This window comes from Streptomyces sp. NPDC020801 (assembly GCF_044334385.1).
GTDB lineage: Bacteria > Actinomycetota > Actinomycetes > Streptomycetales > Streptomycetaceae > Streptomyces.
The window spans coordinates 1-113,794 of sequence record NZ_JBIRST010000001.1; the positions used below are offsets into that span (position 1 = coordinate 1).

Annotated in this window: 102 protein-coding genes, 4 pseudogenes and 1 riboswitch (1 of these 107 cut by a window edge); of the genes and pseudogenes, 65 read left to right on the forward strand and 41 right to left on the reverse strand. The window is 70.3% G+C overall.

Going from position 1 to position 113,794, the window contains the following annotated elements; genetic code table 11:
* Positions 1-235 precede the first annotated feature (235 nt).
* Both ACH4UM_RS00005 and ACH4UM_RS00010 read right to left on the reverse strand, forming a co-directional pair.
* Positions 236-1,192 (reverse strand): DUF3558 domain-containing protein, encoded by a 957-nt coding sequence (locus tag ACH4UM_RS00005; protein ID WP_398171879.1) that lies wholly within the window; start codon positions 1,190-1,192, stop codon positions 236-238.
* 118 nt (positions 1,193-1,310) lie between these two features.
* On the reverse strand, positions 1,311-2,258 hold the full coding sequence (locus ACH4UM_RS00010; protein ID WP_398171881.1) for a DUF3558 domain-containing protein: 948 nt from the start codon (positions 2,256-2,258) through the stop codon (positions 1,311-1,313).
* A gap of 283 nt (positions 2,259-2,541) precedes the next feature.
* Here ACH4UM_RS00010 and ACH4UM_RS00015 point away from each other — a divergent pair, with 283 nt between their 5' ends.
* Positions 2,542-3,735 carry an RtcB family protein gene (locus ACH4UM_RS00015; protein ID WP_398171883.1) on the forward strand — a complete coding sequence of 398 codons (1,194 nt, stop codon included), beginning with the start codon at positions 2,542-2,544 and terminating at the stop codon, positions 3,733-3,735.
* A gap of 307 nt (positions 3,736-4,042) precedes the next feature.
* Here ACH4UM_RS00015 and ACH4UM_RS00020 read toward each other — a convergent pair whose 3' ends face one another.
* From ACH4UM_RS00020 to ACH4UM_RS00030, 3 genes are all read right to left on the reverse strand, one after another.
* The gene (locus ACH4UM_RS00020; protein WP_398173620.1) at positions 4,043-4,198 is read right to left on the reverse strand and encodes a hypothetical protein; all 156 of its coding nucleotides are present in this window, start codon (positions 4,196-4,198) and stop codon (positions 4,043-4,045) included.
* A 5-nt stretch (positions 4,199-4,203) separates the two neighbouring features.
* Positions 4,204-4,980, reverse strand: coding sequence for an SDR family NAD(P)-dependent oxidoreductase (locus ACH4UM_RS00025; protein ID WP_398171885.1), 777 nt, complete (start codon positions 4,978-4,980; stop codon positions 4,204-4,206).
* A gap of 97 nt (positions 4,981-5,077) precedes the next feature.
* Complete coding sequence (locus ACH4UM_RS00030; RefSeq protein ID WP_398171887.1) at positions 5,078-5,416, reverse strand: YnfA family protein; 339 nt, start codon at positions 5,414-5,416, stop codon at positions 5,078-5,080.
* Positions 5,417-5,663: 247 nt separating this feature from the next.
* Between ACH4UM_RS00030 and ACH4UM_RS00035 the strand changes: the two genes are divergently transcribed.
* From ACH4UM_RS00035 to ACH4UM_RS00050, 4 genes are all read left to right on the forward strand, one after another.
* On the forward strand, positions 5,664-6,761 hold the full coding sequence (locus tag ACH4UM_RS00035) for an LLM class flavin-dependent oxidoreductase (RefSeq protein WP_398171889.1): 1,098 nt from the start codon (positions 5,664-5,666) through the stop codon (positions 6,759-6,761).
* A gap of 56 nt (positions 6,762-6,817) precedes the next feature.
* A complete protein-coding gene (locus ACH4UM_RS00040; protein ID WP_398171891.1) occupies positions 6,818-7,471 on the forward strand; it encodes a CE1759 family FMN reductase in 654 nt (217 codons plus the stop codon).
* 218 nt (positions 7,472-7,689) lie between these two features.
* Complete coding sequence (locus ACH4UM_RS00045; protein WP_398173524.1) at positions 7,690-8,409, forward strand: response regulator transcription factor; 720 nt, start codon at positions 7,690-7,692, stop codon at positions 8,407-8,409.
* Positions 8,410-9,957, forward strand: a complete 1,548-nt coding sequence (locus ACH4UM_RS00050; RefSeq protein ID WP_398171893.1) for an ATP-binding protein — start codon at positions 8,410-8,412, stop codon at positions 9,955-9,957.
* Positions 9,958-10,866: 909 nt separating this feature from the next.
* Here ACH4UM_RS00050 and ACH4UM_RS00055 read toward each other — a convergent pair.
* The gene (locus tag ACH4UM_RS00055; RefSeq protein WP_398171895.1) at positions 10,867-12,672 is read right to left on the reverse strand and encodes a phosphatidylglycerol lysyltransferase domain-containing protein; all 1,806 of its coding nucleotides are present in this window, start codon (positions 12,670-12,672) and stop codon (positions 10,867-10,869) included.
* Positions 12,673-12,885: 213 nt separating this feature from the next.
* Complete coding sequence (locus ACH4UM_RS00060) at positions 12,886-13,218, reverse strand: hypothetical protein (protein WP_398171897.1); 333 nt, start codon at positions 13,216-13,218, stop codon at positions 12,886-12,888.
* 232 nt (positions 13,219-13,450) lie between these two features.
* Between ACH4UM_RS00060 and ACH4UM_RS00065 the strand changes: the two genes are divergently transcribed.
* On the forward strand, positions 13,451-14,329 hold the full coding sequence (locus tag ACH4UM_RS00065) for a universal stress protein (RefSeq protein WP_398171899.1): 879 nt from the start codon (positions 13,451-13,453) through the stop codon (positions 14,327-14,329).
* Between the two features lie 151 nt (positions 14,330-14,480).
* Here ACH4UM_RS00065 and ACH4UM_RS00070 read toward each other — a convergent pair whose 3' ends face one another.
* Positions 14,481-14,900, reverse strand: coding sequence for an arsenate reductase ArsC (locus ACH4UM_RS00070; protein ID WP_398171901.1), 420 nt, complete (start codon positions 14,898-14,900; stop codon positions 14,481-14,483).
* An 86-nt stretch (positions 14,901-14,986) separates the two neighbouring features.
* Between ACH4UM_RS00070 and ACH4UM_RS00075 the strand changes: the two genes are divergently transcribed.
* Both ACH4UM_RS00075 and ACH4UM_RS00080 read left to right on the forward strand, forming a co-directional pair.
* Positions 14,987-15,301 carry an ArsR/SmtB family transcription factor gene (locus ACH4UM_RS00075; RefSeq protein WP_398171903.1) on the forward strand — a complete coding sequence of 105 codons (315 nt, stop codon included), beginning with the start codon at positions 14,987-14,989 and terminating at the stop codon, positions 15,299-15,301.
* Between the two features lie 35 nt (positions 15,302-15,336).
* Positions 15,337-16,155, forward strand: a complete 819-nt coding sequence (locus ACH4UM_RS00080; RefSeq protein ID WP_398171905.1) for an aquaporin — start codon at positions 15,337-15,339, stop codon at positions 16,153-16,155.
* 81 nt (positions 16,156-16,236) lie between these two features.
* Here the strand turns inward: ACH4UM_RS00080 and ACH4UM_RS00085 are convergent, their stop codons facing one another.
* Positions 16,237-16,605, reverse strand: a complete 369-nt coding sequence (locus ACH4UM_RS00085) for an ArsR/SmtB family transcription factor (RefSeq protein ID WP_398171907.1) — start codon at positions 16,603-16,605, stop codon at positions 16,237-16,239.
* Positions 16,606-16,802: 197 nt separating this feature from the next.
* On the opposite strand from ACH4UM_RS00085, the gene ACH4UM_RS00090 reads away from it, so the two are divergent.
* On the forward strand, positions 16,803-18,194 hold the full coding sequence (locus ACH4UM_RS00090; protein WP_398171909.1) for an FAD-dependent oxidoreductase: 1,392 nt from the start codon (positions 16,803-16,805) through the stop codon (positions 18,192-18,194).
* A 160-nt stretch (positions 18,195-18,354) separates the two neighbouring features.
* Here the strand turns inward: ACH4UM_RS00090 and ACH4UM_RS00095 are convergent, their stop codons facing one another.
* Complete coding sequence (locus ACH4UM_RS00095) at positions 18,355-19,452, reverse strand: CorA family divalent cation transporter (RefSeq protein WP_398173526.1); 1,098 nt, start codon at positions 19,450-19,452, stop codon at positions 18,355-18,357.
* Positions 19,453-19,892: 440 nt separating this feature from the next.
* Positions 19,893-20,067: riboswitch (M-box (ykoK) riboswitch) on the forward strand.
* Between the two features lie 226 nt (positions 20,068-20,293).
* On the opposite strand from ACH4UM_RS00095, the gene ACH4UM_RS00100 reads away from it, so the two are divergent.
* The 4 genes from ACH4UM_RS00100 (at position 20,294) to ACH4UM_RS00115 (ending at position 28,661) form a co-directional block, all read left to right on the forward strand.
* On the forward strand, positions 20,294-21,748 hold the full coding sequence (locus ACH4UM_RS00100) for a magnesium transporter MgtE N-terminal domain-containing protein (protein ID WP_398171911.1): 1,455 nt from the start codon (positions 20,294-20,296) through the stop codon (positions 21,746-21,748).
* Entirely contained in the window at positions 21,745-23,040 is a 1,296-nt protein-coding gene (locus ACH4UM_RS00105; protein WP_398171913.1) for an NRAMP family divalent metal transporter, read from the forward strand. The genes ACH4UM_RS00100 and ACH4UM_RS00105 overlap by 4 nt, the downstream gene beginning before the upstream one ends.
* Before the next feature lie 119 nt (positions 23,041-23,159).
* Positions 23,160-24,176: a cytochrome c oxidase assembly protein gene (locus tag ACH4UM_RS00110; RefSeq protein ID WP_398171915.1), complete on the forward strand. Its 1,017-nt coding sequence runs from the start codon at positions 23,160-23,162 to the stop codon at positions 24,174-24,176.
* A gap of 348 nt (positions 24,177-24,524) precedes the next feature.
* Entirely contained in the window at positions 24,525-28,661 is a 4,137-nt protein-coding gene (locus tag ACH4UM_RS00115; RefSeq protein ID WP_398173528.1) for a molybdopterin-dependent oxidoreductase, read from the forward strand.
* A 72-nt stretch (positions 28,662-28,733) separates the two neighbouring features.
* Here ACH4UM_RS00115 and ACH4UM_RS00120 read toward each other — a convergent pair whose 3' ends face one another.
* The 3 genes from ACH4UM_RS00120 to ACH4UM_RS00130 form a co-directional block, all read right to left on the reverse strand.
* The gene (locus tag ACH4UM_RS00120) at positions 28,734-29,129 is read right to left on the reverse strand and encodes a molybdopterin-binding protein (protein ID WP_398171917.1); all 396 of its coding nucleotides are present in this window, start codon (positions 29,127-29,129) and stop codon (positions 28,734-28,736) included.
* Between the two features lie 304 nt (positions 29,130-29,433).
* Positions 29,434-30,561 carry a three-Cys-motif partner protein TcmP gene (locus ACH4UM_RS00125; RefSeq protein WP_398171919.1) on the reverse strand — a complete coding sequence of 376 codons (1,128 nt, stop codon included), beginning with the start codon at positions 30,559-30,561 and terminating at the stop codon, positions 29,434-29,436.
* Between the two features lie 99 nt (positions 30,562-30,660).
* Positions 30,661-31,416 (reverse strand): DUF5131 family protein, encoded by a 756-nt coding sequence (locus tag ACH4UM_RS00130; protein WP_388125473.1) that lies wholly within the window; start codon positions 31,414-31,416, stop codon positions 30,661-30,663.
* 448 nt (positions 31,417-31,864) lie between these two features.
* Between ACH4UM_RS00130 and ACH4UM_RS00135 the strand changes: the two genes are divergently transcribed.
* A complete protein-coding gene (locus tag ACH4UM_RS00135) occupies positions 31,865-32,947 on the forward strand; it encodes an SAVED domain-containing protein (protein ID WP_388125470.1) in 1,083 nt (360 codons plus the stop codon).
* Between the two features lie 88 nt (positions 32,948-33,035).
* Here the strand turns inward: ACH4UM_RS00135 and ACH4UM_RS00140 are convergent, their stop codons facing one another.
* From ACH4UM_RS00140 to ACH4UM_RS00180, 9 genes are all read right to left on the reverse strand, one after another.
* Positions 33,036-34,799: a ThiF family adenylyltransferase gene (locus ACH4UM_RS00140; protein ID WP_398171921.1), complete on the reverse strand. Its 1,764-nt coding sequence runs from the start codon at positions 34,797-34,799 to the stop codon at positions 33,036-33,038.
* Positions 34,796-35,788 (reverse strand): cyclic GMP-AMP synthase DncV-like nucleotidyltransferase, encoded by a 993-nt coding sequence (locus tag ACH4UM_RS00145; RefSeq protein ID WP_398171923.1) that lies wholly within the window; start codon positions 35,786-35,788, stop codon positions 34,796-34,798. Before ACH4UM_RS00145 ends, ACH4UM_RS00140 begins: the two co-directional genes overlap by 4 nt.
* Positions 35,789-36,058: 270 nt before the next feature.
* Positions 36,059-37,027 (reverse strand): hypothetical protein, encoded by a 969-nt coding sequence (locus tag ACH4UM_RS00150; RefSeq protein ID WP_388125461.1) that lies wholly within the window; start codon positions 37,025-37,027, stop codon positions 36,059-36,061.
* 212 nt (positions 37,028-37,239) lie between these two features.
* Entirely contained in the window at positions 37,240-38,043 is an 804-nt protein-coding gene (locus tag ACH4UM_RS00155; RefSeq protein ID WP_388125549.1) for a phosphotransferase family protein, read from the reverse strand.
* Positions 38,044-38,166: 123 nt separating this feature from the next.
* The gene (locus ACH4UM_RS00160; protein WP_398171925.1) at positions 38,167-38,358 is read right to left on the reverse strand and encodes a hypothetical protein; all 192 of its coding nucleotides are present in this window, start codon (positions 38,356-38,358) and stop codon (positions 38,167-38,169) included.
* Positions 38,355-39,515 carry a radical SAM protein gene (locus tag ACH4UM_RS00165; protein WP_388125456.1) on the reverse strand — a complete coding sequence of 387 codons (1,161 nt, stop codon included), beginning with the start codon at positions 39,513-39,515 and terminating at the stop codon, positions 38,355-38,357. The genes ACH4UM_RS00160 and ACH4UM_RS00165 overlap by 4 nt, the downstream gene beginning before the upstream one ends.
* Before the next feature lie 233 nt (positions 39,516-39,748).
* Entirely contained in the window at positions 39,749-39,985 is a 237-nt protein-coding gene (locus tag ACH4UM_RS00170; protein ID WP_398171927.1) for a hypothetical protein, read from the reverse strand.
* Positions 39,982-40,362: a hypothetical protein gene (locus ACH4UM_RS00175; RefSeq protein ID WP_388125451.1), complete on the reverse strand. Its 381-nt coding sequence runs from the start codon at positions 40,360-40,362 to the stop codon at positions 39,982-39,984. Before ACH4UM_RS00175 ends, ACH4UM_RS00170 begins: the two co-directional genes overlap by 4 nt.
* 32 nt (positions 40,363-40,394) lie before the next feature.
* The gene (locus ACH4UM_RS00180) at positions 40,395-40,811 is read right to left on the reverse strand and encodes a hypothetical protein (RefSeq protein WP_388125448.1); all 417 of its coding nucleotides are present in this window, start codon (positions 40,809-40,811) and stop codon (positions 40,395-40,397) included.
* 119 nt (positions 40,812-40,930) lie between these two features.
* On the opposite strand from ACH4UM_RS00180, the gene ACH4UM_RS00185 reads away from it, so the two are divergent.
* Genes ACH4UM_RS00185 through ACH4UM_RS00200 form a run of 4 tightly spaced genes read left to right on the forward strand, consistent with a single transcriptional unit; the run spans position 40,931 to position 43,953 of the window.
* Positions 40,931-41,974 (forward strand): helix-turn-helix domain-containing protein, encoded by a 1,044-nt coding sequence (locus ACH4UM_RS00185; RefSeq protein WP_388125445.1) that lies wholly within the window; start codon positions 40,931-40,933, stop codon positions 41,972-41,974.
* Complete coding sequence (locus ACH4UM_RS00190; RefSeq protein ID WP_306500884.1) at positions 41,971-42,660, forward strand: YdcF family protein; 690 nt, start codon at positions 41,971-41,973, stop codon at positions 42,658-42,660. Before ACH4UM_RS00185 ends, ACH4UM_RS00190 begins: the two co-directional genes overlap by 4 nt.
* A complete protein-coding gene (locus tag ACH4UM_RS00195; protein ID WP_388125441.1) occupies positions 42,602-43,396 on the forward strand; it encodes a WbqC family protein in 795 nt (264 codons plus the stop codon). The genes ACH4UM_RS00190 and ACH4UM_RS00195 overlap by 59 nt, the downstream gene beginning before the upstream one ends.
* Positions 43,393-43,953 (forward strand): flavoprotein, encoded by a 561-nt coding sequence (locus ACH4UM_RS00200; RefSeq protein WP_388125438.1) that lies wholly within the window; start codon positions 43,393-43,395, stop codon positions 43,951-43,953. Before ACH4UM_RS00195 ends, ACH4UM_RS00200 begins: the two co-directional genes overlap by 4 nt.
* On the opposite strand, the gene ACH4UM_RS00205 is transcribed toward ACH4UM_RS00200, so the two are convergent.
* The 4 genes from ACH4UM_RS00205 to ACH4UM_RS00220 form a co-directional block, all read right to left on the reverse strand.
* Positions 43,954-45,651, reverse strand: a complete 1,698-nt coding sequence (locus ACH4UM_RS00205) for a relaxase/mobilization nuclease domain-containing protein (protein ID WP_388125435.1) — start codon at positions 45,649-45,651, stop codon at positions 43,954-43,956.
* A gap of 4 nt (positions 45,652-45,655) precedes the next feature.
* Entirely contained in the window at positions 45,656-46,042 is a 387-nt protein-coding gene (locus ACH4UM_RS00210) for a plasmid mobilization protein (RefSeq protein WP_388125432.1), read from the reverse strand.
* A gap of 410 nt (positions 46,043-46,452) precedes the next feature.
* Positions 46,453-47,601 (reverse strand): DUF3631 domain-containing protein, encoded by a 1,149-nt coding sequence (locus ACH4UM_RS00215; protein WP_398171929.1) that lies wholly within the window; start codon positions 47,599-47,601, stop codon positions 46,453-46,455.
* A 667-nt stretch (positions 47,602-48,268) separates the two neighbouring features.
* On the reverse strand, positions 48,269-48,502 hold the full coding sequence (locus ACH4UM_RS00220; protein WP_170320875.1) for an AlpA family transcriptional regulator: 234 nt from the start codon (positions 48,500-48,502) through the stop codon (positions 48,269-48,271).
* Between the two features lie 667 nt (positions 48,503-49,169).
* Here ACH4UM_RS00220 and ACH4UM_RS00225 point away from each other — a divergent pair.
* Positions 49,170-50,519, forward strand: a pseudogene (locus ACH4UM_RS00225) (tyrosine-type recombinase/integrase).
* A 67-nt stretch (positions 50,520-50,586) separates the two neighbouring features.
* Here the strand turns inward: ACH4UM_RS00225 and ACH4UM_RS00230 are convergent.
* The gene (locus tag ACH4UM_RS00230) at positions 50,587-51,237 is read right to left on the reverse strand and encodes a hypothetical protein (RefSeq protein ID WP_398171931.1); all 651 of its coding nucleotides are present in this window, start codon (positions 51,235-51,237) and stop codon (positions 50,587-50,589) included.
* Positions 51,238-51,689: 452 nt separating this feature from the next.
* On the opposite strand from ACH4UM_RS00230, the gene hemL reads away from it, so the two are divergent.
* The 8 genes from hemL to ACH4UM_RS00270 all read left to right on the forward strand — a co-directional run bounded on the left by hemL (position 51,690) and on the right by ACH4UM_RS00270 (position 60,075).
* Positions 51,690-53,009 carry a glutamate-1-semialdehyde 2,1-aminomutase gene (gene hemL, locus ACH4UM_RS00235; RefSeq protein WP_398171933.1) on the forward strand — a complete coding sequence of 440 codons (1,320 nt, stop codon included), beginning with the start codon at positions 51,690-51,692 and terminating at the stop codon, positions 53,007-53,009.
* Positions 53,006-53,707, forward strand: a complete 702-nt coding sequence (locus ACH4UM_RS00240; RefSeq protein WP_398171935.1) for a histidine phosphatase family protein — start codon at positions 53,006-53,008, stop codon at positions 53,705-53,707. The genes hemL and ACH4UM_RS00240 overlap by 4 nt, the downstream gene beginning before the upstream one ends.
* Before the next feature lie 164 nt (positions 53,708-53,871).
* A complete protein-coding gene (locus ACH4UM_RS00245) occupies positions 53,872-55,164 on the forward strand; it encodes a hypothetical protein (RefSeq protein ID WP_398171937.1) in 1,293 nt (430 codons plus the stop codon).
* Positions 55,165-55,230: 66 nt separating this feature from the next.
* Positions 55,231-55,896, forward strand: a complete 666-nt coding sequence (locus tag ACH4UM_RS00250) for a TlpA family protein disulfide reductase (protein ID WP_398171939.1) — start codon at positions 55,231-55,233, stop codon at positions 55,894-55,896.
* Between the two features lie 6 nt (positions 55,897-55,902).
* Positions 55,903-56,685, forward strand: coding sequence for a cytochrome c biogenesis CcdA family protein (locus ACH4UM_RS00255; protein WP_398171941.1), 783 nt, complete (start codon positions 55,903-55,905; stop codon positions 56,683-56,685).
* Between the two features lie 3 nt (positions 56,686-56,688).
* Positions 56,689-58,509, forward strand: a complete 1,821-nt coding sequence (locus ACH4UM_RS00260) for a cytochrome c biogenesis protein ResB (protein ID WP_398171943.1) — start codon at positions 56,689-56,691, stop codon at positions 58,507-58,509.
* Positions 58,506-59,642 carry a c-type cytochrome biogenesis protein CcsB gene (gene ccsB, locus ACH4UM_RS00265; protein ID WP_398171945.1) on the forward strand — a complete coding sequence of 379 codons (1,137 nt, stop codon included), beginning with the start codon at positions 58,506-58,508 and terminating at the stop codon, positions 59,640-59,642. The genes ACH4UM_RS00260 and ccsB overlap by 4 nt, the downstream gene beginning before the upstream one ends.
* 22 nt (positions 59,643-59,664) lie before the next feature.
* Positions 59,665-60,075 carry an SRPBCC domain-containing protein gene (locus ACH4UM_RS00270; RefSeq protein WP_398171947.1) on the forward strand — a complete coding sequence of 137 codons (411 nt, stop codon included), beginning with the start codon at positions 59,665-59,667 and terminating at the stop codon, positions 60,073-60,075.
* Between the two features lie 4 nt (positions 60,076-60,079).
* Here ACH4UM_RS00270 and ACH4UM_RS00275 read toward each other — a convergent pair.
* Positions 60,080-60,523 (reverse strand): annotated as a pseudogene (locus ACH4UM_RS00275) (nucleoside deaminase); the annotation flags it as partial.
* Between the two features lie 297 nt (positions 60,524-60,820).
* Here ACH4UM_RS00275 and ACH4UM_RS00280 point away from each other — a divergent pair.
* Positions 60,821-61,588 carry a CDP-alcohol phosphatidyltransferase family protein gene (locus ACH4UM_RS00280; protein ID WP_398171949.1) on the forward strand — a complete coding sequence of 256 codons (768 nt, stop codon included), beginning with the start codon at positions 60,821-60,823 and terminating at the stop codon, positions 61,586-61,588.
* Between the two features lie 104 nt (positions 61,589-61,692).
* Here ACH4UM_RS00280 and ACH4UM_RS00285 read toward each other — a convergent pair whose 3' ends face one another.
* Entirely contained in the window at positions 61,693-62,085 is a 393-nt protein-coding gene (locus tag ACH4UM_RS00285; RefSeq protein ID WP_398171951.1) for a PLD nuclease N-terminal domain-containing protein, read from the reverse strand.
* A gap of 87 nt (positions 62,086-62,172) precedes the next feature.
* Between ACH4UM_RS00285 and ACH4UM_RS00290 the strand changes: the two genes are divergently transcribed.
* The 11 genes and pseudogenes from ACH4UM_RS00290 to ACH4UM_RS00340 all read left to right on the forward strand — a co-directional run bounded on the left by ACH4UM_RS00290 (position 62,173) and on the right by ACH4UM_RS00340 (position 72,393).
* Positions 62,173-63,630 (forward strand): menaquinone biosynthesis decarboxylase, encoded by a 1,458-nt coding sequence (locus tag ACH4UM_RS00290; RefSeq protein WP_398171953.1) that lies wholly within the window; start codon positions 62,173-62,175, stop codon positions 63,628-63,630.
* Entirely contained in the window at positions 63,627-64,529 is a 903-nt protein-coding gene (gene mqnP / locus ACH4UM_RS00295; protein ID WP_398171955.1) for a menaquinone biosynthesis prenyltransferase MqnP, read from the forward strand. Before ACH4UM_RS00290 ends, mqnP begins: the two co-directional genes overlap by 4 nt.
* A gap of 259 nt (positions 64,530-64,788) precedes the next feature.
* Positions 64,789-65,469: a UbiX family flavin prenyltransferase gene (locus ACH4UM_RS00300; RefSeq protein WP_398171957.1), complete on the forward strand. Its 681-nt coding sequence runs from the start codon at positions 64,789-64,791 to the stop codon at positions 65,467-65,469.
* Between the two features lie 179 nt (positions 65,470-65,648).
* Positions 65,649-66,104: an Lrp/AsnC family transcriptional regulator gene (locus ACH4UM_RS00305; protein WP_398171959.1), complete on the forward strand. Its 456-nt coding sequence runs from the start codon at positions 65,649-65,651 to the stop codon at positions 66,102-66,104.
* 90 nt (positions 66,105-66,194) lie between these two features.
* Positions 66,195-67,358: an aminofutalosine synthase MqnE gene (gene mqnE, locus ACH4UM_RS00310; RefSeq protein WP_398171961.1), complete on the forward strand. Its 1,164-nt coding sequence runs from the start codon at positions 66,195-66,197 to the stop codon at positions 67,356-67,358.
* 58 nt (positions 67,359-67,416) lie between these two features.
* Positions 67,417-67,580: pseudogene (locus tag ACH4UM_RS00315) on the forward strand (uracil-DNA glycosylase); the annotation flags it as partial.
* Between the two features lie 30 nt (positions 67,581-67,610).
* Positions 67,611-68,135 carry a GNAT family N-acetyltransferase gene (locus ACH4UM_RS00320; protein ID WP_398171963.1) on the forward strand — a complete coding sequence of 175 codons (525 nt, stop codon included), beginning with the start codon at positions 67,611-67,613 and terminating at the stop codon, positions 68,133-68,135.
* Between the two features lie 168 nt (positions 68,136-68,303).
* The gene (locus ACH4UM_RS00325; protein WP_398171965.1) at positions 68,304-68,603 is read left to right on the forward strand and encodes a DUF4229 domain-containing protein; all 300 of its coding nucleotides are present in this window, start codon (positions 68,304-68,306) and stop codon (positions 68,601-68,603) included.
* 71 nt (positions 68,604-68,674) lie between these two features.
* A complete protein-coding gene (locus ACH4UM_RS00330) occupies positions 68,675-69,346 on the forward strand; it encodes a TetR/AcrR family transcriptional regulator (protein WP_398171967.1) in 672 nt (223 codons plus the stop codon).
* A gap of 347 nt (positions 69,347-69,693) precedes the next feature.
* A complete protein-coding gene (locus ACH4UM_RS00335; protein WP_398171969.1) occupies positions 69,694-70,476 on the forward strand; it encodes a maleylpyruvate isomerase family mycothiol-dependent enzyme in 783 nt (260 codons plus the stop codon).
* 558 nt (positions 70,477-71,034) lie between these two features.
* Positions 71,035-72,393 carry a hypothetical protein gene (locus ACH4UM_RS00340; RefSeq protein ID WP_398171971.1) on the forward strand — a complete coding sequence of 453 codons (1,359 nt, stop codon included), beginning with the start codon at positions 71,035-71,037 and terminating at the stop codon, positions 72,391-72,393.
* Here ACH4UM_RS00340 and ACH4UM_RS00345 read toward each other — a convergent pair.
* Positions 72,328-72,798 carry an RICIN domain-containing protein gene (locus tag ACH4UM_RS00345; protein ID WP_398171973.1) on the reverse strand — a complete coding sequence of 157 codons (471 nt, stop codon included), beginning with the start codon at positions 72,796-72,798 and terminating at the stop codon, positions 72,328-72,330. The genes ACH4UM_RS00340 and ACH4UM_RS00345 overlap by 66 nt on opposite strands.
* 101 nt (positions 72,799-72,899) lie before the next feature.
* Positions 72,900-73,835, reverse strand: coding sequence for a MaoC family dehydratase (locus tag ACH4UM_RS00350; RefSeq protein WP_398171975.1), 936 nt, complete (start codon positions 73,833-73,835; stop codon positions 72,900-72,902).
* Positions 73,836-73,923: 88 nt separating this feature from the next.
* Here ACH4UM_RS00350 and ACH4UM_RS00355 point away from each other — a divergent pair.
* Both ACH4UM_RS00355 and ACH4UM_RS00360 read left to right on the forward strand, forming a co-directional pair.
* Positions 73,924-74,178: pseudogene (locus tag ACH4UM_RS00355) on the forward strand (acetyl-CoA C-acyltransferase); the annotation flags it as partial.
* Between the two features lie 316 nt (positions 74,179-74,494).
* Entirely contained in the window at positions 74,495-76,489 is a 1,995-nt protein-coding gene (locus ACH4UM_RS00360; RefSeq protein ID WP_398171977.1) for an AMP-dependent synthetase/ligase, read from the forward strand.
* Positions 76,490-76,502: 13 nt separating this feature from the next.
* On the opposite strand, the gene ACH4UM_RS00365 is transcribed toward ACH4UM_RS00360, so the two are convergent.
* Both ACH4UM_RS00365 and ACH4UM_RS00370 read right to left on the reverse strand, forming a co-directional pair.
* Positions 76,503-76,682, reverse strand: a complete 180-nt coding sequence (locus ACH4UM_RS00365) for a DUF397 domain-containing protein (protein ID WP_398171979.1) — start codon at positions 76,680-76,682, stop codon at positions 76,503-76,505.
* Complete coding sequence (locus ACH4UM_RS00370; RefSeq protein WP_398171981.1) at positions 76,679-77,539, reverse strand: helix-turn-helix domain-containing protein; 861 nt, start codon at positions 77,537-77,539, stop codon at positions 76,679-76,681. Before ACH4UM_RS00370 ends, ACH4UM_RS00365 begins: the two co-directional genes overlap by 4 nt.
* A 136-nt stretch (positions 77,540-77,675) precedes the next feature.
* Here ACH4UM_RS00370 and ACH4UM_RS00375 point away from each other — a divergent pair, with 136 nt between their 5' ends.
* Positions 77,676-78,158: an ATP-binding protein gene (locus ACH4UM_RS00375; protein ID WP_398171983.1), complete on the forward strand. Its 483-nt coding sequence runs from the start codon at positions 77,676-77,678 to the stop codon at positions 78,156-78,158.
* Positions 78,159-78,181: 23 nt separating this feature from the next.
* On the opposite strand, the gene ACH4UM_RS00380 is transcribed toward ACH4UM_RS00375, so the two are convergent.
* Both ACH4UM_RS00380 and ACH4UM_RS00385 read right to left on the reverse strand, forming a co-directional pair.
* Positions 78,182-78,832, reverse strand: a complete 651-nt coding sequence (locus ACH4UM_RS00380) for a class I SAM-dependent DNA methyltransferase (protein ID WP_398171985.1) — start codon at positions 78,830-78,832, stop codon at positions 78,182-78,184.
* Positions 78,833-79,280: 448 nt separating this feature from the next.
* On the reverse strand, positions 79,281-79,484 hold the full coding sequence (locus tag ACH4UM_RS00385; RefSeq protein ID WP_003992177.1) for a cold-shock protein: 204 nt from the start codon (positions 79,482-79,484) through the stop codon (positions 79,281-79,283).
* 362 nt (positions 79,485-79,846) lie between these two features.
* On the opposite strand from ACH4UM_RS00385, the gene ACH4UM_RS00390 reads away from it, so the two are divergent.
* From ACH4UM_RS00390 to ACH4UM_RS00405, 4 genes are all read left to right on the forward strand, one after another.
* Positions 79,847-80,695, forward strand: coding sequence for a menaquinone biosynthetic enzyme MqnA/MqnD family protein (locus ACH4UM_RS00390; protein ID WP_398171987.1), 849 nt, complete (start codon positions 79,847-79,849; stop codon positions 80,693-80,695).
* A 91-nt stretch (positions 80,696-80,786) separates the two neighbouring features.
* Positions 80,787-82,613, forward strand: a complete 1,827-nt coding sequence (locus ACH4UM_RS00395) for a serine/threonine-protein kinase (RefSeq protein ID WP_398171989.1) — start codon at positions 80,787-80,789, stop codon at positions 82,611-82,613.
* 111 nt (positions 82,614-82,724) lie between these two features.
* Positions 82,725-83,939, forward strand: a complete 1,215-nt coding sequence (mqnC, locus tag ACH4UM_RS00400) for a cyclic dehypoxanthinyl futalosine synthase (protein ID WP_398171991.1) — start codon at positions 82,725-82,727, stop codon at positions 83,937-83,939.
* 7 nt (positions 83,940-83,946) lie between these two features.
* Positions 83,947-84,396 (forward strand): imidazolonepropionase-like domain-containing protein, encoded by a 450-nt coding sequence (locus ACH4UM_RS00405; RefSeq protein WP_398171993.1) that lies wholly within the window; start codon positions 83,947-83,949, stop codon positions 84,394-84,396.
* Positions 84,397-84,408: 12 nt separating this feature from the next.
* On the opposite strand, the gene ACH4UM_RS00410 is transcribed toward ACH4UM_RS00405, so the two are convergent.
* On the reverse strand, positions 84,409-85,497 hold the full coding sequence (locus tag ACH4UM_RS00410; protein ID WP_398171995.1) for a hydrolase: 1,089 nt from the start codon (positions 85,495-85,497) through the stop codon (positions 84,409-84,411).
* A 527-nt stretch (positions 85,498-86,024) separates the two neighbouring features.
* Here ACH4UM_RS00410 and ACH4UM_RS00415 point away from each other — a divergent pair.
* A complete protein-coding gene (locus ACH4UM_RS00415) occupies positions 86,025-86,717 on the forward strand; it encodes a demethylmenaquinone methyltransferase (protein ID WP_398171997.1) in 693 nt (230 codons plus the stop codon).
* A 148-nt stretch (positions 86,718-86,865) separates the two neighbouring features.
* Here the strand turns inward: ACH4UM_RS00415 and ACH4UM_RS00420 are convergent, their stop codons facing one another.
* Both ACH4UM_RS00420 and ACH4UM_RS00425 read right to left on the reverse strand, forming a co-directional pair.
* Complete coding sequence (locus ACH4UM_RS00420) at positions 86,866-87,174, reverse strand: PASTA domain-containing protein (protein ID WP_398173530.1); 309 nt, start codon at positions 87,172-87,174, stop codon at positions 86,866-86,868.
* Between the two features lie 139 nt (positions 87,175-87,313).
* On the reverse strand, positions 87,314-87,820 hold the full coding sequence (locus ACH4UM_RS00425; protein WP_398171999.1) for a GNAT family N-acetyltransferase: 507 nt from the start codon (positions 87,818-87,820) through the stop codon (positions 87,314-87,316).
* Positions 87,821-87,919: 99 nt separating this feature from the next.
* Between ACH4UM_RS00425 and ACH4UM_RS00430 the strand changes: the two genes are divergently transcribed.
* Positions 87,920-89,212: a geranylgeranyl reductase family protein gene (locus tag ACH4UM_RS00430; protein ID WP_398172001.1), complete on the forward strand. Its 1,293-nt coding sequence runs from the start codon at positions 87,920-87,922 to the stop codon at positions 89,210-89,212.
* 310 nt (positions 89,213-89,522) lie between these two features.
* Here ACH4UM_RS00430 and ACH4UM_RS00435 read toward each other — a convergent pair whose 3' ends face one another.
* On the reverse strand, positions 89,523-90,338 hold the full coding sequence (locus ACH4UM_RS00435) for a C40 family peptidase (RefSeq protein WP_398172003.1): 816 nt from the start codon (positions 90,336-90,338) through the stop codon (positions 89,523-89,525).
* A gap of 643 nt (positions 90,339-90,981) precedes the next feature.
* Between ACH4UM_RS00435 and ACH4UM_RS00440 the strand changes: the two genes are divergently transcribed.
* The 16 genes from ACH4UM_RS00440 (at position 90,982) to recQ (ending at position 109,895) form a co-directional block, all read left to right on the forward strand.
* On the forward strand, positions 90,982-91,131 hold the full coding sequence (locus tag ACH4UM_RS00440; protein WP_398172005.1) for a hypothetical protein: 150 nt from the start codon (positions 90,982-90,984) through the stop codon (positions 91,129-91,131).
* 554 nt (positions 91,132-91,685) lie between these two features.
* Entirely contained in the window at positions 91,686-92,045 is a 360-nt protein-coding gene (locus ACH4UM_RS00445; RefSeq protein ID WP_007383963.1) for an NADH-quinone oxidoreductase subunit A, read from the forward strand.
* Between the two features lie 14 nt (positions 92,046-92,059).
* A complete protein-coding gene (locus ACH4UM_RS00450; protein WP_384081422.1) occupies positions 92,060-92,614 on the forward strand; it encodes a NuoB/complex I 20 kDa subunit family protein in 555 nt (184 codons plus the stop codon).
* Positions 92,611-93,390, forward strand: coding sequence for an NADH-quinone oxidoreductase subunit C (locus ACH4UM_RS00455; RefSeq protein WP_398172007.1), 780 nt, complete (start codon positions 92,611-92,613; stop codon positions 93,388-93,390). Before ACH4UM_RS00450 ends, ACH4UM_RS00455 begins: the two co-directional genes overlap by 4 nt.
* A complete protein-coding gene (locus ACH4UM_RS00460; RefSeq protein ID WP_398172009.1) occupies positions 93,387-94,736 on the forward strand; it encodes an NADH-quinone oxidoreductase subunit D in 1,350 nt (449 codons plus the stop codon). The genes ACH4UM_RS00455 and ACH4UM_RS00460 overlap by 4 nt, the downstream gene beginning before the upstream one ends.
* Positions 94,733-95,608, forward strand: a complete 876-nt coding sequence (gene nuoE, locus ACH4UM_RS00465) for an NADH-quinone oxidoreductase subunit NuoE (protein ID WP_398172011.1) — start codon at positions 94,733-94,735, stop codon at positions 95,606-95,608. The genes ACH4UM_RS00460 and nuoE overlap by 4 nt, the downstream gene beginning before the upstream one ends.
* Positions 95,605-96,954 (forward strand): NADH-quinone oxidoreductase subunit NuoF, encoded by a 1,350-nt coding sequence (gene nuoF, locus ACH4UM_RS00470; protein WP_398172013.1) that lies wholly within the window; start codon positions 95,605-95,607, stop codon positions 96,952-96,954. Before nuoE ends, nuoF begins: the two co-directional genes overlap by 4 nt.
* Entirely contained in the window at positions 96,951-99,455 is a 2,505-nt protein-coding gene (locus ACH4UM_RS00475; protein WP_398172015.1) for an NADH-quinone oxidoreductase subunit G, read from the forward strand. Before nuoF ends, ACH4UM_RS00475 begins: the two co-directional genes overlap by 4 nt.
* Positions 99,452-100,816, forward strand: a complete 1,365-nt coding sequence (gene nuoH, locus ACH4UM_RS00480) for an NADH-quinone oxidoreductase subunit NuoH (protein ID WP_398172017.1) — start codon at positions 99,452-99,454, stop codon at positions 100,814-100,816. The genes ACH4UM_RS00475 and nuoH overlap by 4 nt, the downstream gene beginning before the upstream one ends.
* On the forward strand, positions 100,809-101,411 hold the full coding sequence (gene nuoI / locus ACH4UM_RS00485) for an NADH-quinone oxidoreductase subunit NuoI (protein ID WP_398172019.1): 603 nt from the start codon (positions 100,809-100,811) through the stop codon (positions 101,409-101,411). The genes nuoH and nuoI overlap by 8 nt, the downstream gene beginning before the upstream one ends.
* Positions 101,408-102,250: an NADH-quinone oxidoreductase subunit J gene (locus tag ACH4UM_RS00490; RefSeq protein ID WP_398172021.1), complete on the forward strand. Its 843-nt coding sequence runs from the start codon at positions 101,408-101,410 to the stop codon at positions 102,248-102,250. The genes nuoI and ACH4UM_RS00490 overlap by 4 nt, the downstream gene beginning before the upstream one ends.
* Positions 102,247-102,546 carry an NADH-quinone oxidoreductase subunit NuoK gene (gene nuoK / locus ACH4UM_RS00495; RefSeq protein ID WP_009190046.1) on the forward strand — a complete coding sequence of 100 codons (300 nt, stop codon included), beginning with the start codon at positions 102,247-102,249 and terminating at the stop codon, positions 102,544-102,546. Before ACH4UM_RS00490 ends, nuoK begins: the two co-directional genes overlap by 4 nt.
* A 15-nt stretch (positions 102,547-102,561) precedes the next feature.
* The gene (gene nuoL, locus ACH4UM_RS00500) at positions 102,562-104,508 is read left to right on the forward strand and encodes an NADH-quinone oxidoreductase subunit L (protein WP_398172023.1); all 1,947 of its coding nucleotides are present in this window, start codon (positions 102,562-102,564) and stop codon (positions 104,506-104,508) included.
* 5 nt (positions 104,509-104,513) lie between these two features.
* A complete protein-coding gene (locus tag ACH4UM_RS00505) occupies positions 104,514-106,085 on the forward strand; it encodes an NADH-quinone oxidoreductase subunit M (protein WP_398172025.1) in 1,572 nt (523 codons plus the stop codon).
* Positions 106,082-107,731: an NADH-quinone oxidoreductase subunit NuoN gene (gene nuoN / locus ACH4UM_RS00510; RefSeq protein WP_398172027.1), complete on the forward strand. Its 1,650-nt coding sequence runs from the start codon at positions 106,082-106,084 to the stop codon at positions 107,729-107,731. The genes ACH4UM_RS00505 and nuoN overlap by 4 nt, the downstream gene beginning before the upstream one ends.
* A gap of 166 nt (positions 107,732-107,897) precedes the next feature.
* Entirely contained in the window at positions 107,898-109,895 is a 1,998-nt protein-coding gene (gene recQ, locus ACH4UM_RS00515; RefSeq protein WP_398173532.1) for a DNA helicase RecQ, read from the forward strand.
* Positions 109,896-110,161: 266 nt separating this feature from the next.
* On the opposite strand, the gene ACH4UM_RS00520 is transcribed toward recQ, so the two are convergent.
* Complete coding sequence (locus ACH4UM_RS00520) at positions 110,162-111,100, reverse strand: M56 family metallopeptidase (protein WP_398172029.1); 939 nt, start codon at positions 111,098-111,100, stop codon at positions 110,162-110,164.
* 244 nt (positions 111,101-111,344) lie between these two features.
* A complete protein-coding gene (gene fahA, locus ACH4UM_RS00525; protein ID WP_398172031.1) occupies positions 111,345-112,556 on the reverse strand; it encodes a fumarylacetoacetase in 1,212 nt (403 codons plus the stop codon).
* 255 nt (positions 112,557-112,811) lie between these two features.
* On the opposite strand from fahA, the gene ACH4UM_RS00530 reads away from it, so the two are divergent.
* Positions 112,812-113,794, forward strand: partial view of an ATP-grasp domain-containing protein gene (locus ACH4UM_RS00530; RefSeq protein WP_398172033.1) — the 5' portion only. Its footprint extends 265 nt past the window's final position; 983 of the gene's 1,248 nt are visible here — the first part of the coding sequence; its start codon is at positions 112,812-112,814; the stop codon falls past the right edge of the window.

The following is a 113,794-nucleotide window of genomic DNA, read 5'->3' on the forward strand; positions in this document are numbered from 1 at the left end:
ATGGCGAGCTCACGGACGGCCGCGTACGAACCCGCGAAGCCGATACTGGCGATGATCACAGCGCCCGTCACGACCACGCCGATGAGAACGCGGTGCATCCGAGTCAGCTGCAGTGGCGCGGCCACCCGTACTCCCCTCCCATTGCGTGTTGTTGCGCGCAACAGAGTGGCACATCCGTGCGGCGAACGGATGGCCGGATCCCGTTGCCCGCCTCAACGGGCCGGCCGCCGGCCGCTCAGTTCGTCGCGGCGGCCTTGGACGCGGACCGAGAAGGGGAGGCCGACGCCGGCTTCGACGGGGACGCCGACTTCGACGGCGCCTTCGAACCCGAGGCGGACGAGGAGGCGCTCGGCGCCCCGCCGCCGGAGGCGCCGTTGCCGCCGTTCGCCGCCGCCACCGCGGCCACCGCCTCCTTGGCGGCCTTCTCCGCGGACTTGGCCAGGTCGTCCGCGTCCGGGGTCTTGTCACCGGCCAGACCGGCACCGTTGTAGTCGACGGTGACGACCACGTTCTCCACCCGCGTCACGACCGTCTGCTGCTTGAAGGCGCCTTCCTTCTTCTTCAGGTCGTAACGCACCAGCGTCGCCTCGTCGCCCGTCCCGGACACCGGCTCCGACTTCGCGTTCTCCGCGCCCGCCACGGACTTCGCGTCCTGGACCTGCTTCTGGTAGTACTCCTGCGCCTGCTTGTCGCCCGAGCCGCGCGTGGCGTCGGAGTCGAAGCGCAGCAGCGAGACATTGAGCCAGCGGAACTGGGAGCCCTTCACGCCGTTGTTGTCCAGGCTGTTCCAGGAGCAGCCGGCACGCGTGGAGATGTCGCTCGAGGTGCCCTCCTTGGCGGACTTCACGCCCTTGGGTACCAGATCGCCCAGCGTGTTGTCCGACAGCACCTTGCAGGCCTCCGGCAGCTTCCCGTACCGCGCGGCCTGCACCGTCGGCGACGAGCTCGCGCTCGCCGACCCCTTGGCGCCACCGCCCGACTGGCTCTGCTTCGCACTGTCACCGGAGCCGGAGCCGGAGTCCGAGGAGCAGGCCGCGGCCAGGAACATCACGGGGACGGCCGCCGCGCAGACAAGGACACGGTTCAGCCGCTTCACTCGCGGGGCACTCCCCCACTGCCTAAACGGCGTGGGAGGTACCCCCAGGTCACGCTGTTCTCGCTGGGCTGCTCGCTGCATGGTTCCTTCACTCATGACGCTTGTGGTTCCTGCGGTCGGATCGGGTCCGAGGGGCCACGGTACGCGGTGGGACAGCCGGGTGGTCTCGCTTCCCGTGCTTTGCGCCCGGGCCCCAAGTGCCCGGCGAGGGACGTCAGCCGCTCAGCGAGTCCGCCAGCCGTGCCGCCAGTTTCCGGGCTCTGTCCTGCATTTCCTTGCTGTCCGGGACCACCCCGACGATGGCCGGCTGCTCCTCGTACTCGATGGTCACGATCACGTTGGACGTGCGGAACGCCACAGTCACGGTCCGCTGCTTGGCCGTCGAACCCGAGCTGCTGAGCGCGTCGTCGATGAACGCCTCGTCGCCGAGGTCGTCCAGCGTGCGGGGCTGGAGGTTGGTCGGCGTGGCGCCGGAGGTGGCGGAGGCGGACGACGAGGACGACGAGGACGACGAGGAGGACGGGGAGCCGGGGGACGCGGGGGACGACGGGGACGCGGCGGATGACGGGGACGAGGGGGATGACGGGGACGAGGGGGAGGTGGCCGGGGAGGAGGAGGGGGAGGAGGAGGCGGGGCCGGAGGCCGGGCCGCCCGGGTTGCCGGCGGCGGACTTGTCCGCGCCGTCGGAGGGCGAGCCGGTCGCGGCGGGCTCGGGAAGGTCCGCGGCCGCCTGCTTGGTGGCGAAGACCGCCTCCGCCTGGCTGTCGTCGCTGACGGTGTTGTCGTAGGAGACGACCCGCTCGAAGTCGACGAAGAGGTGGTCGGTGGCCTCAGCGGACTCCACCTTCCAGCGGCAGCCGACCTTGCGGTCGGTGTCGTACGTGAGCGTTGCCTCGCCCGCGTAGGCCTTGCCGCGCTGGTCCACGTCCGTGATCTGCTTGATGCCGGGCAGCAGCGCGTCGAGGGTGCTGTGCCCGACCGCGCCGCAGGCCTCCGGAAGCGTGCGGTACTTGCCCGGCTGGGCCGCCGCCGTCGCCGTACCGGAGCCGCCGGGGTTGGCGTTGTCGGTCTGGCCGTCGCCCGACGAGCCGCCGGTGCAGCCGGCCAGCAGCAGCGCCGCGACGAGCGCGGCCGCGCCGGATACGTAGGCCTTCCGCAGCACGGGCAGGCTCCTCTCGCTTCGCGGGCTCGGCGACCGGGCGGTTCGAGGGTTCGGCGACTCGGCGGTTCGGCGACCCGACGTCCGACGGCCCCCGACGACGTCCGTTTCGCCGGTGGTCCGGGGTCCCCGCTGGTTAATGGCTTGCCGCGCGGGGGCGCTCCCTGGAGACAATGTGTATCGCACGCGATGCCGTGAACGCCGGTCCGTTGTCCTGTTTCGTCGACCTTGGCGCCGGTATTGCCATTCAAGACTTCTGTACGTTTTCCGGGGGAATGAGGACGATATGTCGTACGTGGAGATGCCGGGCGCGAAGGTCCCGATCCGCATGTGGGCCGATCCCGCGACCGTCGAGGGCGCGGCCATGCAGCAGCTCCAGAACGTCGCGACCCTGCCCTGGATCAGGGGCCTGGCAGTCATGCCGGACGTGCACTTCGGGAAGGGCGCGACGGTCGGCTCGGTCATCGCGATGCAGGGCGCGGTCTGCCCGGCGGCGGTGGGCGTGGACATCGGCTGTGGAATGTCGGCGGTCAGGACCTCGCTGACGGTGAACGACCTGCCGGGCGACCTGTCCCGACTCCGCTCGAAGATCGAGCAGGCGATCCCGGTGGGGCGGGGGATGCATGACGATCCCGTCGACCCGGGGCGCCTGCACGGGTTCGCGACCGGCGGGTGGGACGGGTTCTGGGGGCGGTTCGACGGGGTGGCCGAGTCGGTCAGGTTCCGTCAGGAACGCGCCACGAAGCAGATGGGGACGCTCGGGTCGGGAAACCACTTCGTCGAGGTTTGCACGGATACGACCGGTGCCGTCTGGCTGATGCTTCACTCCGGCTCCCGCAACATCGGCAAGGAACTGGCCGAGCACCACATCGGCGTCGCCCAGAAGCTCCCGCACAACCAGGGCCTGGTCGACCGCGACCTCGCCGTCTTCGTGGCGGACACGCCGCAGATGGCGGCATACCGCAACGACCTGTTCTGGGCGCAGGAGTACGCGAAGTACAACCGAACGATCATGATGGCGCTCCTGAAGGACGTGGTCCGCAGGGAGTTCAAGAAGGCGAAGCCGGCCTTCGAGCCGGAGATCTCCTGCCACCACAACTACGTGGCGGAGGAGCGGTACGAGGGCATGGACCTGCTCGTCACCCGCAAGGGCGCGATCCGCGCGGGCTCCGGCGACTACGGGATCATCCCCGGCTCGATGGGCACGGGCTCGTACATCGTGAAGGGTCTCGGGAACGAGGAGTCCTTCAACTCCGCGTCGCACGGCGCCGGCCGGCGCATGAGCCGCAACGCCGCCAAGCGCCGCTTCTCGACGAAGGACCTGGAGGAGCAGACGCGGGGTGTGGAGTGCCGCAAGGACTCCGGCGTGGTCGACGAGATCCCGGGCGCCTACAAGCCGATCGAGCAGGTCATCGACCAGCAGCGGGACCTCGTCGAGGTGGTGGCGAAGCTCAAGCAGGTGGTGTGCGTGAAGGGCTGAATCACGCGCCGAGTCGCGAGGCCCCCGGCTGTGCTTGAGTTCTAGTGGTCGTTGCAACACCCCAGTTCAAGGGGTGCGATGGACTTCGAGATCCGCAAGGACAGGAAGCCGGGGGCCTCGTCGCGCGAACCGCGCCGGCAGCCCGCTCGTCGTCACCGGTTGCACGGAGTCCTCCCGGCAGATGGGCCAGGTGGCGCCGCACCTCGTCGGCCCCGTGCAGCACAAGCCGAACAAGCCCCGACCGACCGGGCGGACCGCGGGCGCGGGTACGGCGGCACGTGGGCCGTACCCGCGCTCACCTTTCGGTTCACTTGGCGTGTCGTACCGCGTAGATCATCACGAACGCCACGATGTGGATGCCGAAGAGGAAGTAGCCGAGGTAGTACCAGACGTAGCGCTCGCGCTTCTTCTCCAGGGCCAGGCGCTCGCGCTCCGCGTCCCGTCCGGCTTCGTCGGTCGTCATGGTCATCACCGCTCCCGGTGCACCTTGGTGTTCGACGCCTGGGCGCGCGGGCGCACGACCAGGAGGTCGATGTTGACATGGCTGGGGCGGGTCACCGCCCAGGTGATGGTCTCGGCCACGTCGTCGGCCGAGAGCGGCTCGGCGACGCCCTCGTAGACCTTGGCGGCCTTCTCCTGGTCGCCGCCGAAGCGGGTGAGGGCGAACTCGTCCGTCTTGACCATGCCGGGCGCGATCTCGATGACGCGGACCGGCCTGCCGACGATCTCCAGGCGGAGGGTCTCGGCGAGGACATGGGCGCCGTGCTTGGCGGCGACGTAGCCCGCGCCACCCTCGTAGGTGCCGTGGCCGGCCGTCGAGGACACGACCACGACCGTGCCGTCGCCGCTCGCCTCCAGCTTGGGCAGCAGGGCCTGGGTGAGGTTCAGGGTGCCGAGGACGTTCGTCTCGTACATCGTGCGCCAGTCGGCCGGGTCGCCGGTGGCGACCGGGTCGGCGCCGAGCGCGCCGCCCGCGTTGTTGACCAGCACGCCTACGGTCTTGAAGGCCGTGGCGAACTCGTCCACCGCCGCACGGTCGGTGACGTCCAGCGGGTACGCCGTCGCCGCGTGGCCGGCCGCGTCGATCTCCTCGGCGAGCGCCTCGATACGGTCCTTGCGCCGGGCGGTCAGAACGACGCGGTAGCCGGCGGCGGCGAGCTGCCGGGCCGTGGCGGCGCCGATTCCGCTGCTCGCACCGGTGACGACGGCGATGCGGGAGGCGGCGGACGGTGCGGCGGTGGCCATGGGGCTGCTCCTCGGGTTTCGGTACGTACGCTCCGCCCAGCGTAGGTGACGGGTGCGGGCGGCCGACCGGGCCGTCCGGCCCCGGCGCCGCGGGGCGTCAGCTGCCGCCCCGCGGCGCCCACATGATCACGGCCATCCCGGCGAGGCAGATGAGCGCGCCGGTCACGTCCCAGCGGTCGGGCCGGTAGCCGTCGGCGACCACGCCCCACAGCAGCGAACCGGCGACGAAGATCCCGCCGTACGCGGCGAGGACGCGGCCGAAGTGGGCGTCCTGCTGGAAGGTGGCGACGAAGCCGTACGCGCCGAGCGCGAGGACGCCGCCGGTGGCCCAGAGCCAGCCGCGGTGTTCGCGCACGCCCTGCCAGACCAGCCAGGCGCCGCCGATCTCGAACAGCGCGGCGACGACGAAGAGGGCGGCGGAGCGCAGGATCACCATGCGGGCAGCTTCGCACGGAGCCGCCGGCCGCTTCTGCACTGCTTCTGCGCCGCTGCTGCCCTGGCGGGAACGGGAACGGGAGCGGGAGCCACGCTCCGGGGCGCGGACGACGGCAGCCGGGGCGGTCCGGCTCGCCGCGGCGGGCCGGGGGTGCCGGGCGGTCGTGGGGTGGGTGCGGAATACCTCGGGGGTGCGATCCGTTGGGAGGGTATAGTTGAATCATAAACAAACTGGAGGGTGAGCGACCATGCAGTTCGGGATCTTCAGCGTCGGCGATGTCACGCCGGACCCCACCACGGGCCGTACGCCGACCGAGCGCGAGCGGATCAAGGCCATGGTCGCCATCGCGCTGAAGGCCGAGGAGGTCGGCCTGGACGTCTTCGCGACCGGCGAGCACCACAACCCGCCGTTCGTGCCGTCGTCCCCGACCACCATGCTCGGCTACATAGCCGCGCAGACGGAGCGGCTGGTCCTGTCCACCTCCACCACCCTCATCACCACCAACGACCCGGTGAAGATCGCCGAGGACTTCGCGATGCTCCAGCAGCTCGCGGACGGCCGGGTGGACCTGATGATGGGCCGCGGCAACACCGGACCGGTCTACCCCTGGTTCGGCCAGGACATCCGGCAGGGCATCGACCTCGCCATCGAGAACTACGCCCTGCTGCACCGGCTGTGGCGCGAGGACGTGGTGAACTGGGAAGGGAAGTTCCGCACTCCGCTGCAGGGCTTCACCTCCACCCCGCGCCCGCTGGACGGCGTCCCGCCGTTCGTCTGGCACGGCTCCATCCGCTCCCCGGAGATCGCCGAGCAGGCCGCGTACTACGGCGACGGCTTCTTCCACAACAACATCTTCTGGCCCGCCGACCACACCAGGCGGATGGTCGAGCTGTACCGGACCCGGTACGCCCACTACGGGCACGGCACGCCCGAGCAGGCGATCGTCGGCCTGGGCGGCCAGGTGTTCATGCGGAAGAACTCCCAGGACGCGGTCCGTGAGTTCCGCCCGTACTTCGACAACGCCCCGGTCTACGGCCACGGCCCCTCCCTGGAGGACTTCACCGAGCAGACCCCGCTGACCGTCGGCTCCCCGCAGCAGGTCATCGACAAGACCCTCGCCTTCCGCGAGTACGCCGGCGACTACCAGCGCCAGCTGTTCCTGATGGACCACGCCGGACTGCCGCTGAAGACCGTGCTGGAGCAGCTCGACCTGCTCGGCCAGGAGGTCGTGCCGGTGTTGCGCGAGGAGTTCGCCAAGGGCCGTCCCGCGGACGTGCCCGACGCGCCGACCCACGCGTCGCTGCTGGCAGCCGCCGAGGACTCCCAGGAGGTGAGTGCCGTATGAGCGGCGGAACGAGCGGCGGAACGAGCAGCGGAACGAGCAGCCGTGGGAGCGGCCGCATGAATCTCGTCGCCGTCTCGGCCGGACTGGGCGTGCCGTCCTCCACCCGGCTGCTGGCCGACCGGCTGGCGGCCGCCACCGCGGAGCGTGCCGCCGCGGATGTCCGGGTGATCGAGCTGCGCGACCTCGCGGTCGACATCGCGCACAACCTCACCAGCGGCTTCCCCGGCCCGGCCCTGGCGGCCGCGCTGGACGCGGTGGCGGAGGCGGACGGGCTGATCGCCGTCACTCCGGTGTTCTCGGCGTCGTACAGCGGACTGTTCAAGTCCTTCTTCGACGTGCTCGGGGCGCGGGACGACGGCGCCCTGACGGCCAAGCCGGTGCTGGTCGCGGCGACCGGCGGCACCGCCCGGCACTCGCTGGTCCTGGACCACGCCCTGCGGCCGCTGTTCGCGCATCTGCGCGCCGTGGTCGTCCCCACCGGCGTCTACGCCGCCTCGGAGGACTGGGGCGCCGAGGGGCTGCCCGAGCGGATCGAGCGGGCGGCGGGGGAGCTGGCGGCGCTCATGACGGGCCTGTCGGCGGTGGGGCGCTTGCCGCAGCAGGGCGAGCGGGCCGAGCGGGCCGAGCAGGCCGAGCGGGCCGAGCAGGAGGAAGCGGGCGGCTTCACGGTCGTGCCGTTCGAGGAGCGGCTGGCGGCACTGCGGGGGTGACGCCTCGACGCCGGTCGGCGACAATCAGCCGTCCGGGGCGGCAGCACCCGGGGGCCGGGCGGCACCGGGTGCCGCCCATGTGACGGTGAGAGGACGGTAGGCAGCCGCTCCCGGTTGCCTCCGAGTCGGTGAGAGCCGGGTAAAAAGGGTGATCGTAGGCCCGCTCGCCCCGACCACAGTGCCGTCGGCCTTGGCAGACTGGACGCGTGCCTCAGACTGTGCTGCTCGCCGAAGACGACCGCGCCATCCGCCATGCCCTCGAGCGGGCCCTGACCCTGGAGGGCTACGAGGTGACGGCAGTGGCCGACGGCGTCGAGGCGCTCGCACAGGCCCACAGGACCCCACCGGACGTCCTCGTCCTCGATGTGATGATGCCCGGGATCGACGGACTCCAGGTCTGCCGGGTGCTGCGCGCCGAGGGCGACCGCACCCCGATCCTGATGCTCACCGCCCTGGTGGAGACCGCCGACCGGATCGCCGGCCTGGACGCGGGCGCCGACGACTACGTCGTCAAGCCCTTCGACGTCGAGGAGGTCTTCGCCCGGCTGCGCGCCCTGCTGCGCCGCACCAGCCCGGTCGGCGTCGGCGCGGGCGTCGGCGCGGGCGAGGTACCGGCGAAGGAGCCGCAGGCCCCCGAGCGGCAGGTCGAGGCGGCCGGGATCCGCATGGACCTGCAGGCCCGCCGGGTGTGGCGGGGCGCGCGGGAGCTGGAGCTGACCCGCACCGAGTTCGAACTGCTCGAGCTGCTGGTCCGCAACGCCGGCATCGTGCTCGACCACTCCACCATCTACGACCGCATCTGGGGCTACGACTTCGGGCCCGGCTCCAAGAACCTCGCCGTCTACGTCGGCTATCTGCGCCGCAAGCTCGACGAGCCGGGCGCGCCGCTGCTGATCCACACCGTGCGCGGCGTGGGTTACGTGCTGCGGGAGGACTGAGTGGGCCGCCTCGCGCGGCTGCTGGACCGGCCCCGGCCCCGGCTGTCCTCGCTGCGGACCACGTTCGCGGTGACGTTCGCCGTGGTGACCGCGGCCGTCACCATCCTCGTCGGCATCCTGTCGTACAACTCCGCCGCCCGGCTGGTGCGGGTGGACGAGCAGTCGGTGTTCACACAGGTCGTGCAGGACGTGCAGGACGAGGTGCGGCGCTACGACCGCACCCCCGCGGACTTCTCCTCCTCCCGCCCCGGGCACGAGGTCGTCCGGCCCAGCCGCACCGACGTCCAGGTGCTCGGCGACCGGGGCCAGATCGTCGACCACGGCAGCCCCCAGCTGCCCGTCACCGCCAAGGACCGGGCCATAGCGGCCGCCGCCAGGGCCGGGAAGACCGTCGAGTACAAGGACGTCGTGGTCGCCGACGACGTGTACCGCATCGCGACCGTCGCGCTCGGCGACGGGCGTGGCGCCGTGCAGGTCGCCCAGGAGTTCAGCGACACCGAGGACCTGCTGCGCGCGCTGCAGCAGCGGACACTGATCCTGATGGGGGTCGTGGTGATCGCGGCCGGCCTCTGCGGCTGGTGGCTCGCCCGCCGCATCACCCGCCGGCTGGTGATCCTCACGTCCGCCGCCGAGGACGTCGCCCGCACCCGGCAGCTGGGCATCGAGGTGCCCGTCACCGGCTACGACGAGGTGGGCCGGCTCGGCCGCGCGTTCGACCGGATGCTGGGCCGGCTCGCCCAGTCCGAGGAGGACCAGCGCCGCCTGGTCCAGGACGCGGGCCACGAACTGCGCACCCCGCTGACCTCTCTGCGTACCAACATCTCGCTGCTGCGCCGGATCGACGAACTGCCGCCCGACAGCCGCGAGGAACTGGTCGCCGACCTCACCCAGGAGGCCCGCGAGCTGACCGACCTGGTCAACGAGCTGGTCGACCTCGCGGCCGGCCAGTCCGACACCGAGCCGCCGCAGCGGGTCGACCTCGCCGACATCGCCGAGGACGTCGCGGGCCTCGCCCGCCGCCGCACCGGGCGGGACATCGTGGTCCGCGCGAGCGGCGACACGACGACCGACGGCCGCCCGGGCATGCTCCAGCGGGCCATCTCCAACCTGGTGGAGAACGCCGCCAAGTTCGACCGCGACGGCAAGCAGCCCATCGAGATCGCCGTCGCCGGCCCGGCCCGGCCCGGCACCGTCCGCGTCGAGGTCCTCGACCGCGGGCCCGGCATCGCCGAGGGCGACCTGATCCGTATCTTCGACCGCTTCTACCGGGCCCCCGACGCCCGTTCCCTGCCCGGGTCCGGCCTCGGCCTGTCCATCGTGCGCGAGGTGGCCATGGCGCACGGCGGCGCGCCCTTCGCCTTCCGGCGCGACGGCGGCGGAGCGGTGATCGGGTTCACCGTGGGCGCGCACCGGAGCCATCACGACGGCCGGGGCCACCACGACGGCCGGGGTCACCACGACGGCCGGGGTCACCACAACGGCGGCGGGATGACGAGTGGTTCACGCGGGGGTGACCGGGACACTGGCCGGGGGGCCGGTACCCGGTGAAGCCGGGCCTGTGGCACCCGAGGTGAATGACGGGGCCCCGGCGCACCTCTGGTGGGCCGCGCAGGCGCGGCCCGACGGACATCCGGGGCCAGGGCAAGGGGTACAGGTCTTCCGGCGCGGACCGGCCACGGCGGTCGCGCGCCCCGCGCTGTCCCGGCGGGACCGGATCGCGGTCGCGTGGGACGCCGTGGGCGCCCTGCCTCCCGTACGGGAGGTGCTCGCCGAGGTCGGACCGGCGTACCGGCCCTTCGGCGTGGCACCGCTGACCGGCGCCCAGGTGCGTGGCACCGCTGACCGGCGCCCTGGTGCGTGGCACCGCCGAACTGGAGCCGGGCGGGCGGCCGTTCGGCTGGACGGAGACCGGCCGGCCGCCGGGACGCAAGACCGCCGGCGCCCAGCGGCCGGCCGTCGGCGCCGGGTGTCCGGCCCCTGGCGTCGAGCGGCCGGCGTCTGCGTGCGGTGGCTGGACCCCGACGGCGAACGGGACGCCCGGCAGCTCTTCGACGCGTGCCTCCCCGTCTCGCAGGCCCAGCCGGGGCGGCCGGGGTGCGCCGCTGGGCGGGCGCCTGCGCGCCGGAACCCGCGGAGCCGGGCGACGGCGGGCTGCTCGCGGTGGCCGCCGACGCCTGGTCGGGGGCCGGATGCGGGCTGCCGACAGGGGTCGGCGCCCGACCTCCGGCGCCCGACGTCCGGCGCCCGACCTCCGGCGCCCGACCTCCGGCGCGCGGCCGGAGGGCGGGCGCGGCCGTGTCGGGCTTCGTCGTGGACGCCCTCTACGGCGGGTGGGCGCCCTCGTACGGCGGTACGGGCGCACCGCGTTCCCGGTCGACGCCCGCAACACCCCTGCGACCAGGGCCTGCGAGCGGGCCGGGATGCGCGGGCTCCGGTTCGGGGCGGGGGAGTGGTCCCTCAGTAGGAGGAGTTGACCCTGCCCTCCGCCGGCCGGGACTCCTTGCGGCGGGTGAAGGCCGGCAGTGCGGGCGGGGTGAGGAAGCCCTCGGCGCGGGCGCTGGCGATGCCGATGCGCGGGATGTCGCCGCTCTTGGCGAACAGCAGGAAGCGGGGCTCCCAGACCGGCCGGTACTTGGCGTTGGCGCGGTAGAGCGACTCGATCTGCCACCAGCGGGAGAAGAAGGTGAGCACCGAGCGCCACAGCCGCAGCACCGGACCGGCGCCGAGCCGGGCCCCGCGCTCGAAGACCGACCGGAACATCGCGAAGTTCAGCGAGACCCGGCGTACGCCGATCTCCTGGGCGCGCAGCAGCAGTTCGACGACCATGAACTCCATCAGGCCGTTCTCGCAGTCGCGGTCACGGCGCATCAGGTCCAGCGAAAGGCCCTGCTCGCCCCACGGCACGAAGCTCAGCAGGGCCCGCGGCTCCCCGTCGGCGTCGCGGCACTCCAGCATCACGCAGCGGCCGTCGGCCGGGTCGCCGAGCCGCCCGAGCGCCATGGAGAAACCGCGCTCGGTGGCGCCGTCGCGCCAGTGGTCGGCGCGGTCGACCAGGAGCGCCATCTCCTCGTCGGGGATGTCCTCGTGGCGGCGGATGCGCACGGTGTAGCCGGCCCGGCGGACCCGGTTGTGGGCCTGCCGTACGACGCGCATGGCGCGCCCCTCGATGCTGAAGTCGGCGACCTCGACGATGGCCTCGTCACCCAGTTCGAGGGCGTCCAGGCCGTGCCGGGCGTAGATGGTGCCGGCCTCCTCGCTCGCGCCCATGACGGCGGGCGTCCAGGCGTGCCGGCGGGCTTCGGCCAGCCAGGCGTCGATGGCGCCCGGCCATGCCTCGGGGTCGCCGATGGGGTCGCCGGAGGCGAGGCTCACGCCGCCCACCACGCGGTAGGTGACGGCGGCCTTGCCGGTGGGGGAGAAGATCGCGGCCTTGTCGCGGCGGAGCGCGAAGTAACCGAGGGAGTCCCGCTCGCCGTGCCTGTCGAGCAGCTCGCGCAGCCGCTTCTCGTCCTCCTCGCTGAGCAGGGCACGGCCGCGGGGCGAGCGGAAGCAGGCGTACAGCACGAGGAGGAAGGTGGCCGCCATCAGGATGTTGATGGTGATGTCCACCCAGCGGGGTGCGTGCACGGCGGGCACGTGGTCGGCGAGCGGGCCGACGCTGATGCCGCGCAGCAGGGTGTAGACGACCTTGTCGGTGAAGGAGGCGCCGGAGGCCTTGTTGGTGGCGTCAACCAGCCAGGTGCCGAGGCCGCCGCTGACGAGGATCCCGACGGCGCCCACGGCGAGGGCGAGCCTGGGGTTGGACCGGTCGCCGATGGCGTTGAACTCGCGCCGCCCGATCAGCAGCGCGGCGACGAACAGTCCGGTGAGGGCGGCGGAGAGCCAGTTGAACAGGTGGTCCTGGAAACCGTCCTGGGTCAGCGCGAGGACGTAGAGCGCGAACAGGGGCCCGGCGAGGAGCAGGTTGAACAGCCAGGCGGCCCGCTTCCGGCGCCGCATCACCATGGCGAGGAACAGCGCGAGCGCCGCCGAGACCAGACCGGCGGTCGCCAGGTACGGGGTGAAGAACTCGCCGGCGTTGTGTTCGTGGACCTCCTCGCGGAACGGCAGCGAGAGCACCGCGACGATGTTGAGCACCGCCATCAGCCGCAGGTACCAGACGGTGGCCGCGGCGGCACGCGCCCGCAGCCGGGGACCGGGCGAAGGCAGGGCGGGGGAGCGGGGATCGCGCTGTGGGGGGATGAGGGCCTGCTGTGCGGGCATGGGTGACACGTCACCTCGGAGCGGGCCGGCGAGACCGGCGGGGACGGAGAACGGCCGACGGGATCGGCCTGGCGGGGAGCGGCCTGGCGGGCAGCCGGACAGGCGGTCCGTCGCACACCTTTGTCGCTGACACTACGGACTGTAGGGTAACGGAGCCGGGTGGAGCAGCCGACCGCGGTTCCTGTGGAGAAGGTAAGACCCCGCTGTGAAGGCTCACTCGGCCCCGGCGGCCGGAGCGCGGTCGCCGTCGGCGCAGACCCCGCCGTCCGGGGCCGCCCGTCTGCGCGCCGCCGTGAGCAGCCAGGCCAGATTGCCCGCCGCCGCCCCGGCCGCCACCGTGGCGGCGATCACGCCCGCCGTGGCGAACCCGTCCCCGAACAGATGCGGCCGCCGGTCGAGGCTGTGCAGCCCGAACCCGCACAGCTGATACACCCCCACGGCCGCGATCGTGAGACTCAGGACGAGCACCGCGACGGTCACCGCGAGCCCGCCCCCCGCCTCCTCACCGGGCGCGGCGCCGGGCCCCGGACAATGTGCTTCCTGCATGGGTCCCCCGTAGACGGTTGAATGGCGAGCCGGACCCTACAGTACGTAGTGCCCACCCGTGACGGAAACCGATCACAGGCCGGCCGGCGGCCGGCGGCGCCCCCGCGCGCTCCTCGCGGCCGGACGTCGCCGAAGTGGGGGGCCGTTCGGCCCGATGCGCCACGTGGCGGGTTGGCGCAGGCTGGTAGTGGCCGGACGGACTGGCAGCGGGCGCCGCCCTGGGAGGTGCAGCATGGCGAAACCGGTCGTCGTGGGAGTGGACGGCTCGCCGTCCAGCCTGGACGCGGTGGAGGCCGGGGCGCGGGAGGCCGCACTGTGCGGGACCGGGCTGCGGCTGGTGCACGCCTTCGGGTGGCCGTCGATCCACCTTCCGCCTGGCGGGCCCCCGTGGAACCCGGCCGCGGCGGGGCTGCGCGAGGTGGTGGACAGCACGCTGGGCAAGGCAGAACAGCGAGCGCGCGAGGTCGCTCCGCACACGGAGATCACCCGCGAGGTGACCGTCGGTGAGCCGCTGATGGTGCTGGAGATCGAGTCGCGCACCGCCTCGCTCGTCGTGGTCGGCAGCCGTGGACTGAGCGCGTTCGGCAGCCTGCTGCTCGGTTCCACCGCCGTGCACCTGGCCGCTCACGGTCACTGCCCGGTGCTGGTGATCCGCGGCAGGCCGGACCCGGCCGGTCCGGTGCTGCTGGCGGTTGACGGCTCCCCGGCGGGGGCGGCGGCCGTCGAGTTCGCCTTCGCCGAGGCGTTGCTGCGTGGCGCGGACCTGCTGGCACTGCACGTGTGGAACACCTGGAGCGAGCGGGACCACCAGGGGCCGGGCGACCCCCTGAACGTGGTGGTCGACGTCGAACGGCTCCGAGAGGAGGAGCAGCGGCTGCTGGACGAGACGCTGTCGGAGTGGCAGAAGCGCTGTCCGCAGGTCGCCGTCGAGCGGCGCCTGGTGCGCTCCCGGGTCCGCCCGGCGCTTGTCGAGGCCAGTCAGGACGCCCAGTTGGTCGTGGCGGGGGCGCGCGGACGCGGCGGCTTCACGGGGCTGCTGCTCGGCTCCGTCAGCCAGGCCCTGCTGCACCATGCGCACTGCCCCGTCGCCGTGGTCCGCGGGAGGGAGTGACCGGGTCACGCCTCCTGCTGGGTGCCGATCGTCACGCCTGCCGCCGGGCGTGAATCCTCACGCCTGCCGCTGGGCGTCGACCGTCAAGCCTCACGCCTGCCGCCTGCCGCCTGCCGCCTGCCGCCTCCCGCCGGGCGTCGACCGTCAAGCCTCACGCCTCCCGCCGGGCGTCGATCTCGGCGATCAGGGCCTCGACGCGGGTCCTGATCCCGTCGCGGATCGGGCGGACCGCCTCGACACCCTTGCCCGCCGGGTCCTCCAGGGCCCAGTCGAGGTACTTCCTGCCGGGGAAGACCGGGCAGGCGTCGCCGCAGCCCATGGTGATGACGTAGTCGGACGCCTGGACGGCCTCGGTGGTCAGGACCTTCGGCCTGGCGTCGGAGATGTCGATGCCGACCTCCCTCATGGCCTCGACCGCGGACGGGTTGACCCGGTCGCCCGGGACGGAGCCGGCGGAGCGGACCTCGATCCGGTCGCCCGCGAGGTGGCCGAGGAATCCGGCGGCCATCTGCGAGCGGCCGGCGTTGTGGACGCAGACGAACAGCACGGAGGCGAGCGGGCTGGAGGACATCGGTTCTTCCTTCGCAAGCGGATCGAGAGAGCCCAAGAGTCAGCCCAGGCTGGTATCAGTCTGGAGTGATGTGACAGTATCAGCAGATGCTGACGTCAGTCGACGCTGATCTCTTGCGGGTTCTGGCCGACCCGCTCCGCCTCCGGATCGTCACCCTCCTGGCCGAGGAGACGCTCTGCACCACGCACCTGATCGGGGAGACGGGAGCCAGGCAGACCAACCTCTCCAACCATCTGAAGGTGCTGCGCGAGGCCGGGATCGTGGAGACGGAGCCGTGCGGCCGGTTCACCTACTACCGGCTCAGACCCGACGTCATCGCATCCCTCGCGGGCCGGTTCGCCGACCTGGCGGAGACCGCGCGCGCCACCGCCGAGAACAACGTCAAGCGGTCCTGCCCCTGATCCCCGCCCCCCGGCGACTGCACCGAGGAGTCCTGTTGACCGCCACCGAGGCCACCACCGAGCCCACCGAGCCAGCCCGGGCCACCGGGCATGACGGGGCAGGGGAGTCCGCCCCGGCCCCCGCCGCCGAGCCGCGGCCTGCCCCCGGTGCCACGCCGCCCCAGGGCCGTCCACTGGCCGCGAGGGCGGCTGCCGAGCTGGTCGGCACGGCCGCGCTGGTCGCGGTCGTGGTCGGCTCCGGCATCCAGGCCACCGGGCTGACGAAGGACGTCGGCCTGCAGCTGCTCGCCGACTCCACGGCCACCGTCTTCGGCCTGGGCGTGCTGATCGCCCTGCTCGGCCCGGTCTCCGGCGCGCACTTCAACCCCGCCGTCACACTCGCCGAGTGGTGGACCGCCCGCCGTGGAGGCCCGGGCGTCACCCTGCGCGAGGCGGCCGTCTACGTCCCCGCGCAGACCGTGGGCGCGATCGCGGGCGCCGTACTGGCCGACGCGATGTTCGGCGAACCGCTGGTGAAGTGGTCCACCCACGACCGCTCGGCCGGGCACCTGCTCCTGGGCGAGGTCGTCGCCACGGCCGGCCTGATCCTGCTGATCTTCGGCCTGGCCCGCACCGACCGCCTGCGCCTGGCGCCCGTGGCGGTCGCCTCGTACATCGGCGCCGCGTACTGGTTCACCTCCTCCACGTCCTTCGCCAACCCGGCGGTGACCATCGGCCGCGCCTTCACCGACACCTTCGCGGGCATCGCGCCCGGCTCGGTCGCGGCCTTCATCGGCATGCAGCTCGTCGGTACGGTGGTCGGGCTGGCGCTGGTGGCGCTCATCTTCATGCCCGGCCGGAGGGCCGCCGCGTGACATACGTGTCCAAGGGCCTTCGACCGGGGTGCGGTGAGCGGGCGCGGCGACCGGGCGGTGCGTTCGCCACGTTCGGCCGGTTCAGCCCGGGGTGCCGAGCATCCGGCCCATCGCGGCGACCACGGACGGCTCGACCCGGTAGTAGACCCAGGTGCCGCGTCGCTCGGAGGTGAGCAGGCCGGCCTCCTTGAGCTTCTTCAGGTGGTGGGAGACGGTCGGCTGGGAGACGCCGACGTCGGAGATGTCGCACACACAGGCCTCGCCGCCCTCGTGCGAGGCCACCGCGGAGAACAGCCGCAGCCGCACCGGGTCGCCCAGCGCCTTGAACATCCGGGCCGTCCTCTCGGCCTCCCCGGCGGTCAACGGCCGTTCGGTGAGTGGCGGGCAGCAGGGCAGCACGGCGTCGGGGCCCCCGGGGTCCAGCAGCGGCAGCGCCGTCGTGTTCGGCATGCGTCTATGTTGACACATGTCGAACCAAGTGGGCGAGGGGTGGCGGCGCTGCTCCGTCACCGGGCCATCGGGCGTGGCCGGACCTCGGCCATCAGCCCAGCGCAGATTCGATGAATGTCTATGTTGACGCCTGTCGAATCAAATGTCATGCTGGCCACCGCAAGGCATCGACAAATGTCGAAACAAAGGGGAATCCCGTGGCTGTGCCCATCGACAGCGTGTCCACCGCCGCCCAGCTGCCCGTCGTGGTCATCGGAGCCGGCCCCGTCGGCCTGGCCGCCGCCGCCCACCTCGTCGAGCGCGGACTCGAACCGCTGGTTCTGGAAGCCGGACCCTCCGCCGGCACCGCCGTGCGCGACTGGTCGCACGTGCGGCTGTTCTCCCCCTGGGCCGAGGTCACCGCCCCCGCCGCCGAGAAGCTGCTGGCCCCGACGGGCTGGACCCGCCCCGACGGCGCCACCTACCCGACCGGCGCGGACTGGGCCGAGGAGTATCTGCAGCCGCTCGCCGACGCCCTCGGCGACAAGGTCCGCTACGGCGCCACGGTGACCGGCGTCGCCCGGGCCGGACGCGACCGCATCGTCGACTCCGGCCGCGACGAGCAGCCCTTCACCGTGCACATCCTCCTCGCCGGCGGCGAGGAGGAGCGGATCACCGCCCGCGCCGTCATCGACGCCTCCGGCACCTGGTCCACCCCCGGCCCGATGGGCGCCGACGGCCTGCTCGCCCTCGGCGAAAAGGGGGCCGCCGACCGCGTCTCCTACCGCGTCCCCGACCTCGGCGACCCGGTCGTACGCGCCCGTTACGCGGGCAGGCGCACCGCCGTCGTCGGCTCGGGCGCCTCCGCCTTCACCGCCCTCGCGCTCCTCGCCGGTCTTGCCGAGGAGGTGGACGGGACCCACACCGTGTGGGTCCTGCGCCGCGGCATCACCGGTTCCACCTACGGAGGCGGCGAGGCCGACCAGCTCCCCGCCCGCGGCGCCCTGGGCCTGCGTGCCAAGGCCGCTGTGGAGAACGGATACGCGAGCGCGGTCACCGGCTTCCGCACCGAGGCCATCGGGCGGGACGCCGACGGTCGCCCGATCCTGGTGGCCGAGGACGGACGCCGCCTCGACCCGGTCGACGAGGTCATCGTCCTCACCGGCTTCCGGCCCGACCTGTCCTTCCTCTCCGAGATCCGCCTCGGCCTCGACGACCGCCTCCAGGCGCCGGCCGCCCTCGCCCCGCTGATCGACCCGAACGTCCACTCCTGCGGCACGGTCCACCCGCACGGCGTCACCGAGCTCTCCCACCCGGAGCAGGACGTCTACCTGGTCGGCATGAAGTCCTACGGTCGCGCGCCCACCTTCCTCGCGATGACCGGCTACGAGCAGGTCCGCTCCGTCGCCGCCGCGATCGCCGGGGACCGCGAGGCGGCCGAGCGCGTCGAGCTGACCCTGCCCGAGACCGGTGTGTGCGGTGGCGCGGGTCTCTTCGACGACCCCGGCGCCGCCCAGGGCGTCGGGGACGGCGAGGGCGGAGGCTGCTGCGGTGCCCCGGCCACCCTCCGGATCGGCATCGGCGCCCCGGCGGCCTCCGGCGGCTGCTGAACGCCACGCCCGCCCAGGGGGATTGACCGTGTCCCGTGCACGACTCGCCCTGCGCGCCCCGGCCTGGACGCGAGCGAGGGCCGCACGGGACCTGCAGCTGTGCGACACGGCCGCCGGGACACGCGGCCGGTCGGCACGGCCTGCGTGAGGGAGCCGGGTGTCACAACCACCCGTTGCGCTTGAAGCCGCGGTGGACGAGGAAGCAGGCGGTGGCGATGACGCCGAGGACGAGGGGGTAGCCGAAGCGCCAGTGCAGTTCCGGCATGTGGTCGAAGTTCATGCCGTACACGCCGCACACCATGGTGGGCACGGCGACGATCGCCGCCCAGGCGGTGATCTTGCGGGCGTCGTCGTTCTGGGCCACGGCGACCTGTGCGAGGTGGGCCTGGAGGATCGAGTCGAGCAGGCTGGCGAAGGAGGTGATCTGCTCGGTGACGCGGGCCAGATGGTCGGCCACGTCGCGGAAGTAGGCACGTATCTCGGGGTCGACGGATCGCAGCGGCGTCGTGGAGAGCGTCTCCAGGGGGCGGCCGAGTGGGATCACGGCCCGCTTCAGTTCCAGGACCTCGCGCTTGAGCTGGTAGATGCGGCCGGCGTCCGCGGTCTTGGAGCTCTGAGGCGAGAAGACCTCGGTCTCCACCTCGTCGAGGTCGTCCTGTACCGCGTCGGTGACGGCAAGGTAGTCGTCGACGACGTGGTCGGCGATGGCGTGCAGCACCGCCGAGGGGCCCTTGACCAGCTGCTCCGGGTGGGCCTCCAGGTCCTCGCGCAGGGGGCCGAGGGAGCCGTGGCGGCCGTGGCGCACGGTGACGACGAAGTCGGGGCCGGTGAAAACCATGATCTCGCCGGTGTCGACGACCTCGCTGGTGGCGGTGAGCTGCTCGTGTTCGACGTACGTGACGGTCTTGAAGACGGTGAAGAGGATGTCGCCGTAGCTCTCCAGCTTGGGCCGCTGGTGGGCCTGGACCGCGTCCTCGACGGCGAGAGGGTGCAGGTCGAACAGCTCGGCGACCCGGGAGAACTCCGTCTCGGTCGGCTCGTGCAGACCCAGCCACACGAAGTCGTGGCCGTGTTTGCGCACCTGCCGGACGGCTTCCTCGACCGTGTCCGTGACCGGCTGCCGGACGCCGTCGCGGTAGACCACGCAGTTGACCACCGCGGAGCCGAGCGGGGAGCGGGCCGGGTGGCTGAGGTCCACGCGGTGGCGGCTCCGCCGCGTCAGGCGGGCCACTTTGCGCAGGTTGCCGACCATCGACATGCGGGAATCTCCTTCGCCGGGTCCGGATCCGGGTCCGGACAGTGTGCCAGGCGACGGTGAAGCACTGTCCTGGCGGCCACCGCCGGCGCTCTTGGCGGAAGACGAGGGGACCAGGGTGGCGGTTGCGATGAGCAACGATGAGCAACAACGGGTGGCCGAGGAGCCGGCGCAGTTCGGGCAGGGCCCGAGGTTCATGCCGTGGACGCCGTGGATGCCGTGGATGCCGTGGATGCCGTGGATGCCGGCGACGGCGACGGGTACGGCGATCAGCGCGGCGACAACGCCGACGCGGCGCACGTACGTGGTCCTCCGTCCGCCGCGACCGCGCCCTGTCCGCCGGCGAGGCGGAGGCGGTCACGGTCCCGTGCACGCGAGGTCAAGGGCCGGTCATGGATTGCAGGGGCGGTCCGGCGAGGGCGTATCGTTGACGCGGTTTTGATGTGACACCTCGTTCGGTGAGGCGTCTTCACGGACACAGGCCACTGATCCCACCCGTCGAGAGACGCTCCGGATCAGGACAGGTCTCCCCGGCCCAAGGGGTGACCCCAAGTGGCTTCCCCGTACGCACGGGGACACGCCGTGGAGTGCCAAAGCTCTGACGAGTTGGGGTGCGCCGGGCCTCCGCCCGGTTGCCCCTTGCCGTATGGCCGTGGCGTCGCGAGCGCGGCCGGGATCGGGAGGAGGCGAAATTGGACAGTAGTCCGGGTCATAGTCGGCCCCTTCCCATGTTGTCCTCGCCGTCCTTCCGCGGCCCGGGGCAGCCCCTCCTCTCCCGCTGACCTGACTGACCCGACCTGATCCGGCCGGCCCCGTCGTGGGCCCGCCCGGGTGCGGCGGGCCGATGTCTGCCGTGCTGCCGTCGGCGGGGGAGAAGGCGCTGCCGTGGCCGCCCGGTGCCCCGTCACGCCGGGGCAAGGGGGTGTTCACCTTGTCCGTCAACACTCTGCTCATGTCCACCTCGGCCCGTCTGCGCGACCGCCGGGTCACCCTGGAGCGCCGCGCCACCGCCTCCAGGGCGGTCCGCACCTCGCTCGTCTCGCTGGCCGGACTGATCGGGGGACCGGTCACCAACCAGGCCGGCGAGGAGGTCGGCCGCGTCGTCGACGTCGTCGCCCGCCTGTACGGGCCGGATCCGTATCCGCCGGTCACCGGGCTGATCCTGCGCATCGGGCGACGGCGCACATTCCTGGCCGCCGACGCCGTCAGCAAGGTGCACGCCGGGCACGTGCGGCTGCGTACCGCCCGGGTGGACCTGCGCGACTTCGCCCGTCGCCCCGGCGAGGTCCTGCTGGCCCGCGACGTCCTCGACCACCAACTCGTCGACGTCGACGGCGTCCAGGTCACCCGCGCCGCCGACCTCTACCTGGCGCCACTGGTGGACCGGGTGGTGCTGGTCGGCGTGGACGTATCGCTCCCCACCCTCCTGCGGCGGCTCGGCCCCCGCCGCTGGCAGGCCCGCCCGACCCCGGAGCGGGTGCTGGACTGGCAGGCCGTCGCCCCGTTCGCCGAGCAGGCCACCGACGGACCGCCCGAGGTACGGCTGCGCGCATCGCGGACCGCGCTGCACCGTCTGCGCCCGGCCGATCTCGCCGACATCCTCGAGGACCTCGGCCGCAGCGAGCGGCAACAGCTGCTCGGCTGGCTCGAGCCGGAGCAGGCCGCCGACGCCCTGGAGGAGATGGAACCGGCCGAACTGGAGAACCTCCTTCGCGAGGCGGCTCCCGACCACGCCGCCCGGCTGGTCGACGAGATGGAACCGGACGAGGCCACCGACGCCCTCCGCGACCTCACCCCGGAGGAGCGCGAGAACCTGCTGCGCCGTATGCCGACCGGCGAAGCGGCGGAACTGCGACGGCTGCTGACCCACCGGGAAGGCACCGCGGGCGGCGCCATGACCACCCTGCTGGTCACCGCGCACCGGGACGAGACCGTCGCCGCGGTGCGGGCCCGGCTTGCCGAACAGGCCGAGCACCGCACCGAGATCGACGCCGTCGCCGTCGTGGACGACCACGACCGGCTGCTGTGCGACATCGCGCTGTTCGACCTGGCGGTGGCCGAGGACACGACGCCCGTGGCCGACCTGATGGCCTGGCTGGCCCAGTTCGGCCCGCCCGTCACCGTCCGCCCCGACACCCCGCTGGACGAGGCCGCCGACCAACTGGTCGCCGCCCGCGCCTCCTCGCTGCTGGTGGTCGACGGCACCGGCCGCCCGATCGGCCGGATCCTGGCCGACGACCTGCTCGATGCGATGCTGCCCGAACGCGGGCGCCTGCACTTCCGGAGGTTCCTGCTGTGACCCGCGACCTGGACGCCACCGCCGTGCCCACCGCCCCTGCCGCGGCGCCGGTGCGCCGTACCGGCTGGCGGCGCATCACCATGGTCGCGGCGATCGCCGGCCCCGGACTGGTGGCGGCGAACGCCGGCAACGACGCGGCCGGCATCGCCACCTACGCCTCGGCCGGTTCCCAGTTCACCTACGGCACGTTGTTCTTCATGGTGCTGGTGACCATCGCCCTGGTGATGGTGCAGGAGATGGCCGTCCGCCTCGGCGCCCACACCGGCAAGGGCCTGGGCGCCCTGATCCGCGAGCAGTTCAGCCTGCGCCTGACCGCGCTGGCCGTCTTCTGCCTCCTGCTGGCCAACACGGGGCTGGTCGTCTCGGAGTTCGCGGGCATCGGCGCCGCGTTCGAACTGCTCGGCGTACCCAAGTGGGCGGTCATCCCGCCGGCCGCGATCCTGCTGTGGGCGCTGGTGCTGTTCGGCTCCTACCACTGGGCCGAACGCATCTTCCTCATCATGTCCCTGGCGTTCTTCGCGTACCCCGTCGCGATGATCCTCGGCCACCCGGACTGGGGCGCCGTCGGCCACCACCTGGCCGTCCCGCACGTCGAGCCGAGCAAGAGCTTCATTCTGCTGGCGGTCGCGTTGATCGGTACGACGGTCAGCCCGTACATGCAGTTCTACGCGGCCGCAGGCGTCGTCGACCGGGGCGCCAAGCCCGCCGACTACCCGCTCATCCGCGCCGACGCGATCCTCGGCGCGGTCTTCGCCTGCGTCATCAGCCTGACCATCATCATCGCCACCGCCTCCGCCATCGGCGGCAGCGGCCCGCTGGACTCCGCGGCCCAGGCGGCCGAGGCCCTCAAGCCGGTCGCCGGACAGAACGCCGAACTCCTCTTCGCCCTCGGCCTGATCGGCGCTTCCGCCCTGGCCGGCGCCGTGGTTCCGCTCTCCGCGAGCTACGCCATAGGAGAGGCCGCCGGTGTGGAACGCTCCGTCTCCCGCAGCTTCCGCGACGCCCCGCTGTTCCTGGGCCTGTTCACCGCCCAGATCGTGCTGGGCGCCACCGTGGCGATGACCCCGGTCGACGTCATCCAGCTGCTGATCGGCACCCAGGTCCTGCAGGGCCTGATCAGCCCGATCGTCCTGGTCTACCTGCTGGTCCTGACCAACCGCCGCTCGGTCCTCGGCGATGCCGCCAACGGACCGCGCTACCGCATCGTCGCCACCGCCGTGGTCGTCGGCGTCGCCGGCATGTCCACCATCCTGCTCGTCCAGACGGTGCTCGGCTGGTTCGGCCTGGCGTGACCCTGGGATCCGGCGCACCGTGGGACGCCCGCTGCGCGGTCCGGGGCCACTGGGGGACTACCGTCCCGCTGTGGAGCCGAGGCGACTCGTCCCATGAGGTCCGAAGGAGGGCGATTCGCATGGCTGGTCACGCGGTGACCGATCGATCGGCGGGGCAGCTCGCGGAGCTGACCTCCGGGCGGCTGCTGTCCTCGTGGCAGCTGGACGTCCCCGTGCTGCTGCTGGTCGTTGTCCTGGGAGCCCTCTACGGCTGGGGCGTGGCCCGGCTGCGTGGGCGCGGCGAACCCTGGCCGCCCGCCCGTGCCGCCGCCTTCGTACTGATCGGGCTCGGGGGGCTGGTGGTGGCCACGATGTCCGGGCTCGCCGTGTACGACCACGTGCTGTTCTGGCCGGCCGCCGTGCAGAACATCCTGCTCGACCTGGTCGCGCCCCTGGGCCTGGCCCTCGGCGACCCGCTGCGCCTGGCCGTCGAGGCGCTGCCGGAGGGGGCCGCGGCGCGGGTCCGGCGGGTGGTGACGGGCCGGGTGGTGCGCACGCTGACGTTCCCCTTGGTCAGTACGGCCCTGGTGCTGGGCACCGAGCTGACGGTCTACTTCACCCCGTACTTCGCGACCGCCCTGCGCGTGGGCTGGGTGCACGAGCTGATGTATCTGCACCTGCTGGCGGCTGGCTGCCTGTTCGTCGTACCGGTGCTGACTCACGAAGAGGCGCTGCCGTCCTGGTGCACGCATCCGGTGCGGGCGGCGCTGGTGTTCCTGGACGGCATCGTCGACGCGGTCCCGGGCGTCGTCGTCATGACGCACGGCACGCTGATCGCGGGTGCCTGGTATCTGCGCCACGCGCCGTCCTGGTCGCCGGACGTCCAGCACGACCAGCAGATCGGCGGTGGCGCGATGCTCGGCATCGCCGAACTGGTCGCGCTGCCCTTCCTGCTGGCGATCCTCTTCCAGTGGGCGCGTGCCGAGCGGGACCAGACCGCGGCGCTGGACCGCCGTCTGGACGCGGAACTCGCCGCCGTCCCCGTGACCGCGGCGGATCACGGCCGGACACCGTCCCCCGAACGGGTACGTCCCTGGTGGGAGACGGAACAGAGCGATGTGGCCGCCAGGATCCGGCGCCAGCGGGGGAACGACTGACCCGCACCCGGGAACAAGGGGCGAAGGAGGCGCCGGCAGGCTGTGTGCCCAGGCCCCGGGCCGGGCGCTGTCCAGGCCAGGGGCGAGCGGTCACCAGCGCAGCCGTGGCCGCGTTCCAGCCGCACCTGCCGTTCAACGCTCACACACGCCTGCCAGGCCCTGTGCGGTGGGCTTAACCCCTGGTGATCGGGCGCGGAGACACCCGTGTAATGAGCGGTTCGTACGGTCACGAGGGGTGAGATCGGACCGAGCACAGCAAGGGAGGCGCCCGTGGCCGCGCCGGGCTCGCGGAGTGAGGGCACGACGAAGGTCCGGACGGTCTGCTCGTACTGCGGGGTGGGCTGCGGCATGGTCCTCGACGTCGGCAGGGGCCCGGACGGGCTGCGTACGGTCCTGAAGGCGACCGGGGACAGGGAGCACCCGGCGAGCTTCGGCCGGCTGTGCACCAAGGGCGCGACCACCGCGGACATGCTCGCCGCCCCGGGGCGGCTGACGACCGCGCTCGTCCGGCCGGACCGAGGCGAGGAGCCGCAGCCCGCGTCCGTGGCGGCGGCCGTCGCCGAGACCGCCCGGCGCCTGCGCGCGATCGTCGACGAGCACGGCCCCGACTCGGTCGCCCTCTATGTCTCCGGGCAGATGAGCCTGGAGGCGCAGTACCTGGCGAACAAGCTGGCCAAGGGCTTCATCCGGACCAACCGGATCGAGTCGAACTCCCGGCTGTGCATGGCCGGTGCCGGCACCGGTTACAAGCTGTCGCTGGGCGCGGACGGGCCCCCCGGCTCGTACCAGGACTTCGACCGGGCCGACGTCTTCTTCGTCATCGGCTCCAACATGGCCGACTGCCATCCCATCCTCTTCCTGCGGATGATGGACCGGGTGAAGTCGGCGGGCGCCAGGCTGATCGTCGTCGATCCGCGGCGCACCGCCACCGCCGACAAGGCCGACCTGTTCCTGCAGATCAAGCCGGGCACGGACCTTGCGTTGCTCAACGGGCTGCTGCACCTGCTGCACGCGAACGGCCACACCGACGCCGAGTTCATCGCCGCGCACACCGAGGGCTGGGAGGCGATGCCCGCTTTCCTCGCCGACTACCCGCCCGCCACCGTCGCGGAGATCACCGGCCTCCCGGAGGACGGCATCCGGGAGGCGGCGCGGCTGATCGGTGAGGCGGGGGAGTGGACGAGCTGCTGGACGATGGGCCTGAACCAGTCCACGCACGGCACCTGGAACACCAACGCCCTGGTCAACCTGCACCTCGCCACCGGCGCGATCTGCCGCCCCGGCAGCGGGCCCTTCTCCCTCACCGGGCAACCCAATGCGATGGGCGGCCGGGAGATGGGCTACATGGGGCCGGGGCTGCCCGGGCAGCGGTCCGTGCTCGTCGACGCCGACCGGGCCTTCGTCGAGGAGCTGTGGGAGCTGGAGCCGGGTGCCCTGCGTGCCGACGGCGTCGGCAAGGGCACGGTCGAGATGTTCCGGAAGATGGCCGACGGGGAGATCAGGGCGTGCTGGATCATCTGCACCAACCCGGTCGCCTCCGTCGCGAACCGCAGGACGGTCATCGAGGGCCTGGAGGCAGCCGAGTTCGTGGTCACGCAGGACGTGTTCGCCGAGACGGAGACGAACGCGTACGCCGATGTCGTGCTGCCCGGCGCGCTGTGGACCGAGACCGAGGGCGTCCTGATCAACAGTGAGCGCAACCTCACCCTCGCCCAGCCGGCCGCCGATCCGCCCGGCGAGGCGATGGCGGACTGGCGCATCATCGCCGCCGTGGCCCGCGCGATGGGCTTTGAGAAGGGCTTCGCGTACGACAGCGCCGAGGAGATCTTCGAGGAGATCAAGCGCGCCTGGAACCCGGCGACCGGCTGGGACCTGCGCGGTGTGAGCTACGAGCGGCTGCGTACCACCCCGGTGCAGTGGCCGGCGGCGACTGCGGACGGGGCCGACCGCAATCCGATCCGGTACGTCGGTGAGGACGGCTCGCCGGTCTTCCCGACCGGGAGCGGACGTGCGGTCTTCCACGCCCGCCCGCACATACCGGCGGCGGAGATGCCCGACGACGACTACCCGTACGTGCTCAACACCGGCCGGCTCCAGCACCAGTGGCACACGCTGACCAGGACGGCCAGGGTGGCCAAGCTGAACAAGCTCAACCCCGGTCCCTTCGTGGAGGTGCACCCGCGGGACGCGGCCGAGCTGGGTCTTGCCGAGGGGGACTCGGTGGAGGTCGCCTCGCGCCGGGGGCGGGCCGTGCTGCCCGCGGTCGTCACCGACCGGGTGCGGCCGGGCTGCTGTTTCGCACCGTTCCACTGGAACGACCTGTTCGGGGAGTACCTGAGCGTCAACGCGGTGACCAGCGACGCCGTGGACCCGCTGTCGTTCCAGCCCGAGTTCAAGGTGTGCGCGGTGTCGCTGGCCAAGGTGGCCACCCCGGTGACGGTGCAGGCTCCGGCACCGGCGCGCGCACAGGCCACGGGGCCGGCACCGGCGGGCGCACAGGCCACGGTGCCGGCGTCGGCAGTGGGCACGGCGTTCGCCGTGGGCACGGCGGTCCCTCCGCCGCCCGCCGTCCTTCCCGCCGCGTCCGCTGCCGCTCCGTTCGGGCTGGAACCCGCGCCGCCGCCGGTTCTCGCCGAACACGAACGCCGGTATCTGACCGGCTTCCTCGCCGGCATCCCGTCCGGCGCCCCGGGCGTACCGGTACTGCCGCCGGACGCCCCGTTCAGCCCGGAGCACGGTCTGTGGGTGAACGGCGTGCTGGCCGGGATGTACTCCAGGGCCGAGTCGGGGCATTCCACCGCCTACGGCCCCGGCGGCTCCGCGCGGTCGTCCGCTCCGTCCGCACACGCTCCTCGCCGCCGGGTCGTGATCCTCTGGGCGTCGCAGACCGGGAACGCCGAGGAGTTCGCGACCACCACGGCGGAGCGGCTCACCGCGGACGGCCACGCCGCCTCCCTGCTGCCCATGGCGGAGGCGGATCCCGTCGCGCTGCCGTCCGATGCCGACCTGCTGCTGATCACGAGCACCTTCGGTGACGGCGACGCCCCGGACAACGGTGCCGGGTTCTGGGACGCCCTCGCCTCGCCCGACGCCCCGCGCCTGGAGGGCAGGCGCTACGCCGTCCTGGCCTTCGGTGACTCCTCCTACGACGACTTCTGCGGCCACGGCCGCCGCCTCGACCGGCGCATGGAGGAGCTGGAGGCGGTACGGCTGGCCCCGCGCACCGACTGCGAGCCGGACTACGAGATCGAGGCCGGAGCCTGGCTCGACGACGTTCTCACCGCGTTGAAGAGCACCGAGCAGCCGGCCTCCGCCCCGACCCCCACCCCGGCCCCCGCAGCCCCGGCGGCTCCCCGGCCGAGCCGTCCCGCCGCCGTCACCGCCCGCCTCACCGGCAACCGCCTGCTCAGCCTGCCCGGCGCGGGCAAGGAGGTCCGGCGCTTCACCTTCGACACCCGGGACGGCGATGCCCCGCTGGTCTACGAGGCCGGGGACGCCCTGGCGGTGCACCCGGTCAACCGGCCGGAGCTCGTGACGGAGTGGCTGGCCGTCACCGGCCTGGACGCGGACGCGACCGTTCAGGTCAAGAGCGTCGCAGGCGTGCCCTTCGCCGAGGCCCTGCTGCGCCATCTGGACATCACCCGCATCACTCCCGGCCTGCTGCGCTTCGTCGCCGACCGCGCCCACGATCCGCGCGAGCTGCGCAAGCTGCTGCGGCCGGACAACAAGGGCGAGCTGGCGCAGTGGTCCTGGGGACGCCAGGCCGTAGACGTGGCCGCCGAGTTCGGCATCCGGGCCGGGGCGCAGGATTGGGCCGACGCGCTGGGGCGCCTGCAACCCCGCCTGTACTCCATATCGTCCAGCCCGCTGACGGACCCCCACCTGGTGTCGCTGACGGTCTCCGTCGTCCGCTACGAGAACCTGGGCGGCCGTCCCCGCCAGGGCGTGTGCTCCCCCTTCCTGGCCGACGCCGAGCCCGGCACCCCGGTGCCGGTCCGCGTCCAGCGGGCGCCGCACTTCCGTCCGCCCGCCGACCCCGCCACGCCGACGGTGATGGTGGGCCCCGGCACGGGTATCGCGCCCTTCATCGGCTTCCTGGAGGAACGCCGGGCCCGCGGCCACCGCGCCCCGAACTGGCTGTTCTTCGGGGAACAGCACCGGGCGACCGACTTCTACTACGAGGAGGAGCTGGCCGCGTTCCTGGCCGGGGGCACCCTCACCCGGCTCGACACCGCCTTCTCCCGCGACCAGCGCGCCAAGATCTACGTCCAGGACCGGATGCGCGAACACGGTCCGCTGCTGTGGTCCTGGCTCCGGGACGGTGCGCACTTCTACGTCTGCGGCGACGCCTCCCGCATGGCCAAGGACGTCGACCGGGCCCTGCGGGAGATCGCCACCGTCCATGGCGGCCTGGAGGAGGCCGAGGCTGCCGCATACGTCAAACAGCTCGCCACCGACAAGCGCTATGTGCGTGACGTGTACTGACCACGGCCGGGCAGGGGGGCCCGACCCCGCTGCGGCCCTGCAGGAGTGGGCCACTGGCCCGCGCCGTGCGGCTCAGAGGCGGTCGATGTGCACGTTCGTCGACTTCACCCGGGCGGTGGCCTCCATACCCACCTCCAGCCCCAGCTCCTCCACGGCCTCCCGCGTGAGCAGCGACACCAGACGGTGCGGACCCGCCTGGATCTCCACCTGTGCGGCGATATCGCCGAGCTTGATCGCGGTGACGATGCCGGGGAAGGCGTTGCGGACCGAGGTGCAGGAGGTGTCCTCCTCACCGCCCCCGCCCCTGGCCAGCTCCACGGAGAAGTCGGCCAGGTCCTTCCCGTCGATGAGCCGCTTCCCGCCCTCGTCGCGATGGGTCGCCACCCGGCCCGCGTCCGCCCACCGCCGCGCGGTGTCCGGACTCACTCCGAGCAGCCGTGCCGCCTGGCCGATCGTGTATGACTGCATGCGCGCCAACATAGGTCAGTCGTCTGCGTACGAACCCCCCGCCCGCTCCCGGCAAACCCGGCTCAGGGCCACACCAGGCAGTGAGGCTCAGCTCAGGGCCACACCAGGCAATAAGGCTGGTGCCCCGCCTCGTGCAGCCGGTGCGAGAAGTCCTGCCACTCGTGCAGCGAATGGGAGGGGGAGGGGGCTGACCTGGGGGTTCGCAGGGAAATGTGCGTTGACCTGGGAAAACTCCTCTCGGTAGTTCTCACGGGTCAACGCCGTTTCCCAGGCTCATGTGCCCTGGATGTGCCCTCGCGGCCTCTCACCAGAGGGCGCCTTGCTCGGCTGACGGACGGGTAGTGGGCGGCGTCGCCGCCAGGCTTACTCGCGTCTTGGCGTTGATGGCACGAGGTTCCGTCGTCACGGCGCCCGCCTCACGCAGCTGCCGGACGGTCTCGATCACTTGGGCGGGCCGGTAGACGGTTTCCAAGAGGGCGTATCGCTTGAGCTCGGGGATGGTTCGCCCGCCGGGCGTTTCGGAGATGAAGTCGTGCAGGATCCGTCGCAGCGGAGCCGTATCCGGTTCGAATACGAGATCAAGCATCTGCTGTTGGGTGTCCCTGGGGTCGCGGTAGCGGACGCCGTAGGAAGGGTCCACCTTCCACATGGCGTCCTTCATCTTCTCCAGCCCCCGTTCGTGCTGGGTGCCGAAGATCAGGTAGAGCATCCTGCCGCCCTCGTCGACCATCTCGAAGTACAGCGTGTGCGTGAAGCCTGCCTGGCGCAGCGTGTTCCGGTACTGCTCGCGCAGGAAGGTGAACTTGCCTGAGGGAGACTGCTGGAAGACGCCTTGCCACTCCTGGCTGCCGAAGGCTTCGTCGCCGAGCTGGCGGTGGCCGTCGTGCTTCTCGGCGAACCGGGTGAGGAAGCTGGGCTCGAAGGTCACCATCACTTCCGTGCTGGGATGGCGCCCCAGCTCCTGGAGGAGCGAGAAGGGGATGTCGGGTCCGCCGAAGCTGTCCAGCAGCACGAAGAGAGGCTTCCCCAATGCGCCGATGCCCCGCAGCTTCTGCAGGAGGGCCGGGCGGAAATCTCCGTGATGTATGTCGACGGCTATTCGTTTGGTGATGTCGTCCGTATGCCTGGAGCGGACGAGCTCCATCTGGCGCTGTAACTCTTTGACACGCCGGGCGTCCTCTTCCATGAGGATCACGCGCATACGCTTTGGGAACCTGTGCAGAGCGTCGGCGAAGACTTCGTAAGCGATGACCGGGGAGCCAGGCTCTCCCTGTTTGTAGACGCCGGCACCCGCGAAGCCTTCGGCGTAACTGATCACGTCGAGTCGTGACAGCAGAATCGGCGCCCATGCCGCCAAGTACTGCTTGAGTAAGTCATGTTTGGCCGCCGTGTGCGGATCGCGTTCCCACACGGCATCCTTCGGTACGGCCACGATCGGTCCCCCTACTCCCGTCGGCCCCGCTGGGGAGAGGGTCACACACCGTTGCCATATGCCACCAGAGTGCGTACGGCGTCTGCTGGACTCTGGCCGTTAATGGGCTGCGACAGGCAGTCGGGGTGGCATCTCGTCCCAGGTCGCTCCGTCGAGTTCGCGGCCCCCTGACTTCGGGCTGCGGCCGCCCCATTGCTTGAAGAAGAAGGGCACTCCAGCGTCGTTGCAGGCGTCGCGGATGTCCACCAGCCACTCCTCCTGCACGGGCCGATGGTGGGGCCCGGACTCCCCTCCGGCGATAACCCAGCCGATGCCGTCCAGGTGCAGACCGGTAAGCGGACCGAGTAGTGGCTCACAGGACAGGAAGCGCACGGCAGCGGGAACTTGTCGAAGGTCGTCGACACGATCCAGGTGCTCTGCATCTTCGACGGAGACGCCCATCCACAGGTTGGAAGGCCAGTCGAGTTCGCCGGCCACACGTCGCAGCCTGCGGGCTCTCTTGGTCAGTAGCTGGTAGGTGTGCTGGGGAGTCTCGGCAATCACCTGGAAGACCTGCCGGACGAAGTCCAGGGGGACCTTGGCGTGGAAGAGGTCGCTCATGGAATTGACGAAGACCATCCGTGGGGCCTTCCACTGGCGGGGAATGGCCAATGCGTCTGGGTGAGGGGTGAGGCCGAAGCCCGGGCCGGATGTCCTGGGATCCCCGTCAGCCTGGTATTTGGCAACACCCATGGCCTTGAGACGCCTGGATAACGTCAAGGCGTAGCAGTTGTCACACCCGGGGGAGATCTGGTCGCATCCTGTGGTGGGATTCCAGGTCGCCTCGGTCCACTCGATTGTGCTGCGATCGCCCATGGGTCCCCTCCCGTAGCGGGTGGACACTGGTCATCAGCGCTTTCCCACCCGGCGCTTCGACTGCGCTGCCTAACGAGCGACGTGCCGAACTGACACGCGATCGCCTCCATCCTTCACTTCGAACGAGTGTTCTGTGAAGGGGGTGTTGGAATCGAGGGCTGGCTGGAGGATCCGGCGGCCGTTCGTCAAACTCAGGGTGTCGGCGAGCGCGTCGCAGAGGGCCGCAGTGTCGTCGAATGCCTGGCGGCACTTGGCACCAGTGACGGGTGGACGGGAACGCACAATGGTTCCGGCAGGCGCGCTCCGAGACGGGAGGCAACGTATGGCGAGGAAGGCTGCCGGGCAGGGCGGCGGGAGACGGGCCATCCCAGCGCCTGTGCGCTTGGAGGTGTGGGTGCGTAGTGGTGGTCGGTGCGCGATCTGCAACAGGTATCTGCTCGACGGTGGGATGACGGGCCGCACCGTGCGGCAGGGTGAGCTGGCACACATCGTCGGCCAGCAACAGACCGCAGGCTCCCCGCGCGGTGAACACGACCTGGTGGAGCGCGAGACCGCCGACAATTTGATGCTGGTTTGTGCCGACGAGCACGACGAGATCGACGCTTCCGGCACCCTGGACGTTTTCACCGTGGAACGGCTGCGCGCGCTCAAACGCGCTCACGAGGACCGCATCAAGCACGTCACCGGGCTGGCGGACGACCGGGCGACCACCGTGCTGCGGATGGTGGGCCGGGTGCGTGGCCAGGAAGTCGAGCTGACCCGGCAGACCGCTGCTACCGCAGTGATCACTTCCGGGGACCGGTTCCCGCTATTCCTGGAGTCCTATGAGCGGCACGGCGTGGAGATCGACCTGCGCCACGTGGCTGGTGAGATGACGATCGATCTGCGTGACATCCCCGATGAGGAGACTGGAGGCTCGCCCTACTACCGGGCAGCCACCGCCGTCATCGACGAGGTCATCGACAACCAGCTCAACCGCGGTATCGCCCGTGACAAAGTTGCGCACTTGAGTGTTTTCGGCTTCGCCCGGCTGCCACTGCTTGTTTACCTCGGATCTCGTCTGGACGACACCGTGCCCACCGACGTCTATCAGCGTCACCGCGAAGACGAGTCCTGGTCGTGGTCTTCGACAGCGCCTGTGGTCGGCTTCGCGGTTCACCTCGACGTTGACCAACCGCCCACGCATGAGGCGGTGCTCGTGCTGAACATCTCAGGCACGATCCAGCCCGAGGAGGTCCCACACCAGCTCGCCGGACTGCGCCGGTACCGCATCAGCCCTGTTGGTGTTGCCGCCGCGCCGGACGTGCTGCGCAATCGCGTTTCCTTGACCCGGTTCCAGGAGGTGCTGCGATCGCTGTTCGCGGATCTGGAGGCGAGCGCGAAGCAGGTGCGGCGCCTGCACGTCCTGTTCGCGGTGCCGCTCTCGGCCGGGGTAAGCCTGGGGCGGGTACGCGACCGCCAGGTGCACCCGGCGCTGGTGCTCTACGACCGCACGCCGAGCGGATATCGACGAGCCTTGGAGATTCCCTGACACTGGCACTCGCTGGCGATCCGATAGCCAGTTACTGCGTTCCCGTTCGCCTTGGCGACAGCGCAACCTCCAGTGCACATGGGGTGGGTCAGGGCGTGGTCGGTGTCGGGTCGTGGGCCAGGAAATGGTGATGGGGCGATCCGGCTGCGTGAGGGAGCGCGATCAGATGCGTACCCGAGCCGGGAGTGATCAGGTGCATCCCCAGGAAGGACGTCAGTGTTCCGGCGACCGCAGCCAGGTCGGCCGATGACCCGTGGAAGGTGGGCACCGAACAGCCGCGGGTCGGTACAAGTTCGTCGCCGTCCGGGGTGTCCTGCCACAGGCGGTGGTAAAGCTCCAGGGCGGGGTCGGCCAGTACGATCTTCCCGGCGGCAGTGTCGATGCTGCTGGGCCCCTGTGCGGTGGTGGGTGCGGAGACGCTCAGCAGGCCCAAGGTGCCGCTCCGGGTGTCGGTGGCTACCTGAGCCAGGACCGGGTGGGGTCCCCCGCTAGTCGCGAGGCGCTCCAGGATGTGGCCCATGGCAATGCTCACGGTCGCGTCGATAATGACTTCGGCGCCTGCCAGAGCTGCAGCGTCGGGCAGTACGCCGTCGTGGACGTGGACCGTGACAGTGTCATCCACTCCTCGCAGCCGTCGGGCCAGGGCTTGGGCTTTGGAGGCTCCAACGTCAGCCTCGACGTAGTTCTGCCGGACCAGCAGTCCGCCGGTGACTGTTCCGGGGTCGCACACCGTCACCTGTGAGGCGCCGGCACGGACGACGAACTCGGCGATCCAGGAGCCAAGGCCGCCGCAGCCCCAGACATGCACGTGTTTCCCCAAGAAGCCCCCGATGAGGCTTCCGTCATCGCGACGTGTGGTCACGGCAGGTCGTTCATCGGACACAGGGCACCATTCGATCAGTAGGTCCGAGCGGATCCGGGAGGCGTCGATGTTCAGCGCGGAACCCTGGTCGTGGGCCATGCGCCGCAGTGCATCCGCGGCAGGCGCGGGAAGACGTGCACCCAAGAGATGGGGTGGGCCGCCCGCAGGGTGCGGGACTGCCAGGATCAGGTACTGCGGCGAGCCATCGGGGTTGCGGGCCGCACTGGCCGCGAGCGTGGTCAGGGTCGCCGGAGACTGGGCGACCGCCTGCGGTGAGCTTCTCCGCTGGCGATCGAACGGAGGGTTGTCCACGTAGGTCAGCAGCTCGGCAAAGGTGGAGCCGCCGCCGAGCGGCAGCGCTCCCGCAATGGTGATTACTGGCACCCGTACGGCCCCACCTTCCGGGGGCGAACTGTAGGCCAGGTCTAGTCGGTGCTCAGTGCGCGCGATCAGGTAGCCAGTCTGGATTCGCTGGTCGGGGCCGGGAACGCGTACGACCAGCGTCGGGGTTCCGGGCGTTTGGTGAAGCACTCCGCCGACGGCGTGGTACATCGCCTTTGATGCGTTGAACTGGCCCGCTGCCGCATCGCTCAGCCAGGACCACAGCCGGTTTAGATACGCCCGCATGCCCCCGCGCAGCGGATCCCACTCGCGGGCGGGATCAAGGAAGATGCACAGTCGGCGCCCCTGGAGGACATGCGGGTAGCCGGCGAACCTCCAGTGTTCGACTTCGACGGTGGTTGCGGACAGCGGTGAGGCCGGCAGGGTCAGGACGAACTCCTCGTGCTCCTGCAGAACCAAGCCGCCGTCAGCAGTGGCCAAGGGTCCGGTGTGAAGCCGCAGCGTCACCCTGAGCACACCGTTCTGGCCGCGGGCTGGAACTCCCACCAGACGCAGCACGTCCGGCTGTTCGGCCGCGGCCTCGCGCAGCTCGGCCAGGGCCTCTTTCTGCCAGTCCGTCGGTGCGGGTCGGTTCTTGCCGCTGCTCACCCGGCGCGACCAGGCCGCGCGACAGCGGTGACCGTGGTGGCAGCCACGGGGAACTTGGAGCCGCTGGTTGCCGCAACCGGGGCCTTGAACTCGGGGCCGAAAAGGTCCTGCCACAGCCGTAGGCTCGTGTCCTTGTCCTCGGCGTGGTAAGCGTCGTGGATCTCGGCGGCGTGCTTGTGGATGCGGTCGCGGAAGTAGGAGTACGTGTTCTGCTCCCAACGGTGGTCGAAGGTCAGCCCAGACCCTGAGGGGTCGGCGACCGAGGGCTTGATCTCGTTGGCCTGCAGATAGGTGTCCAGGTCAGCGACGATGTGCAAGAGCGCAGTGGGCACATCACGGTAGTAGCCCGGATCGGAGAACTTCTTGTAGGCATGAACGTGGTTGCCGAGCAGCGTCGTCAGGATCACCGACCGCGTTCCGGTGAACGATCCCTTGTGGTCGCGCAGGAACTTCATCAACCGGATGACCTTGCGCAGATTCCCCTGCGCGATCTGGTCCTGAGTACGCATCCAAGTGGTGAAGCCCTGCGAGTTGGTGTTCTCCCAGGTGTCCTCGTCGCGGTTGACGATGACCTCTCGACCGTCGACTAGCACCACGTAGGGAACGATGTCCACGTGCATGGAGTTGCTGTAGACCAGCCGCACACATCGGCACTTACGTGAGTGCGGCATGTTCTTGTAGATGCTGTGCCGATGCAGGGCCGCATACACCTCCTCGATATACGTCTTCGGGCTCTGTGACCAGTCCGGGTTCTCGGCCATCAGCAGCATCACGTCAGCATCGAACTCCGTCCCGCCGACCGGGTCGATGATCGTGCGATGCGCCCATGAGCCCTGCGGAATCTTGTCCAGGACCAGCGAGCCGATTTCCTCGTCCGCCTTCAACGCCCGGTAGATCGCCTCCACTCTGGTGTCGAGAAGGTCGAGCTTGACTTGGCCCAGGTTCACCGTGGTGCGCAGGAACTCATTGAAATGGTCGGCGAGCTGCATGGTTGTCCTCGGATTCGAACGGGCCGACCGCCCCCCGGACCGCGTCAGAGGACGGGAGCTGGCGGCGCAACACACTTGCCTCATCCAGCCTAGGCGTCACCACTGACATCACGCCGTCGCCAGCCCCAAGCGGCCCCGGCACCCTCGTCGACGCGAGCACCGCTGGGAGCCGGGTATCCGACCGCACTGAAGATTTCAGCCAGCAGGGCTCTGACTTCGGCACTGAAATCTTCGATGGGTGACTTGAGGCACGGTCGACGCTCGGAACGCCTAAGGAGCCGACGGCTCGCCCGAACCCCTGGCATCGACGGCGCCACAGTGGAAGCACAAGGCGACGTCGTGGCTCTTGTCTGCTGCCGTGCTCGCGGGCGTCACCACGTCAGCCGTGCCACACGTCGAGCAGTTCAGAGCCCCGAAGGGGTCGTCCTCCAGGACATACGCCATGTAGTCGACAGCAGCGTCGGCAGGGGAGTCATACGATCGCAGGCAGAACCGGCAGGTAACCGGGCTTTCGCCCACCACCAGCGCCCACTGCCAACAGACATGGCAGATGACGGTACGCTTGACGACCGCCTTGAGCTCGCCGGTTAGCTCCTGCATCCGGTTCTTCACCAGTGCTTGGATGTCCTGCAGTTGGAACCTCACTGCGCGCATCGTCTCCGCCACCATCTCGGCTTCGCTCGACAGCACCGGGTGCAGCTGCCTTGGAACGAAGTCGACGAGGAAACTCAGAACTCGGGCGGCTCGCGCCTCCACAGCGAAGGCGTTCGACGTGTGCCCGTAGTGGGTCAGGGCATTCCTTGTCTCCCCCAGGTCCTTGATGGCCTTGCGTTCCTTCTCCGTGATCGGTACCCCAACGATGCCGACGAGACGATCCAAAGCAGCGGTCATGGTGCAACTGTCGAACTTGCCCTGCTCGTAGGCCCCACGAGTGGCACTCCCGGGGTCCTTGAAGACCAGGCTCCAGTGCTCACGCCCGAGCCGGGCCTTGAGGAGCACCTCGGTGGCTGCCTGCAGATGCAGGACCCCGTACTTCAGGTAACGGTCACTAACCCAGTGGCGCGGCCACGGGTGCAGTCCCCGGGTAGCCTCCGGCCACAAGTCGGCGGCTTCTTCGGGCACCTTCAGGTTGCCTGTCAGGTACAGCACCGCGCTGCTGAGGTAGTCCATGCCGTTGCGTACCAGGGTGAATTCCAGGTCGGGACGCGAAGGCGGCTCAAGGGACTCGATGAGTTGCAAGGTCTCCCCCTCAGGGTGCTGTTGGGCGCCGCAGAAGAGGACGTTCCACTGTCTGCGTCCACGATGCTCCGTCGTCTGGGCGCTCTAGTGAAACCTTCGCTGCGGCAGTGAAGAACCTACTGAAGTCTTTCGTGCGCTACTGAAGCTTTCGGTGCGGTCCGACAGCCGGGCAGTCCGTCCGAATGCGTCCCCCCGATACCAGTACCTAGCGTCTATAGAGCCCAGTCCCGGACGCGCGCGAGCTCCGCCGCCCGCTTCGCCATCCCCAATTTCCATGGTGTCCGCTCCACTTCAGCAATCTCCCGCCACAGTGCCGCCGTGGCCAAGCTGAACGCCGCGAGTGCCTCGGCCTTTGCGTCCCGCCAGGACGGAAACCGACTAGCGAAGGCGAGTGCCTCGTCCACGGAGTGCCCGGCGTCCATAAGCTGGAGAAGAAGGGCGCATGGGTCGATCCAGGCCGCCCCTTGGGTCGGCCAGGCCCAGTCGATGATTCGCGCACGGTCATCGGTGATCAGGACGTTGTCCGGGGCGAAATCGGTGTGCAGGAGGGCGTTGCCCTCGAAGTAATGCAGGGAGCCCGGTGGTGCGTAGTCCGCCCACCGGTCGACGGCGTCCTTGAGACCGATGCCTGGGGGCGCTGTGACGTCCTGCAGCTCGACAAGCGCGGCTTCCACGAGCGGCAGGTCGGGTGAGCCTGGTGTGTAGTCGGCGTGGCGGCCGTCGATCACCTCGTAGCCGAGCAAGTACCAGCCGCCGAACTCCAGGTGCCAGTACAGGCGCGGACAGGATGCCGGCAAGTACGGGGCGACGGCTGCCTCGCGGCGTTGGGCAGCGACCTGGGGATGGTCGGACGGGATGCCCTTCACGAAGACCCTGCCCCCGTTCGTCTCCAGGACGGAGGCGATGCCGGAGTTCATGCCGCCCTGCGCGGTGGCCGCCCGGTGGACGGCGCCGGTCTTGTCGGCGATGGCCTGGCGGATGCCAGCGGGGAGCTGCTCGAAGGGGATGCGGGACATGGACACGCGCGGTTCCTCAGGGGGTGCTCGGGTACGGGGGAGTGCCGCCCCGGCCAGCGTACGGCCGGGACGGCACTCAAGGGGTGGAACAGGAGGGCGGTACGGGCGCCACCCGTGGTGGATCTAGTAGGGCTGGTCGTCACCGGCCGAGCAGCTGCACTCGGCGCCCTCGGCGGCCTCGTCCAGGTCGGCGACGATCTGGAACTCGTCGTCCTTGATCAACGCGGTGGTCAGCGGAACCGGCAGAACACCGGTCGGGCCGTCCGCCGGGCGGCGGCCGATGGTGAGCAGCACCGGCTCGCTGGGCGGAGTCATGATCCGTAACCTCCATGCTGGCAGTAGAGCTCTCGTCGGTCCCCCGCCTCCTGGTAGAGCCTGGCCAGCGGCCGGCACGTGCGGCACGCGCCGACCTTCGTGCAGCCAGAGCATCCACCGGTGCGGAGCTGTAGGGACTCGGCGACCGCGCCGAGTCGAGGGAGGGCTTCGGCGCCCTCGGTGATGAGGTTCACGCTCGGGTCGCGGCCGACCTTGCAGATCGACGCGATGCCGTGCGGGTTGACGTGGAAGAACGTGTGGCCGGCGTTGCAGCCGGTGAAGACGCTCCGGGCCTTGAGATGCCCCAGTGCCTGCGTCGCCAGGGGGTTCGCCTCGCCGTCGATGGTGGGCGACATGTTCGTGAAGACCTGATGCGGGAAGCCGTACGACTTCGCGAGGCACACCATCGCGTCTGTCTCGTGCGCGTTGCCGTCTGAGACGATCACGTTCAGGCGGACCGGCAGCCTGTCCTCGCGAGCGGCGTCCAGGCCCATCAGGAACCGGCCGAACGCCCCGCGGTTCCGTGTCACCTTGTCGTACGTCTCGGCTGTGGCTCCGTAGACGCTCAGGGTTAGTCGGTACGGCCGGTGGCGGGCGAACAGGTCCCGGATCGGCTGCTTCCGCAGCGAGGAGCCGTTGGACGAGACCTGGACCATCATCCCGAGCTGGTGGGCGTACTCGTATGCCGCCCCGAACTCGCGGTCGATCAGCGCCTCACCGCCTGTGATCTGCAACCACAGGACACCGGCGTCCCCCAGCGTCTGGAGTAGCGCCTGCTTACCCGCCCAGTCCAGGCCCTCGAACCGCTTCTCCCCGAGGTAGCAGAACTCGCAGTCGTAGTCACAGCCGAGGTTGATCTCCCACGACGCCTTGCCGTACCCGTACCGGGACCGCTTGCGGACGAGGACGACGTCGCTGACTGGCGACGAGGGCAGTTCGGTCCCCCACGCCTCCCTCGCCGCGTCGGCCAGCCAGTCTGGGACAGATCGTCCTTCCGCCCCCGCATCCCGCAGTTCCTCGTAGCGGACCTCCGGGATGCGCACGCCAGCCGCCAGGCCGGGCTGGACAAGGAGGTACTGGGCGAGAAACGGGCTGGCCACGAGCCGCGGAGCTGTTTTGGTCCCCCGCCTCTCGCCGCTGGTGTTCGTCTCGGTCATGGAACCTCCACTGGTTGGGTATGAGCGGTCGGTCGGGGCTGGTAGTGGGCGGCGATCAGGTTGGCCGGCAGCTCAGCCGGTGGAACCCCTCGCCAAGCGCGGGTCAGGGGTGTGATCCGTGCGTGTCGAGGCGGTCACGTCGATCGCGAAGCCTTACGAGGCGGACACGAGCACGATCAGCAGTGGTCCGGCGTAGCGGGCCCCTTGTGTGACCTGGGCGGTGAGACGGCCGTTTACGGCTTCCACCAGGCCCTCCACGGGCGGGTGATGATCTCCCGGTACGTATGGTGCGAGGGATTGCGGCCACCGTGCGTGAACACCCAGCTCTGCGGGTCGGCGAAGCCGGTGCTGGGCGGCGAGGTCTTGCCACAGACCGCGCACTGCATCGCGTACGTGGTGGGCTCTGCGTCGGGTTCCCGGTCGGGCTGGAGGGTCCACTCCTGGTGGCGCATGATCGTGCGGCTGGTCATCGAACCGTCTCCAGAGCTGTGGCGACGTAGGGATGCTGGAGAGCAGCGCGGAGGGCCTCCGTGTCCGTGAGGGTGTCGTCGTCAGGCAGCTCGCACCACCCGCCGAACCAGTCGTCGAGCAGCTCAAGGCCGGGTGCGACGAGCCAGGAGTTGGTGGAGAGGTGCCGTACTGGCAGATCGGCCCAGCTGGTTGCGGTGCCGGTCGGGACGGCGTAGTAGAGACGCCCGTTGGGCCTGTCGTAGAGCACGGGGCCGACGGAAGTACCAGTGCAGCGCAGGTAGGCCAGGGCCAGGAGGCCGATCTCGGCGGAGGTGCGCACGACGTCCCAGCCGTCGCCGACCTTCAGCAGCCGCAGCCCCGGCACGTCGTTCACCATGGGAGCTCTTCGCAACGCATCGCGCACGGACATCATGCATCCCCCTGCGGCCAGAAGCTGTGGCTCGCGCCGAGCGAAGAAGTGGATTCCGCGGTCGGCGTGACCTGGCGGACCACGATCAGACGAGCGCCTGCATTTGTTATCTGCCGCTTGCGCTCGGTGCCGAGGCCCTTCGGGCCGAGGTGGCTGAGAGCCGGAACCACGGCACCGTAGGCATCGGGGAGTTCGAGCGCATCGAGGAGACCGACAAAGGCCGGGGACCGGATGATCACCGTGGAGTCGCGTTCGGTGAAGACACCGCACAGGGCCAGTTCGTGCCGTTCGCAGTACTCGGTGAGGCAGTCGACGAGCGCCGCGTGGCGGGGCGACCCGCCGGTGACGTGGCGTAGGTAGCCGAAGACCTGGGGGAAGGCGACGGGGCGGCGTTCGGTGATGAGGTCGTCGTCCATGCCCATAGCGTCAGCCGTCGTGAACGGCCTCGAAATGACCTGATGTTGTACTTCCGTTGCACTTCCCACCCCAGGTCGTCACCGACAGTGCTTCCATACGTGACGGAGGGAGGTCATCCGTGGTCAGCGTGCAGCAATGGACAGGTCGGGAGGCGGGCGCCCTGCGCGCCGCGTTGCGTATGAGCACGCGCGCTTTCGCCGAGCACCTCGGTGTCGCGCTGCGCACGGTTGCGAAGTGGGAGAGCCTCGGCGCGGAGACACAGCCCCGACCGGACACCCAGGCCATCCTCGACACCGCACTCGCACGGGCGGATTCCGCCGCCCAGTCCCGCTTCGAGGCAATGCTGTTCCCTGAGCAGAAGAGCGCGCGGCCAGCGGACTACGAGACCTGGACCGAGGACATCGAGCGCGCTGTTGTCTGCATCAGCCGTCAGGACTTCCCGTTCGCCTCAACCCTGTTGAACCGCTGGTTGGGCAGCCGTGCGCCCCAGCAGCTGGACGACAAGGGTCTCTATTTGTACGGCCGTTCCCTCGCGCTCCTGGGCGACCTCCAGCGCGATCAGGGCGCGATCCTCGGCCCACTCTCCGCCCGCCACTCCTACCTGACCGCCCGCGGCATGTTCACCGAGCTCGACATCCCACGCCGGGTGGCTCAGATCGAGCTGTCCCTGGCCGTCGTTCAGGAGATGTCGGGCGAGTTGGAATCCTCCGCTCGCCACTACGAACTCCTCGCCGGGGACCAGCGCCTGAGCCCGCGTGACCGTGCCAGGGCGCGGCTGTGGGTGGGTACGGCGCTGAGCAAGGAGGGCGACAACGAGTACGCCACCAACGCGATGACGGCCGCCACTCGTGCCTTCGAGGACCTGGGCGAGCCGGAGGACTGGTCGGTCGCCCACCAGAAGCTGGCCCTGGCCCATCGCGGTGCCGGCGACCTGAAGCAGGCACTGCACTACATCGACATCGCGCGCACCACCGGCACGGTCGACTCCCCGATGCAGCGGGTGAGGCTGGACACCGCTTACGGGCACATCCTTCTGTCGGATGCGGCGACCCGGAATGATGGGCGGTCCGTCCTCGATCAGGCGGCACAGGTGGCCCGGCAGTACGGGCTGAGCCACCAGCTGCGCAGTATTGAGGGCATCCGAAAGGGCCAGCAAGGATGAGCCAGGGAGTGCCAGTGCCGGAGCACCAGCAGCGCCAGATCACCGACGAGCAGTTCCACGACGCGACGCTGATCTGGAATTACCACCAGATGGGCCACGAGCTGCGGCCCTGCTCGGCGGCGATCGGCCTGGGCAGCCACGACCTCGGGGTCGCGACTACTGCGGTCGACCTTTATCGCGCTGGCCTTTTCCCGGTCGTGGTCTTCAGCGGCGGCAACAGCCCCACCACCCGCGCTCGCTTCCCTCGCGGCGAGGCCGTCCACTACCGCGAGCACGCGCTGAGCCTGGGGGTGCCGGACGAGGCGATCATCGTGGAGTCGAAGGCCGCAAACACCGGCCAGAACATCACCTTCTCCCGCGAGCTGCTGGCCGAGGCCGGGGTGGAAGTGCAGTCGCTGCTGCTGATCTCCAAGCCGTACATGGAGCGCCGCTCGTATGCGACCTGCCGCAAGCTGTGGCCCGAGGCTGAGGTCGTGTGCGCCTCCGAGCCGCTGGAGTTGGACGACTACATCAAGTCCATCGGCGACGAGAAGCTCGTCGTCGACATGCTCGTCGGTGACCTGCAACGGGTGATCGAGTACCCGAAGCTCGGCTTTGCCGTCGAGCAGGACGTACCGGGGGATGTGTATGACGCTTACGAGCGCCTCCTGGGCGCCGGCTTCGACAGCCGCCTCATCAGCACCTGAGCCGCCCCGCGCCGATGCGTCGGACGGGCTGTGCGCGATCCACCAACCGAACCTGTTTCCCCGGCTGTCCACGCTGGCCAAGCTGTTCTCCGCCGACCTGTGGATCGTCCTGGACGACGTGCAGTTCGCCCGGCGCGACTACCAGCACCGCGCCCGTCTCGCCGCACTGGACGATCCATCCCGACAGCAGTGGCTCACGCTCCCGACGCACCTTCCCCACGGGCGCCAGACGCTGATCAGCCAGGCACGGCTCGTTGATCCGCGTCGCTCGCGCCGGACGGTCCAGCTTCTCGTCCGCCAGTACTACGGCCGCAGCCCATACTGGGGCGCTGTGTCCGAGGTACTGGACGCGCTCGACGAGTCGGACCGTGTGGCCGACCTGGCGAGGACATCGACGATCGCCCTGCTCAGCGCTCTCGGTTGGTCGGGGAAGGTGCGGGACAGCAGCGAGATCCCAACCCGGCAAGGCCGCTCCGAGCGCCTCGCCGACCTGGCGGCAGCCACCGGCAGCACCCACTATCTGTGCGGCACCGGTGGTCTGCGTTACCTCGACGGTGCTCCTTTCGACGCCCACGGCATTCCTGTGCTGCCCTTCCACACCCCTGTGGACAACCCGCTCTGGCGGTGGGCACGTCGATCCAGCAGTCTGTGGGCTCTGAGCAAGATCGGGCCCGATGCGCTGGCCAATCAGCTGGCCGCCCAACGAGAAGCCCACCATCCTGGAGCCCACGCGTGACCGAGCCCACCACCAAGGAACCGGCCAAGAGGCCCTTCCTGTACGTCGTGGTCTGCGCGGCCGGGGTCGCCGCCGACGTCGGCAAGCTGATCACCGCAGCACAGGAACGACACTGGGACGTCGGCGTCATTGCCACCCCACAAGGACTCGGCTTCCTCGACGCGGAGGCGGTCGAGGCGCAGACCGGCCGCCCCATCCGCTCGGCATGGCGGTCACCAGGTGAACCGCGCCCGACTCGGCCCGCGGATGCGATCGCGGTCGCCCCGGCCAGCTTCAACACCGTCAACAAGTGGGCCGCCGGGATCTCCGACAATCTCGCCCTGGGCGTCCTGTGCGAAGCACCCGCCATGGACATCCCGGTCGCCGTGCTGCCGTACCTGAACTCAGCCCAGGCCGCCCACCCCGCGTACCGCCAGAGTCTGGAACGGCTACGCGAGATGGGCGTCCTGATCGGCTCGTACGAACCGCACCGGCCGAAGGCCGGCGGCGGGGCCGACCGCTACCGCTGGGAGGAAGCCCTGGAGCTGCTCGCGCCCAGGCTGTCCGCCCCGGCCTGATCAGCGCCGCTGTGTCGGTGACCCCTGCGGTGGCCGAGCAATGGCTGCCCCGGGGTGGACCGGCGCGCTGCGCCGTTGCACGGCACTGTGGGCCCTGGCTGCCTGGGCCCAAGGACCGGGAACGTGGCGCTCGCCGAGGCGGCGGATACGCCAGGTCAGCGCGCGGGCGGGACTGCGGGCGTCGTCCAGGGCGCGTTGGTGCAGCGCTTGGCCGAGGACGGTGGCTGCGTTGTGTCCTGCTGCCTCTGCCTCGGCGAGCACGGTGGCGAGTGCGTCCCAAGCGGGGTCGTTGAGGATGCGCTCAACGTGCTCCGGAACCACATCCTGAAGGTGGTGGGCGAAGCGGCGCTTGGTCTGCGGGCCGGGTGCCCGGCTGGCGAGGCCGACCAGGACGGGCTCGGCGGTCTGCGCGTACGCGGTCTGCAGGTGGAGGAGGGCCTGTTCGGCTGCCGTCTCCTGCTGGGCGTGCTGGCGGGTGCGGTGCCAGTGCAGCGCGAAGGCGACCGCGGTGAGTGCGGCGTTCAGGAGCATGGTGAGCCCGGTGCCGTCACTGTCCTGTGGCCTCTCGCGCCAGATGGTCTGGATGCTGCGGCGCAGGGCGCGGGTGCTGTCGAGGTCGGCGGCGATGCGGGAGCGGGTGGCGCGCTCGAAGGCAGCGGCGGCTTGTTCGAGTTCGGCCCGCGCTGCGGTCGGTGCCATGACGGGCAGCAGGTCCAGCGTCGCGCCGAGCGCGACGAGTTGGCCCTGGGCCGTCTGCTCGTCGTCTTTCGTGAGGTGGTGGGAGATGCGTTCGGTGGCGGCGGTGGCCTGGTGCCATGGGTTGCCAGGCTGGATGGTGGCTAGCTCGGGGCTGGTGGTGGCGAGGCGTTCGCGGATCTTTGGCAGGGAGAGGTCAGGGGCGAGGGTGGAGCCCGCGAACCACACCGGGTCGCCTTCCTCGTTCACGTTGCCGGGCAGGGCGAAGTTGCAGCCGAGCGCGTCGCCGGAGGGAGCGAGCTTGAGGCGCACGTCCACGCCGGTCACCTCCAGCAGCGAGAAGAACTCGGCCTCGTCGGCCGCGGCGGCGACCGCGCGGCGCACCCGCATACGGAGGACCTCGCGGGCGGTGCTGTCCTGGCCCAGACGCTTGGCCTTGAAGTGCTCCTTGCTGGTGGGACGCTTGGCGGCGGTGCCGTCGCCGGCCTTCAGCCGCCGGAGCCCATAGTCGATTTCGATCTGGCGGGCCTCCTTCTGCACGGCGCGCATGTCGTGGTCGCGCTGGGGGCGGCGACCGTCCTGCCGTACGAGGGTGGCGGCGATGTGGATGTGGTCGTCGGCGTGGCGGACGGCTACCCAGCGGCAGGCTTCCTCGTCCCCGTCGGGGGCGATGCCGGCGGAGGCCACGATCCGGCGGGCGATCGCGGCCCACTGGGCGTCGGTGAGGATCGGGTCCTCGGGGGCGGCCCGGACGGGGCAGTGCCAGAAGGTGGTCTCCGGTGCGCGGTCACCGAGCATTTGGACAGGCTGGTCGAGTTGCGCGGCGAGCTGCTTCTCCACCTCTCGGGGGTCGCGGTGGGGGCTGCGGCCGGGGTCGGGGGCGAAGCCGTTCCAGGACGCCACCAGGTGCGGATCAACGTGCTCGTTCGCGTCACCCTTGCCGTACAGGTAGTGGATCAGGCCGCGCGTGGTGCCCTGACCGAGGATGATCTTGGGTATCAATGGCTCACCGCCCCTCCATGACCTGGGCGATAGCGGCGTCCAGCTCGGCGACGGATACCTCGACGCGGTCCAGGAGTCGCTGGACGGTCTCGGGGTGGGGCCAGGCGCCGTCCTGGTGGAGGTGCCAGGTGAGCTGGTTGAGGTTGCTGCCGACCTTGCCGAGCTGCCCGTTGGCGGCCATGAGCGCCTTCACCGCAGCGCGGTAGTCGGCCACTGCCGCAGTGGGGTCGTCGGCGCGGGCGGCGGCGAGCGAGCACTCGGCGACGTAGCCGCCTGCTGCCATGCGGCTCAGGGCCGCGGCTTTCTGGACGAGTTCGAACTCGTCGTTGTTGTAGCGGGGATGGACACGGTGCTCGCGCAGCTTCTTGTCACGCAGGCGGCGACGCTGCACGGAGGTCTGCGGCGCGCTCGGCGACGGCTCGATGGCCCCTCCCTCGGTCGGCTCCCCCGGGCCGACCGGTTCCGGTGCCGTCTCGGCGCCGGATGCCTCCGCCTCCCCTGGGGCGGGGGCCGGGTAAGGACTCCTTATCCGACAACTTGCTGCGCTGTTTGGGGCTGAGGCGGTGTGCGTCTGCTGTTGAGCTGTGGGGAGTTCGTGGTGCTGTTCGTGCATGGTGATGCTCCGGCGGTGAGGGGGCGGGGGCTGTGTCACGTGCGTCGCATGCGTCCCATGCCTGGTCAGGACAGGTACGGACACTCGGGCAGGTACGGAGAAGTCCGTCCCGGTGAGGACATCCGTCCCCGCGCTGACCTGCGCGGGGACGGATGCGACGCAGTGATACGGACCCAGGGGGAGGCGGGTCAGCGGGCGCGTTTGGTGCTGGCGGGGCCGCCGGGCGGGCCGATGGGCAGCTGGCCCGCCGGGGCGGCAGGCGGCTTGCCCTGGGCCGGGTGCGTGGGGGCGGGCGCCGTCTCGGTGAGGTCGGGGCAGTGTCGGGCCCAGCTGTCGAGGAACCGGTTGCGGGTGTACCCCTTGGCCTGCCTGCCCTTGTCGAAGCGGTAGTTGGCCGGGCGGATGTCGAAGTCCCGGAGCATTCTGCCCAGGTGGTAGGCGTTGAGCCCGTTGGTGCCGTGCTCTGCCCAGGGGGCGTCGGGGTCCTGGAGCAGGGCGGTGACCAGATCCAGGCTGGACAGGACCTCTGGGTTGCCGTGTGTCTCGAAGACGCGGTGGATGTCGCGCAGCAGCCGCGTCTTGAGGTTGGTCTGCTCGTCTTGGACGGCCTCGAAGCGGGTCATCGCCACGCAGGCCGCACGCGCAATGGCGGGCCATTGGCCGCCGGCCAAGTCGGCGATGATGACCAGCGGTTCCCAGGTGTCCGCTGCCCGGTCCTCCACCGGCATGGTCGGTGCCATGCGGCCGGCCGTGCCGCGCAGCGGTCCCAGCCAGGCGGCCAGCTTGTCCCGCAGCGCGTTCAGCTCGGGGGTGGCGTAGCGCGAGCGGAAGGGGGTCACCTTCTCGCCCGGCTTGCGCTTTTGCATGCGGAGCACGACCGCCCGGTCCGTGATCGTGTCGGGGAGGTCGCCGATCGAGGCCAGTGCGGCCATGGCGAAGGTCGGATACGGGGTCGGCTTGTGTTCCGGACCGGAGATGCGCCAGGCGGGCCGGTTGCGCTGGTGTCCGGCGTTCAGCAGGCCGCGCAGTTCCTCGTTCTCGCCGGCCTTGCTGAAGATGGTGTCGGCCTCGTCCACCAGGATCGTGCGCGGGTTCTTGCCGATGACGCGGAAGAGCACCGCCGTGGACATGTTCACCGTCATGATCGGCTGGTGGACGGTCTCGTGGAGCACGTCCAGCACCCGGGACTTGCCGCAGCCCTTCGTCGGGCCGACGACCGCCAGGCGCGGCGCGTGCTGCAGAGCGGTCTGGAGGTGCGTGGCCGCCACCCAGAGGGTGACCGCTGTCAGCGCCTCGTCACTGGGCAGTACGACGTACTTGCCGATCGCCGCCCGCAACTCATCCAGCAGTTCCGCACCCTCACCGGAACCCCATTCCGCAGAGTCTCCCGGTCCCCGAGGGGGCCGGGAGCCGGTCCCGTGATCCGGTCCCCGTGTGTCGACGGGGCCGGTCCCCTCCTGCTGGGCGGTTCCCGCCGCGGGGTTGTCGGCCCCCAGCGACTGGCGGGGACCGTGATCGCGGTCCCCTGGTGCAACTGCAGCCTCTTGGGGACCGGTCCCCGTTTTGGCGCCGCTGACCTGCAGGTTTGCGCCGGATGTCGATACGGGGACCGGGATGTGCGGGGACCGAGCAGCGGGGACGTCGCGGGGACGGTCCCCAACAGCGGCGTCAGCAGGCGGCTGGGGACGGTCCCCGTGTGCTTCCGCATCCGCAGAGGGCTCGACGGTCCCGGACGCCGGGGACCGTGTGTCCGTCTGATCCCTGCGGCGCCAGGGGATGCCTTCGCCGGGGACGGCGGGAGTGGGCCAGCCGGTGGGGGAGGTGTTCGTGGTGCTGGGGGACGTAGAGTCCTCCATAGGCGTTCCTCTCCGGTGAGAGGCCGGACGGGCAAGGTCCCGCCCCTCACCAGCTCGTTCGTTCAGGGATGGGCAATCGGCAGGGGAGTCTTCGGCCCTCGGCGTTGGCGCGCCGGGGGCCGCTTCGTTGTCCGCGCCAGACGCGGGGTCAGGCCGTGAGGTCGTACGACGTCTGGGCATCCAGCCACGCGTCCACCTCCCGCCAGCGGTAGCGCAGGTGCCGGCCGACCTTGTGGACGCTGGGGCCGATGCCCCGGTACTTCCACTGGTAGAGGGTCTTCACCGGTACCCCGAGGTACGCGGCCACGTCGGCGGGAGTGGCGAGCTGGTCACGCTCGGCGCCGGCAAGGCGCGGGGAGTGGTTCGGCAATGAGGTCTCCATATTGGAATCAGGGTTTTGGATGGCAGGCGTGGGCAACACAGCCACACCACCTGGGAAGTGTCCAGAGTGAATTCTGAAACTCCCGGCTACTTCCCTCGGCGCCGCCGGGGAAGACCAAAACAGTAAGGGTGGATCCCCGGTTGCCGAAATCGCTCCCACGGAAGCGGAAATTTTCTGCGGAGAAGTAACCCGCTGAAGTGCCGAATTCCGGTACCTCAGCAGCTCAGAGGTGGCGCCCAGCGCTGAGAAGTGGCGTGGTCGTCCAGCGAACATTACATCCGATAGCCGCTCAAATCGCCCAGCTCTTTGACGCGGAGGGAAGGTAGCACAACCTCCTCGCCGAAACGGCTCGTGATGTGCCGGAATTCGACGAGACGAACACCACTTCGCCTCCGGGCGACTTTTGGAGAGTTTAAGAACTAACTCTTGCCATGACGGTCGACTGCAAGTTACAGCTATTTGTCATGCCCAACCGACCTGTCGAAATAGGCCCCGCCAGCCTCCACGCCGCCCGCGCCATCAAGCACCCACGCCTTGCGCCGACCTGCCCCAGCACCAGCTCGCCGCCCCTCCCGCAGCCCTACTGCTCCCGTGGCTGACGCGCGCCGCTGCGACACACGCCACCCCCAGTCCCCAAACCCCATCCAGGAGGCCCTTCTTGGCTGACGTGTACGACCGCTGGCACAAGTCCCACCCCAAGCCCGCCGAGGCCGAGTGCGGCGAACACAAGAGCCGTACGAAGCGGATGGTCCCCACCGCCGACCACGGCATCGGCAAGCGCTGGCAGGTCCGTTACCGCGACCTGGATGGCCATCAGCGCAAGGAGAACTTCCACACGAAGGCCGAGGCGGACAACCGCGCCGCCGAGGTCGACGTCGAGATCCGACGCGGCTCCTACGTCGTCCCGGCCGAGACAAAGCAGACGCTCAGCGCCTACGCGCAGAAGTGGCTCGATGCGAACTCCGTCGGCCCGACGACCGCGCTCCGCTACGAGGCGACGGTCCGCAACCACATCGTCGAGCACCTCGGCCGACGCGAGCTGCGGTCCCTCAACCAGCCCTCGATCATTCAGGGTTGGATTCGCACGCTCCAGGACGCCGAACTGGAGGTGTCGACGATCGAGGGCATCTTCGACATCCTCTCCAGCATCTAGGGCATGGCCGTGGAGGACGGGCTGTTGCCGAAAAACCCCTGCAAGGCGAAGTCGGTCAAGCTACCGACGGCGACCAAGAAGAAGATCATCCCTTGGTCGTTGGAGCGCGTGCGCGCCGTCATTGCTGGTCTCCCGAAGCGCTTCCAGGCAGGCGGCAAGCTTGCCTTCGGCTGCGGCCTGCGCCAGGGCGAGGTGTTCGGCTTCGCAGTCGAGGACATCGACTTCAAGGGCGGCTGGATCCACGTCAACCGGCAGGTGCGGCTTGTCGGCACGAAGCCCGTCTTCGCCCTGCCCAAGGGCAACAGGATCCGGTCAGTGCCCCTGCCGGCTCAGCTCGGAGCCGCCCTCAAGGCCCACATGAAGGAGTTCCCTCCGGTCGCGGTCACCTTGCCCTGGACCAAACCGGACGGTGAGTCGAAGACGTTCCGCCTGCTCTTCGTCGACAAGAAGAAGCGGGCTTACAACCGCAGCGTCTTCAACATGGGCGACTGGAAGCGCGCCTTGGCCGCCGCCGGCGTGATCCCTCCCCGAGAGCGGGGCGCGCGCTACCTCCAGGCGGCCCCCGAGGACGGCATGCACGCCCTCCGGCACGCCTACGCCTCCGTACTCCTGGACGCGGGGGAGAGCATCAAGGCGCTCTCGGAGTACCTCGGGCACTCGGACCCGGGCTTCACGCTGCGGACGTACACGCACCTGCTGCCGTCCAGCGAAACCCGCACCCGCAAGGCGATCGACGACGCCTTCACGGAAACGGAACCGCAAGCCGAGCCGGAGGTGGAAGGCAACGGCGACCTGCCCGCTACCCAGGGCACATCAGCACCCCCAGCAAAACCAATGTGCCCCCAATGTGCCCTGGCCGCCTGACGGCCCCTCTCCGGCACCAAATAGGGCGAGGCCCGAAGACCCCGCCCAACCCGCAAGAAACCCCAGCTCAGGGCCACACCAAGCAATACGGCTGATGCCCCGCCTCATGCAACCGATGGCTGAAGTCCTGCCACTCGTGCAGCAGCTGGTACACGTTGAAGGCGTCCCGTGGGCCGCCGCGGTCGGGGACGGTGGACCAGATGAAGGCGGCCGCGCCGACCGCCTCCTCGCCGATGTCGCGGAGGGGGTCGACGACGGTCATGGGGAGCTTGACGACGGCGTAGTCGGGGTGCAGGACGACCAGCTCGAGGGGCGGAACCTTGTGCAGGGGGACGCCCTCGATGCCGGTCAGGACCATGGCGGCCATCGTCTCCGGCTTGATCTTGGTGAACATGCCGTTCATCCCGAGCTCGTCGCCGCCGAGTTCCTCGGGGCGCATCGAGATGGGGACGCGGGCCGCCGTCGCGCCGTCCGGCGCGCCGAAGTACTTGTATGTCACCCCCACCCGACCACCATTCCTGCTCCCCGACCCAAGGCTCTCGGCCCGGCGGTCGATCCGGTGATCGAATCGCCGGTCTCGCCGCTCGGGCTCATTCGGTACACCGTGTTCCTGATGCGCTTCGGTCGCCTCCTCCGCGGCGCGTCGGTGCCTTCCCCGCCGGGCACGTCGAGGACCCAGGTCATCAGTCCCCTCGCCCAGTCCGCCACCGCGATGCATATCTCCACCCGACTGCTTTTCTAGGGCGCGTGGCCCCCGCCGCGCAACCCGATCATCGTGTCAGTGACCTCCCCCACGGCCGCCCGCCGAAACGTGCGCCGAAACATCTGCCCGCGGGATCTTCGCGGCCCTCGACACGACCCTTTGCCCTGTCCATACGTACGCGGAGTCCAGTTTCTCAGATGGGGGCGGTCAAATCCGCTCCTTCGCCCCGGCGGCCCGCCCGTCCGGCCTGCCCGCCCTGCCTCCGCCCGTCCGTCCGCCGCCCCGGACTCGCCGAGGATCTGCCCGTGGGCCTGCCTCCGCCCGTCTGCCCGACTGTCGCCCGGGCCGGCTGTCCGTCCGGGCGTCCCCGCTCCGCCCCCGGCCCGCCGTGCCCGCTGGCCTACTCTGAACAGGTCACTGCCCACCGGATTCCGTAAAACCCCGAGAAATCGGAGAAGTCGCAGGTCATGAGCGAACTGCCATATCCATACGAAGCCCCCGTCTCGCAGGCGCTGTTCGACCGTGCGGCGGCGGTCACGCCCGGCGGCGTGAACTCGCCGGTGCGTGCCTTCCGCGCCGTGGGCGGTACGCCCCGGTTCATGGTGTCCGGCAGCGGTCCGTACCTGAAGGACGCCGATGGCCGGGAGTACGTCGACCTGGTGTGTTCCTGGGGGCCCATGATCCTCGGGCACTCCCACCCCGAGGTGATCGCCGCCGTGCAGGAGGCGGTCGCGCACGGTACGTCCTTCGGGACGCCCGGTGAGGGCGAGGTCGCGCTCGCCGAGGAGATGGTCGGCCGGGTCGGGCCGCTGGAGCAGGTGCGGCTCGTGTCCAGCGGGACCGAGGCCACCATGTCCGCCATCCGGCTCGCCCGCGGGTTCACGCGGCGGACCAAGGTCGTCAAGTTCGCCGGGTGTTATCACGGTCACGTCGATTCCCTTCTGGCCGCGGCCGGGTCGGGGGTCGCCACCTTCGCGCTGCCCGACACCCCCGGTGTCACCGGCGCCCAGGCCGGCGACACCATCGTGCTGCCGTACAACGACCTCGACGCGGTGCGCGCCGCCTTCGCCGCCCACCCGGGCGAGATCGCCTGCGTGATCACCGAGGCCTCGCCGGGCAACATGGGCGTCGTGCCGCCGCTGCCCGGGTTCAACCAGGGGCTGAAGGACGTGTGCGAGGCGAACGGCGCGCTCTACGTCTCCGACGAGGTCATGACCGGGTTCCGTACCAGCCGTGCCGGATGGTACGGCGTCGACGGGGTCGTACCCGACCTGATGACCTTCGGGAAGGTGATGGGCGGCGGCTTCCCCGCCGCGGCGTTCGGCGGGCGCGCCGAGGTCATGGCGCATCTCGCCCCGGCCGGGCCGGTCTACCAGGCCGGCACCCTGTCGGGGAACCCGGTCGCCACCGCCGCCGGGCTCGCCCAGCTGCGCCTGCTCGACGAGACCGCGTACGCCAAGGTGAACGCCGTGTCGCAGCAGATCCAGGCCATGGTCTCCGAGGCGCTGACCAAGGAGGGCGTCGCGCACACCCTGCAGAACGCCTCCAACATGTTCTCCGTGTTCTTCACGCAGAGGCCGGTGCGCAACTACGACGACGCCAAGGCGCAGGAGTCGTACCGTTTCACCGCCTTCTTCCACGCGATGCTGGCGAACGGCGTTTACCTGCCGCCGTCGTCCTTCGAGTCCTGGTTCGTCTCCACCGCCCACGACGAGCAGGCCCTCCAGCGGATCGCCGACGCCCTTCCGGCGGCGGCCCGGGCGGCGGCGGAGGCGACGGCGGCATGAGCGACGCGTTCGAGAAGAACGGCAACGACGACATCACCGTCGTCCACCTCATGCGGCACGGCGAGGTGGAGAACCCGACCGGGGTCCTCTACGGGCGGCTGCCCGGCTATCACCTCTCCGAGCTCGGGCGGCAGATGGCCGAGCGGGTCGCCGAGCATCTCGCCCCCCGTGACATCACCCATGTCGTGGCCTCGCCGCTGGAGCGGGCGCAGGAGACGGCGACGCCGATCGCCAAGGCGCACGGCCTCGACCTGGCCACCGACCAGCGGCTGATCGAGGCGGAGAACGTCTTCCAGGGCAAGACCTTCGGCGTCGGCGACGGCGCGCTGCGCAGGCCCGCCAACTGGAGGCACGTGGTCAACCCGTTCAAGCCGTCGTGGGGTGAGCCGTACCTCGACCAGGTGGTGCGCATGATGGGCGCGTTGGACGCGGCGAAGGACAGGGCGCGCGGGCACGAGGCGGTGCTCGTCAGCCACCAGTTGCCGATCTGGATCGTGCGTTCCCACGTCGAGCGGCGGCGGTTGTGGCACGACCCGCGCAAGCGGCAGTGCACGCTCGCCTCGCTGACCACGTTCACATACCGGGGCGACCGGATCGTGTCCGTCGGCTACACCGAGCCGGCCCGCGATCTGGTGCCGGCTCATCTCCTCGCGGGCGCCAAGCCGGTGAAGGGTCAGGGCAAGGCGTTCGGTGCGTAGCAGCTCGTTCTGCACACGGACCGTAAAGAGGCAGTAAGACCTCGGGAACTCAGGGACAATTTCGTTACATTTGTTGCGAAGTTCATATCGGGCCGCGGAACCTCCTTGTTCGTCACGGCCTCTGAGTGGGTGACCATCAGAGGACGTGACGGATCGGGGATCTCATGCGCACCTTCTCCCGAAGGGGAATACTCGGGCTCGGCGCGGGCACCGCGGCCGCAGTCGGACTTGCGGGCTGCGGCTCCCTCAAGTCCTCGGACGGCGACGGCCACGGGGGTGGTTCCGGCAAGTCCGGGGACGACGCTTCGCGTGGTACCACGAAGAACCCCGGGCGGCCCATCGGCGACGGTTCGACGGCGTACACCGGCAAGCAGCCGTTCCAGCCCGCCAAGCCGGAGCCGCTGGAGCCGGGCCAGACTCCGCCGCAGTTCGTCATCTTCTCCTGGGACGGTGCCGGTGAGGTCGGCAACGGCCTCTTCCCGCGCTTCCTGGACCTCGCCAAGCAGCACGGCGCGCACATGACCTTCTTCCTCTCCGGGCTGTACCTGCTGCCGGAGTCGAAGAAGCGCATGTACAACCCGCCGAACAACCCGCGGGGTGCCTCCGACATCGGCTACCTCACCGACGAGCACATCAAGGCCACGCTCACGAACGTGCGCCGCGCCTGGCTCGAGGGCCACGAGATCGGCACCCACTTCAACGGCCACTTCTGCGGCGAGAGCCGCGGCTCGGTCAAGTGGTGGACGCCCCAGCAGTGGCAGAGCGAGATCGACCAGGCCAAGGCCTTCGTGAAGCAGTGGAGGACCAACACCGGCTGGCACGACCTGCCCTCGCTGCCCTTCGACTACGACAAGGAGCTCGCCGGCGGCCGCACCCCCTGCCTGCTGGGTCAGGGCAACCTGCTCCCCACCGCCCGCAAGCTCGGCTGGCGCTACGACGCCTCCTCGCCCGGCGGCATCCAGGTGTGGCCGGTGAAGAAGCTGGGGATCTGGGACCTGCCGTTGCAGCAGATACCCTTCCCGGGCCGCAAGTTCGAGGTCCTCTCGATGGACTACAACATGATGGCCAACCAGTCGCTGAACTCCACCAAGGCCCCGGCCTACAACTACCCGGGCTGGCGCCAGCAGTCCGCCCAGGCGTACATCCAGGGCTTTGAGCGGGCATACAAGACAAACCGGGCGCCTCTCTTCATAGGCAACCATTTCGAGCACTGGAACGGCGGCATCTACATGGACTCCGTCGAGGAGGCCTTCAAGCACATCGCGCGGGAGAAGGAGAAGGGCGCGGACGTGCGCCTGGTCTCCTTCCGGCAGTTCGTCGACTGGATGGACGCGCAGAAGCCGGAGGTGCTCGCCAAGCTGCACACCCTGGGGGTGGGGCAGCAGCCGGCCGGCGGCTGGAAGGAGTTCCTGAAGGACACCGGCACCAGCGGCACGGGCTCGCAGAACGGCGCCTGAAATGCGGTTTTCCGACCGCGAGGGGGGTGCGCGAGATCCCCGGAACGGACATGCGAAACTTTTCACATGAGTGCCGTCAGCCGCGCCCCCCAGTGCTCGAACCGGGCGAACCGTACGCCCCGTCCGCACCGCACGCGCACGAGCCGCGTCCGTAGCCGCGCCGCCCTGCTCGCCGCGGGGACCGCCGTCGCGGCACTCACGCTGTCCGCGTGCGGCTCCGGCGGCACCTCCGGAGGCTCGGGCAACACCAACTTCATCACCGGCTCCGACGGCATCGCGACCGTGAAGAAGGGCGAGCGCAAGCCCGCCCCGGACCTGTCCGGCAGGACCGTCGACGGCAAGCAGCTCGACATCGCCGCCTACAAGGGCAAGATCGTCGTGCTCAACGTCTGGGGCTCGTGGTGCTCGCCGTGCCGCGCCGAGGCGCCCAACCTCGTGAAGGTGGCCAAGGACACCGCGGCCAAGGGCGTGCAGTTCGTCGGCATCAACACCCGCGACACCAGCACCCAGCCGGCCCAGGCGTTCGAGAAGCAGTACGGGGTGCCGTACCCGAGCCTGTACGACCCCACCGGCAAGCTCATGCTCCGCTTCAAGAAGGGCACTCTCAACCCGCAGCTCATCCCGACCACGATCATCGTCGACCGGGACGGGAACATCGCGGCGCGCGCCCTGCAGGCGCTCAGCGAGGACAAGCTGCGCAAGATGCTCGACCCGGTCGTCGCGGAGAAGTGAGCCGTCGTGCTACTGGCCGCAGTCACTGATGCCACCCAGGCAGTCACCAGTCCCAACCAGACGGTGTTCAGCGGAGCCCTGCTGCTCGCGCTGCCCATCGCCGTGCTCGGTGGGCTCGTTTCCTTCTTCTCCCCCTGCGTGCTGCCGCTCGTCCCGGGCTATCTGTCCTACGTGACCGGGGTCACCGGCACCGACCTGGCCGAGGCCCGGCGCGGGCGGATGGTCACCGGCGCCTCCCTCTTCGTCCTCGGCTTCACCGCCGTCTTCGTCTCCGGCGGCGCGCTGTTCGGCTCCTTCGGGTACACCCTGCAGGACCACAAGGGCACCCTGTCCAAGGTGCTGGGCGTGTTCATGATCCTCATGGGCCTCTTCTTCATGGGCCTGATGCCCTGGCTCACACAGCGCGAGTTCCGCTTCCACAAGCGGCCGGCCGCAGGTCTGGTGGGCGCGCCGGTCCTCGGAGCCCTGTTCGGGGTGGGCTGGACCCCGTGCATCGGCCCGACCCTCGCCTCCGTGGTGGCCCTCTCCTCCGACCAGGCGAGCGCCGGCCGCGGGGCCCTGCTCATGGTCGCCTACTGCGCCGGCCTCGGCATCCCCTTCGTCATCACCGCCGTCGCCTTCCGCAAGGCGCTCGGCGCCTTCGGCTGGGTCAAGCGTCACTATGTCTGGGTGCTGCGCATCGGCGGCACGATGATGATCGTGACCGGTGTGCTGCTGCTCACCGGCGCCTGGGACCGGCTGGTGCACGAGATGCAGACCTGGTCCAGCGGCTTCACTGTGGGGATCTGATCCATGAGCAAGACGACAACCGGCACGCCCGCCGACGAGACCCCGGCCGCCGCGCCCTCCGGTGACGACGACCTGGGCGCCGCCGGCTCCCAGCTGTCCACCGCCCCCACCGAGACGGCCGTCCCCGGCTCCTTCGGCGGCAACCGCGCCCCCGGCCTGACCGGCTCCCTCGCCTGGACCGCGCGCGAGATCCTCGGCTGGGCCCGCTGGTTCTGGCGGCAGCTGACCTCGATGCGGGTCGCGCTGCTGCTGCTGTTCCTGCTCTCCCTCGGCGCCGTGCCCGGCTCGCTGATCCCGCAGACCAACACCAACGCCATGAAGGTCGACGCCTTCAGGCAGTCGCACCGGACGCTGGCGCCTGTCTACGACAAGCTCGGGCTGTTCCACGTCTACAGCTCGGCGTGGTTCTCCGCGATCTACATCCTGCTGTTCGTCTCCCTCATCGGCTGCATCGTGCCGCGCACCTGGCAGTTCGCCGGCCAGCTGCGCAGCCGTCCGCCGGGCGCCCCCAAGCGGCTGACCCGGCTGCCCGCGTACGCCACCTGGCGCACCGACGCCGGGCCCGAGGAGGTCCGCGAGGCCGCGCTGAAGGTGCTCGGCCAGCGTCGCTACCGCGCTTTCCCCCACAGCCTTGACGGCGTGGGGGGTACCCCCATCGCCGGTGAGGCCGTCGCCGCGGAGAAGGGCTATCTGCGCGAGGCCGGCAACCTCGTGTTCCACATCGCGCTGATCGTGATGCTGGTTGCCTTCGCCTGGGGCCAGCTGTACAAGACCGAGGGCAACAAACTGGTCGTCGAGGGCGACGGGTTCGCCAACACCCTCACCCAGTACGACGACTTCAAGTCCGGCAACCTCTTCAACGACGACGACCTGGTGCCGTTCAGCTTCAACCTGAAGAAGTTCACCGCCACCTACGAGCGCACCGGCCCCAACAAGGGCACTCCGCGCACCTTCCAGGCGGCCATCGACTACAGCGTGGGCGCCGACGGCAAGGACCAGCACACCACGGTCAAGGTCAACGAGCCGCTGGAGATCGGCGACGCCAAGGTCTACCTGGTCAGCCACGGCTACGCCCCAACGGTCACGGTCCGCGACGGCAAGGGCGACGTGGTCCTGCACCAGGCCGTGCCGCTGCTGCCGATCGACCCCAACGAGACCTCGCAGGGCGCCGTCCGGGTCCTCGACGGCTACCGCAACGCCCAGGGGCAGTCCGAACAGCTCGGCTTCTCCGCGTTCTTCGTGCCCACCTTCGCCGGGGCCGGCAAGGGCACGATGTTCTCCCAGTTCCCCGCGCTGGACTTCCCCGTCCTCGCGGTGTCCGGCTTCCACGGCGACCTGGGTGTCAACGCGGGCATCCCGCGCAACGTGTACCAGCTGGACACGACCAACATGAAGCAGTTCAAGGACGCCAAGGGCAACATCGTCAAGGCCCGGCTGCTGCCCGGCGAGACCATGACGCTGCCCGGTGGCGCCGGCTCCATCACCTTCGACAAGGACATCAAGGAGTGGGCCGGCTTCCAGATCGTCCAGCAGCCCGGCACCGGCTGGGCGCTGGGCGGCGCGATCACCGCGATCTTCGGCCTGGCCGGCTCGCTGTTCATCCAGCGCCGCCGCGTCTGGGTGCGCGCCGTCCGGGGCGCCGACGGCACGACGGTCGTCGAGGTGGCGGGGCTGGGCCGCAGCGAGTCCGCGAAGCTCCCCGAGGAGATCGGCGACCTGGCCGCCCTCGTCCACGAAAAGGCACCCGCGCAGCAAGACGCCGACCCCGACCAGGAGCCGGACGCCGACACTCCCGTACCCGCCGAAGGGGCTGAGGACAAGTGACTCTCGCCGCCGCAACAGAGCTCGCCACGGCGACCAACGAGCATCTGGCGAACATCAGCAACACGCTGATCTACTCCGCCATGGCCGTCTACACCCTGGCCTTCTTCGCGTACATCGCCGAATGGCTCTTCGGCAGCCGCAGCAAGGTCGCCCGCACGGCCGCCGCGCTGACCGCCACCGCCGGCGCGGCCGAGGCGCAGGGCCCCGCGGTGACGGTGAAGCAGAAGGCGCGAAGCTCCAGCGGAGCCGACGCTCACGTCGGGGGCACCGCGGTCCTGGAGCGACCGAAGGTCGTCGTACGGTCCGTGGCCGGCGCCCGTGACGTGCCCGACGGGCCCGGCGCGCACGGCGGCGACGAGCAGGGCGACCTGTACGGCCGGATCGCCGTCTCCCTCACCGTGCTCGCCTTCCTCGTCGAGCTGAGCGGAGTGATCGCCCGCGCGGTCTCCGTGGGGCGCGCGCCGTGGGGCAACATGTACGAGTTCAACATCACCTTCTCCACGGTCGCGGTCGGCGTGTACCTCGCGCTGCTCGCGCTGAGGAAGAACGTTCGCTGGCTCGGCCTGTTCCTGACCACCACGGTCCTGCTCGACCTCGGCCTCGCGGTCACCGTCCTGTACACGGCCAGCGACCAGCTGGTCCCCGCCCTGCACTCGTACTGGCTCTACATCCACGTCTCCACCGCGATCATCTGCGGCGCGGTCTTCTACGTCGGTGCGGTCGGCACCCTGCTGTACCTCTTCAAGGACTCCTACGAGAACAAGATCGCCTCCGGCGGAAGGGCCGGCCGCTTCGCGACCTCCGTCCTGGAGCGGCTGCCCTCCTCGGCGTCCCTGGACAAGTTCTCCTACCGCATCAACGCCGCCGTCTTCCCGCTGTGGACGTTCACGATCATCGCGGGCGCCATCTGGGCAGAGTCGGCCTGGGGCCGCTACTGGGGCTGGGACCCCAAGGAGACCTGGGCCTTCATCACCTGGGTCGCCTACGCCTGCTACCTGCACGCCCGCTCCACGGCCGGCTGGAAGGGCCGCAAGGCCGCCTACATCGCGCTGATCGCGTTCGGCTGCTGGCTGTTCAACTACTACGGCGTCAACATCTTCGTGGGCGGCAAGCACTCCTACGCGGGCGTGTGAGACCGCGCGCGACACTGGAGGCATGACCGGTTCCATCGAACAGGGCACCAGCCAGACCCATGGGAACACGCACATGCTCGGCTTTCTCGTGCGGCTTCCCAGACCCATGGAGACGGTCTGGCCGATGCTGTCCACAGCGGAGGGGCTCGCGGGCTGGTGCACCGCCGCCGACGAGCTGGAACCCCGGCTCGGCGGCGCGGTCAGCCTGCGTGACCTCGGCAGCGGGCGGGTCACCGCGTGGGACGTCGACCGGGTGGCCGAGTACACCCTGGAGCGCGGCGGCCGTATCCGCTTCCACCTGGAACGTGACGGCGCCGACGGCTGCGCGCTCCGCTTCACCCACGAGTTCCGCGGTGAAGGCGAGTCGGAGTCGCGCTGGCGGGCTCGCTTCGAACGTTTGATCGAGCTCTTGCGGATGCCGGAGCGGGCGTAACGGCCTACGCGCCGATGTCCTCCTGCCACAGAGCCGGATGGCTCCTGATGAACTCGCGCATCAGGGCGATGCACCCCGGATCCTTGAGGAGCACGATCTCCACGCCGTGCTCCGCCAGCCAGTCGTGGCCCCCGCGGAAGGTGACCGCCTCGCCGACGACGACCCGGGAGATGCCGAACTGCCGGATCAGCCCGCTGCAGTACCAGCAGGGGGAGAGGGTGGTCACCATCGTCGTGCCCCGGTACGAACGCTGACGCCCCGCGGCGCGGAAGGCCGCCGTCTCCGCGTGCATCGACGGGTCGTCGTCCTGGACGCGGCGGTTGTGGCCCCCGCCGAGGAGGGTGCCGTCGGCTCCGTAGAGCGCGGCGCCGATGGGGATGCCGCCCTCGGCCAGCCCGGCACGGGCCTCGGCCACGGCGGTGGCGAGCCACTGCCGTGCCCGCGCTTGCGTCTGTGCCGCCTGTGCCTGCGTCTCGGCCGCCTGGTCCCGGGCCTGTGCCGCCTGGGCCTGCGCTGCCTGTGCCGCCTGTGCCGTCTGCGCCGCTTGGGCCTGTGCCGTCTGCGCCGCCCGGGCCTGTGCCGTCTGCGCTCGTGCCGGATCCATGTCCTCACTGTGCGGGCGCCGAAAGCGCACGGCAACGTGCGCCGGCCGCCCGAGGAAACCCTGCCGCCCGCACTCTGTAACCTGTCCCGATCGCCGCCGTGCGCGCGGCGGTTGAGCCCGGGCGGGTGGGAGGAAATCGTCATGGTTGCTGCTCCGGTCCTTCAGGAGCTGCGGGAGGTCTGCCAGCCGCAGGCGAAGCTGGCGAGCCGCAACGGCGAGCACTGGGCGGGCCGCCTGTACATGCGCAGGATCTCCCTGCGGGCGACCCGGCAGCTGGTGCGCACCCCCGTCACCCCGGACCAGCTGACCTGGACGATGGTGGTGTGCGGGGTCGCCTCCGGGGCGGCGCTGATGATGCCCGGCCCGGCCGGAGCCGTCCTGGCCGTCGTCCTGATGCAGCTCTTCCTCCTCTTCGACTGCGTGGACGGCGAGGTGGCCCGCTGGAAGGGCCAGAACAGCGCGGCCGGCATCTACGTCGACCGGCTCGGCGCCTATCTGGCGGACGCGGCCCTGATGGCGGGCGCCGGCTACCGCGCGGCCGAGTCGGGCCTCGGCGGCTGGCTGTCGGTCGGCATCGCCACCGCGCTCGGCGTGGTCCTGCTGAAGGCCTCGACCGACCTGGTGGACGTGGCACGCGCCCGGAGCGGCCTCGGCGTCGTCGACGACGAGTCGACCCGGCCGCGCTCGCAGGGCGTGGCCACGGTGCGCCGGCTCGCGGCCGCGTTCAAGATCCACCGGGTGACCAACGGCATCGAGGCCTCCCTCGTACTGCTGGCGGCCGCGGCCGGGGACGTGCTCACCGGCGGCGTGGACGCGACCCGCTGGGCGCTGGCCGCCCTCGCGGTCATCACCTGGGTGATGGTCCCGGCCCACCTGCTGTCGATCCTGTCCTCGTCCAGACTGCGCTGAGGAACCGGGCCGGGGGCCGGCCCCCTCAGGTGCGGCCGGTCGGCGAGCCGCCGGGCCCCTCGGGTGCGGCCGGTCGCGAGCCGCCGGGGACCCCCGGGCCGGCCTCAGTCCCCGGTGGTCTCGCCGCGCTCGCGGCGGCGCAGTTCCTCCTCGCGGCGGCGCAGATCGGCCTCCCAGTCCTTGAGCAGGGCCTCGTCCTTGTTGTTCTCGGCCTTCAGCGACTTCAGGAACTCGGGGTCGTCGTCGGGGGCGACCCACGTGGAGCGGTGGTTGCGGTGCCACTGCGAGGGCGTGGAGCCGTTCGCGGGGGTGTGGCGCACCTTGCCCGCCGCCAGCCAGGCGATCGGGCCGACCAGTACCTCGCCGAAGAGCAGGATGACGATCACCCAGCCCACCTTCGGAAGCCCGCGGACCTCCTCCTCGGGGGTGTTGAGGCAGTCGATGAAAGCGTAGATCCACAACGCCAGGACCAGCAGGAACGGCAGATACCGGAACATCGTGGTGCGATCCCCCAGGAGACGGCGACGGGGCACGGACGGCCCCGGTGACCGGGACAGGTTAGCGGGTGGCAGATACTGGGACGCATGGCTTACGACGATCTTCGCTCCCTGCTCAGGGCGCTGGAGCGCGAGGGCGACCTCAAGCGCATCAAGGCCGAGGTCGACCCGTATCTGGAGATCGGTGAGATCGTCGACCGGGTGCAGAAGTCCGGCGGTCCCGCGCTGCTCTTCGAGAACGTGCGCGGCTCCGGCATGCCGCTCGCCATGAACGTCTTCGGCACCGACCGGCGGCTGCTGAAGGCGCTCGGCCTGAAGTCGTACGGCGAGATCTCCGACAGGATCGGCGGGCTGCTGCGGCCCGAGCTGCCGCACGGGTTCGTGGGCGTGCGCGAGGCCTTCGGCAAGCTCGGCGCGATGACACACGTACCGCCGAAGAAGGTGAAGTCCGACAACGCCCCGGTGCAGGAGGTCGTCCTGCACGGCGACGACGTCGACCTCGACCGGCTGCCCGCGGTGTTCACCTGGCCGCAGGACGGCGGTTCCTTCTTCAACCTGGGGCTCACCCACACCAAGGACCCTCAGACGGGCATCCGCAACCTCGGGCTGTACCGCCTGCAGCGCCACGACAAGCGCACCGTCGGCATGCACTGGCAGATCCACAAGGACAGCCGCAACCACTACCAGGTGGCCGCGCGCAGGGGCGAGCGGCTGCCGGTCGCCATCGCCTTCGGGTGCCCGCCAGCCGTGACGTACGCCTCCACCGCCCCGCTGCCCGGCGACATCGACGAGTACCTGTTCGCCGGGTTCATCGCGGGCAAGCGGATCGAGATGGTCGACTGCAAGACCGTGCCGCTCCAGGTCCCGGCGAACGCCGAGGTGGTCCTGGAGGGCTGGCTGGAGCCCGGGAAGATGCTGCCCGAGGGCCCCTTCGGCGACCACACCGGCTTCTACACCCCGCAGGAGCCCTTCCCGGCGCTGACCATCGACTGCGTGACGATGCGCAGGCGGCCGCTGCTCCAGTCGATCGTCGTGGGCCGGCCCCCGACGGAGGACGGGCCGCTGGGCCGCGCGACCGAGCGCTTCTTCCTCCCGTTGCTGAAGATCATCGTGCCGGACATCGTGGACTACCACCTGCCCGAGGCGGGCGGCTTCCACAACTGCGCGATCGTCTCCATCGACAAGAAGTACCCCAAGCACGCCCAGAAGGTGATGCACGCCGTCTGGGGGGCACACATGATGTCGCTGACCAAGCTGATCGTGGTCGTCGACGCCGACTGCGACGTGCACGATCTGCACGAGGTCGCCTGGCGCGCCCTCGGCAACACGGACTACGCCCGTGACCTCACCGTCGTGGAGGGCCCCGTCGACCATCTCGACCACGCCTCCTACCAGCAGTTCTGGGGCGGCAAGGCGGGGATCGACGCGACCAGGAAGCTGCCGGAGGAGGGCTACACCCGCGACGGCGGCTGGCCCGAGATGGTGCTGTCCGACCCGGAGACGGCGGCGAAGGTCGACCGCCGGTGGAAGGAGTACGGCCTGTGAGTTCCGCTTCCGCCGCGATCCCGCAGCCGGGGCGCACCAAGGCGTTCCTCCGTCTGGTGATGATCGAGCACTCGGTCTTCGCGCTGCCCTTCGCCTATATCGCCGCGCTGACCGCGATGTACGAGTGGGACAGCAACATCCACTGGGGACGGCTGCTGCTGGTCACCCTGGCGATGGTGGGTCTGCGCACCTTCGCCATGGCCGTGAACCGGATCATCGACCGAGAGATCGACGCCCGCAATCCGCGCACCGCCCACCGTGAACTGGTGACCGGCGCGATGTCGGTGCGGCACGCCTGGACGGGCGCCCTGGTCGCCCTGGTCGTCTTCCTGGGCGCGGCCGCCCTGCTCAACCCGCTGTGCCTGGCCCTCGCCCCCATCGCCGTGATCCCGATGGTGGTCTACCCCTACGGCAAGCGGTTCACCAACTTCCCGCAGGCCATCCTGGGCCTCGCGCAGGCGATGGGCCCGATCGGCGGCTGGCTGGCGATCAGCGGCGAGTGGTCCTGGAACGCGGTGATCCTGGGCCTGGCCGTCGGCATCTGGATCGGCGGCTTCGACCTGATCTACGCGTGCCAGGACGTCGAGACCGACCGCGAGATCGGCGTCATGTCGGTCCCGGCCCGCTTCGGCATCCCGGCCGCGATCTGGGGAGCGCGCGGCTGCCACCTGGTCACCACGGCCCTGTTCGTCTGGTACGCGGTCGTCACCGGAGCCGGTGCCTTCTTCTGGCTGGGCCTTGTCGTCGTCGCGGGCGCGTTCGTCTACGAGCACACGATTGTCCGCCCGCACGACCTGTCCCGCCTCAACCGCGCCTTCTTCAGCGTCAACGGCTTCATCGGCATCGCCCTGTTCGCGTGCGCCCTGCTGGATCTGCTGGTACGCGGGCTGACCGTCTAGTGCTGTGGCCGGAAAGGTTTGCCGGAGAGCTCGCGGCGTCCGGTGCGGTGCATCGCAGGGCGGAGCATCGCCCGCGTACTGGATGTCCTCGGGTGATGCGACAACGCGGAGAGGTGCCGTGCCGGGCGTCGCGAGCCGGTGAACCTTTCCGGTCGCAGCACCAGGCGCACGGCCGATGGACGCCTGTGACAGCGGGTCTCGGGCCCGGCCCGGACCCTTGGCCGGTGCCCATCCCGCGGCGCCGGATAGGCTCGGTGTTGTGAACCCAGTCAAGCCAGGGAAGACGTCGCGTACGCCTTGGATCGTAGGGGTGTCCGGCGCGTCCGGCACCCCGTATGCGGCCTCCGTGCTGCGCGCGCTGCTGGACGCCGGCGAGAGCGTCGACCTGGTGGTCAGCCGGGCCTCGCGGCTCACCCTGCTGGACGAGACCGGTATCTCCTTCCGGGACGCCCACTGGCAGGACGACCTGCGGGAATGGCTGTCGATGGGCGCCGACGGCAAGCCCGGCACCTTCGACGTGGACGTCACGGGGGTGGCGTACTGGAGCGCCGGCGACCTGGCGGCCGGGCCGTCCTCGGGGTCGTACCCGGCGAAGGGCATGCTCATCGTCCCCGCTTCGACGGCGTGCGTGGCGGGAGTCGCGCTCGGGCTGTCGAAGGACCTGCTGCAGCGGGCCGCGAGCGTCACCCTCAAGGAGGGCCGGCCGCTGGTCGTGGCCGTACGGGAGACCCCGCTGAACGGGCAGACGCTGCGGCATCTGGTGACACTGGACGACGCGGGCGCCACCGTCCTGCCCGCCTCGCCCGCCTTCTACGCCGGCGCGACGCACATCCAGCACCTGGTGGACTTCGTCGCCGGCCGGGCCCTCGACGCGGTGGGCGTACCCCACCGGCTGTACCGCCGCTGGGAGGGCGAACTGGGCGGCTCCCGGCCCGCGTGAGCGGCGTGGGCGCCGGGCCGGACCGGTAGGACCCGGTACCGGTAGACCCGTAGCGGTAGACCCGTAGCGGTAGGACCCGGTACCGGCAGGACCCGGTACCAGCAGTACCAGCACCACTCGACACTTCAGGAACTTCGCAGATCTCTCTTCGGATCTCTACAGCGGAAGGCTTCGATCGCATGGACGCGGTGGACAGGCAGCTCATCCAGGCCCTGAGGGAGAACGGCCGGGCCTCCTACGCGGAGCTGGGGCGCCTCGTCGGCCTGTCGGGACCGAGCGTCACCGACCGCATCAACCGGCTGGAGGCGGCCGGGGTCATCACCGGCTACCGGGCCACCGTGGACGCCCCCTCGCTCGGCCTCGGCGTCACGGCCCTGATCGGCATCTCGCTCTCCGACGCCGCCGACCACGAGGACGTGGCACGCCGGCTCAAGGATCTGCCCGAGATCGAGGACTGCTGGTTCATCGCGGGCGACGACTCCTTCATGCTCAAGGTGCGCGCGACGGACGTCGACGGACTGGAGAGGATCATCCGGCGGCTGTCCGGGACCAAGGGCGTCTCCCGGACCCGTACCACGATCGTGCTCTCCACGAAGTGGGAGAACCGGGTGGGCGAGCTGCCCGAAGAGGTCTAGCGGCCCCGGCGCGGGGCGCCGCCCGGGGGCACTTGCGCCCGGAGGGCGGAGGGTACGGTTTACGGAGTCTTCCGGGAAAGAGGTATGGGCATGGACGTCGGGCTCAAGCGCGAGCTGGAGGAGAAGGTCCGCTCCGGGGAGCGGCTGACCCGCGAGGACGGCATCGCGCTGTACGAGTCGGACGATCTGGCATGGCTCGGCGGCCTCGCCCACGAGGTGCGCACCCGCAAGAACGGCGACGTGGTGCACTTCAACGTCAACCGCCACCTCAACATGACCAACGTGTGCACCGCGTCCTGCGCCTACTGCTCCTTCCAGCGCAAGCCGGGCGAGAAGGACGCGTACACGATGCGCATCGAGGAGGCCGTCAAGCTGGCCAGGGCGATGGAGTCGGAGAACCTCACCGAGCTGCACATCGTCAACGGCCTGCACCCGAACCTGCCGTGGCGCTACTACCCGCGTTCGCTGCGCGAGCTGAAGACCGCCCTCCCCAACGTGTCGCTGAAGGCGTTCACGGCCACCGAGATCCACCACTTCGAGACCATCTCGGGGCTGAGTGCTTCCGAGATCCTCGACGAGCTGATCGACGCGGGCCTGGAGTCGCTGACCGGCGGCGGCGCGGAGATCTTCGACTGGGAGGTCCGTCAGCACATCGTGGACCACCGGACCCACTGGGAGGACTGGTCCCGCATCCACCGGCTGGCGCACGAGAAGGGTCTGAAGACCCCGTGCACCATGCTCTACGGCCACATCGAGGAGCCCCGTCACCGCGTCGACCACGTGCTGCGGCTGCGTGAGCTGCAGGACGAGACCGGCGGTTTCCAGGTCTTCATCCCGCTGCGCTACCAGCACGACTTCGTGGACATGAAGGACGGCAAGGTCCGCAACCGCCTCCAGGCCCGTACCACGATGGCGACGGGCGCCGAGGCCCTGAAGACCTTCGCCGTCTCGCGGCTCCTCTTCGACAACGTCCGGCACGTCAAGGTCTTCTGGGTGATGCACGGCGTGCAGACCGCCCAGCTCGCGCTGCAGCACGGCGCCGACGACATGGACGGCTCGGTCGTCGAGTACAAGATCACGCACGACGCGGACAACTTCGGCACCCCGAACAAGCTGACCCGCGACGACCTGCTGGAGCTGATCCGCGACGCGGGCTTCCGGCCGGTGGAGCGCAACACCCGCTACGAGATCATCCGGGAGTACGACGGCCCGGACGCGGAGCGCCGCGAGTCGCCGCAGCCCATGCGGGTGTGACCGCGCGCGCCCGGTGATGCCGTGGGCCGGGCGGGTACCCGCCCGGCACGGCCACCACGTGGGCGCGACGGCGGGCAAGGCGCTGCTGGGGTCGTCGTTCTGGTGATCCAGGTGCGCGGGACGCTCCTGGAGCGGGAGATCCACGGGCGGCCGGAGCGGCTGGAGGGGGCGTACCGCGGGCTGGTCTCCGACCTGGAGGTGGCGGCGAGGGTACTGTCGTAATGAATCCGACGTAATGGGTACAGTGCCTCTATGCCGCTTACTTTTACGCTGGACCCCTCTGTGGACCGCGCCCTGCGCGACGGCATCCTCGACCTGTGGGCCGACGTGACGGACGCGGGCGGGGCGGTCGGCTTCGTGGCGCCGGCCTCGCGCGAGGCGATACGGGCCGAGCTGGTCAGGCACCTTGTGGCGATGGCCGAGGGCCGTGCCCGGCTGCTGGTCGGCCACGACGAGGAGGGGCGGGTCGCCGCGACCGCCTTCCTGACCCTCAACACCCACCGGCTGATGACCCACTGGCTGTGGCTCTACACGGTGATGGTGCACCCGCGCCACCAGGGCAAGGGGTACGGGCGCGACCTGCTCGCGGCCGCCGCGGACGCGGCCCGCGGTGTCGACGGCATCGAGGCGGTGCGGCTCACGTGCCGGGGCGGGCTCGGCCTGGAGCGGTTCTACGCCTCCTGCGGTTACAAGGAGGTCGGCCGGGTGCCCGGCGCGATCCGGGTCGCGCCGGACGACGACCGGGACGACGTGATCATGCTGCTGCCGCTGACCTGAGTGCTGACCTGAGTGCTGCCCCGAGTGCTGACCTGAGGCGTTGCGCCCCCTTGGTACCCGCTTGCACGATCGGCTCCCGGACGTGCTTCACTGGACGGTGCCCCTTTGAGACCTCCCCCGAGCTCCGGGCGAGCGGGGGACCCCCACGGAACGAAAGAGTGGATTGAGATGCTCCGCTACACGCTGATGCGCCTCGGGATCTTCGTGGGCTGCCTCGTGGTCGTCTGGGGCCTCGTCTACTCCGGCATCGCCCCGCGTGGTCTCGGCAGCTCCAACGGTCTGTGGATCGCGTTGCTGGCCCTGGTGATTTCGGCCCCGATCAGCTTCGTCGTGCTCCGCAAGGAGCGGGACCGCGCGTCGATCCAGGTCGCCGAGCGGGTGGACCGTATGAAGGCGAACTTCGAGGCCAACGCGGGCCAGGAGGACCTGGCCGACGACCGGGCGAGGGCCGAGGGCCAGACGTCGTGATCCGGCCCCTGTGACCGCCGGCGGCCGGACGCGCGGGCTGCGGAGGGTGGGCGAACCGTAGGCTTGCCCCCATGGGTGCCGTGAAGACCAAGCGGATGCCGAGGGCGGTTCGCGAACAGCAGATGCTCGACGCCGCCGTACAGATCTTCGGCCAGCGTGGCTACATGGCCGCGTCGATGGACGAGATCGCCGAACTGGCGGGCGTCTCCAAGCCGTTGGTCTACCTGTATCTGAACTCCAAGGAAGACCTCTTCAGCGCCTGCATCCGCCGTGAGGCCGCCGCGCTGACCGAGGCCGTGCGCGCCGGGGTCCGCCCCGGTCTGCCCGCCGACCGCCAACTCTGGGAGGGGCTGCGGGCGTTCTTCACACACACCGCCCAGCACCCGGACGGCTGGACCGTGCTGCATCTGCAGGCCCGTACCCATGGCGAGCCGTTCGCGGCCGAGGCCGCCGCGCTGCGCACGGAGATCGTCGCTTTCGTCACCCAGCTGATCGCCGTCGCCGCGCGCGACGCCCACCATGATCCCGATCTGCCCGAGCGTGAGGTCGCCGGGCTCGCCGAGGCCCTCGTCGGCGCAGCCGAGTCCCTGGCCGCCTGGGCCAACGCCACCCCCGCCGTCTCCGCCCGCCAGGCGGCGGCCACCCTCATGAACTTCGCCTGGGCGGGCCTGGGCGACCTGATGGAGGGCCGGTCCTGGACCCCGCCCGCCGCCTCGGAACCGGACAGCTGGCTAGATGATTGATTCCAAGGGGTCCTGGGCTGCGCGTTGAGGCGCTGAACAGCAAGAACGCGGTCTCCTGTTGCGGTTGTCGGCAGCAGCAGGGGATGAGCATCACCGGCAGACGGTGTATAGCCGCTTCCGGACCTGGGAGTTGGACGGGACCTGGGAGCGGCTGTCCACCGCGATCTTGGCCGAGGCCGAGGCGGCCGGAGCGATCGAGTGGATCGTGGGTCTGTCGCCTGGGACGCGGGGCTCGGCTGTGGCGTAGCGGAAGCCCGAGCGCGGGCTCGCCTGGGCCGGAGTTCCCCGCCGTACCGGCTGGGAAAACCGCTGTCGGGCAAATGGATCAAGATGATAGAACTACCGCTGTGCACAAGACCCTGGAGTTTCCCGATCTGCTGCGGCTGATCGACGAACGTGCAACCGCCTTCCGCGCCGCGATCGCCGCCGCGCCCAGCCTCGACCTGCCCGTGCCGACCTGCCCCGGGTGGACGCTGTCCGACCTGGTGCAGCACATCGGCGAGGGCCGCCGCCGCTGGGCCGCCACCGTCGCCGCCGGGCCGGACGCCACGTCCAGGACCCCGGCCCAGGGTGACGCGGTCGCGCCGCAGGAGCACGAGGCCGTGCTGGCCTGGCTGGCCGCCTCAACCGAGCTGTTGCTGGCGGCCCTGCGGGAGGCCGGTCCGGACCAGGGCTGCTTCACCGGCTGGGGTTACACGCAGACGCCGCACACCGCCGGTGGCGTCGCCCGGCACCAGGTCCAGGAGATCGCGGTGCACACCTACGACGCCCAGCTCACCGTGGGCGAGCCGGCCTCACTGCCTGTCGAGGTGGCGCTCGACGGTGTCGAGGAGAACCTGTTCATCACCTGCTTCACGACGAGCGCCTGGCCGCACAAGCCCACCGCCTTCGACTTCCACGCCACCGAGGGCCGCTCCTGGCGCCTCACGGTCGACGGCGACGGTGCACGGACCACCCGGCTGCCCGCTACCGGCGAGGACCCGGACGCGGCAGGCCTCTCCATTCGCGGCACGGCCAGTGATCTGGTCCTCTACCTGTACCAACGCATTTCGGTGGACTCCCTGCAACTCGACGGGGACCCGGAACTGCTCGACCTGCTCCACGCCTGGGAACCGGAGGACTGGGCGTGACGACACGCCACCGCGCACAAACCGGCCGCTTGAATCGCGAACGGTCTCGTACCGAACGGTGGCGGTCTCACTCCGGCCAGCCCGTCATGCGGTCGCTGACTGCCTATGACCACTGACGGCTTGGAATCGATCATCTAGTCCAGGGACTTTTTCTGTTACTCCTTCCGGCTTACGCAGAGGGAGTGCGCGGCAAGCCGATCGACAACCGGGCATTTCGAGCGGCTAGCGTAAGTGTGGTCAGCGCCTGAATCGCTTGTACGACAGAAGTCGCCAGTAGTTTTGCTGCCTTCGGCGCCGACCGTGCTCACGTGCCATGCCAAGGGAACTGTCGTGCAGTCCACAACGAATGCACAGGTCGATGAATCGCGCGCTCATGACGTGCGAAGCCGGATCTTACGGCGAAAGCGTGGTTCGCGACTCCCCGGCAGAACCTGCCTGTTGCTCGGGTCTCTCACATTCTCGATTTCACTGGGCCTTTTCCTGCTGCGGTTCCTCTTCCCGGTGCCGGTCGGCAGCGCGAACCAAGGTGACGGGTACCGTGCGACGTGCACAATCGGAATGATCCCCGCTACCCATGGCCATCCCCGTTTTCAGTCGTATGTGCTGCCGGAGCTCCAGCCGGCGGCCGCCACCTGCCACGCCCAGGTCATCCCGTACTGGACCAGTCAGACCCTGCTGCTCGATCTCGCCCGGCCCCTGACCCGGTTGCTGCACCTCAGAGGCGCTGTCAACCTGCTGGCCGTCGGGCTGATCTGCTGTGTGATCGCGAGCGCCGCCATCGCCTGCCTCGTCGTCGCCGTACGTGCCGGTGTGGCGGTCCGCGTCGCCGCGGCGGCGGTGACCTGGCTGATCGTGGCCGACAGCGCGTACTTCGACTATTTCGCCTCACCGCTCGGTGAGGGCACGGGCGTCCTGGGCATTCTGCTCGTCTGTGCGGGAATCCCCCTGCTGGGCCGCGGCCTCCGCACGGGCCTGCCCGGGCTGGTGCTGGTCGGGTCCGGTGGCATGCTGGCCGTGGGCGCCAAGACACAGCTGCTGGTCCTCGCGGCGCCGATCGTGCTGGTGCTGCTGCTGCGGACGGTCGCCCTCGGCCGTACCCGCGGCCGCCTGGTGAAACGTCTTGCGCCACGCTCCCTGGGCGCCGTGGCCGCTGTGTGCGTGATCGCCGTCGCCGGGCTCAGCTACCGGTCGCACAAGACGTACGACACCTATGTGCGGATGAACCCGGTGGACACGATTTTCAGCGGGATCGTCGACGGCAGGCACGACACCCGGGCAGACCTGGCTTTCCTCGGCCTCCCCCCGCAGTGGGCGAAATACGCGGGAACCAATTGGTGGACCAACAACCAGGCGTTCTCCCGCGATCCGTTCTATCGCCGATACGAGTCGAAACTGACCCTGACCAACACCTGCCGGTTCTGGGTCACTCACCCGGGCCGGACGGTGGCCGTCCTCCAGGCTCGCGCCCAGCAGTTGCTGGGCATGCGCCCCACCTATCTCGGCAGCTATATGCCAAGTGCGCATCTCCCGCCCGGCGCACAGGAGCACCGGCTCGAACTCGTCAGTTCGGCGGCCAGGAGCGTCAGGACGGCAGGTCTTTTCCTGCTCGTACCGGCGTGGACGGTCACGGCGTGGTGCGGTGTCCGGTGTCTGCGCCGAGGCCGGCGCCCGGGAGGCAGACACCTGGACCGTTCGCTGGGAACCGTGGTGCTGTTCCTCGAGGTCTGCGCGGTCAGCCAGTTCGTCATGGCGGCGCTGGGAGAGGCCATGGAGAACGAGAAGCACATGGTCTTCGCCGCGTTCTGCACCCTCATGCTGTGTCCGGTGCTGCTCGTGGCGGCAGCCCGGAACTCACGGGCTGCGCAGGCGCCACTTCTGCTGAGGCGAGCCATCGCACGCAGACACACGCACGGCTGAGTACAGCGACCGGAGCTCGAGGCACCGCTCGCCGAAGGCGCGGTTGACCAGGGTGACGGAGCCCGACCGGTCCGCCTGCCGCCTCCACACCTGACTCGTCCTGTCCGCGCAGTCGTCCATACGGCTCGAGCCGACCGGCGTCGCGGTCAGGCACAGACCACTCGCCTTGTTGACGATGGGTGCACCCCCGTCCCGGTCGTCGAACTCCCAGACGGGCCGCTCGGCCGCGCCCTCCGGTGCGGCAAGAGGGACTCCGGCCTCTTCTCCCCGCTGCACGTCGAGCACTCCCCGCTGCGAACCCACGGTGGCGATCACCCGGCCGGGAGCGGTGGTCAGGTAGCACGTCAGGGTGACGGCACAGACGGTGACGGCACCGGCGAGCAGAGGCTTGAGCAGACGCTTCATGCTCACCTCCTACCGCAGGCGGATCGCTGAACGGGCGACGCCCGACCACGGTTCACCCACCCGGGCCCGGCGACCCGGCCCGCCGGACGCCCGCCGGACGCTCACGTCAGGAGCGGCAGCACCTCGCCCACCAGGTGAACCCTCCCGTCGGCGGCGCGCAGCTGGAAACGGCCGATGTCGTCCGCCGCGTACGTCACGGTGCCCGGGAGCAGTACGGGCGCCCGGAACTCCGCGCGGACCAGGGCGGCCCGGGGAGTGCCGTGCGCGGCGAGACAGCGGGCCGCGGTCCACATGCCGTGGGCGATCGCCCGGGGGAAGCCGAACAGGCGGGCGCCGAGCGGGGAGAGGTGGATCGGATTGCGGTCCCCCGAAGCGGCACCGTAGCGCCGCCCCACGTCCCCGGCGAGCCGCCATTCGCCCACGACGGGCAGCGGCTTGCGGTCGTCCCCGCCCGGCCCGGACGGGGAGGTGGGCGTACGGCCGTCGGTGCGGTGACGGGCCAGATAGGTGCTCGTCGACTCCCACACCACCCTCCCGCCGGTCCGCAGGCCGGTCACCACGGTGGCCTCCGTGCCGCGCCGGTGCCGCGCCAGCCCGGCGACGTACACGGTCAGGTCGTAGATCCCCGTGGCGGGCAGGACGGTGTGCCGGGTGATGTCGATCGACGTGTGGACCAGGCCCAGCAGCGGCAGCGGGAAGTCCCGGCCGCTCATCAGGCGCATCGCCAGCGGGAAGCCGAGCACGTGCGGATAGGTGATCGGCAGCGCGTCGTCGCCGGTCGCGAAGCCGCACACCCGCTCGTAGGCGGCCAGCCGCGCGAGGTCGACGCGGACCGAGGGCAGCACGAGCCGGGTGCGGGGGAAGGCCGCGCCCGGGCGAGGCCGTTTGAAGGGTGAGCGCAGGGCGCCGCGGGCGAGCAGCGGGGCGAGGGCGGGGGAGCGGGGGAGGACGGCGTGCACCTCGGCGAGCGCGTCCGTGTCTCGTATGCCGGTCGCGTCGAGCGCGGTGCCGGTGAAGCTCGGAGGGCGGTCGGCCATGTGCCATCTCCCCATGGGTTCCCATTTTCTTACTCTGGAGTAAGGTTACCGGAGGTAAGCCTACGTCACGGGTGAGGAGCAGGTCGAGATGACTACCCTTCAGCCACCTCGCGCCCGCCGGGTGGCGGTCGTCGGCGGCGTGCGCATCCCGTTCGCCCGATCCGACGGCCCGTACGCCACGGCGTCCAGCCAGGAGATGCCCACCGCGGCCCTGAACGGCCTGGCCGAGCGCCACGGGCTCACCGGTCCCGGCGCGGTGGGCGCGCGCACACCGGCGTATGCCGTCCAGCAGGCCCGCGGCCCCGGGCGCGGGCTGATCTCCGTCTGCGCGGCGGGCGGACGGGGCGTGACCGCCGTTCTGGAGCCCGAACGAGGCGCGAATGAGGCGCAAATGAGGCGCGCATGAGGTGCGAATGAGGCGCGGTCGAAAGCGCGAATGAGCCGTGGGGCGGACGCGGTTGAAGATTGCACAGCCCTGGCCCCGGACCACCTCCGGACCCGCCCCGAACCAGCACGAACTCCCCACGAGAGCGCCGTACGATCCCGGTTCCAACCGGCGGTAACACCCCAGCCGCGCACCGCCGTGTGAACGACTCGGTACGCACAGCGCGTACCAGATGCAGCCGAGCAGTGCGTAGCTGCAGGCCTCAGGAGCTGCCATGCCCATCTCGTACTCGTCTTCTTCACGCCCCTCGTCCTCGTCGTCCCCCGTGCCGCAGCCGCAGCCGCAGCCGAAGGCGCAGCCGGTGGCCGGGTTCGACTACGACCCCGACGGCGGCCCGGCGTTCGTGGAGCCGGAGACACGGCGGCTGGACGGGCAGGTGCGCGAGGCGTACGTGCCCCCGCTGGTGGCCCCGGTGACCCACGGCTCGCTGGCCGACCTGCCGTTCGAGAACGCGAGCGCGGACCCGGGACGCCGTGTGCTCAGCCGCCGGGGCCCGGACGGCGGGTGGACGCATGTGACGGCGGCGGAGTTCGCCGGCCAGGTGCTGGCCGTGGCCAAGGGCCTGATCGCGGAGGGCCTGGTGCCGGGCGACCGGATCGCAGTCATGGCGCGCACGACGTACGAGTGGACGCTCCTGGACTTCGCCGCGTGGGCCGCGGGCCTGGTCACCGTCCCCGTCTACCCGACCTCCTCCCTGTTCCAGACCCGCTGGATCCTCCAGGACTCCGGCGCGGTGGCCCTGGTGACGGAGACGGCCGGCCAGGCGGCGGCGCTCGGCCCGGAACGCGAACGCCTGCTGGAACTGCGCCACATGTGGATCATCGACAAGGGCCACGTGGACCGCCTGGCGGAGCTGGGCGCGGCGACGGTCCCGGACCAGGAGGTCTCCGTACGCAGAGGCGTGCTGGGCCCCGACACCCTGGCGACCCTGATCTACACCTCGGGCACCACCGGCCGGCCCAAGGGCTGCGCGCTGACCCACGGCAACTTCCTGGCGGAGGTCGACAACGCGGTCGAGCTCCTCTACCCGGTCTTCAAGGACAAGAGCTCCGACGAGCCCGCGACGTTGCTGTTCCTGCCGCTGTCGCACGTCTTCGGCCGCATGGTGGCGGTCGCCTGCGTCCGCGCGGGGGTACGGCTGGGCCATGCACCGAGCCTGAAGGCGGAGGACCTGCTGGCCGACCTGGCGAGCTTCCGGCCGACGTTCCTGCTGGCCATCCCGTACATGCTGGAGAAGATCTACAACAACGCGCGCGCCACCGCCGAGCGCGGCGGCCGGGCGTCGTCCTTCGACCGCGCGGCGGGGGTGGCCCGCCGCTACGGCGAGGCGGTGGAGGCGCGCCGGCACGGCACCGGCCCCGGTCCGGGGGCCGCCCTGAAGACGGCACGCGCCTTCTACGACCCCCTGGTCTACCGCCGTATCCGCGGCGCCCTGGGCGGCCGGCTCCGCTACGTCATCTGCGGCGGCTCCCCGCTCGGCCGCCGCCTGGCCGCCTTCTACGCGGGAGCGGGCATCGAGATCTACGAGGGCTACGGCCTGACGGAGACCACCGGTGCGGCGACGGTGACACCCCCGCAGAAACCCCGGCTGGGGACGGTGGGCTGGCCGCTGCCGGGCACCCGGGTCCACATCGCGGCGGACGGTGAGGTGCTGCTGTCCGGCGCGCAGGTGTTCCGCGGCTACTGGGACCCGAACGCGGGCGGGGTGGTCCGGGCGACGTACGACGGCTGGTTCCCCACGGGCGACATAGGCCGGCTGGACGACGAGGGCTATCTGACGATCACGGGCCGGAAGAAGGAGATCCTGATCACGGCCGGCGGCAAGAACGTGGCCCCCGCCCCCCTGGAGAACTGGCTCCGCTCACACCCCCTCGTCTCCCAGTGCCTGGTCCTGGGCGACGGCCGCCCCTACGTCTCCGCCCTGATCACCCTGGACCCCGACGGCATCACCCACTGGCGCCAGATGAACGGCAAACACCCGGTCCCGCCGGAACTCCTGGTCGACGACCCGGAGTTGCACGCGGTCCTGCAACGGGCGGTTGACGAGGCCAACAAACTGGTCTCCCGCCCCGAGTCCGTCCGCCGCTTCGCCGTCCTCCCCGTGGACTTCACCGAGGAGGCGGGCCACCTGACCCCGTCGATGAAGCTGCGGCGAGAGATGATCATGCGGGACTTCGCGCACGAGGTGGACGGGCTGTACGCGAGGTGAGGGCCCGGCCGGGTCAGCCGACGGCGCCGATGAGGGCCGCCCAGGCCGCGGGGGAGAGGGTGAGGTGAGGACCGGTGGGGTTCTTGGAGTCGCGGACGTGGACGCGTTGCGGAGCGAGAGCGACTTCCAGGCATTCGCCGCCTTCGCCGCTGCTGTAGCTGGACTTGAACCAGGCAAGTTCGTCGGTGCTCAAAGCTCCTCCAGCTTCCTCTCGATCAACGCCCGGGACTCCATGGGGTTGAGTGCCAGTGCGCGCATGGTCCCATAGCGGTCGGTGATCTTGCGGACCTCTTCTGGGTCGATGATCAGCCTGGGGTGGCCCTGTGCCTCCGTGTATGCCACCTGCCCGTGGCCCTTGGGGGTCAACAGGTTGAACGCGCTGTCCAGGTTGGGATGCTCCTCGCGGTGCGTCGGCATCACCTGGATCGCCACGTTCCGCATGCCTGCCACGCGCAGAAGGTTCAGCAACTGCCCCTTGAAAACGGCCGTTCCGCCGATCGGCCGGTCCAGCATGACCTCTTCGAGTACATAACTCACCGCAGGCGGCGGCCAGCGGTCGAAGACCTGCTGCCGGGAGAGCCTGTCCGTCACTCGCCTCCCGATGGTCTCATCGCTCAGAAACGGGCGTCGCTGCCGGAACACGGCGGTCGCGTACTCTTCGGTCTGCAGCAGCCCAGGTACCGCTTGGTTGGCGTAGAAGTGCAACTCGACCGCCTCCGCCTCCAGCGCCGCATAACTCCGGTACCACTCCGGATGCCGGGTCCGCGCCCGCTTCATCGCCTCCTGCACCTCAGGGACAGCCGACCGCAACAGGCCGCCGGTGTCGAGGAGTTCGTCGGCCTTTTCCAGGAGTTCGGGCCGCGGCACCCGCACGCCCCGCTCCATCGCGGAGACGGCGTCGGGGCCGTACCCCACCATCTGCCCGAACTCCTTCTGGGTCAGGCCCGCCCGCTCGCGCAGCAGCTTGAGCATCTTGCCCAGCGCGGTGAACAGCCCCGTCGTCCCGTCCGCCTCCGCCGGGGTCTCCGCCCGCTGCTCGCGCTGGTCCATCGAGCACTCCACCGCCCTTGGCTCGTAGTGGTCACGGCCGACGACCCGCACACCTTGCCCACCGCATCCGTACGGCTACCGTGCGTCGCGTGATCGCCCCTGGTCAGCGTAGGGCCGACCCGCCACGCTCAGTGATGTGAATTCGCCAATCTCCACCCCCACCGACGAACTGGCCCAGCGCCTGAGCTCCACCCCGAGGGGCGCCCGGCTCGCCCGGCGCATCACCGCGCAGCAGCTGGACACCTGGGGGTTTCCGCACGCCAGCGACCTGAACGACACCGCTCAGCACGTCGTCGCCGAGCTCGCCGCCAACGCGGTCACCCACGGCCGCGTACCGGGCCGGGACTTCGAGCTGCGGCTTGTGATGTTCCAGCCGGATGCCACCCTCCGCATCGAGGTCAGCGACGCACGCGGTGACCGGCATCCGCGGCCGGTGCCGCCGGGCGACGACGGCGGGCGCGGGTTGCTGGTCCTGGCCGCCCTCTGCACGGCGTGGGGCGTCACCGACCGTCCCGTCGGCAAGACGGTCTGGGCCGAACTCCCGTTCAGCGCGCCAGAGGGGGTCCAGCGCCACGACGCTCCACGACCGTCTGCGCGAACGCCCCGTCCGGCGGACTGAGCGCCTGCTTCCCGGGCAGGGCGTCAGCCGCTCCGGCGGGCGATCAGGAAGGCCTGCGGTGTCGACTCACCGGCCGCCGTGTCCGGTTCGCGGACGGTCCGGGAGAGCAGGTCGAACCCGGCCGCCACCAGCAGTTCGGTGATGTGGCCGGGTCGGCGCCGGTGGAAGTCCAGGGACACCGGGTGCCCGAAGGGGCGCTCCAGGCGGAGGGGCTCGTCGCCGACCTGGAAGGCCAGCAGGAGGGGGCCGCCGGGGGACAGGACGCGGGCGAGCTCGGTGAAGAGCGTGGGCAGCCGGTCCTGCGGGGTGTGGATGATCGAGTACCAGGCGACCGCGCCCGCGAGGCCGCCGTCGGGGATGTCCAGCGCCAGCATGGAGCCCGGCTCGAAACGCAGCTCCGGGTGATCGCGGCGGGCGAGTTCCACCATTCGCGCCGAGAGGTCGACGCCGAAGACCGGCAGGCCCAGCGAGGCCAGGTACGCCGTGACCCGCCCGGGCCCGCAGCCGAGGTCGGCCACCGGCCCACCGTCCTTCCCGGCGAGCTCCGCGAATCCGGCCAGCAGGGCACGGTCCAGCGGCCTGGCCGCCAGTGCGTGGCGGAAGCGGTCGGCGTAGTCGTCAACCACGGTGTCGTAGAACTCGCGGGTGGCGGTGAGGAACTCGGCGTCGGTCATGTCGGTGGACCCTATCGACCGCCTCCGACAGCGGACCCGCGGGCGCGGCGCGACATATGCCGCGCGGGGCCGGAGCCCGGCACTGTCCGCGATTCGGACCCGCACATTCCGGGGACGGCGGAGCACATCGTGGGGAATGAGGGGCAGGTGAAAACGGGCCCCCGCAGGGGAGAGCGTGGAGCCGGGGGCGGGACTGCATGCCGTGTCGCGGCGGCGTACCGCACGCGTACGAAGCGCTGGCGCCCGGGACGGCCCACGTGCTGATCATGCAGCACGTCTGAAAGAGCGGGAGAGCTCGCGGAATGACCCCACCAGGAGTTCGCCGAGAATTCACCGCACGGCATGCGAACCGGGTCTTGCGCGGGCAGGCGAAGGCAGGAGCCCCGTCGCCGGACGGCGCGGGGCTCCTTGGGTACTGCAATCAGATCTGGTACTGCGCGAGGTTCGCTCAGACCGGAGTGACGTTCTCCGCCTGCGGGCCCTTCGGGCCCTGCGTCACGTCGAAGCTCACCTGCTGGTTCTCTTCGAGGGAACGGAAGCCGGACGCGTTGATCGCGGAGTAGTGAACGAAGACGTCGGGGCCGCCGCCTTCCTGGGCGATGAAGCCAAAGCCCTTTTCGGCGTTGAACCACTTCACGGTTCCGGTAGCCATAAGCCCTCCTTGGGCCCAAAGGGTCGCCCTGCTCCAGAACCTGCAAGTGTGATAACGAAATCGCCGCACAACTGCATACGTCTGAAAACGACCAGAGCCCGCGGTCACATGCTCCGCAGGCTCTGTACTGCAAGGGAAACCAAACTGCAACTTGCTGGTGAGCCTAGCATGCAGCCGACGGAATGCAATAGAGGTCAAGATCACGTCACCCGGATGTTTGAAGGCTCTGGTCAGAGGTTGACGCAGAGGGGTCAGTGACGTGTCGGCCAATCGGGCTAACGCTCCCACGGGAGCCGGGGGAACCCCGCAGGGGGCAGGGGGGCGGCGCCGGGTGGGCGCGGCGCGAGGTCTAGTCTCGCGATGTGGACAATTCTCGCACCCGGCCGCGTGTCGGCCACATCCAGTTCCTCAACTGCCTGCCCCTGTACTGGGGGCTCGCGAGAACGGGCACGCTCCTCGACTTCGAGCTCACCAAGGACACCCCGGAGAAGCTCAGCGAGCAGCTGGTGCGGGGAGACCTCGACATCGCGCCGATCACGCTCGTCGAGTTCCTCAAGCACGCGGACGAGCTGGTCGCCTTCCCCGACATCGCGGTGGGCTGCGACGGTCCGGTGATGTCCTGCGTGATCGTCTCGCAGGTCCCGCTGGACCTGCTCGACGGCGCCCGGGTCGCCCTCGGATCGACCTCCCGCACGTCCGTCCGCCTCGCCCAGCTGCTCCTCGCCGAGCGGTACGGAGTGACGCCGGACTACTACACCTGCCCGCCCGACCTGAGCCTGATGATGCAGGAGGCGGAGGCCGCGGTGCTCATCGGGGACGCGGCCCTGCGCGCCAACCTGGTCGACGGTCCCCGCTACGGCCTCCAGGTGCACGACCTGGGCGCCCTGTGGAAGGAGTGGACGGGGCTGCCGTTCGTCTTCGCGGTCTGGGCGGCGCGCCGGGACTACCTCGAGCGCGAGCCGGAGATCACGCGCAAGGTGCACGAGGCCTTCCTGTCCTCCCGCAACCTCTCCCTGGAGGAGGTCGGCAAGGTCGCCGAGCAGGCGGCCCGCTGGGAGGCCTTCGACGAGCAGGTCCTGGAGCGGTACTTCACCACGCTCGACTTCAGCTTCGGCCCCCCGCAGCTGGCGGCGGTCGCCGAGTTCGCACGGCGGGTCGGCCCGACGACCGGCTTCCCGGCGGACGTGACGGTGGATCTGCTGCGGCCGTAGGAGGCCGTCGGTGGGCCATGGGGAAGCCGCGGAGGGGCGGCCCTTCGGCACTACCCTGCTGAGGGAGGCGTACGGGGGAGGGATGGTCGCCATGCAGCCGCTCGAAGTCGACGAGCCCACCGCCGTGGGTCCCTACCGGCTGCTCGGCCGGCTGGGCTCGGGCGGCATGGGCCGCGTCTACCTGGGCCGCAGCGCGGGCGGGCGTACGGTCGCGGTGAAGATCGTGCACCCGCACTTCGCGCTCGACGAGGAGTTCCGCGCCCGCTTCCGGCGCGAGGTCGACGCCGCGCGCCGGGTGGGCGGCGCCTGGACCGCGCCGGTGCTGGACGCCGACCCCGAGGCGCGGGTGCCCTGGGTCGCCACCGCCTACGCCGCGGGGCCCTCGCTCGCGGCGGCGGTCGCGGACGGCGGCCCGCTGCCCGCCCATTCCGTACGGGTCCTGGGGGCCGGCCTGGCCGAGGCGCTGGCCGCGGTGCACGAACTGGGCCTGGTGCACCGGGACGTGAAGCCGTCCAACGTGCTGCTGACCCTCGACGGCCCGCTGCTGATCGACTTCGGCATCGCCCGCGCCACGGACGGTACGGCGTCCCTGACCTCGACCGGTGTGTCCATCGGCTCGCCCGGCTACATGTCGCCCGAGCAGATCCTCGGCAAGGGAGTCACGGGAGCGGCGGACGTCTTCTCCCTGGGCGCTGTCCTGGCGTACGGCGCGAGTGGCGAGCCCCCGTTCCAGGGCGACTCCTCGGCGGCCCTGCTCTACAAGGTCGTCCACGAGGAGCCCGAACTCGGCTCTCTGGACGGGGACGTGCGGGAGCTGGTGGCCCGGTGCCTGGCCAAGGATCCCGGCGCCCGTCCCGCCCCGGCCGAGATCGCCCACCGCCTCGCCCCCCGGGGCACGGACCGCCTGGTCGCCGGCGGCTGGCTCCCGGGCCGCCTCGTCGAGCAGGTCAGCCGCAGTGCCGTACAGCTGCTGAACCTGGAGGCGACCGGCGGGGCGGCCGGCGGCGCGACGGGGGCGCGGCCCGGGCCGGAGCCCGCGTCCGGGCCGGTGGACTTCAGCCGGGTTTCCCTCGCCTCCCCGGGAGCCGCGGGCCGGACCCATGAGCCGCGAGAGTGCGAAGAAGCGGTCGCCCCGGGGCAGTTCGGGCCTGCGCCGGTCATGCCCGCGGCACCTCCGACACCCCCGCCGGCCACCCCGCCCCTTCCCTTCCCCGAGCCGCGGGGCTCCCTGCCCGAGCCGCGGGGTTCCTTCCCGGAGCCGCGCGACGCGCCGCCGCAGGGGACCGCCGCCCCGGCTCGGCGGTCCGGGCCCGGCAGGCTCTCCGTCACCGTGGCGGCGGGCTCGGCATCGGGCGACGGCGGGCGGGGCCGCCGGATGAGCTGCAGTGTGGTGCTCGCGGTGGCGGGGGCGCTCGCGGTGGTGACGACCGTGGGCGGGGTGCTGCTGTCCCAGCTCCACGGCACGAACGACGCGGGTGGTTCGAGCGCCGGTTCGACCCCCGGGGACGCCGGGGGCCGGCCGTCGGCGTCGGATTCGGCACCGGATTCGGCGTCCGCCGGTGCGGTGCCCAAGGCGTACATCGGGACCTGGCGCGGCGAGGGCACGGTGACGGCACTCGGGCAGGACCTGCCCGGCGGCACGTACGACATCGTCATCCGCCAGGGCGGGAAAGGCGGGACGGTCGGCTCGGTCACCCAGACCGACGCCCTCGGCGGCGCCTGCGTCGACGTCCTCACCCTCAAGTCGGCCACGGACGAGGAACTCGTGGCCATCGGGCGCGGCCGGAAGGACAACCCCTCGCACTGCGTCCCCGACGCCCACGAGGTGCGGCTGCGGCCCGACGGCGACGCCCTGCGGTTCACCTCGGTCGACCCGAAGGCGGGCAACCCGAAGGCCCGCGTGGAGCGCGTGGACTGAGCGCGGACTGAGCGCGGGCTGAGCGCGGGCTGAGGTCGGCCCCGTAAAGGGGCTGGCGTAGGCTGGTCCGGTCCGTCCACAACCAATACGAACCCTGCGAAAGGGGCGCCGGTGACCGAGAAGGCCGACCTCACGTCTGTTGATGTCACAGCCGTCCTCGACCGTGCCGCCGCGGGCGGACGGATCACCCCCGAGGAGGCGCTCGACCTCTACCGTCACGCGCCGCTGCACGCGCTGGGCGCCGCCGCCGACGCCGTACGCCGCCGGATGTACGCGGGCACCGAGCACATCGCGACGTACATCATCGAGCGCAACATCAACTACACCAACGTGTGCGTCACGGCCTGCAAGTTCTGCGCCTTCTACGCGGCCCCCAAGGACACCGCGAAGGGCTGGACCCGCGACCTGGACGACATCCTGCGGCGTTGCGCGGAGACCGTCGAGCTCGGCGGCACGCAGATCATGTTCCAGGGCGGTCACCACCCGGACTACGGCGTGGAGTACTACGAGAAGCACTTCCGCGCCATCAAGGAGGCGTTCCCCCAGCTGGTCATCCACAGCCTGGGAGCGTCCGAGGTCGAGCACATGGCCCGGATCTCCGGTGTGAGCGTCGAGGAGGCCATCAGCCGCATCCACGAGGCGGGCCTCGACTCCTTCGCCGGCGCCGGTGCCGAGCTGCTGCCGGAGCGTCCGCGCAGGGCGATCGCCCCGCTGAAGGAGTCCGGCGAGCGCTGGCTGGAGATCATGGAGAGCGCGCACCGGCTGGGCGTGGAGTCCACCTCCACCATGCTGATGGGCACCGGCGAGACCAACGCCGAGCGCATCGAGCACCTGCGGATGATCCGGGACGTACAGGACCGTACGGGCGGCTTCCGCGCGTTCATCCCGTACACCTACCAGCCGGAGAACAACCATCTGAAGGGCCGCACCCAGGCCACCCTCTTCGAGTACCTGCGGATGATCGCGATCGCCCGCCTCTTCCTCGACAACGTGCGGCACATCCAGGGCTCCTGGCTGACCACCGGCAAGGAGGTCGGCCAGCTGACCCTGCACTACGGCGCCGACGACCTCGGCTCGATCATGCTGGAGGAGAACGTCGTCTCCTCCGCCGGCGCCAAGCACCGCTCCAACCGGATGGAGATCATCGAGCTGATCCGGAAGGCGGACCGCGTCCCGGCGCAGCGGGCCACGACGTACGAGCACCTCGTCGTCCACGACGACCCGGCGAACGACCCGGTCGACGACCGCGTGATGTCCCACATCTCCTCGACGGCGATCGCGGGCGGCACGGCACACCCCGAGCTGAAGCTGCTCGCCTCCAACTGAGGCCGCCTTGCTGACGATTCACGCGGCCGGCGAGGTCCGCCGCACCTGGGACGACCCGGAGCCGGTCAAGGACGGCGCCGTGGTCGTGACCGGGACGAGCATCGAGGCCGTCGGGCCGCTCGCCGCGCTCGTCGAGCGGTTCCCCGGCGCCCGTGTCCGGCGATGGCCCGGGATCCTCGGGCCCGCGCACGTCCACGAGGGACCGCTGCCGGAGGCCCCGACGCCGCGCGAGCGCGTCCACGCGGTGCTGAAGCTGGGCGCGGTGGCGGTCCTGGAGCAGTACGCCGACTCGCCCGGACTCCGGGCGGCGGCGGCGCGGAACGACGTCGTCGTCCTCCCGCACACCCGCCCCGCGGCCCTCGTCGAGAACGGTCGCGCCGACCTCGCCGTCCTCGACGACACCGGTGCCTGCCTCGCGACCGTGTGCGCGGGACGCCTCGTGCACCGCCGCCGCTGACCGCCGGCCGGCTCACCCCGCGAAGGCCCGCGCGAACGCCCCCGGCTCCTGCCGCACCCCGCTGCAGTCCGCCGCCGCCTCGTCCCGGGCGGACTCGCCCCGCTCGCACTGCCGGTCGCGGAAGGTGGACCACATCGACACCCAGGCGATCTTCCTCTGCTCGGCGAACGTGCGCACCCGGGTCGCGTCCGAGAGCGTGAGGGTCTCGCCGTCGACGTCGTTGAGGCCGATCATCGAGGTGAGCGCCATCCCCTGCCAGGCGGCCGCGTCCGGCAGCCCGAAGACCTTCTTCAGCTGGGTGTGGGCGGCCTCGGCGGCGGTGACGGCATAGTCGCCCATGTCGCCGGTGTACGACTCGCCGTAGTTCATGGTCATGAGGTTGACGGTGGAGACCCGGACGTCGTACCTGTTCGCGGACCCCAGCAGCGCCAGGCTGCCGGAGTCGAGGCCCGAGGGCATGACGGGGACGGTGAAGGAGACCTTCAGGCCGGGGCGTTCCCTCTGCAGCAGCTCGATCGCCCGCGAGCGCCGGGCCACGGAGGTGGAGCCGGCCGCTTCGCCGCCCTCGATGTCGAAGTCGGCCTGGGCGGAGCCCGCCGCGTCCAGCGCCTCGCCGTACGCCTCGGCCAGCGCGGACGCGCTGGGGCAGGTCGCCGCCAGCTCCTTGCCGGAGGCCCCGCCGAAGGAGACGCGCACGGTGGCGCCCGACGTCTTCAGCTGCGAAATCCGGGATTTCACGGCCGCGTCGCCGATGGCGTCGGCGCCGTCCCACTTCGGTGTGCAGCCACTGCCGTCGGAGATGACGAACGCGAGGTTGTACGTCGTCGGGGAGCCCGCCGAGTCGTGCCCGGACGCCGTCGTGGCGCTCACGTACGGGGCGTACGAGGTACTGGAGGCAGCCGCCGCCCGGACCGGCGCGGTGCCGCTCTGTGCGGGCTCCTCGGGGGCCGAGGGTGTCGAGGGGTCCGAGGGTGTCGAGGGGTCCGAGGGTGTCGAAGGGGCCGCGTCGGCGGCGGTGGTGCCGGAACCCGCGGAGCACCCCGTGACGGCCAGGACGAACAGACAGGTGAGCCCGGCCGCCGGCTTCAGGGAACTCCTCATTGCGTGTGCACCAGCTCTCGTGATCTCTGTCTCGGGCTCGAAACAAAGCGGGATTCCGGACTAGAAATGTTTCACACCGGGCTGGGTTCGGAAGGGGCAGGAACGGCACGGCGAACGCATGGACAAGAGGGTGCAAACAGGTCGAACCGCCGCTACGAAAGGGTCATCGAGGACTTTCCGCCCCGCCTCCGCCGTGCAGGATTTCCTGGATTCTCTTGGCGGAGTGACAGGTTTTGACTCATCTCACTGGGGTCTCGTCGGAATTTGAAAGAAAGTGACATGCAAAGCCTCCCTGATATTCCGGCAATGCATTCCGGGACCGCCGTCGAAAGCCGCACCGCCGAGGCGGGCGCGGGCGCCGCCGCACGCGCACGTGGACCGAGGCATCCGGCGTCCTGCTGTGCGGGTGGGGGAGGACATGGTGTGCGGGTGGGGGCATGGGGTGCGGGTGCGGGGGAGGAGGACATGCCGGGAAGAAGCCGAGGCTGCTTCCGTGACGCCGTACCCCCGCCTGCCACAATGGGCCCGTGACCCGCGCATCCCTGGAGAAGCAGCCGCACGAAGTCGCCTCGATGTTCGACGGCGTGGCGGAACGGTACGACCTGACCAACGACGTGCTGTCCCTGGGACAGGACCGGCGGTGGCGCAAGGAGGTCGCCAGAGCGGTCGACGCCCGCCCCGCGCAGAAGATCCTCGACCTCGCCGCCGGTACGGCCACCTCGTCGCTGCCCTTCACCCGCGCCGGCGCCTACGTCGTCCCCTGCGACTTCTCCCTCGGGATGCTCCGGGTCGGCAAACAGCGGCACTCCTGGCTGCCGTTCACGGCCGGCGACGCGACGCGGCTGCCGTTCAGGGACGACACCTTCGACGCCGTGACCATCTCCTTCGGGCTGCGCAACGTGCACGACACGGACGCGGCCCTGCGGGAGATGTACCGGGTGACCCGGCCCGGCGGCCGGGTGGTGATCTGCGAGTTCTCCCACCCGACGTGGGCACCGTTCCGCACCGTCTACAGCGAGTACCTGATGCGCGCCCTGCCGCCCGTGGCGCGCGCGGTGTCGTCGAACCCCGACGCCTACGTCTACCTCGCCGAGTCCATCCGTGCCTGGCCCGACCAGCCCGGACTGGCCGCGCGGCTGCGCACGGCGGGCTGGTCGAAGGTGGCCTGGCGCAACCTCAGCGGCGGGATCGTGGCCCTGCACCGGGGCTTCAAGGCCTGACCGCTGCGCGCGGGCCGGCTGTCACGCGGGTTGGCTGTCACGCGTGCCGGCTGTCACGCGTGCCGGCTGTCACGCGTGCCGGCTGTTACGCGGGTCGGCTGTGGCGCGGGGCCGGTCGTCGCGCGGCCGGTCGCGGAGGGCTCGGCTGCTAGGCCGGGCTGACCGCGTACGGGTCGCCCGGCTCGTCCAGCTCGCGCTGCAGGCCACCCGCCGGTGGTCGCGGTATGCGCGGCTCGCGGACGCCTCCGCCGCCCTCGCCCATGCCGAAGTCGAACCACACGTACACCATCGAGTCCCGGGGGACCTCGGCCCCCGGCTGCGGGTACTGACGTACGACGTAGTCGACCACGGTGAGGTGGAAGTCGGGGCGGTCCGGAGCGTTGATGAACAGGCCCTGCGCCCGGGCGGTCTCGCGCGCGTCCACGGCCATCAGTCCGACCAGGCGCGGCACGCGCACTTCGGGTGTCTTGGGTGTTATGTACACAGACGTCACCCCCAGCGGTACTGGAAGGGTAACCGGCCGGGGGTGCCACCCGGAAGCGCCAGGTGTCTTTCTGTGACAGTCGATCACCTTGAGTAATCGGCGGCGGTCGCGGTCACAGATCCAGCCGGTAGCAGTGCCCCTGCCGCTGGGACGTCGGCGTCACAAAGGTCTCCGTCAGACGCATCCCGAGGCGCTCGGTGACCGCGATGGACCGCGCGTTGCGGGCGTCGACCATGGCCACCACGCTCGTCAGCCCGGCCGCGCGCAGCCGTTCCAGGGTCATGTGGGCCGCCGCCGTGACGTATCCCCGGCCCCAGTACTCCCGGCCGAGCCGCCAGCCGATCTCGATCTCGCCCGTGGGGCCCCAGTCCCGCTCCCACGGCTGGGCGCCGGTGAAGCCTATGACGCGGCCGGAATCGTCGAGCATCGTCCAGAGGCAGAATCCGCGTTCGGCGTCGTGGCGGCGCTGGCGGGCGGTGAGCTCCTCGTAGACGGACAGTTCGGCGGGCTTGCCGCCCTGGAACTCCATGACGTCCGGGTCGTCGAAGATCCGGTGCCAGGCGACGGCGTCCTCGTCGGTGGGGACGCGCAGCCGTACGACGGGGAGAGCTCGGTTCACGGGAGGCAGCCCTTCAGCCGGGTGATCAATTCTGCTGCATAGACTGCCCATGTCCAGTGCCGGTCGGCACGCAGATTCCGAACTTGGGGAGATCCCGCCGTGACCGTCGTGACTGAGCCCCTCTCCGAGAACACCGCCGATGTGATCGTCGTGGGCGCAGGGCCGGCCGGGTCCACCACCGCGTACCACCTCGCCCGGGCCGGACTCGACGTACTCCTGCTGGAGAAGACCGAGTTCCCGCGCGAGAAGGTCTGCGGCGACGGTCTCACCCCACGCGCAGTCAAGCAGCTCGTCGCCATGGGCGTCGACATCTCGGAGGAGGCCGGCTGGCTGCGCAACAAGGGCCTGAGGATCGTCGGCGGGGGCGTCCGGCTCCAGCTGGACTGGCCCGACCTCGCCTCCTTCCCCGACTACGGACTCGTCCGCAAGCGCGACGACTTCGACGAGCAGCTCGCCCGGCAGGCCCAGAAGGCGGGGGCGCGGCTCTTCGAGCGCTGCAACGTCTCCGGCCCGATCGTGGACGACCGCACCGGCCGCATCACCGGCGTCACCGCCAAGCTGGGTGAGGAGAAGCGCGAGGTCACCTTCCACGCCCCGCTCGTGGTCGCCGCCGACGGCAACTCCACCCGGCTGTCCCTGGCGATGGGCCTGCACCGCCGCGAGGACCGCCCGATGGGCGTCGCGGTGCGCACGTACTTCACCAGCCCGCGGCACGAGGACGACTACCTGGAGTCCTGGCTGGAGCTGTGGGACCGCCGCGGCCCGCAGGACCGGCTGCTGCCCGGCTACGGCTGGATCTTCGGCATGGGCGACGGCACGTCCAACGTCGGCCTGGGAGTCCTGAACACCTCCGACTCCTTCAAGGAGCTGGACTGGCGCGAGGTGCTGAAGGCCTGGTGCGCCTCCATGCCGGAGGACTGGGGCTACACCCCGGAGAACATGACCGGCCCGATCCGGGGCGCGGCCCTGCCCATGGCCTTCAACCGCCAGCCGCACTACACGCGCGGGCTGCTGCTCGTCGGCGACGCGGGCGGCCTGGTGAACCCCTTCAACGGCGAGGGCATCGCCTACGCCATGGAGTCCGGGCAGCTCGCCGCCGACATCATCGTCCAGGCCCACGGGCGCGCCACGCCCGCCCAGCGCGAACTCGCCCTCCAGCGCTACCCGCGCGTCCTGAAGGACACCTACGGCGGCTACTACACGCTGGGCCGCGCCTTCGTGAAGCTCATCGGCAACCCCAAGGTCATGCAGATCGCCACCCAGCGCGGCCTGACCCACCCGCTGCTGATGAAGTTCACCCTCAAGCTGCTCGCCAACCTCACCGACCCCACGGGCGGCGACGCGATGGACCGCATCATCAACGGTCTGAGCAAGGTGGCGCCGAAGGCGTGAGCGCGCGCAGGACGTGACGAGGCGAGGCCGGCTCGGGAACGGGCCGGCCTCAGTCGTGTCAGCGTGTCAGCGGTCGTGTCAGCGTGTCAGCGGTCGTGTCAGCGTGTCATCAGTCGTGGCACCAGTCGTGGCACCAGTCGTGGCACCAGTCGTGTCATCGGCCGCGTCATCGGCCGTGTCATCAGTCGTGCCATCAGTCGTGCCATCAGTCGTGCCATCCGGGGTGAATCGGGCGAACCGGGAATGCCGGAAGGGCCGCAGCCCCCGAGCGGCTGCGGCCCTTCACCCCGTACGGCTGTGCGTGGGTGCCTCAGAGCACCCGGACCGCGCCGGTCGGCGGGTCGTACGACAGGGGGCGCTCCACGATGCCGGTGGAGGGGTTCTGCGCGCCGACGAACATGCCGTCGCCGACGTACACCGCCACGTGGTACGCGCTGCCCGCGCTGCCCCAGTACAGGATGTCGCCGGGCTGCAGGTTGGACAGCGACACCTGGGTGCCGGCCGTCGACTGGTCCTGCGAGACGCGGGGCAGGCTGATGCCGACCTGCTTGAAGGCGGTCTGCACCAGGCCGGAGCAGTCGTATGCGGACGGGCCGGTGGCGCCGGAGACGTACGCCTTGCCGATCTGCGCCTTGACGAACGAGATGACCGCCGCGGCCGAACCCGTCGCGGAGGAGGTGCTCGTGGAGGTGCTGGAGGAGGTCGCCGGGGCGGCGAGGGTGGTCCGCTCGGTGCTGCGCGAGGCGCGCTCGGCGGCGGCCTTGCGGGCGGCGGCTTCGGCGGCCTTCTTCTCGGCCGCGGCCTTCTGCTTCGCCTCGGCCAGGTCCGCCTTGGCCTGCTTTGCGGCCTTCGCGGCGGCCGCGTCACGCTCGGCCTGCAGCTGGTAGTTCGCGGCGGCCTGCTGGGTGGCATCCGCGGACTGGGCGACCTGGGCGGCCAGGTCGGCCGTCAGGGTGGGCAGTTCGAGGGTCTGCGTCACCGGCTCGGCCGCGTTCGCCGAGGAGGCCGACGCGCCGGCCACTGCCAGGGTGCCGAGGACGCCACCGGCAACTCCGGCCCGCATCGCGATTTTCGACGCGCTACGGCGGGGCTTCCGGTGGCTGCGTATGTGAGCGGTGTGGGACATGGGAATAACCGGTACCAGGGGCTCCTTCATATCTTCAAGAAACGTGTGCTGCGCCACATTTACTCAATCGGGGGCCCGAACACCGGGCGTGCCGCCCTTTATTGACGCCATAAGGGACAATAGGGACGCAGGTGATCATGCCTGTGATCATGCTCTTTCGCTGTTACGTCCGAATTGCCCCACGCTTACCACTGGTTGGGACCGTTGGCCAAGCCCGGTTCTCAGGACCCTCTCGTGAATGTGGCGGAGGTCACGGAACGGTCACCATGGCGTCCGCGTCCTTCGACGGATCCGCTAGACGCCGCGCCACCGAAGAAGGGCGGTCAAAATCCGCTCCAGGAGCGCGGCATGAGGGTGTGTCTGGGTGGAGTGGGCCGATATGACGCGTGCGCCCGGTTTGGGCATGCCCGTGTGTGCCCCCTCGTGTGCTCGCCGGTCACTCTTCTGCCGGCCGCTGGTCCGCCGGCTCGGTCGTGGTGCGGCGTCGGCGCCCATCGGTGACGGCGCCCATGGCGTCGACACGCATCGGCATCGGCATTGGCATCGACGCGGCAGCGGGTATTGGCGTGGCGTCGGCATCGACGCGCATCGGCATGGGCGTCGACGCGGCAGCGGTATCGGCGCGGCACCGGCACTGGCATCGATGCGCATCGGCATCGGCATCGGCGCAGCACTGGCACTGGCACTGGCATCGGCGTCGGCGTCGGCGTCGGTGGACGCGTGTCCCGGATCGGTGTGCTTGACCCTGTCCACCCGGAATCGGGTGATCCGACAGGCGGCCGACGTGGTCTGACTGTTCGTGATTGATTGGATACGCAGTGTGGTTCACGATTCGCCCGGCGGTTCGGGCCTCATCGCGCACCCCCGTCTTCGCTGTCCGTCCGTCCCGGGCCTGGGGGCGGGTGCTTGTTCGTGAAGGCGCGAGCACGTCCACTCCGGGGTTCGCTCGTCCCTCTGATGTGTGAAAAGCAGCCCTATACCAAGGGGTTGACGCCTCACGCCACTTTGCACCGGACGCTTGGCATCTGATATTGCGCACCCCCTCCCACCAGCAAAGACGTGGTCAAATGTCACCGCTCGTGATCGCTTCGGTGCTTCGCGTGCGAAGATCACTGCTCATCCGACTTCATGATCGTTCGTCAGGTGGTGGAGATCACAAAGCTTCTGGAATACCCCGTGTCGCAGATCACAGAGCGTCGGGCATAAGATGCGAGGCAGTTGGGCTTGTGACCTGCTTCACATGTTCCCGATCTTCGCGAGATGAGTGGGGGTCGTGGGGCCGGTGAGACGGCTGTGAGCCCAGCGCAACCGCCAGCAGTCAGTGCCGACTGAGAGGAGCGAGGAGCGGTGAACGCGTATGCGCCCATCCTCGTACTGGGAGCCCTCGGGGCAGGCTTTGCGATCTTCTCCGTGGTCATGGCCACGCTGATCGGACCGAAGCGGTACAACCGCGCCAAGCTCGAGGCATACGAGTGCGGTATCGAGCCGACCCCCACGCCGGCCGGCGGCGGGCGCTTCCCCATCAAGTACTACCTGACGGCGATGCTCTTCATCGTCTTCGACATCGAGATCGTCTTCCTCTACCCCTGGGCCGTCACCTTCGACGCCCTGGGTGTTTTCGGGCTCGTGGAGATGCTGCTCTTCGTGCTCACCGTCTTCGTCGCCTACGCGTACGTGTGGCGGCGCGGCGGCCTGGAATGGGACTGAGGGGCCTTAAGGACATGGGACTCGAAGAAAAGCTGCCGAGCGGCTTCCTGCTGACCACCGTCGAGCAGGCCGCGGGCTGGGTGCGCAAGGCGTCCGTCTTCCCGGCCACCTTCGGCCTCGCCTGCTGCGCGATCGAGATGATGACCACCGGCGCCGGCCGCTACGACCTGGCGCGCTTCGGCATGGAGGTCTTCCGCGGTTCGCCCCGTCAGGCGGACCTGATGATCGTGGCCGGCCGGGTCAGCCAGAAGATGGCGCCGGTCCTGAGGCAGGTCTACGACCAGATGCCCAACCCCAAGTGGGTGATCTCCATGGGTGTCTGCGCCTCCTCCGGCGGCATGTTCAACAACTACGCGATCGTCCAGGGCGTCGACCACATCGTCCCCGTCGACATCTACCTTCCCGGCTGCCCGCCGCGGCCCGAGATGCTGCTGGACGCGATCCTCAAGCTCCACCAGAAGATCCAGTCCACCAAGCTCGGCGTGAACGCCGAGGAGGCGGCCCGCGAGGCGGAGGAGGCGGCGCTCAAGGCACTGCCCACGATCGAGATGAAGGGGCTGCTGCGGTGAGCGACGCGAACGGCAACAGCGCGAAGGGCGCGAACGGCGTGAACGGGTCCGCGAACGGGGTCAACCCCGAGAAGGACATCGCCGCCGACAACCTTCCCGGTCAGCGTGGCCAGGGCGGCGAGGAGATCCGCGTCCAGCGCGGCATGTTCGGCGCCAACAACGGCGGCGACACCTCCGGCTACGGCGGCCTGGTCCGTTCGGTCCGGCTCCCGGGACCGGCGAGCCGGCCCTACGGCGGCTGGTTCGACGAGGTCGCCGACGAACTCGAGGGCGCGCTGGAGGAACAGGGACTCCTTCCCGGCAACGCGATCGAGAAGACGGTCGTCGACCGCGGCGAGCTCACCTTCCACATCGAGCGTGAGCACCTGGTCCGCGTCGCCCGCACCCTGCGCGACGACCCCGCCCTGCGCTTCGAACTGTGCACCGGCGTCAGCGGCGTCCACTACCCGCACGACAAGGGCCGCGAGCTGCACGCCGTGTACCACCTGCGCTCGATCACCCACAACCGGCTGATCCGCCTCGAAGTCAGCGCCCCGGACAGCGACCGGCGCGTCCCGTCGCTGGTCTCCGTCTATCCCACGAACGACTGGCACGAACGCGAGACCTACGACTTCTTCGGGATCGTCTTCGACGGTCACCCGGCCCTGACCCGGATCATGATGCCGGACGACTGGCAGGGCCATCCGCAGCGCAAGGACTATCCCCTCGGCGGCATCCCCGTCGAGTACAAGGGCGCCCAGATCCCGGCTCCGGACCAGCGGAGGTCGTACTCGTGAACACGCAGTCAGCATCCGCCGAATCCGCCGCGTCGGCCGCCTCGGCACGCGAGACCACCGAGGGCACCGTATATACGGTCACCGGTGGCGACTGGGACGAGGTCGTCCAGTCCGCGGCCCGCGCCGACGACGAGCGCATCGTCGTCAACATGGGTCCCCAGCACCCGTCCACCCACGGCGTGCTCCGCCTGATCCTGGAGATCGACGGCGAGACCGTCACCGAGGCCCGCTGCGGCATCGGCTATCTGCACACCGGCATCGAGAAGAACATCGAGTTCCGCACGTGGACGCAGGGCACCACGTTCGTGACGCGCATGGACTACCTGACGTCCTTCTTCAACGAGACCGCCTACTGTCTCGCCGTCGAGAAACTCCTCGGCATCGAGGACCAGATCACCGAGCGCGCGAAGATCATCCGGGTGCTCCTGATGGAGCTGAACCGGCTCTCGTCCCACCTGGTGTGCATCGCCACCGGCGGTATGGAGCTCGGCGCCACCACGATCATGATCTACGGATTCCGTGATCGTGAAATGATTCTCGACATCTACGAGCTCATCACGGGCCTTCGGATGAACCACGCGTACATCCGGCCCGGCGGACTCGCCCAGGACCTGCCGCCCGGCGCGGTGGACCAGATCCGCGAGTTCGTGAAGAAGATGAAGAAGAACCTCCCGGAGTACGACAAGCTCGCCACCGGGAACCCCATCTTCAAGGCCCGTATGCAGGGCATCGGCTACCTGGACCTGGCCGGCTGCATGGCCCTCGGGGCCACCGGTCCCATCCTGCGCTCCACCGGCCTGCCGCACGACCTGCGCAAGGCGCAGCCGTACTGCGACTACGAGACGTACGACTTCGACATCCCGACCGCCGACACCTGCGACTCCTACGGCCGCTTCCTGATCCGCCTGGAGGAGATGCGCCAGTCGCTCAGGATCGTCGAGCAGTGTCTGGACCGGCTGCAGCCCGGCCCGGTCATGGTCGCCGACAAGAAGATCGCCTGGCCCGCCCAGCTCGCCCTGGGCCCGGACGGGCTCGGCAACTCCCTCGACCACATCAAGAAGATCATGGGCACCTCCATGGAAGCCCTGATCCACCACTTCAAGCTGGTCACCGAGGGCTTCCGCGTCCCGCCGGGACAGGCGTACGCGGCGGTCGAGTCGCCCAAGGGCGAACTCGGCGTGCACGCGGTGTCCGACGGCGGCACCCGCCCCTTCCGGGTCCACTTCCGCGACCCGTCCTTCACCAACCTGCAGGCCATGGCGGCGATGTGCGAGGGCGGCCAGGTCGCCGACGTCATCGTCGCCGTCGCGTCCATCGACCCCGTGATGGGAGGCGTCGACCGGTGACCACCTCTTCTTCGGACCGGGGCGTCGGCCTGGGCATGCCCGAACTGCCCGCGCCCGACTACCCGGACGACGTCCGCACCCGGCTCGAGACCGACGCACGCGAGATCATCGCCCGCTACCCGGACTCCCGGTCCGCCCTGCTGCCACTGCTGCACCTGGTGCAGTCGGAGGAGGGGCATGTCACGCGCACCGGGATGCGGTTCTGCGCGGACGTGCTCGGCCTGACCACGGCCGAGGTCACCGCGGTCGCCACCTTCTACACCATGTACCGGCGCAGGCCGAGCGGTGACTACCAGGTGGGCGTCTGCACCAACACCCTGTGTGCGGTGATGGGCGGCGACGCGATCTTCGAGTCCCTCCAGGAGCACCTGGGCGTCGGCAACGGCGGGACCACCGACGACGGCAAGGTCACCCTGGAGCACATCGAGTGCAACGCGGCCTGCGACTTCGCGCCGGTCGTGATGGTCAACTGGGAGTTCTTCGACAACCAGACGCCGGCGAGCGTCAGGCGCCTGGTCGACGACCTCCGCGCGGGACACCCGGTGACGCCGACCCGTGGTGCGCCCCTGTGCACGTTCAAGGAGACCGCCCGGATCCTGGCGGGCTTCCCGGACGAGCGCGAGGGGGCCACGGAGGCCGGTGGCAGCGCGGGACCCGCCTCGCTGGTGGGCCTCCGCCTGGCCAAGGGAGAGACCGCACCCGCGCGCGTGGTCCATCCGCGGGAGGGCGGACCGCACGACGAGGCGCGCGACGCCGCCGTGCACGAGCCGTCCCCCACGGAGCACCTGAGCTCCCACGACGCCCCCCAGGACACATCGGCCTCCGACCGGTCCCATCCGGCGGGACCCGTCGCGAAGGAGGGGGAGGAGTGATGACCTTGGCACCCGAGATCGACGAGAGCAGCCCCGAGAAGCTGCTCGCACCCGTGCTGTCGGCCTTCTGGGACGAGGACGGGTCCTGGACGCTGGACGTCTACCGAAGGCACGAAGGGTACGAGGGACTCCGCAAGGCACTCGCCATGTCGCCGGACGACGTGATCGCGTACGTCAAGGACTCCGGTCTGCGCGGGCGCGGCGGCGCGGGATTCCCGACGGGAATGAAATGGCAGTTCATTCCCCAGGGTGATGGAAAACCGCACTATCTAGTTGTCAACGCCGACGAGTCGGAGCCGGGAACCTGCAAGGACATCCCGCTCCTGTTCGCGAACCCGCATAGCCTCATCGAGGGCATTGTCATCGCCTGTTATGCCATCAGGTCGTCTCATGCCTTCATCTATCTGCGTGGTGAAGTCGTCCCCGTGCTGCGGCGGTTGCACTCGGCCGTGCGCGAGGCCTACGCGGCGGGCTACCTCGGCAAGAACATCCTGGGCAGCGGACTCGACCTCGAAGTCACCGTGCACGCGGGCGCGGGCGCGTACATCTGCGGTGAGGAGACCGCGCTGCTGGACTCGCTCGAAGGCCGCCGTGGTCAACCGCGGCTCCGTCCCCCCTTCCCTGCTGTCGCGGGCCTCTACGCGTGCCCGACTGTGGTGAATAACGTCGAGTCGATCGCGTCAGTTCCCGCAATCCTGAAAAACGGCAAGGAATGGTTCAGGTCGATGGGCAGCGAGAAGTCGCCGGGCTTCACGCTCTACTCGCTCAGTGGCCACGTCGCGAGCCCCGGCCAGTACGAGGGCCCGCTCGGCATCACACTGCGCCAACTGCTCGACATGAGCGGCGGCATGCGGCCCGGGCACCGGCTGAAGTTCTGGACGCCCGGCGGCTCCTCGACGCCGATGTTCACCGACGAGCACCTCGACGTCCCGCTCGACTACGAAGGGGTGGCCGCCGCTGGTTCCATGCTCGGCACCAAGGCCCTGCAGTGCTTCGACGAGACGACCTGCGTGGTGCGGGCCGTGACCCGGTGGACCGAGTTCTACGCCCACGAGTCCTGCGGCAAGTGCACGCCGTGCCGCGAAGGGACTTACTGGATGGTGCAGTTGCTGCGGGACATCGAGGCCGGCAAGGGCGTCATGTCCGACCTCGACAAGCTGAACGACATCGCCGACAACGTCAACGGCAAGTCCTTCTGCGCCCTCGGCGACGGCTCCGCCTCCCCGATCTTCTCCTCCCTGAAGTACTTCCGCGAGGAGTACGAGCAGCACATCACGGGCCGGGGCTGCCCCTTCGACCCGGCCAAGTCCACGGCCTGGGCCGACCGCACGGAGGTGAACGCATGACCGTGACGACCAACGCTCCCTCCGGCGGGGGAGAGGCGGCGGTCCCGCCGGAAGATCTCGTGAGCCTGACGATCGACGGCGTCGAGATCAGCGTGCCCAAGGGCACCCTGGTCATCCGGGCCGCCGAACAGCTCGGCATTGAGATCCCGCGGTTCTGCGACCACCCGCTGCTCGACCCGGCCGGCGCCTGCCGCCAGTGCATCGTCGAGGTCGAGGGCCAGCGCAAGCCCATGGCGTCCTGCACGATCACGTGCACCGACGGAATGGTGGTGAAGACCCAGCTGACCTCGCCGGTCGCCGAGAAGGCCCAGCACGGCGTGATGGAGCTGCTGCTCATCAACCACCCGCTGGACTGCCCGGTCTGCGACAAGGGCGGCGAGTGCCCGCTGCAGAACCAGGCCATGTCGCACGGCAACGCCGAGTCCCGCTTCGACGGCAAGAAGCGGACGTACGAGAAGCCGGTCCCGATCTCCACACAGGTGCTGCTGGACCGCGAGCGGTGCGTGCTGTGCGCCCGCTGCACCCGGTTCTCCAACCAGATCGCGGGCGACCCGATGATCGAGCTGCTGGAGCGGGGCGCGCTGCAGCAGGTCGGCACCGGCGAGGGCGACCCCTTCGAGTCGTACTTCTCCGGCAACACCATCCAGATCTGCCCGGTCGGCGCGCTCACCTCGGCGGCGTACCGCTTCCGCTCCCGTCCCTTCGACCTCGTGTCGTCGCCGTCGGTCTGCGAGCACTGCTCGGGCGGCTGCGCCACCCGCACCGACCACCGCCGCGGCAAGGTCATGCGGCGGCTCGCCGCCAACGACCCCGAGGTCAACGAGGAGTGGATCTGCGACAAGGGGCGGTTCGCGTTCCGGTACGCCCAGCTGAAGGACCGGCTGACCACGCCGCTGGTGCGCAACCCCGAGGGCGAGCTCGTAGCGGCGTCCTGGCCGGAGGCGCTGGAGATCGCCGCCCAGGGGCTGCTCGCCTCGCGCGGCCGGACCGGTGTCCTCACCGGCGGCCGGCTCACCGTCGAGGACGCCTACGCCTACAGCAAGTTCGCGCGCGTGGCGCTCGACACCAACGACATCGACTTCCGCGCGCGCGTGCACAGCGGTGAGGAGGCCGACTTCCTGGCCGCCCGCATCGCCGGGCACGGACGGGACGTCGACGGTACGGGCGTCACGTACACGGCGCTGGAGAAGGCGCCCGCCGTCCTGCTCGTCGGATTCGAGTCCGAGGAGGAGGCGCCCGGGGTCTTCCTGCGGCTGCGCAAGGCCTGGCGGGGACACGGACAGCAGGTGTTCTCGCTGGCCACGTACGCCACGCGGGGCCTTGAGAAGGCGGGCGGCACGCTGCTGCCGGCCGCGCCCGGCACCGAGACCGAGTGGCTGGACGCGCTCGCGGGCGGCGTGGGCCTGGAGGAGAACGGCGCGAAGGCCGCCGAGGCGCTGCGCGGCGAGGGTGCGGTGATCGTCGTCGGCGAGCGGCTGGCCTCGGTGGCCGGCGGTCTCACCGCCGCCGCGCGGGCCGCGACCGCGACCGGCGCCCAACTGGTGTGGATCCCGCGCCGGGCGGGCGAGCGCGGCGCGATCGAGGCGGGCGCGCTGCCGTCGCTGCTGCCGGGCGGACGTCCGGCGACCGACCCGCGCGCGCGGGAGGAGGTCGCCGCCGTCTGGGGTGTCGCCGAACTCCCGCACCGCTACGGCCGGGACACCGGCCAGATCGTCGAGGCCGCGGCGAGAGGCGAGCTGCAGGCGCTGGTCGTCGCCGGTGTGGAGGTCGCCGACCTGCCCGATCCGGCACGCGCGCGTGCGGCACTGTCCGAGGTCGGCTTCGTGGTGTCGCTCGAACTGCGGCCCAGCGAGGTCACCGGGCACGCCGACGTGGTGCTCCCGGTGGCGGCTGTCGCCGAGAAGGCGGGCGCCTTCCTCAACTGGGAGGGCCGGGTGCGGTTCTTCGAAGCCGCGCTCAAACCCGAGCAGATGACCCGCCGGCTGGCGCCCACCGACGGGCGCGTGCTGCAGATGCTGGCCGATGCCATGGACGTACACCTTGGCCTGCCGGATCTGCGCACCGTGCACGCCGAGCTGGACCGGCTGGGCACCTGGACCGGGCCGCGCGCCACCGATCCGGTGGGGAGCTCGGGCGTGCTGCCCCGGCCCGCCGCCGGCGAGGCCGTGCTCGCCGGGCACCGGCTGCTGCTCGACCACGGTCTTCTCCAGGAGGGCGACGAGGCGCTGGCCGGGACCCGGCACGCCGCACGCGCGCGTGTGTCGGCCGCCACGGCCGCCGAGGCCGGCGTCGAGGACGGCGGCATGATCGCCGTGACCGGCCCGGCCGGGGCCGTCGAACTACCTCTGGAGATCACCGAGATGCCCGACCGGGTGGTGTGGCTCCCGCTGAACTCCGTCGGCGGGGGCGTCACCCCCGGCACCGGGGCACTGCCCGGCTCCCTCGTCCGTATCGGCCCGGCGGCGCTTTTGGCCGAGGCCCCCAAGGAGGTGGAGGCATGAGCCCGTACCTCGCCGCTGACAACCTGTCGATGTTCGGCACCGACCCCTGGTGGCTGGTCGTCGTCAAGGCGGTGTTCTGCTTCGCCTTCCTGATGGTGACCGTGCTGTTCTCCATCGTCTGGGAGCGCAAGGTCGTCGCCTGGATGCAGCTGCGCATCGGCCCCAACCGGCACGGCCCCTGGGGCATGCTCCAGTCGCTGGCCGACGGCGTGAAGCTGATGCTCAAGGAGGACGTCGTCGTCAAGCGCGCGGACAAGGTGGTCTACGTCCTCGCGCCGATCGTCGCCGCCATCCCGGCCTTCATGGCGATCGCGGTGATCCCCTTCGGCCCGGCGGACGACGAGATCTCGATCTTCGGCCACCGCACCGCGATGCAGCTGACCGACCTTCCGATCGCGATGCTCTACATCCTCGCGATCGCCTCCGTCGGCATCTACGGGATCGTGCTGGCGGGCTGGAGCTCCGGCTCCACCTACCCGCTGCTCGGCGGTCTGCGCTCCTGCGCGCAGATGATCTCGTACGAGATCGCCATGGGCGCCGCGTTCGCCTCCGTGTTCCTGTACTCGGGGTCGATGTCGACGTCGACGATCGTCCAGCAGCAGCACGACCGCTGGTACATCCTGCTGCTGCCGGTCTCCTTCATCATCTACGTCGTCACCATGGTCGGCGAGACCAACCGCGCCCCCTTCGACATGCCGGAGTCCGAGGGCGACCTGGTCGGCGGCTTCAACACCGAGTACTCGTCGATCAAGTTCGCGATGTTCATGCTCGCCGAGTACGTGAACATGGTGACGGTCTCGGCCGTGTCGACCACGCTCTTCCTGGGCGGCTGGCGGGCCCCCTGGCCGATCAGCACCTTCTGGGAGGGCGCGAACCACGGCTGGTGGCCGCTGCTCTGGTTCGTGATCAAGGTCCAGCTGCTGCTCTTCTTCTTCATCTGGCTGCGCGGCACACTCCCGCGGGTCCGCTACGACCAGCTGATGAAGCTCGGCTGGAAGGTCCTCATCCCGGTCTCCGTGGTCTGGCTGATGCTGGTCGCGACCGTGCGGACCCTGCGCAACGAGAACTACGACTTCGCCGACATCGCCCTCTACGTCGGCGGCGGAGTCCTGGCCCTGCTGCTCCTGTCCTTCGTGGCCGACATGTTCCGCGACAGGGCGAAGCCGGCCGGGCGGTCCGCCGAGCAGCCGGCCGGCTTCGATCCGATGGCCGGCGGATTCCCCGTACCGCCGCTGCCGGGGCAGGAGCTGCCACCGGTGCCGCGACGCCGCTCGCGCCACGAGCGGGAGTTGATTGTCAGTGGTGGGTCGGATACTGCCAGTGACGGATCTCTGGATGGAAAGGAGGCGTCCGATGGCTGAGGAGCCCAAGGAGACCAAGCCCGGTTTCCTGAACCCCGTGGCCGGCTTCGGCGTGACCTTCAAGGCCATGTTCAAGAAGCGGCTGACCGAGCAGTACCCGGAGCAGAAGAAGACCACGGCTCCGCGCTTCCACGGACGGCACCAGCTCAATCGCCATCCGGACGGCCTGGAGAAGTGCGTCGGCTGCGAGCTGTGCGCCTGGGCCTGCCCCGCCGACGCCATCTATGTGGAGGGCGCCGACAACACCGACGAGGAGCGCTACTCGCCGGGCGAGCGGTACGGGCGGGTCTACCAGATCAACTACGCCCGATGCATCCTGTGCGGTCTGTGCATCGAGGCGTGCCCCACGCGCGCGCTGACCATGACCAACGAGTTCGAACTGGCCGACTCCAGCCGCGCGAACCTCATCTACACCAAGGAACAGCTGCTGGCCGGCCTCGACGAGGGCATGGTCGACACCCCCCACGCCATCTACCCGGGGACGGACGAGCAGGACTACTACCGGGGTCTGGTGACGGAGGCCGCGCCCGGCACGGAGCGCCAGGTGGCCGTCTCCAAGGGCGAGAAGCCCGAGGACGAGGAGGTGGACGCATGAGCCTCCAGCTCGCCGCCTACTCCACCTCCACCGGAGAGGCCTTCCAGTTCTGGGTCCTCGGTACGGTCGCGGTGCTCGGCGCCCTGTGCACCGTCTTCATGAAGCGGGCCGTGCACAGCGCGCTCTGCCTCGCCGGCACCATGATCGTCCTGGCTGTGTTCTACCTCGCCAACGGCGCCTACTTCCTGGGCGTCGTGCAGATCGTCGTCTACACCGGCGCGATCATGATGCTGTTCCTGTTCGTGGTGATGCTCGTCGGCGTGACCGCCGCCGACTCCCTGAAGGAAACCATCAAGGGCCAGCGCTGGCTGGCCCTTCTGTGCGGGGTCGGCTTCGGCGTCCTGCTGACCGCCGGCATCGCCAACGCCTCCCTCAAGGACTTCAACGGCATCGGCAAGGCGAACGCCCAGGGCAATGTGCAGGGCCTGGCAGCCCTCATCTTCACCAAGTACGTCTTCGCCTTCGAACTCACCGGCGCGCTGCTGATCACGGCCGCCGTGGGCGCGATGGTGCTCACCCACCGCGAGCGCACCGAGCGCGCCAGGACCCAGCGCGAGATGGCCGAACAGCGCGTGCGCGAGGGCACGTACGTACCGCCGCTGCCGGCGCCCGGTGTCTACGCCCGGCACAACGCCGTGGACATCGCCGGCCTGCTGCCCGACGGCACCCCGTCCGAGCTCACGGTCAGCAAGACGCTGCGCGAGCGCGGCCAGATCCGTGACGTCTCGGCCGAGGCGCTCAACGACCTCAAGGCCCTGGAGCAGCGCTCCGAGGAGCGGCTGGAGCGCACCGCGATCGAGGCGGCGACCTTCAAGCGGCCCGAGGAGGCGTCGAAGTGAATCCCGTCAACTACCTCTACCTCGCCGCGTTGTTGTTCACGATCGGCGCCACCGGCGTACTGATCCGGCGCAACGCCATCGTGGTCTTCATGTGCATCGAGCTGATGCTCAACGCCTGCAACCTCGCGTTCGTCGTCTTCTCCCGGATGCACGGCAACCTCGACGGCCAGATCATCGCCTTCTTCACGATGGTGGTCGCCGCAGCGGAGGTCGTGGTCGGGCTCGCGATCATCGTGTCGCTGTTCCGTTCCCGCCACTCGGCCTCGGTCGACGACGCCAGCCTGATGAAGCTGTAAGGGGTCGGAAGAATCGTGGAGAACCTGATTGCGCTGCTGATCGCGGCGCCCCTGCTCGGAGCGGCCGTCCTCCTGGTCGGCGGCCGGCGGCTCGACGCCGTCGGCCACTGGCTGGGCACCCTGCTCGCCGCCGTCTCCTTCGGGATCGGCCTGGTCCTCTTCGCCGACCTGCTCGGCAGGAGCGCCGACGACCGCACCCTGATCCAGCACCTGTTCACCTGGATCCCGGTGCAGAGCTTCCAGGCGGACGTCACCTTCCGCCTCGACCAGCTGTCGATGACGTTCGTGCTGCTGATCACCGGCGTAGGGTCGCTGATCCACCTGTACTCGGTCGGGTACATGGAGCACGACGAGCGGCGCCGCCGCTTCTTCGGCTATCTGAACCTGTTCCTCGCGGCGATGCTGCTGCTCGTCCTCGCCGACAACTACCTGCTGCTGTACGTCGGCTGGGAGGGCGTCGGTCTCGCCTCCTACCTGCTGATCGGGTTCTGGCAGCACAAGCCCAGCGCGGCGACGGCGGCGAAGAAGGCCTTCCTGGTCAACCGGGTCGGCGACATGGGCCTGTCGATCGCGATCATGCTGATGTTCACGACCTTCGGCACCTTCGCCTTCGGGCCGGTGTTCGGCCACGCCGGTGACACCTCCGAGGGCCGGCTCACCGTCATCGCCCTGATGCTGCTGCTGGCCGCCTGCGGCAAGTCCGCCCAGGTGCCGCTGCAGTCCTGGCTCGGGGACGCGATGGAGGGCCCGACCCCGGTCTCCGCCCTCATCCACGCCGCGACGATGGTGACCGCGGGCGTGTATCTGATCGTCCGCTCCGCGGCGGTCTTCAACGCCGCACCCGACGCGCAGCTCGTCGTCACCGTGGTCGGTGCGGTCACGCTCCTGTTCGGTGCGATCGTCGGTTGCGCGAAGGACGACATCAAGAAGGCGCTGGCCGGCTCGACCATGTCGCAGATCGGCTACATGGTGCTGGCCGCGGGCCTGGGCCCCATCGGCTACGTCTTCGCGATCATGCACCTGGTGACGCACGGCTTCTTCAAGGCCGGGCTCTTCCTCGGCGCCGGCTCGGTCATGCACGGCATGAACGACGAGGTCGACATGCGCCGCTACGGCGGCCTGCGCAAGTACATGCCGATCACGTTCGTCACCTTCGGCCTCGGCTACCTGGCCATCATCGGCTTCCCGGGCCTGTCCGGCTTCTTCTCCAAGGACAAGATCATCGAGGCGGCCTTCGCCAAGGGCGGCACCGAGGGCTGGATCCTCGGCGGCACGGCCCTGCTGGGCGCGGCCATCACGGCGTACTACATGACGCGCGTGATGCTGATGACGTTCTTCGGCGAGGAGCGCTGGCGCAACCGGCCGACCCCGTCCCCGGCCGAGCCCGGTGTGGAGCCGGCGGCCGAGGTGGGCGGCGCGCACGCCGAGCCGCACCCGCACGAGTCGCCCAAGGTCATGACGATCCCCATGATCGTGCTGGCCGTCGGATCGGTCTTCGGCGGCGCGTTCTTCAGCATCGGCGACCGTTTCCTGCACTGGCTGGAGCCGGTCACCGGGCACAGCGAGGGCAACTCCCCGGTCAGTGCCCTGACCGTCACCGGCGCGACCATGGTCTGCCTGGTCGTCGGCGTCGCCATCGCCTGGGCCCAGTACGGCCGCAAGCCGGTCCCGGCCGTGGCCCCGCGCGGGTCGCTGCTCACCCGGGCCGCCCGGCGCGACCTGCTCCAGGACGACTTCAACCACGTCGTCCTGGTCCGCGGCGGCGAGCACCTGACGCGCTCCCTGGTGTACGTCGACCACACCCTGGTCGACGGTGTCGTCAACGGCACGGCGGCCTCGGTCGGAGGCCTCTCCGGGCGGTTGCGCCGGCTGCAGAACGGCTTCGTGCGCTCCTACGCGGTCTCGATGTTCGGCGGCGCGGCACTCCTCGTCGCCGCGACCCTGCTGATGAGGGCGGTCTGATACCGATGTCCTTTCCACTGCTGACAGCCACGGCGGTGCTCCCGGCCATCGGGGCCATCGCCACGGCCGCCGTGCCTGCCGCGCGGCGCACCGCCGCCAAGTGGCTCGCGCTGTTCGTCTCGCTCGCCACGCTCGCGCTGGCCGTCACCGTCCTGGTCCGCTTCGACCCCGGCGGCGCCCGTTACCAGCTCACCGAGTCCCACTCCTGGATCGCGGCCTTCGGGGTCCGCTACGAACTGGGCGTGGACGGCATCGCGGTGGCCCTGATCGCGCTGACCGCCCTGCTGATCCCGTTCATCGTCCTCGCGGGCTGGCACGACGCCGACCCGCTGGAGACCGGAAGCCGCCGCTGGCGGCCGACGCAGGGCTTCTTCGCCCTGATCCTGGCCGTCGAGGCGATGGTGATCATCTCCTTCGAGGCCACCGACGTCTTCCTCTTCTACATCTTCTTCGAAGCCATGCTGATCCCGATGTACTTCCTCATCGGCGGCTTCGGGGACCGTGCCCACGAGCACGGAGAGGAGGCGGCCTCCACACAGCGGTCGTACGCGGCGGTGAAGTTCCTGCTCTACAACCTGGTCGGCGGTCTGATCATGCTGGCCGCGGTGATCGGGCTGTACGTGGTCGCCGGGAACTTCTCGCTCACCGAGATCGCGCAGGCCCGTGCGAACGGCTCCCTGCACATGGCGACCAGCACCGAACGCTGGCTGTTCCTCGGCTTCTTCTTCGCCTTCGCGGTGAAGGCGCCGCTGTGGCCGCTGCACACCTGGCTGCCCAACGCCATGCAGGAGTCGACCGCGCCGGTCGCCGTCCTCATCACGGCGGTCGTCGACAAGGTGGGCACCTTCGCGATGCTCCGCTTCTGCCTCCAGCTGTTCCCGGAGGCCAGCAAGTGGGCCACACCGGTGATCCTGGTCCTCGCTCTGATCAGCATCATCTACGGGGCGTTGCTGGCGGTGGGCCAGCGGGACATCAAGCGCCTGGTGGCCTACGCGTCGATCTCGCACTTCGGCTTCATCGTCATGGGCATCTTCGCGATGACCAGCCAGGGCCAGTCCGGCGCGACGCTCTACATGGTCAACCACGGCATCTCGACGGCCGCGCTGATGCTGGTCGCCGGGTTCCTCATCTCCCGGCGCGGCTCGCGGCTCATCGCCGACTACGGCGGTGTGCAGAAGGTCGCTCCGGTGCTCGCCGGCACTTTCCTGATCGGCGGCCTGGCAACCCTGTCCCTGCCGGGACTCGCGCCCTTCGTGAGCGAGTTCCTGGTCCTGGTCGGCACGTTCACGCGCCACCCGGCGATCGGCATCATCGCCACCTTCGGCATCGTGCTCGCCGCGCTGTACACCCTTGTCCTGTACCAGCGGACGATGACCGGCCCGGTGAAGCCGGAGGTCTCCGCCATGCCGGACCTGCGGGTGCGCGAGCTGGTGGTGGTGGCCCCGCTGATCGTGCTGTTGATCTTCCTGGGCGTCTATCCGAAGCCCGTCACGGACATCGTCAATCCGGCGGTCAAGCAGACCATGTCCGACGTACACCAGACCGACCCCAAGCCCGAGGTGGAGGCGGCCAAGTGAGCGCAGCAGCCGTCCACAGCCTGTGGACAACCGCGGCCGACCCGATCTCGAAGATCGACGCGCCGAAGATCGAATACGGGCAGTTGTCGCCCACCCTGATCGTCGTGGGCGCGGCGCTCGTCGGGGTGCTCGTCGAGGCGTTCGTCCCGCGCAGGTCCCGTTACTACGCGCAGGTGTTCGTCTCCGTCGTCGCGCTCGCCGCCGCCTTCGCCGCGGTCGTCGGGCTCGCGGCGGACGGGTACGGCACCACCAAGGCGCACATCGCGGCCATGGGCGCCATTGCCGTCGACGGCCCGTCACTGTTCCTGCAGGGCACGATCCTGCTGGCCGGACTGGTCGGCCTGTTCACCTTCGCCGAGCGGCGTCTGGACCCGGAGGCGCACGGCAACCGGGTCGACTCCTTCGCCGCGCAGGCGGCGTCCGTGCCGGGCAGCGACAGCGAGAAGGCCGCGGTCAAGGCCGGCTTCACCACCACCGAGGTCTTCCCGCTGCTGCTGTTCGCGGTCGCCGGCATGCTGGTGTTCCCCTCGGCCAACGACCTGCTGACGCTGTTCGTGGCGCTGGAGGTCTTCTCGCTGCCGCTGTACCTGCTGTGCGCCGTGGCCCGCCGCAAGCGGCTGATGTCGCAGGAGGCCGCGGTCAAGTACTTCCTGCTGGGCGCCTTCGCCTCCGCGTTCACCCTGTTCGGCATCGCGCTGCTGTACGGCTACGCGGGCTCGGTGTCGTACGCGACGATCGCACAGGTCGTCGACGGCAACGTGGCGAACGTGGACCCGGCCCTCGCGAACACCATGGGCAACGACGCACTGCTGCTCATCGGGGTCGCGATGGTCGTGATGGGTCTGCTGTTCAAGGTGGGCGCGGTGCCTTTCCACATGTGGACGCCGGACGTCTACCAGGGCGCGCCGACCCCGGTCACCGGGTTCATGGCGGCGGCGACCAAGGTGGCGGCCTTCGGCGCGCTGCTGCGGCTGCTGTACGTGGTGCTGCCGGGGATGCGCTGGGACTGGCGGCCGGTGATGTGGGCGGTCGCGATCGTCACCATGCTGGGCGGCGCGATCGTCGCGATCACCCAGACCGACATCAAGCGCCTGCTGGCCTACTCGTCGATCGCGCACGCGGGATTCATCCTCGCGGGTGTCATCGCGACCTCGAAGGACGGTGTGTCGTCCGTTCTCTTCTACCTGGCCGCGTACTCCTTCGTGACGATCGGCGCGTTCGCCGTGGTGACGCTGGTGCGCGACGCGGGCGGCGAGGCGACGCACCTGTCCAAGTGGGCCGGCCTCGGCAGGCGTTCGCCGCTGGTGGCGGCCGTGTTCGCGGTGTTCCTGCTGGCCTTCGCGGGCATCCCGCTGACCTCGGGCTTCGCCGGGAAGTTCGCCGTGTTCAAGGCGGCGGCGGAGGGCGGCGCGGCCCCGCTGGTCGTGATCGGTGTGATCTCGTCGGCGATCGCGGCGTTCTTCTACATCCGGGTGATCGTGCTGATGTTCTTCAGCGAGCCTCGTCCGGAGGGCCCGACGGTCGCGGTGCCGTCGCCGCTGACGATGACGGCGATCGGTGTGGGCGTGGTGGTCACGGTGGTGCTGGGCGTGGCCCCGCAGTACTTCCTGGACCTCGCCGGCCAGGCCGGGGTGTTCGTGCGCTGAGGCGCCTGTGTCCCGTACGACTGCCCGGCAGCTCCGTCAGCGGGGGGCCGGGCAGTCGTATGTACGGATCGTCGGCCCGGCGGCCTGTGGACAACTCCCAAAGATGTCGGCGCCGCCCCCTATCGTGGAGGCAGTGGTCGAGGGACGACGTACGGGGGACGAGACGATGGGTGGGACGGGCGGTATCACCGACATGCCAGTGACGCAGAGCGAGGCGCTCGTCACGCTGCACCGGGTCTTCGGATACGAGGCCTTCCGGGGCGAGCAGGAAGCGGTCATCGAGCACGTGGTGGCGGGCGGCGACGCGGTCGTCCTCATGCCCACCGGCGGCGGCAAGTCGCTGTGCTACCAGATCCCGTCCCTGGTCAGACCTGGTACGGGCGTCGTGGTCTCTCCGCTGATCGCGCTCATGCAGGACCAGGTGGACGCGCTGCGGGCGCTGGGCGTGCGCGCAGGCTTCATCAACTCCACTCAGGACTTCGACGAGCGGCGTGTGGTCGAGGCGGAGTTCCTGGCGGGCGAGCTGGACCTGCTCTATCTGGCGCCGGAGCGCCTGCGCCTGGACGCCACGCTCGATCTGTTCTCCCGCGGCAAGATCTCCGTCTTCGCCATCGACGAGGCGCACTGCGTGTCCCAGTGGGGCCACGACTTCCGCCCCGACTACCTGGCGCTGTCGCTGCTGGGCGAGCGCTGGCCCGACGTGCCGCGGATCGCCCTCACGGCGACGGCCACACACGCCACGCACCAGGAGATCACCCAGCGGCTGAACATGCCGCAGGCCCGGCACTTCGTGGCGAGCTTCGACCGGCCCAACATCCAGTACCGGATCGTGCCGAAGCTCGACCCCAAGAAGCAACTGCTGACCTTCCTGCGCGAGGAGCACCCGGGCGACGCGGGCATCGTGTACTGCCTGTCGCGCAACTCGGTGGAGAAGACGGCGGAGTTCCTCTCCCGCAACGGCATCGAGGCGGTGCCCTACCACGCGGGCCTGGACGCGGGCACCCGCGCGGCGCACCAGTCCCGCTTCCTGCGTGAGGACGGCCTCGTCGTGGTCGCCACGATCGCCTTCGGCATGGGCATCGACAAGCCGGATGTACGGTTCGTCGCCCACCTGGACCTGCCCAAGTCGGTCGAGGGCTACTACCAGGAGACCGGGCGTGCCGGGCGTGACGGACTGCCCTCCACGGCCTGGATGGCCTACGGCCTCAACGACGTCGTACAGCAGCGCAAGCTGATCCAGTCCGGCGAGGGCGACGAGGCGTTCCGGCGCCGGTCCGCCTCCCACCTGGACGCGATGCTCGCCCTGTGCGAGACCGTGCAGTGCCGCCGCGGTCAGCTCCTCGCCTACTTCGGCCAGGATCCGGACGCGGCCGGCTGCGGCAACTGCGACACCTGCCTGATCCCGCCGGAGACCTGGGACGGCACGGTCGCCGCCCAGAAGGTGCTGTCGACGGTGGTACGGCTGCAGCGGGAGCGGCGGCAGAAGTTCGGCGCGGGCCAGATCATCGACATCCTGCTCGGCAAGCGCACCGGCAGGGTGATCCAGTTCGACCACGACCAGCTCTCCGTCTTCGGCATCGGCGATGAGCTGGCCGAGGGTGAATGGCGCGGCGTCGTACGGCAGTTGCTGGCCCAGGGCCTGCTCGCCGTCGAGGGCGAGTACGGCACGCTGGTGCTGACCGACACGAGCGGTTCGGTGCTGCGGCGCGAGCGGGAGGTGCGGCTGCGCAAGGAGCCGAAGAGGCCGGCGGCCTCACGTGGGGGCTCGTCTTCTTCGTCGTCCCCGTCGTCATCCTCGGGCCGGGGCAAGAGCAAGGCCGCGGCGGCCGAACTGCCCGAGGCGCTGCTCCCCGCCTTCGAGGCCCTGCGTGCCTGGCGTGCCGAGCAGGCCCGGGAGCAGGGCGTCCCGGCGTACGTCATCTTCCACGACGCAACGCTCCGGGAGATCGTCACCGTCTGGCCGGCGTCGGTGGCACAGCTGGGCACGATCGGCGGCGTCGGCGAGAAGAAGCTGGCGACGTACGGGGAAGGCGTGCTCGGGGTGCTCGAGTCGCTGGGCGGACCGGCCGGCGCGGAGACGGCCGGCCAGGGTGAACCGGAGACGGAGGCGGCAGGGGACTGGCCCGAGCCGGACGCGGAGCCGGAGCCGGACGACTGGATATGACGTTCGCCGACGACCGCGCGCGGCTCGCCCCTGGGCGGGGCGGCCGGGCGGCCGGTGCGCTCGGGGCGGTCGCCACGGACCCCGTCACGCGTACGCCCTGACGGAATCGGAGTCCGCCTTCGGGTCGGAGTCCCCCTTCGGGTCGGGGCGCGCGTTCGGGTCCGGGTCGGGCAGGAAGCCGTGTCGCCGGTGATGTGAGGAAGATCCGGCAGCTTCGCCTCCGGCCCGCGGCGGGCGGGCGCAGCCATGCGGTCAGCTCAGCGCGCTCAGCCCAGCGCGGTCAGCGCAGGAGCGAAGGCGATCAGGAGCGGCAGCAGGGGCACCAGGGCCGCCACCGTCGTCGTCAGCGCCCGGCGCCTGCGGTCCAAGCGCGGCGGGGGCTGCAGAAGCCGCTCCACTCGTTCGCCGAGCAGGCGGTGGCTGGAGGCGCAGGAGAGGACTCCGCGGTGCTGGTTGAGCTCGATGAGGGCCAGGGCCGTGGTGAGGTGGCCATGGCGGCGCGAGGCCATGTCGTCGGCGGCCAGTTCTACGAGCCGGTGGGTCTGGTCGCAGAAGTGCGCGAACAGCGGTACGCGCGGGAAGCCGGTCGCCAGCGCGGTCGACAGGTGCAGCAGCCAGTCGTGGTGGGCGCGGGCGTGACCGCGCTCGTGGGTGAGGACGGCGTCGAGCTGGTGGCCCGTGAGGCGGTGCAGCGCGCCGGTGGTGACGATGAGCTGGGGCGGGTGACCCGGCATCCACCAGGCGTCGGGATACTCGTCCTCCAGCACGAGCAGGGGCCCGCGGGCCGCCGGAAGGCCTGCGGGCAGGTCGGGGGCGCGTTCGCGCAGATGCGCCCTGGCCTGGCCGCGCCGCCGGCGGGCCTCGGCGAGCTCGCGGCCGAGCATCGCGGTGGTCCAGGCGGCGCCGCAGGCCAGCAGCAGGGTGAGGGCCATGGCCCAGACCGGCGCCACCGTGAGGCCGTACGCGGCGGTCACGGCGGGCGGCGCCGGCGCGAAGACCCGGTCCCGAACGGTGTGGAAGACGGCCGCGGTGCCCAGCACGAGGGCGGCCAGGCAGCACAGCAGGACGGTGGCGACCAGGCACTGCCACACCCACAGCCCGACGACGGGTTCCCGTTCGGGCCACACCGCCCGGGTCAGCGCACGGGGAACCGGCACGGCGGCCGTCAGCGCGACGGCGCTCAGCAGGAGCAGGCAGACGGTCATGCCACGGACTCCCGATCCTGATCGGAGGTGGGCGGGTGTCGGGTCGTGCGTGGGGTGGTGCGGTGAGGGGTGTGCCGGGGGCGGCCGGCGCGGTGGCCCGCGCGCGGCCTGCCGCCAGTATGACGGCGACGGGCGCCGGGGGTCAGGGTTCGGCGGCAACCAATCCCCACTCCGTCCCAGACGCCGGCCGAGCCGTTCCCACGCCGACCCGTGGTGCGGGTGTGGCGTGGGGATCGCCCCTCCGTCAGCCCGCCACGATCCGGCCCGTCACCTCTCCGAGGCCCACCCGGACCCCGCCCGCCCCCGGCGCCCACGCGGACATGGTGACCACGTCCCCGTCCTCCAGGAACGTCCGCTTGCCGTCCGGGAGTTCCAGCGGGTCGCGCCCGTTCCAGGTCAGCTCCAGCAGCGAACCGCGCTGCTCAGGCTCCGGTCCGCTCACCGTCCCCGACCCGTACAGGTCGCCCGTGCGCAGCGAGGCGCCGTTGACCGTCATGTGGGCCAGCTGCTGCGCGGCCGTCCAGTACATGGTGGAGAAGGGCGGCTCGGACACCACGTGCCCGTTGATCGCGACGGAGATCCGCACGTCGTAGCCGCCGGGCTCCTCCTCGGCGTCGTCCAGGTACGGCAGCAGCGGGTGCGTCCGCTCCGGTGGAGCCACCCGTGCGTCCTCCAGCGCGTCCAGCGGGGTGATCCAGGCCGACACCGACGTGGCGAAGGACTTGCCGAGGAAGGGGCCCAGCGGGACGTACTCCCAGGCCTGGACGTCGCGCGCCGACCAGTCGTTCAGCAGGCACAGGCCGAAGACGTGCTCCCGGAAGTTCTCCAGCGCGACCGGCCGGCCCAGCCCGGACGGCACGCCCACCACGAAGCCGACCTCCGCCTCGATGTCCAGCCGGACCGACGGGCCGAACACCGGCGCCGGGTCCGTGGGCGCCTTCCGCTGACCCGAGGGGCGTACGACATCGGTCCCGGACACCACCACCGTTCCCGAGCGGCCGTGGTACCCGATCGGCAGGTGCTTCCAGTTGGGGGTCAGCGAGTCGGCGGCGTCCGGGCGGAAGATCTGCCCCACGTTCCGCGCGTGGTTCTCGGAGGCGTAGAAGTCGACGTAGTCCGCGACCTCGAAGGGCAGGTGCAGGGTCACCGAGGACAGGGGGTGCAGGAACGGTTCGACGGTCTCCTGGTGGGACGGCACCGTCACCCACGCCGTCAGCGCGCGCCGCACATCCGACCACGCGGTGCGGCCGGCGGCCAGCAGCGGGTTCAGGGTCGGCTGCGCGAGCAGGGCGGCGTACGGCGAACCGAGCGCCCGCGCCGCCGCGCCCGCGTCGAGGACGTGGTCGCCGAGCCGGACGCCGACCGTCCGTTCCGGTGAACCGGCGCGGGAGAAGACGCCGTAGGGAAGATTGTGCGGACCGAAGGGGTCGCCCTCGGGGACCTCGAAGGGGGGCATGGGGGTGGCTGCCTCTCTTTCTGACTTTCCTGCACGGTCTGGGCACCGGGGGCGTGCCGTGCGTTCCATGTGGTCGCGCCACACGTTACGGGTGCGTTGCCTGTCTTGGGCAGTGCCTAAAGAGTTTGCAATGTCCGAATTGGCCTTGTCGGAGCGGTCAATTCCGGCTTAGCGTCCTTTGGGGGACGCGGACGGGGTGGGTCCGCTCCGTAGGGGGGACACGTGGGGGGACCCGTGGCCAGGAATGCCGTCAGTGTGCCTTTCGAGGCCGACCACGACGTGCCGGGCCTGATCGTGAAATTCGGCGACTACCCGCTGCACCACGGCGGGGTGGGCGCCATCCGCAGCCTGGGCCGCCTGGGCGTCCCCATGTACGCGATCACCGAGGACCCCTACACGCCTGCGGCCTCCTCCCGTTACCTCAAACGTGCGTTCGTCTGGCCTACGAGGGGCACGGAGGAGGCCGGCCACATGGTCGAGGGCCTGCTGCGGATCGGCCGCCGCATCGGACGGCCCACCGTCCTGGTGCCCACGGATGAGGAGGCCGCCGTCCTGATCGCCGAGCACCAGGACGAACTGGGGGGCCACTTCCTCTTCCCACGCGTCGCCCCCGGCCTCCCGCGCCGCCTGGCCAGCAAGCAGGGCCTGCACGAACTGTGCGTGGAACACGGCATCCCGAGCCCCACGGCCGCCTTCCCGCAGTCGTACGACGACATCGTCGCGTTCGCCGAGAAGGCCCGCTTTCCGGTGGTGGCCAAGAACCGCGAGGCCTTCGTCCGGCGCAGCCGGCCGGCCGTGAGCGGCACCACCAGGATCACCACCCGCGAGGGCCTGCTCACCCTCGCCCGCGACTGGGGCGAGCGGCCCGGGGTGATCCTCCAGGAGTACCTGCCGCGGGAGCAGGCCGAGGACTGGATCGTGCACGCCTACTTCGACCAGGACTCGACCCCGCTGGCCATGTTCACCGGCGTCAAGGTCCGCTCCTGGCCGCCCCACGCCGGCATGACGGCGAGCGCGTACGTCGTCGACAACCCGGAACTCGCCGACCTCGCCGCGCGTTTCATCAAACAGATCGGCTTCACCGGAATCATCGACCTCGACCTGCGCTTCGACCGGCGCGACGGACAGTACAAGCTCCTCGACTTCAATCCGCGCATGGGCGCCCAGTTCCGGCTCTTCGAGAACGAGTCGGGGGTGGACGTCGTGCGTGCCATGCACCTCGATCTGACCGGGCGTCC

Excerpts from the sequence above, each read along its gene's own strand:
- ACH4UM_RS00175 (WP_388125451.1), bottom strand. The coding sequence starts at position 40,362 with ATGGTGAACGACGTGCCGGGGCTGCGGCTGCTGAAGGTCGGCGACGGC.
- ACH4UM_RS00025 (WP_398171885.1), bottom strand. The coding sequence starts at position 4,980 with ATGGCCACCGCCGCACCGTCCGCCGCCTCCCGCATCGCCGTCGTCACC.
- ACH4UM_RS00360 (WP_398171977.1), top strand. The coding sequence starts at position 74,495 with ATGCCCATCTCGTACTCGTCTTCTTCACGCCCCTCGTCCTCGTCGTCC.
- ACH4UM_RS00320 (WP_398171963.1), top strand. The coding sequence starts at position 67,611 with ATGCCGCTTACTTTTACGCTGGACCCCTCTGTGGACCGCGCCCTGCGC.
- ACH4UM_RS00065 (WP_398171899.1), top strand. The coding sequence starts at position 13,451 with ATGGCGAAACCGGTCGTCGTGGGAGTGGACGGCTCGCCGTCCAGCCTG.
- mqnE (WP_398171961.1), top strand. The coding sequence starts at position 66,195 with ATGGACGTCGGGCTCAAGCGCGAGCTGGAGGAGAAGGTCCGCTCCGGG.
- ACH4UM_RS00505 (WP_398172025.1), top strand. The coding sequence starts at position 104,514 with ATGTCCTTTCCACTGCTGACAGCCACGGCGGTGCTCCCGGCCATCGGG.
- ACH4UM_RS00120 (WP_398171917.1), bottom strand. The coding sequence starts at position 29,129 with ATGCAGTCATACACGATCGGCCAGGCGGCACGGCTGCTCGGAGTGAGT.
- ACH4UM_RS00055 (WP_398171895.1), bottom strand. The coding sequence starts at position 12,672 with ATGCCCGCACAGCAGGCCCTCATCCCCCCACAGCGCGATCCCCGCTCC.
- ACH4UM_RS00370 (WP_398171981.1), bottom strand. The coding sequence starts at position 77,539 with ATGGACCAGCGCGAGCAGCGGGCGGAGACCCCGGCGGAGGCGGACGGG.
- ACH4UM_RS00190 (WP_306500884.1), top strand. The coding sequence starts at position 41,971 with ATGAGCCAGGGAGTGCCAGTGCCGGAGCACCAGCAGCGCCAGATCACC.
- ACH4UM_RS00195 (WP_388125441.1), top strand. The coding sequence starts at position 42,602 with ATGACGCTTACGAGCGCCTCCTGGGCGCCGGCTTCGACAGCCGCCTCA.
- ACH4UM_RS00170 (WP_398171927.1), bottom strand. The coding sequence starts at position 39,985 with ATGACCAGCCGCACGATCATGCGCCACCAGGAGTGGACCCTCCAGCCC.
- ACH4UM_RS00435 (WP_398172003.1), bottom strand. The coding sequence starts at position 90,338 with ATGTCCCACACCGCTCACATACGCAGCCACCGGAAGCCCCGCCGTAGC.
- ACH4UM_RS00115 (WP_398173528.1), top strand. The coding sequence starts at position 24,525 with ATGGTCCTCGACGTCGGCAGGGGCCCGGACGGGCTGCGTACGGTCCTG.
- ACH4UM_RS00070 (WP_398171901.1), bottom strand. The coding sequence starts at position 14,900 with ATGTCCTCCAGCCCGCTCGCCTCCGTGCTGTTCGTCTGCGTCCACAAC.
- ACH4UM_RS00290 (WP_398171953.1), top strand. The coding sequence starts at position 62,173 with ATGGCTTACGACGATCTTCGCTCCCTGCTCAGGGCGCTGGAGCGCGAG.
- ACH4UM_RS00345 (WP_398171973.1), bottom strand. The coding sequence starts at position 72,798 with ATGAAGCGTCTGCTCAAGCCTCTGCTCGCCGGTGCCGTCACCGTCTGT.
- nuoH (WP_398172017.1), top strand. The coding sequence starts at position 99,452 with ATGAGCCCGTACCTCGCCGCTGACAACCTGTCGATGTTCGGCACCGAC.
- ACH4UM_RS00385 (WP_003992177.1), bottom strand. The coding sequence starts at position 79,484 with ATGGCTACCGGAACCGTGAAGTGGTTCAACGCCGAAAAGGGCTTTGGC.
- ACH4UM_RS00260 (WP_398171943.1), top strand. The coding sequence starts at position 56,689 with ATGAGCAAGACGACAACCGGCACGCCCGCCGACGAGACCCCGGCCGCC.
- recQ (WP_398173532.1), top strand. The coding sequence starts at position 107,898 with ATGGGTGGGACGGGCGGTATCACCGACATGCCAGTGACGCAGAGCGAG.
- ACH4UM_RS00095 (WP_398173526.1), bottom strand. The coding sequence starts at position 19,452 with ATGTCGATGGTCGGCAACCTGCGCAAAGTGGCCCGCCTGACGCGGCGG.
- ACH4UM_RS00285 (WP_398171951.1), bottom strand. The coding sequence starts at position 62,085 with ATGTTCCGGTATCTGCCGTTCCTGCTGGTCCTGGCGTTGTGGATCTAC.
- ACH4UM_RS00180 (WP_388125448.1), bottom strand. The coding sequence starts at position 40,811 with ATGGACGACGACCTCATCACCGAACGCCGCCCCGTCGCCTTCCCCCAG.
- ACH4UM_RS00250 (WP_398171939.1), top strand. The coding sequence starts at position 55,231 with ATGAGTGCCGTCAGCCGCGCCCCCCAGTGCTCGAACCGGGCGAACCGT.
- ACH4UM_RS00135 (WP_388125470.1), top strand. The coding sequence starts at position 31,865 with ATGACGGGCCGCACCGTGCGGCAGGGTGAGCTGGCACACATCGTCGGC.
- ACH4UM_RS00040 (WP_398171891.1), top strand. The coding sequence starts at position 6,818 with ATGAATCTCGTCGCCGTCTCGGCCGGACTGGGCGTGCCGTCCTCCACC.
- ACH4UM_RS00005 (WP_398171879.1), bottom strand. The coding sequence starts at position 1,192 with ATGAGTGAAGGAACCATGCAGCGAGCAGCCCAGCGAGAACAGCGTGAC.
- ACH4UM_RS00130 (WP_388125473.1), bottom strand. The coding sequence starts at position 31,416 with ATGGGCGATCGCAGCACAATCGAGTGGACCGAGGCGACCTGGAATCCC.
- ACH4UM_RS00330 (WP_398171967.1), top strand. The coding sequence starts at position 68,675 with ATGGGTGCCGTGAAGACCAAGCGGATGCCGAGGGCGGTTCGCGAACAG.
- nuoI (WP_398172019.1), top strand. The coding sequence starts at position 100,809 with ATGGCTGAGGAGCCCAAGGAGACCAAGCCCGGTTTCCTGAACCCCGTG.
- ACH4UM_RS00100 (WP_398171911.1), top strand. The coding sequence starts at position 20,294 with ATGTCTGCCGTGCTGCCGTCGGCGGGGGAGAAGGCGCTGCCGTGGCCG.
- hemL (WP_398171933.1), top strand. The coding sequence starts at position 51,690 with ATGAGCGAACTGCCATATCCATACGAAGCCCCCGTCTCGCAGGCGCTG.
- ACH4UM_RS00395 (WP_398171989.1), top strand. The coding sequence starts at position 80,787 with ATGCAGCCGCTCGAAGTCGACGAGCCCACCGCCGTGGGTCCCTACCGG.
- ACH4UM_RS00060 (WP_398171897.1), bottom strand. The coding sequence starts at position 13,218 with ATGCAGGAAGCACATTGTCCGGGGCCCGGCGCCGCGCCCGGTGAGGAG.
- ACH4UM_RS00165 (WP_388125456.1), bottom strand. The coding sequence starts at position 39,515 with ATGACCGAGACGAACACCAGCGGCGAGAGGCGGGGGACCAAAACAGCT.
- ACH4UM_RS00240 (WP_398171935.1), top strand. The coding sequence starts at position 53,006 with ATGAGCGACGCGTTCGAGAAGAACGGCAACGACGACATCACCGTCGTC.
- fahA (WP_398172031.1), bottom strand. The coding sequence starts at position 112,556 with ATGCCCCCCTTCGAGGTCCCCGAGGGCGACCCCTTCGGTCCGCACAAT.
- ACH4UM_RS00110 (WP_398171915.1), top strand. The coding sequence starts at position 23,160 with ATGGCTGGTCACGCGGTGACCGATCGATCGGCGGGGCAGCTCGCGGAG.
- ACH4UM_RS00450 (WP_384081422.1), top strand. The coding sequence starts at position 92,060 with ATGGGACTCGAAGAAAAGCTGCCGAGCGGCTTCCTGCTGACCACCGTC.
- ACH4UM_RS00490 (WP_398172021.1), top strand. The coding sequence starts at position 101,408 with ATGAGCCTCCAGCTCGCCGCCTACTCCACCTCCACCGGAGAGGCCTTC.
- ACH4UM_RS00475 (WP_398172015.1), top strand. The coding sequence starts at position 96,951 with ATGACCGTGACGACCAACGCTCCCTCCGGCGGGGGAGAGGCGGCGGTC.
- ACH4UM_RS00325 (WP_398171965.1), top strand. The coding sequence starts at position 68,304 with ATGCTCCGCTACACGCTGATGCGCCTCGGGATCTTCGTGGGCTGCCTC.
- ACH4UM_RS00220 (WP_170320875.1), bottom strand. The coding sequence starts at position 48,502 with ATGGAGACCTCATTGCCGAACCACTCCCCGCGCCTTGCCGGCGCCGAG.
- ACH4UM_RS00380 (WP_398171985.1), bottom strand. The coding sequence starts at position 78,832 with ATGACCGACGCCGAGTTCCTCACCGCCACCCGCGAGTTCTACGACACC.
- ACH4UM_RS00280 (WP_398171949.1), top strand. The coding sequence starts at position 60,821 with ATGGTTGCTGCTCCGGTCCTTCAGGAGCTGCGGGAGGTCTGCCAGCCG.
- ACH4UM_RS00075 (WP_398171903.1), top strand. The coding sequence starts at position 14,987 with ATGCTGACGTCAGTCGACGCTGATCTCTTGCGGGTTCTGGCCGACCCG.
- ACH4UM_RS00020 (WP_398173620.1), bottom strand. The coding sequence starts at position 4,198 with ATGACGACCGACGAAGCCGGACGGGACGCGGAGCGCGAGCGCCTGGCC.
- ACH4UM_RS00350 (WP_398171975.1), bottom strand. The coding sequence starts at position 73,835 with ATGGCCGACCGCCCTCCGAGCTTCACCGGCACCGCGCTCGACGCGACC.
- ACH4UM_RS00440 (WP_398172005.1), top strand. The coding sequence starts at position 90,982 with ATGCGCATCGGCATCGGCATCGGCGCAGCACTGGCACTGGCACTGGCA.
- ACH4UM_RS00015 (WP_398171883.1), top strand. The coding sequence starts at position 2,542 with ATGTCGTACGTGGAGATGCCGGGCGCGAAGGTCCCGATCCGCATGTGG.
- ACH4UM_RS00030 (WP_398171887.1), bottom strand. The coding sequence starts at position 5,416 with ATGGTGATCCTGCGCTCCGCCGCCCTCTTCGTCGTCGCCGCGCTGTTC.
- ACH4UM_RS00160 (WP_398171925.1), bottom strand. The coding sequence starts at position 38,358 with ATGACTCCGCCCAGCGAGCCGGTGCTGCTCACCATCGGCCGCCGCCCG.
- ACH4UM_RS00520 (WP_398172029.1), bottom strand. The coding sequence starts at position 111,100 with ATGACCGTCTGCCTGCTCCTGCTGAGCGCCGTCGCGCTGACGGCCGCC.
- ACH4UM_RS00035 (WP_398171889.1), top strand. The coding sequence starts at position 5,664 with ATGCAGTTCGGGATCTTCAGCGTCGGCGATGTCACGCCGGACCCCACC.
- ACH4UM_RS00245 (WP_398171937.1), top strand. The coding sequence starts at position 53,872 with ATGCGCACCTTCTCCCGAAGGGGAATACTCGGGCTCGGCGCGGGCACC.
- ACH4UM_RS00270 (WP_398171947.1), top strand. The coding sequence starts at position 59,665 with ATGACCGGTTCCATCGAACAGGGCACCAGCCAGACCCATGGGAACACG.
- ACH4UM_RS00145 (WP_398171923.1), bottom strand. The coding sequence starts at position 35,788 with ATGCAGCTCGCCGACCATTTCAATGAGTTCCTGCGCACCACGGTGAAC.
- ACH4UM_RS00085 (WP_398171907.1), bottom strand. The coding sequence starts at position 16,605 with ATGCCGAACACGACGGCGCTGCCGCTGCTGGACCCCGGGGGCCCCGAC.
- ACH4UM_RS00155 (WP_388125549.1), bottom strand. The coding sequence starts at position 38,043 with ATGTCCCGCATCCCCTTCGAGCAGCTCCCCGCTGGCATCCGCCAGGCC.
- ACH4UM_RS00230 (WP_398171931.1), bottom strand. The coding sequence starts at position 51,237 with ATGCATCGCGGTGGCGGACTGGGCGAGGGGACTGATGACCTGGGTCCT.
- ACH4UM_RS00340 (WP_398171971.1), top strand. The coding sequence starts at position 71,035 with ATGATCCCCGCTACCCATGGCCATCCCCGTTTTCAGTCGTATGTGCTG.
- ACH4UM_RS00410 (WP_398171995.1), bottom strand. The coding sequence starts at position 85,497 with ATGAGGAGTTCCCTGAAGCCGGCGGCCGGGCTCACCTGTCTGTTCGTC.
- ACH4UM_RS00305 (WP_398171959.1), top strand. The coding sequence starts at position 65,649 with ATGGACGCGGTGGACAGGCAGCTCATCCAGGCCCTGAGGGAGAACGGC.